The sequence below is a fragment of the Salinivirga sp. genome, assembly GCF_055145285.1.
In genome coordinates, this window is record NZ_JBSRDC010000024.1 from 1 (window position 1) to 115,343 (window position 115,343).

The 115,343-nt window shown below is 38.8% G+C and carries 92 protein-coding genes and 1 pseudogene (1 of these 93 running past the window's edge); 38 read left to right on the top strand and 55 right to left on the bottom strand.

Annotation, left to right across the window (positions count from 1 at the left end):
- Positions 1 to 492: 492 nt before the first annotated feature.
- On the bottom strand, positions 493 to 3,111 hold the full coding sequence (locus ACTB0Y_RS04655; RefSeq protein WP_463205639.1) for a hypothetical protein: 2,619 nt from the start codon (positions 3,109 to 3,111) through the stop codon (positions 493 to 495).
- 562 nt (positions 3,112 to 3,673) lie between these two features.
- On the opposite strand from ACTB0Y_RS04655, the gene ACTB0Y_RS04660 reads away from it, so the two are divergent.
- Both ACTB0Y_RS04660 and ACTB0Y_RS04665 read left to right on the top strand, forming a co-directional pair.
- Positions 3,674 to 5,476 carry a M61 family metallopeptidase gene (locus tag ACTB0Y_RS04660; protein WP_463205640.1) on the top strand — a complete coding sequence of 601 codons (1,803 nt, stop codon included), beginning with the start codon at positions 3,674 to 3,676 and terminating at the stop codon, positions 5,474 to 5,476.
- 86 nt (positions 5,477 to 5,562) lie between these two features.
- Positions 5,563 to 5,885 (top strand): annotated as a pseudogene (locus ACTB0Y_RS04665) (cysteine peptidase family C39 domain-containing protein); the annotation flags it as partial.
- Positions 5,886 to 5,972: 87 nt separating this feature from the next.
- On the opposite strand, the gene ACTB0Y_RS04670 reads toward ACTB0Y_RS04665, so the two are convergent.
- The 4 genes from ACTB0Y_RS04670 to ACTB0Y_RS04685 form a co-directional block, all read right to left on the bottom strand.
- Positions 5,973 to 9,740 (bottom strand): SpoIIE family protein phosphatase, encoded by a 3,768-nt coding sequence (locus ACTB0Y_RS04670; RefSeq protein ID WP_463205641.1) that lies wholly within the window; start codon positions 9,738 to 9,740, stop codon positions 5,973 to 5,975.
- An 81-nt stretch (positions 9,741 to 9,821) separates the two neighbouring features.
- Complete coding sequence (locus ACTB0Y_RS04675) at positions 9,822 to 11,189, bottom strand: NAD-dependent succinate-semialdehyde dehydrogenase (protein ID WP_463205642.1); 1,368 nt, start codon at positions 11,187 to 11,189, stop codon at positions 9,822 to 9,824.
- A gap of 72 nt (positions 11,190 to 11,261) precedes the next feature.
- Positions 11,262 to 11,468 carry a hypothetical protein gene (locus tag ACTB0Y_RS04680; RefSeq protein WP_463205643.1) on the bottom strand — a complete coding sequence of 69 codons (207 nt, stop codon included), beginning with the start codon at positions 11,466 to 11,468 and terminating at the stop codon, positions 11,262 to 11,264.
- 237 nt (positions 11,469 to 11,705) lie between these two features.
- Complete coding sequence (locus tag ACTB0Y_RS04685) at positions 11,706 to 12,245, bottom strand: outer membrane beta-barrel protein (protein WP_463205644.1); 540 nt, start codon at positions 12,243 to 12,245, stop codon at positions 11,706 to 11,708.
- Positions 12,246 to 12,347: 102 nt separating this feature from the next.
- On the opposite strand from ACTB0Y_RS04685, the gene ACTB0Y_RS04690 reads away from it, so the two are divergent.
- The 3 genes from ACTB0Y_RS04690 (at position 12,348) to ACTB0Y_RS04700 (ending at position 16,279) form a co-directional block, all read left to right on the top strand.
- Positions 12,348 to 12,509 carry a DUF6485 family protein gene (locus ACTB0Y_RS04690; RefSeq protein WP_463205756.1) on the top strand — a complete coding sequence of 54 codons (162 nt, stop codon included), beginning with the start codon at positions 12,348 to 12,350 and terminating at the stop codon, positions 12,507 to 12,509.
- Positions 12,509 to 14,524, top strand: a complete 2,016-nt coding sequence (locus tag ACTB0Y_RS04695) for a peptidase U32 family protein (protein ID WP_463205645.1) — start codon at positions 12,509 to 12,511, stop codon at positions 14,522 to 14,524. Before ACTB0Y_RS04690 ends, ACTB0Y_RS04695 begins: the two co-directional genes overlap by 1 nt.
- Before the next feature lie 117 nt (positions 14,525 to 14,641).
- Complete coding sequence (locus tag ACTB0Y_RS04700; protein WP_463205646.1) at positions 14,642 to 16,279, top strand: DUF4836 family protein; 1,638 nt, start codon at positions 14,642 to 14,644, stop codon at positions 16,277 to 16,279.
- Positions 16,280 to 16,600: 321 nt separating this feature from the next.
- Here ACTB0Y_RS04700 and ACTB0Y_RS04705 read toward each other — a convergent pair whose 3' ends face one another.
- Positions 16,601 to 25,834 carry a hypothetical protein gene (locus tag ACTB0Y_RS04705; RefSeq protein ID WP_463205647.1) on the bottom strand — a complete coding sequence of 3,078 codons (9,234 nt, stop codon included), beginning with the start codon at positions 25,832 to 25,834 and terminating at the stop codon, positions 16,601 to 16,603.
- 842 nt (positions 25,835 to 26,676) lie between these two features.
- On the opposite strand from ACTB0Y_RS04705, the gene ACTB0Y_RS04710 reads away from it, so the two are divergent.
- The 7 genes from ACTB0Y_RS04710 (at position 26,677) to ACTB0Y_RS04740 (ending at position 33,147) form a co-directional block, all read left to right on the top strand.
- Positions 26,677 to 27,933 (top strand): hypothetical protein, encoded by a 1,257-nt coding sequence (locus tag ACTB0Y_RS04710; RefSeq protein WP_463205648.1) that lies wholly within the window; start codon positions 26,677 to 26,679, stop codon positions 27,931 to 27,933.
- Positions 27,934 to 27,997: 64 nt separating this feature from the next.
- A complete protein-coding gene (locus ACTB0Y_RS04715; RefSeq protein WP_463205649.1) occupies positions 27,998 to 29,233 on the top strand; it encodes a quaternary amine ABC transporter ATP-binding protein in 1,236 nt (411 codons plus the stop codon).
- Positions 29,230 to 30,102: an ABC transporter permease gene (locus tag ACTB0Y_RS04720; protein WP_463205650.1), complete on the top strand. Its 873-nt coding sequence runs from the start codon at positions 29,230 to 29,232 to the stop codon at positions 30,100 to 30,102. Before ACTB0Y_RS04715 ends, ACTB0Y_RS04720 begins: the two co-directional genes overlap by 4 nt.
- Positions 30,103 to 30,131: 29 nt before the next feature.
- On the top strand, positions 30,132 to 31,037 hold the full coding sequence (locus tag ACTB0Y_RS04725; protein WP_463205651.1) for a glycine betaine ABC transporter substrate-binding protein: 906 nt from the start codon (positions 30,132 to 30,134) through the stop codon (positions 31,035 to 31,037).
- Between the two features lie 119 nt (positions 31,038 to 31,156).
- The gene (locus tag ACTB0Y_RS04730) at positions 31,157 to 32,068 is read left to right on the top strand and encodes a hypothetical protein (RefSeq protein WP_463205652.1); all 912 of its coding nucleotides are present in this window, start codon (positions 31,157 to 31,159) and stop codon (positions 32,066 to 32,068) included.
- A 2-nt stretch (positions 32,069 to 32,070) separates the two neighbouring features.
- A complete protein-coding gene (locus ACTB0Y_RS04735) occupies positions 32,071 to 32,334 on the top strand; it encodes a hypothetical protein (RefSeq protein ID WP_463205653.1) in 264 nt (87 codons plus the stop codon).
- A gap of 210 nt (positions 32,335 to 32,544) precedes the next feature.
- Positions 32,545 to 33,147 (top strand): hypothetical protein, encoded by a 603-nt coding sequence (locus ACTB0Y_RS04740; RefSeq protein ID WP_463205654.1) that lies wholly within the window; start codon positions 32,545 to 32,547, stop codon positions 33,145 to 33,147.
- Positions 33,148 to 33,149: 2 nt separating this feature from the next.
- On the opposite strand, the gene ACTB0Y_RS04745 is transcribed toward ACTB0Y_RS04740, so the two are convergent.
- The 6 genes from ACTB0Y_RS04745 to ACTB0Y_RS04770 form a co-directional block, all read right to left on the bottom strand.
- The gene (locus ACTB0Y_RS04745; protein WP_463205655.1) at positions 33,150 to 34,346 is read right to left on the bottom strand and encodes an FtsX-like permease family protein; all 1,197 of its coding nucleotides are present in this window, start codon (positions 34,344 to 34,346) and stop codon (positions 33,150 to 33,152) included.
- Position 34,347: 1 nt separating this feature from the next.
- Positions 34,348 to 34,992 carry an ATP-binding cassette domain-containing protein gene (locus ACTB0Y_RS04750; RefSeq protein ID WP_463205656.1) on the bottom strand — a complete coding sequence of 215 codons (645 nt, stop codon included), beginning with the start codon at positions 34,990 to 34,992 and terminating at the stop codon, positions 34,348 to 34,350.
- A gap of 6 nt (positions 34,993 to 34,998) precedes the next feature.
- A complete protein-coding gene (locus tag ACTB0Y_RS04755) occupies positions 34,999 to 35,685 on the bottom strand; it encodes a hypothetical protein (RefSeq protein ID WP_463205657.1) in 687 nt (228 codons plus the stop codon).
- Between the two features lie 83 nt (positions 35,686 to 35,768).
- The gene (locus ACTB0Y_RS04760) at positions 35,769 to 36,905 is read right to left on the bottom strand and encodes a pyridoxal phosphate-dependent aminotransferase (protein WP_463205658.1); all 1,137 of its coding nucleotides are present in this window, start codon (positions 36,903 to 36,905) and stop codon (positions 35,769 to 35,771) included.
- A gap of 6 nt (positions 36,906 to 36,911) precedes the next feature.
- Complete coding sequence (locus ACTB0Y_RS04765) at positions 36,912 to 37,655, bottom strand: nucleotidyltransferase family protein (protein WP_463205659.1); 744 nt, start codon at positions 37,653 to 37,655, stop codon at positions 36,912 to 36,914.
- Entirely contained in the window at positions 37,649 to 39,079 is a 1,431-nt protein-coding gene (locus ACTB0Y_RS04770; protein ID WP_463205660.1) for a RapZ C-terminal domain-containing protein, read from the bottom strand. The genes ACTB0Y_RS04765 and ACTB0Y_RS04770 overlap by 7 nt, the downstream gene beginning before the upstream one ends.
- 190 nt (positions 39,080 to 39,269) lie before the next feature.
- On the opposite strand from ACTB0Y_RS04770, the gene ACTB0Y_RS04775 reads away from it, so the two are divergent.
- Positions 39,270 to 39,764 (top strand): prolyl-tRNA synthetase associated domain-containing protein, encoded by a 495-nt coding sequence (locus tag ACTB0Y_RS04775; protein ID WP_463205661.1) that lies wholly within the window; start codon positions 39,270 to 39,272, stop codon positions 39,762 to 39,764.
- Here ACTB0Y_RS04775 and ACTB0Y_RS04780 read toward each other — a convergent pair.
- The 6 genes from ACTB0Y_RS04780 to ACTB0Y_RS04805 all read right to left on the bottom strand — a co-directional run bounded on the left by ACTB0Y_RS04780 (position 39,748) and on the right by ACTB0Y_RS04805 (position 47,810).
- Positions 39,748 to 40,248 (bottom strand): HIT family protein, encoded by a 501-nt coding sequence (locus tag ACTB0Y_RS04780; RefSeq protein ID WP_463205662.1) that lies wholly within the window; start codon positions 40,246 to 40,248, stop codon positions 39,748 to 39,750. The genes ACTB0Y_RS04775 and ACTB0Y_RS04780 overlap by 17 nt on opposite strands.
- A gap of 5 nt (positions 40,249 to 40,253) precedes the next feature.
- Positions 40,254 to 40,769 carry a nitroreductase family protein gene (locus tag ACTB0Y_RS04785; protein WP_463205663.1) on the bottom strand — a complete coding sequence of 172 codons (516 nt, stop codon included), beginning with the start codon at positions 40,767 to 40,769 and terminating at the stop codon, positions 40,254 to 40,256.
- A gap of 12 nt (positions 40,770 to 40,781) precedes the next feature.
- Positions 40,782 to 43,445 carry a PAS domain S-box protein gene (locus tag ACTB0Y_RS04790; RefSeq protein ID WP_463205664.1) on the bottom strand — a complete coding sequence of 888 codons (2,664 nt, stop codon included), beginning with the start codon at positions 43,443 to 43,445 and terminating at the stop codon, positions 40,782 to 40,784.
- A 154-nt stretch (positions 43,446 to 43,599) separates the two neighbouring features.
- Positions 43,600 to 44,634: an isoaspartyl peptidase/L-asparaginase family protein gene (locus ACTB0Y_RS04795; protein WP_463205665.1), complete on the bottom strand. Its 1,035-nt coding sequence runs from the start codon at positions 44,632 to 44,634 to the stop codon at positions 43,600 to 43,602.
- A 115-nt stretch (positions 44,635 to 44,749) separates the two neighbouring features.
- Positions 44,750 to 45,367 carry a DUF6992 family protein gene (locus ACTB0Y_RS04800; protein WP_463205666.1) on the bottom strand — a complete coding sequence of 206 codons (618 nt, stop codon included), beginning with the start codon at positions 45,365 to 45,367 and terminating at the stop codon, positions 44,750 to 44,752.
- Positions 45,368 to 45,383: 16 nt separating this feature from the next.
- Positions 45,384 to 47,810, bottom strand: a complete 2,427-nt coding sequence (locus ACTB0Y_RS04805; protein ID WP_463205667.1) for an alpha-ketoacid dehydrogenase subunit alpha/beta — start codon at positions 47,808 to 47,810, stop codon at positions 45,384 to 45,386.
- 73 nt (positions 47,811 to 47,883) lie between these two features.
- Here ACTB0Y_RS04805 and ACTB0Y_RS04810 point away from each other — a divergent pair, with 73 nt between their 5' ends.
- Positions 47,884 to 48,129: a hypothetical protein gene (locus ACTB0Y_RS04810; RefSeq protein WP_463205668.1), complete on the top strand. Its 246-nt coding sequence runs from the start codon at positions 47,884 to 47,886 to the stop codon at positions 48,127 to 48,129.
- Positions 48,130 to 48,198: 69 nt separating this feature from the next.
- Here ACTB0Y_RS04810 and ACTB0Y_RS04815 read toward each other — a convergent pair whose 3' ends face one another.
- Positions 48,199 to 48,372, bottom strand: coding sequence for a hypothetical protein (locus tag ACTB0Y_RS04815; protein WP_463205669.1), 174 nt, complete (start codon positions 48,370 to 48,372; stop codon positions 48,199 to 48,201).
- 160 nt (positions 48,373 to 48,532) lie between these two features.
- Between ACTB0Y_RS04815 and thiF the strand changes: the two genes are divergently transcribed.
- From thiF to ACTB0Y_RS04830, 3 genes are all read left to right on the top strand, one after another.
- The gene (gene thiF / locus ACTB0Y_RS04820) at positions 48,533 to 49,120 is read left to right on the top strand and encodes a sulfur carrier protein ThiS adenylyltransferase ThiF (RefSeq protein WP_463205670.1); all 588 of its coding nucleotides are present in this window, start codon (positions 48,533 to 48,535) and stop codon (positions 49,118 to 49,120) included.
- A gap of 444 nt (positions 49,121 to 49,564) precedes the next feature.
- A complete protein-coding gene (thiS, locus tag ACTB0Y_RS04825; RefSeq protein WP_463205671.1) occupies positions 49,565 to 49,768 on the top strand; it encodes a sulfur carrier protein ThiS in 204 nt (67 codons plus the stop codon).
- Between the two features lie 26 nt (positions 49,769 to 49,794).
- The gene (locus ACTB0Y_RS04830; protein WP_463205672.1) at positions 49,795 to 50,112 is read left to right on the top strand and encodes an FtsB family cell division protein; all 318 of its coding nucleotides are present in this window, start codon (positions 49,795 to 49,797) and stop codon (positions 50,110 to 50,112) included.
- Here the strand turns inward: ACTB0Y_RS04830 and ACTB0Y_RS04835 are convergent.
- On the bottom strand, positions 50,087 to 51,334 hold the full coding sequence (locus ACTB0Y_RS04835; RefSeq protein ID WP_463205673.1) for a glycosyltransferase family 2 protein: 1,248 nt from the start codon (positions 51,332 to 51,334) through the stop codon (positions 50,087 to 50,089). The two genes, ACTB0Y_RS04830 and ACTB0Y_RS04835, sit on opposite strands and share 26 nt — an antisense overlap.
- A 50-nt stretch (positions 51,335 to 51,384) precedes the next feature.
- A complete protein-coding gene (locus ACTB0Y_RS04840; RefSeq protein ID WP_463205674.1) occupies positions 51,385 to 51,996 on the bottom strand; it encodes an OmpH/Skp family outer membrane protein in 612 nt (203 codons plus the stop codon).
- A 374-nt stretch (positions 51,997 to 52,370) separates the two neighbouring features.
- Here ACTB0Y_RS04840 and ACTB0Y_RS04845 point away from each other — a divergent pair, with 374 nt between their 5' ends.
- Positions 52,371 to 53,030 carry a TetR/AcrR family transcriptional regulator gene (locus ACTB0Y_RS04845; RefSeq protein WP_463205675.1) on the top strand — a complete coding sequence of 220 codons (660 nt, stop codon included), beginning with the start codon at positions 52,371 to 52,373 and terminating at the stop codon, positions 53,028 to 53,030.
- Between the two features lie 15 nt (positions 53,031 to 53,045).
- On the opposite strand, the gene ACTB0Y_RS04850 is transcribed toward ACTB0Y_RS04845, so the two are convergent.
- Positions 53,046 to 53,768, bottom strand: a complete 723-nt coding sequence (locus ACTB0Y_RS04850) for a DUF5714 domain-containing protein (RefSeq protein WP_463205676.1) — start codon at positions 53,766 to 53,768, stop codon at positions 53,046 to 53,048.
- A 6-nt stretch (positions 53,769 to 53,774) separates the two neighbouring features.
- Positions 53,775 to 54,149: a DUF1987 domain-containing protein gene (locus ACTB0Y_RS04855; RefSeq protein WP_463205677.1), complete on the bottom strand. Its 375-nt coding sequence runs from the start codon at positions 54,147 to 54,149 to the stop codon at positions 53,775 to 53,777.
- A gap of 242 nt (positions 54,150 to 54,391) precedes the next feature.
- On the opposite strand from ACTB0Y_RS04855, the gene ACTB0Y_RS04860 reads away from it, so the two are divergent.
- Genes ACTB0Y_RS04860 through ACTB0Y_RS04875 form a run of 4 tightly spaced genes read left to right on the top strand, consistent with a single transcriptional unit; the run spans position 54,392 to position 59,368 of the window.
- Positions 54,392 to 55,756, top strand: coding sequence for a dihydrolipoamide acetyltransferase family protein (locus tag ACTB0Y_RS04860; protein ID WP_463205678.1), 1,365 nt, complete (start codon positions 54,392 to 54,394; stop codon positions 55,754 to 55,756).
- Between the two features lie 13 nt (positions 55,757 to 55,769).
- Positions 55,770 to 57,812: an alpha-ketoacid dehydrogenase subunit alpha/beta gene (locus ACTB0Y_RS04865; RefSeq protein ID WP_463205679.1), complete on the top strand. Its 2,043-nt coding sequence runs from the start codon at positions 55,770 to 55,772 to the stop codon at positions 57,810 to 57,812.
- A gap of 11 nt (positions 57,813 to 57,823) precedes the next feature.
- The gene (locus tag ACTB0Y_RS04870; RefSeq protein ID WP_463205680.1) at positions 57,824 to 58,330 is read left to right on the top strand and encodes a flavodoxin; all 507 of its coding nucleotides are present in this window, start codon (positions 57,824 to 57,826) and stop codon (positions 58,328 to 58,330) included.
- A gap of 24 nt (positions 58,331 to 58,354) precedes the next feature.
- Positions 58,355 to 59,368: a dihydroorotate dehydrogenase-like protein gene (locus tag ACTB0Y_RS04875; protein WP_463205681.1), complete on the top strand. Its 1,014-nt coding sequence runs from the start codon at positions 58,355 to 58,357 to the stop codon at positions 59,366 to 59,368.
- Positions 59,369 to 59,484: 116 nt separating this feature from the next.
- Here the strand turns inward: ACTB0Y_RS04875 and rplT are convergent, their stop codons facing one another.
- From rplT to infC, 3 genes are all read right to left on the bottom strand, one after another.
- Positions 59,485 to 59,832 carry a 50S ribosomal protein L20 gene (gene rplT, locus ACTB0Y_RS04880; protein WP_463205682.1) on the bottom strand — a complete coding sequence of 116 codons (348 nt, stop codon included), beginning with the start codon at positions 59,830 to 59,832 and terminating at the stop codon, positions 59,485 to 59,487.
- Between the two features lie 71 nt (positions 59,833 to 59,903).
- Positions 59,904 to 60,101, bottom strand: a complete 198-nt coding sequence (gene rpmI, locus ACTB0Y_RS04885; protein WP_463205683.1) for a 50S ribosomal protein L35 — start codon at positions 60,099 to 60,101, stop codon at positions 59,904 to 59,906.
- A 40-nt stretch (positions 60,102 to 60,141) separates the two neighbouring features.
- Complete coding sequence (gene infC / locus ACTB0Y_RS04890) at positions 60,142 to 60,693, bottom strand: translation initiation factor IF-3 (protein ID WP_463205757.1); 552 nt, start codon at positions 60,691 to 60,693, stop codon at positions 60,142 to 60,144.
- A 168-nt stretch (positions 60,694 to 60,861) separates the two neighbouring features.
- Here infC and ACTB0Y_RS04895 point away from each other — a divergent pair, with 168 nt between their 5' ends.
- Positions 60,862 to 61,356, top strand: a complete 495-nt coding sequence (locus ACTB0Y_RS04895; RefSeq protein WP_463205684.1) for a metallophosphoesterase family protein — start codon at positions 60,862 to 60,864, stop codon at positions 61,354 to 61,356.
- Between the two features lie 69 nt (positions 61,357 to 61,425).
- Here ACTB0Y_RS04895 and ACTB0Y_RS04900 read toward each other — a convergent pair whose 3' ends face one another.
- Entirely contained in the window at positions 61,426 to 61,839 is a 414-nt protein-coding gene (locus tag ACTB0Y_RS04900) for an Hsp20/alpha crystallin family protein (protein ID WP_463205685.1), read from the bottom strand.
- Positions 61,840 to 61,972: 133 nt separating this feature from the next.
- On the opposite strand from ACTB0Y_RS04900, the gene ACTB0Y_RS04905 reads away from it, so the two are divergent.
- Positions 61,973 to 62,866 (top strand): DMT family transporter, encoded by an 894-nt coding sequence (locus ACTB0Y_RS04905; protein ID WP_463205686.1) that lies wholly within the window; start codon positions 61,973 to 61,975, stop codon positions 62,864 to 62,866.
- Between the two features lie 218 nt (positions 62,867 to 63,084).
- Here the strand turns inward: ACTB0Y_RS04905 and ACTB0Y_RS04910 are convergent, their stop codons facing one another.
- Genes ACTB0Y_RS04910 through ACTB0Y_RS04930 form a run of 5 tightly spaced genes read right to left on the bottom strand, consistent with a single transcriptional unit; the run spans position 63,085 to position 67,054 of the window.
- Positions 63,085 to 63,657, bottom strand: a complete 573-nt coding sequence (locus ACTB0Y_RS04910) for a hypothetical protein (RefSeq protein WP_463205687.1) — start codon at positions 63,655 to 63,657, stop codon at positions 63,085 to 63,087.
- Between the two features lie 31 nt (positions 63,658 to 63,688).
- Entirely contained in the window at positions 63,689 to 64,081 is a 393-nt protein-coding gene (locus ACTB0Y_RS04915) for a hypothetical protein (RefSeq protein WP_463205688.1), read from the bottom strand.
- A 44-nt stretch (positions 64,082 to 64,125) separates the two neighbouring features.
- Positions 64,126 to 64,689, bottom strand: coding sequence for an RNA polymerase sigma factor (locus ACTB0Y_RS04920; protein WP_463205689.1), 564 nt, complete (start codon positions 64,687 to 64,689; stop codon positions 64,126 to 64,128).
- A gap of 27 nt (positions 64,690 to 64,716) precedes the next feature.
- Entirely contained in the window at positions 64,717 to 65,670 is a 954-nt protein-coding gene (locus ACTB0Y_RS04925) for a transketolase family protein (RefSeq protein WP_463205690.1), read from the bottom strand.
- A gap of 28 nt (positions 65,671 to 65,698) precedes the next feature.
- Complete coding sequence (locus ACTB0Y_RS04930; protein ID WP_463205691.1) at positions 65,699 to 67,054, bottom strand: vWA domain-containing protein; 1,356 nt, start codon at positions 67,052 to 67,054, stop codon at positions 65,699 to 65,701.
- Between the two features lie 140 nt (positions 67,055 to 67,194).
- On the opposite strand from ACTB0Y_RS04930, the gene ACTB0Y_RS04935 reads away from it, so the two are divergent.
- Genes ACTB0Y_RS04935 through ACTB0Y_RS04945 form a run of 3 tightly spaced genes read left to right on the top strand, consistent with a single transcriptional unit; the run spans position 67,195 to position 70,497 of the window.
- Positions 67,195 to 68,286: a Nif3-like dinuclear metal center hexameric protein gene (locus ACTB0Y_RS04935; protein WP_463205692.1), complete on the top strand. Its 1,092-nt coding sequence runs from the start codon at positions 67,195 to 67,197 to the stop codon at positions 68,284 to 68,286.
- 2 nt (positions 68,287 to 68,288) lie between these two features.
- Positions 68,289 to 69,071 carry a zinc ribbon domain-containing protein gene (locus ACTB0Y_RS04940; protein ID WP_463205693.1) on the top strand — a complete coding sequence of 261 codons (783 nt, stop codon included), beginning with the start codon at positions 68,289 to 68,291 and terminating at the stop codon, positions 69,069 to 69,071.
- Between the two features lie 16 nt (positions 69,072 to 69,087).
- A complete protein-coding gene (locus ACTB0Y_RS04945; protein ID WP_463205694.1) occupies positions 69,088 to 70,497 on the top strand; it encodes a tetratricopeptide repeat protein in 1,410 nt (469 codons plus the stop codon).
- A 339-nt stretch (positions 70,498 to 70,836) separates the two neighbouring features.
- On the opposite strand, the gene ACTB0Y_RS04950 is transcribed toward ACTB0Y_RS04945, so the two are convergent.
- Positions 70,837 to 72,330, bottom strand: a complete 1,494-nt coding sequence (locus tag ACTB0Y_RS04950) for a carboxypeptidase-like regulatory domain-containing protein (protein ID WP_463205695.1) — start codon at positions 72,328 to 72,330, stop codon at positions 70,837 to 70,839.
- A 186-nt stretch (positions 72,331 to 72,516) separates the two neighbouring features.
- Between ACTB0Y_RS04950 and ACTB0Y_RS04955 the strand changes: the two genes are divergently transcribed.
- The 4 genes from ACTB0Y_RS04955 to ACTB0Y_RS04970 are packed head-to-tail and all read left to right on the top strand — an operon-like array spanning position 72,517 to position 76,385.
- On the top strand, positions 72,517 to 73,098 hold the full coding sequence (locus ACTB0Y_RS04955) for a hypothetical protein (protein ID WP_463205696.1): 582 nt from the start codon (positions 72,517 to 72,519) through the stop codon (positions 73,096 to 73,098).
- Positions 73,091 to 73,372: a winged helix-turn-helix domain-containing protein gene (locus ACTB0Y_RS04960; protein WP_463205697.1), complete on the top strand. Its 282-nt coding sequence runs from the start codon at positions 73,091 to 73,093 to the stop codon at positions 73,370 to 73,372. Before ACTB0Y_RS04955 ends, ACTB0Y_RS04960 begins: the two co-directional genes overlap by 8 nt.
- Positions 73,373 to 73,423: 51 nt before the next feature.
- Positions 73,424 to 74,197, top strand: a complete 774-nt coding sequence (locus tag ACTB0Y_RS04965) for a hypothetical protein (protein ID WP_463205698.1) — start codon at positions 73,424 to 73,426, stop codon at positions 74,195 to 74,197.
- Positions 74,198 to 74,219: 22 nt separating this feature from the next.
- Complete coding sequence (locus tag ACTB0Y_RS04970) at positions 74,220 to 76,385, top strand: TonB-dependent receptor (RefSeq protein WP_463205699.1); 2,166 nt, start codon at positions 74,220 to 74,222, stop codon at positions 76,383 to 76,385.
- Between the two features lie 4 nt (positions 76,386 to 76,389).
- Here ACTB0Y_RS04970 and ACTB0Y_RS04975 read toward each other — a convergent pair whose 3' ends face one another.
- A complete protein-coding gene (locus tag ACTB0Y_RS04975; RefSeq protein WP_463205700.1) occupies positions 76,390 to 79,443 on the bottom strand; it encodes an AAA family ATPase in 3,054 nt (1,017 codons plus the stop codon).
- Positions 79,440 to 80,657: a metallophosphoesterase family protein gene (locus ACTB0Y_RS04980; RefSeq protein ID WP_463205701.1), complete on the bottom strand. Its 1,218-nt coding sequence runs from the start codon at positions 80,655 to 80,657 to the stop codon at positions 79,440 to 79,442. The genes ACTB0Y_RS04975 and ACTB0Y_RS04980 overlap by 4 nt, the downstream gene beginning before the upstream one ends.
- A gap of 270 nt (positions 80,658 to 80,927) precedes the next feature.
- Here ACTB0Y_RS04980 and rhuM point away from each other — a divergent pair, with 270 nt between their 5' ends.
- A complete protein-coding gene (rhuM, locus tag ACTB0Y_RS04985; protein ID WP_463205758.1) occupies positions 80,928 to 81,722 on the top strand; it encodes a RhuM family protein in 795 nt (264 codons plus the stop codon).
- Between the two features lie 70 nt (positions 81,723 to 81,792).
- Here the strand turns inward: rhuM and ACTB0Y_RS04990 are convergent, their stop codons facing one another.
- From ACTB0Y_RS04990 to ACTB0Y_RS05065, 16 genes are all read right to left on the bottom strand, one after another.
- Entirely contained in the window at positions 81,793 to 82,806 is a 1,014-nt protein-coding gene (locus tag ACTB0Y_RS04990) for a medium chain dehydrogenase/reductase family protein (RefSeq protein WP_463205702.1), read from the bottom strand.
- Between the two features lie 9 nt (positions 82,807 to 82,815).
- Positions 82,816 to 83,997 carry a hypothetical protein gene (locus ACTB0Y_RS04995; RefSeq protein WP_463205703.1) on the bottom strand — a complete coding sequence of 394 codons (1,182 nt, stop codon included), beginning with the start codon at positions 83,995 to 83,997 and terminating at the stop codon, positions 82,816 to 82,818.
- A gap of 56 nt (positions 83,998 to 84,053) precedes the next feature.
- A complete protein-coding gene (locus tag ACTB0Y_RS05000; RefSeq protein WP_463205704.1) occupies positions 84,054 to 84,461 on the bottom strand; it encodes a hypothetical protein in 408 nt (135 codons plus the stop codon).
- Between the two features lie 128 nt (positions 84,462 to 84,589).
- A complete protein-coding gene (locus tag ACTB0Y_RS05005; protein ID WP_463205705.1) occupies positions 84,590 to 85,204 on the bottom strand; it encodes a class I SAM-dependent methyltransferase in 615 nt (204 codons plus the stop codon).
- A gap of 138 nt (positions 85,205 to 85,342) precedes the next feature.
- The gene (locus ACTB0Y_RS05010) at positions 85,343 to 86,011 is read right to left on the bottom strand and encodes a SagB/ThcOx family dehydrogenase (protein ID WP_463205706.1); all 669 of its coding nucleotides are present in this window, start codon (positions 86,009 to 86,011) and stop codon (positions 85,343 to 85,345) included.
- A gap of 114 nt (positions 86,012 to 86,125) precedes the next feature.
- Positions 86,126 to 89,059 carry a cation:proton antiporter domain-containing protein gene (locus ACTB0Y_RS05015; protein ID WP_463205707.1) on the bottom strand — a complete coding sequence of 978 codons (2,934 nt, stop codon included), beginning with the start codon at positions 89,057 to 89,059 and terminating at the stop codon, positions 86,126 to 86,128.
- 147 nt (positions 89,060 to 89,206) lie between these two features.
- On the bottom strand, positions 89,207 to 90,757 hold the full coding sequence (gene amaB / locus ACTB0Y_RS05020) for an L-piperidine-6-carboxylate dehydrogenase (protein ID WP_463205708.1): 1,551 nt from the start codon (positions 90,755 to 90,757) through the stop codon (positions 89,207 to 89,209).
- A 62-nt stretch (positions 90,758 to 90,819) separates the two neighbouring features.
- On the bottom strand, positions 90,820 to 92,451 hold the full coding sequence (pruA, locus tag ACTB0Y_RS05025) for an L-glutamate gamma-semialdehyde dehydrogenase (RefSeq protein WP_463205709.1): 1,632 nt from the start codon (positions 92,449 to 92,451) through the stop codon (positions 90,820 to 90,822).
- Between the two features lie 249 nt (positions 92,452 to 92,700).
- On the bottom strand, positions 92,701 to 93,072 hold the full coding sequence (locus ACTB0Y_RS05030) for a response regulator transcription factor (RefSeq protein WP_463205710.1): 372 nt from the start codon (positions 93,070 to 93,072) through the stop codon (positions 92,701 to 92,703).
- 85 nt (positions 93,073 to 93,157) lie between these two features.
- Positions 93,158 to 95,209, bottom strand: a complete 2,052-nt coding sequence (locus ACTB0Y_RS05035; protein ID WP_463205711.1) for a methyl-accepting chemotaxis protein — start codon at positions 95,207 to 95,209, stop codon at positions 93,158 to 93,160.
- A gap of 264 nt (positions 95,210 to 95,473) precedes the next feature.
- On the bottom strand, positions 95,474 to 95,836 hold the full coding sequence (locus tag ACTB0Y_RS05040) for a response regulator (RefSeq protein ID WP_463205712.1): 363 nt from the start codon (positions 95,834 to 95,836) through the stop codon (positions 95,474 to 95,476).
- A 108-nt stretch (positions 95,837 to 95,944) separates the two neighbouring features.
- Positions 95,945 to 96,586, bottom strand: coding sequence for a response regulator transcription factor (locus tag ACTB0Y_RS05045; RefSeq protein WP_463205713.1), 642 nt, complete (start codon positions 96,584 to 96,586; stop codon positions 95,945 to 95,947).
- 46 nt (positions 96,587 to 96,632) lie between these two features.
- Positions 96,633 to 98,882, bottom strand: coding sequence for a PAS domain S-box protein (locus ACTB0Y_RS05050; RefSeq protein ID WP_463205714.1), 2,250 nt, complete (start codon positions 98,880 to 98,882; stop codon positions 96,633 to 96,635).
- A gap of 50 nt (positions 98,883 to 98,932) precedes the next feature.
- Positions 98,933 to 102,079 (bottom strand): UvrD-helicase domain-containing protein, encoded by a 3,147-nt coding sequence (locus ACTB0Y_RS05055; RefSeq protein WP_463205715.1) that lies wholly within the window; start codon positions 102,077 to 102,079, stop codon positions 98,933 to 98,935.
- Positions 102,079 to 103,137, bottom strand: coding sequence for a DNA polymerase III subunit delta (gene holA, locus ACTB0Y_RS05060; protein ID WP_463205716.1), 1,059 nt, complete (start codon positions 103,135 to 103,137; stop codon positions 102,079 to 102,081). The genes ACTB0Y_RS05055 and holA overlap by 1 nt, the downstream gene beginning before the upstream one ends.
- 2 nt (positions 103,138 to 103,139) lie before the next feature.
- Positions 103,140 to 103,910 carry an AMP nucleosidase gene (locus ACTB0Y_RS05065; RefSeq protein ID WP_463205759.1) on the bottom strand — a complete coding sequence of 257 codons (771 nt, stop codon included), beginning with the start codon at positions 103,908 to 103,910 and terminating at the stop codon, positions 103,140 to 103,142.
- 221 nt (positions 103,911 to 104,131) lie between these two features.
- Here ACTB0Y_RS05065 and ACTB0Y_RS05070 point away from each other — a divergent pair, with 221 nt between their 5' ends.
- The 5 genes from ACTB0Y_RS05070 to ACTB0Y_RS05090 all read left to right on the top strand — a co-directional run bounded on the left by ACTB0Y_RS05070 (position 104,132) and on the right by ACTB0Y_RS05090 (position 109,862).
- A complete protein-coding gene (locus ACTB0Y_RS05070; protein ID WP_463205717.1) occupies positions 104,132 to 105,625 on the top strand; it encodes a lipopolysaccharide biosynthesis protein in 1,494 nt (497 codons plus the stop codon).
- Between the two features lie 108 nt (positions 105,626 to 105,733).
- Complete coding sequence (locus ACTB0Y_RS05075) at positions 105,734 to 106,720, top strand: NAD-dependent 4,6-dehydratase LegB (protein ID WP_463205718.1); 987 nt, start codon at positions 105,734 to 105,736, stop codon at positions 106,718 to 106,720.
- Positions 106,721 to 106,754: 34 nt separating this feature from the next.
- A complete protein-coding gene (locus ACTB0Y_RS05080; RefSeq protein ID WP_463205719.1) occupies positions 106,755 to 107,921 on the top strand; it encodes a LegC family aminotransferase in 1,167 nt (388 codons plus the stop codon).
- A 33-nt stretch (positions 107,922 to 107,954) separates the two neighbouring features.
- Positions 107,955 to 109,019 (top strand): lipid II:glycine glycyltransferase FemX, encoded by a 1,065-nt coding sequence (locus tag ACTB0Y_RS05085; RefSeq protein WP_463205720.1) that lies wholly within the window; start codon positions 107,955 to 107,957, stop codon positions 109,017 to 109,019.
- An 18-nt stretch (positions 109,020 to 109,037) separates the two neighbouring features.
- Positions 109,038 to 109,862: a sulfotransferase domain-containing protein gene (locus tag ACTB0Y_RS05090; protein WP_463205721.1), complete on the top strand. Its 825-nt coding sequence runs from the start codon at positions 109,038 to 109,040 to the stop codon at positions 109,860 to 109,862.
- Between the two features lie 12 nt (positions 109,863 to 109,874).
- Here the strand turns inward: ACTB0Y_RS05090 and ACTB0Y_RS05095 are convergent, their stop codons facing one another.
- The 4 genes from ACTB0Y_RS05095 to ACTB0Y_RS05110 all read right to left on the bottom strand — a co-directional run bounded on the left by ACTB0Y_RS05095 (position 109,875) and on the right by ACTB0Y_RS05110 (position 114,231).
- The gene (locus ACTB0Y_RS05095) at positions 109,875 to 110,861 is read right to left on the bottom strand and encodes a polysaccharide deacetylase family protein (RefSeq protein WP_463205722.1); all 987 of its coding nucleotides are present in this window, start codon (positions 110,859 to 110,861) and stop codon (positions 109,875 to 109,877) included.
- A 41-nt stretch (positions 110,862 to 110,902) separates the two neighbouring features.
- Positions 110,903 to 111,892: a sulfotransferase gene (locus ACTB0Y_RS05100; protein WP_463205723.1), complete on the bottom strand. Its 990-nt coding sequence runs from the start codon at positions 111,890 to 111,892 to the stop codon at positions 110,903 to 110,905.
- Between the two features lie 38 nt (positions 111,893 to 111,930).
- The gene (locus ACTB0Y_RS05105) at positions 111,931 to 113,073 is read right to left on the bottom strand and encodes a glycosyltransferase (protein WP_463205724.1); all 1,143 of its coding nucleotides are present in this window, start codon (positions 113,071 to 113,073) and stop codon (positions 111,931 to 111,933) included.
- Between the two features lie 78 nt (positions 113,074 to 113,151).
- On the bottom strand, positions 113,152 to 114,231 hold the full coding sequence (locus ACTB0Y_RS05110) for a nucleotidyltransferase family protein (RefSeq protein WP_463205725.1): 1,080 nt from the start codon (positions 114,229 to 114,231) through the stop codon (positions 113,152 to 113,154).
- Positions 114,232 to 114,458: 227 nt separating this feature from the next.
- On the opposite strand from ACTB0Y_RS05110, the gene ACTB0Y_RS05115 reads away from it, so the two are divergent.
- Positions 114,459 to 115,343, top strand: the start of a protein-coding gene (locus tag ACTB0Y_RS05115) for a YfhO family protein (RefSeq protein WP_463205726.1). Its footprint extends 1,560 nt past the window's final position; the window shows 885 of its 2,445 coding nt (coding positions 1-885); the start codon lies at positions 114,459 to 114,461; its stop codon lies beyond the right edge, outside the window.

Consider the following 115,343-nt stretch of genomic DNA (forward strand, 5'->3'; position numbering starts at 1 on the left):
ATACCATTTATATCCATTGAACATTCACCCCTGCGCTGGCCCGCCAATTTGGTCTGGCCAACCCGCCTTGGGTCTTGTCGTTGATCAGCAGTAAAACGTTTGCCAGCTAGCCGCATGAAGAAAAATGTGTTAAGAAAATCTACTTGTTATGGTGTCAAAGTTTGCGCTGTTTGAGCTCCGATTTTTTCTAAAAAATCGGAGTGAGTTCGTAAACTTTAGCCATAACGAGTGGATTTTTAGCATTTTTCTGTAAGCGGCGGGGTTTTTTTGCCTACTTTTTTTGACCTGAAGCAAAAAAAGTAGGGTTATGCCAAAATTGGGTGCCCCACTGCACAAAACAGGAGCCCATGACTAAAGGGAATAACCCAAAAATGAAGAGCCCGCCGGCTTGAGGCGAAGTGTAAAAAAGTAAATAAATAATATGCCGAATACTGACATAAAAATGGCGCATACCCGTTAGCATATGCGCCAATATTTTCTCTTAAATAAGATTTATCTTAAAATATCTTTTTCAATACCCATGCGAATGCGTGTATGGTCCACATCGTAGTCCATAATCATATCGCCGGTTTTATATAACTTGACAGCATTCAGGTCGTACCAAATGATGCTTTTCCCGATGCTAACTCCGCCGAGCACATCTATCTGGCTGTTTCCTGAATTGTAAGCCGATACTTTAAAACGTGCATTGTTGTTTACTTTCAGCGTTTTAAAAGATACTTCGCCCTGATTATCGGTTTTGATGGTTACAATACCCTCAGAATTTTTAATAAACTGTATGCGACCAATACTTTTATAAATGTGCGGAGAACGTTTCTTAAACTCCGGGTTGTATTTATCGAGCGTGCGCTGAGCTTCCTCTCCCGGTAGCGCAATACTACTGTTGTTCAACAATTTAATTACGGCAAACAAACCTGCTATGGCCGGATTGTAGTCTTTTTCGAGCAGCTTGCTGTTCTCCTCAATGAGCACTTCCGGTGCAGAAAATGAAGCACCAGCATCGTATGATGCGGTTTGCACTGCCAAACCTGCTACTTCATAAGGTGCACCAGTAACGTAAATATTACCTTCTTCGTTTATGGCTAACCCAAAGTTCTGGAAATGCTCTGCCTCTTTAAAAATTTGGTTGCCAACCTGGTCTCCATCATATTCGAATTCGCTGGTAAACATAAACCCACGCTGTAAACCAATCTCTTCCAAGCCAACCTGCTGAGCCCAGACCAAATCGCCATTGGGCTTTAACCGTGCCAGCAGCACATCCGGCATTTCTTTGGCTTTTAAATATTTGTAACCAAAATTAAAGCTTTCGTCAAATGAGCCGGTAACAATAACGTCACCATTGGGTGCCTGCACTACTCCATAACCTGTTTCTGTTCCCTCGCCACCAAAGCTTTGAGCCCAATGTATGTTTAGGTCTTTATCGACCTTTAGCACAAACATATCTCTGCTGCCTTCTTCGGAATTTAACTCGTAACGGCCAAACTTCAACTTGCCTGAGAAATAACCGGTAAGATAAATATTTCCATCCTCATCGGTGATAATATCTCCGGTGTTATTTCCGCGGTAGCCACCCATGTCCATCACTATACTCCATATCTCACGCTCAGCATAAGCTTCGTTTAATTTGTTGCGCAACTGGAATATTTCAGCTGGTGTGCCGGCATACTGAGGCATGGTCATACCAATAGGTGCATTAATGTATGTGGGGTCGCAAATGGTGTATTCTTCACCGTTATAATTAATATACTGCCCATCAATATCCTCATTAAAATTTACAGCAGTGGCCATGTGACCTGAATATCCAACACCTACGACATCAAGTTGCATCAACTCTTTTACCAGGTATGCAAAAAGCACTGAGCGGTCTTCGCAGTCGGAATATGGGTAATTGAAAAGCTCATCGGCAAAAAAGAATTTCTCTTTACCAAATTGCTCCTGATCTGTTTTATAATCGAAAGCTGTTTGTACGAAACGCAGTAAAATTGAAGCTGCCTCTTTTTCCGATTTATCTGCAATAATTGGCTGCAGACCTTCTTTAAGCGATTGTTTTGTATTGCCCGAAACTGTAGCATCGAAATATACCGTGGCATCTGACAATGGAAAGTCCTCGTAATAATCGATCACGTTTTTATTGAATTTTACATCAAACTCATAGGGTTCACCGATGTAGGTGAAAGTAACTTTTTTAGTTGCTTCCTTTACATCTGTGTTCAAAGGCCGATCAATATTCAGATCAAAAATCTTTGTTGCTTCCGGGAAGTCTTTATCATAGGTGAGCACATTGGCCCGGTCGCCATTGATCAGGTAATATTTAATGCCATCGAAAGTGAAGAAGGGCACATCATAAATATTGTTTGCCGCGGGAATCAACAAGTATAGGTTATCGCCTTTGTATGCAATTCTGGTGCGGTAGTTAGATTTAATCAAAAGGAACCATTGTAAGAACACAGCTCCTGCATCATCGCCGGCAATTTGTTCACTAGCCTTTTTTAAGAGCAGGTAATACCCCCAGTCATTGAGGTTCATCTCATTGCTGGTGGTCATTAATTGCTCAAGCAGATGATTGTAGTTAGTTTTTGACATTTCCCCGTATTTTTGAGAAATTACCTGCTCTGAGATATTATCGGGAAAATCGTTTAAAAAACTGCGATCGTAGTCCATTGAAATATCTGTTCCATAAAAGTCAAAGTACTGGCTCGAGGTGGCAAAATCCTTTGGGGCGGTTTTTTGCAATAAGGGTTTTTCTACCTCTGCAGGCTTTTTCTGCAGCTGCTTAACCTCTTTAAATTCCACAGACTTTTCTTCAGCCTCGGCATTATCGTCAGCTTTGGGCATTTCTTCGGGTTTGGGGCCTATATCAGGTTGCGATTCCTTGTATAGTTCAAACTCTTTGAATTTTTTCTCGAGATAATCCTGCCATTCTTTGTCAAGTTTCTCGATATATTTGTCCATTTGTTCAGCATACTTTGCAAGCAACTCGTCCTGCTGCTTAAAATATTGCTGTTCGCGTTTCTCCTGCTGCTCCTTATACGCTTCCCAATCCTCATCTACCTGGGCAACAGCTACAGATGCGATTAATAAAATAATTATGATCCCTGCAATACTTTTCATGATACTATGATTTTTATTCTACAAAAAGCAAAAATGCTCAACGCAATTTAATACTTATTGCATAAGTAAACGGAATAAAAAGCGGTTTTTTAATTTCGTTAACAGAAAAATTAATTGGTAGGTAAGAGATAGCTGTAAGAATTAATGTGGATTTGCAAATTAGCCTGTAATATCCCCTTGCGCCGTCTTAACTTTGGTGAGCTCGTAAGTTCAATATAAATATCTACCAGAATGTCGCAATTGACGATGGCTTATTAATTTTTGAAAGCACCGTTGGTTATTGAGCGTAGTAGAAATACAGTTGCAGAATTATGGTAAAAGACACGATAGTGAACAAATTAAGTGCCGTCAGGTGTGATATTATTCCTAAGTCTAAGTAATATGATATTAATCATTTGCATAATTACGGAACATTAGTAAATTACCTTATATTTCACAAAAATAGACATTGCCTTCCTAATTGGGCAAATCGCCACAATGTGAGGTTATAAAAAAATGATTTTCTATTTTTTCTGATTATGTAGCAAGCCTCTCCGGAGTTAAAAATAAATAAATATAATATATGCGCATCTTCGTAATTATTGACTTGATTTTTCTACTTGGTCTCTTTGCAAATTGCCAAGAGAACAACACCTCTAAACTTATTAGTAATCAAACGAATGGTATTGTACAAATTACTCTCAAAGATAAGAATTGCGATTCCATATTGATTACGTACAATTTTGAGAATCCTTCTCAAGATTCAGTTAAGTTTATAATCCCTAGAGTCATTCCGGGTACGTACAGATATAATGATATTACAGCACCGTTGAAGAAATTTAAATGCTTTGGATCAGACAATAGAATTTTAGAATTCAAAAGCATAAATGACAATGAGTTCTTAATTCCAAACTCTAAAATGCTTAAAAAAATTGAATATTATGTACAGAAAGGGAACTATAAAAGTGTTTATGATGTATTAACAAAATATGTAACCACAAATACGTATTCAATTGTCAATACTGTTTCATTTTTAGGTTATTTGAATGAGTATAAAAATAGTAAGCATACATTAATTATCGAAAGCCTAAAGAAAAAAGACAGTTTAATAAAAAATAATAACCACATTAGAAGATATGCATATAATTATGATAATTTTGATGAACTGGTTGAGAACCCTCATTTATATTGTAAAGCTGACACCACATACATAAATAGAAATAACTTCAAAGCATCTATTGTAGTTTATTCTGATAATAAAAATATTACTTCATCACTAATTGCAAAATGGATAAATTCAGCCTCCTCTGTACTAGCAGATTACACTTCATTTCTTGGGAATGATAAATCTCCCTACAGGTTTATGTTTATCTTTAGTGATGTTTTTGATAGAGATGTTGCATTGGAACAAAAAAACGCATCAACTTATTGTTTCCGAGCAAATTGGGATACATCTTTTCTTGCGACAAAAATTCAGCATATAACTGCTCATGAGTATTTACACAGAATCACCCCCCTTTATTTTCAAAGTAATAAATTTCGTAACCAATTATATAAAGATTATAGTTCAAAACATTTATGGCTTTATGAAGGTGTAGTTGAATACCTGGCTTTAAAAGCTAATCTTGATGCAAAATTAATAACTTTTAAGGAGTTCATTGAATATTTATCTATGATGTACTCTTCTATTGATGAAAATTCACGAGAGAAAAAGAGTCTTTTAGATTTAAGCCAAAACATTCTTAAAATAGAAGATTTTAATAGTTTTCAAGATTTTTATTATAAAGGTGGCTTGATTGCGTTTTGTTTGGATTTAGAAATTTCTATTTCCACAAAAGGCAGAAAAAATCTTATGACAGCAATATCCAACCACATTTCTCATAATGGTAGGATTTTTAGTGAAGAAAAATTTATCAGTAACTTTTTGGACAACAACAAGATAACGAATATCGATAACAATATTTTTAATAATGGATTCATTTCACACATAAATAGGTCATTAAAAAAAGTGGGTTATTACTATTCAGAGGATCAAAAACCATGGGTAGAAAGTGTCATTAATCAGTTTTTCATTCAAAAGTACTATAAGAATGATGAGGGCTTTTTTATCCAATTTAATGAGAATAGTGAATTAAAAAACAGTACAATACGACTTTTAGAAATTGAACAAAAAAATGTTCAGTTAGAGGAACTTTTAAAGAAATTAATATACCCCCCAAATTCGAACCCGGTTAAAATAACGTTTGAGTCTAATGGTAAAGTTATAAAAAAAACAATTAAACCACTAATGCGAGTCGGGTACAGAATGATAAGAAGAATTAAGCAACAAGAAAGCATAAATGAAGCTCAAAAAACAAATTTGAATTATTTCAGGGAGGACTTGTAAAACATCTCCATTGTTTCTTTGCAAAAGATAATTTTTAATTAATAAGAAATACGTTGAAATTTCCATATTACTTCCAACCCGACGCCATGGACTGCGGCCCCATTCCGATTTATCGGAAGTGGCGGCATACCACGGCAAGCACTATAGCCTGCCTTCGCTGCGCGAGAAAAGCCACATTACCCGTGAGGGTGTAAGCCTGCTGGGCATTAGCGATGCTGCAGAAGCCATCGGGTTTCGGACCATGGGCGTGAAACTCTCTTTTGACAAACTCAAAAAAGAGAACCCTTTGCCCTGCATTGCCCACTGGCGCGAGAACCATTTCGTGGTGGTTTATAAAATTGCCAAAGGCAAAGTTTATGTGGCCGACGCGGCCAGTGGTAAAATTACCTATACCGAAGCGGATTTTAAAACCAATAGTTACGACTCACTCTTGATGATAGCAACACATTTATAAATTACCTGTCCTTAGATTAATTCAAAGCAATAGAATGCAATATTATATCTGCACCCCGATCACAATAATATCATCAATTTGCTCGTAGCGGTCGCCTTTCCATTCTTCAATAGATTGATCGAGGGCTGCTTTTTGTTCGCTCATAGAGAGGGTACCTGTTTCGATAATTTTGCGTTTGAAACGTTTAGACATGTATTTGCGGCCATCTTCTCCGCCAAACTGGTCGGGATATCCATCGGAAAACATATAAAGGCGGTCGCCTTTTTGCAGTTTTACCTCTTTGCGGGTAAATGGCGTATTAACCTTAATGTGATATCCAATGGGCATGCGGTCGGCTTTGATGGTTTCTATGTCGCCATCGCGCAATAGGTAAAGCGGGTTGTAAGCACCTGAAAATTCCGCTTCCAGCGTATCGTGATTAATTATGGTGAGTGCGATGTCCATTCCGTCTTTGGAGCCTCCCTCCTCACCTGTTTGCTTCAGCGATTTAATTACATATTCACGCAGGCGATCAAGAATTGCGTTGGTAGTTAATGTTTTATCGCGCACCACAATCTCATTCAAAAACGCCACACCCAACATGCTCATAAATGCACCCGGCACACCGTGACCCGTACAATCTGCTGCTACCACAATGGTTTTATTGCCAATTTGTGTGAGCCAATAATAGTCGCCACTTACAATATCGCGGGGTTTGAACAAAATAAAATAACTATCCAATACCGATTTGGCAAAATCATCGCTGGGCAAAAGTGCCGATTGTATGCGACTGGCATAATGAATGCTGTCGGTAATATCTTTATTTTGCGCAGCAATTTTATCGCGCTGCCGGCTGATTTCTGCCGTACGCTCCCGCACCTTTTGTTCCAGCACCTTTTTCTCATGCTTCAACTTGCGCTCCCGGTAACGAATGTAAAACACAATGGAAAGAATAATGAAAATCACATAACTAATGTATGCTGTTAGCGTGCGGTACCAGGGAGGATAAACAATTACGTTTATGCGCAATGGCTCACTCCATAGCTCATCATTGTTGGTGCCTTGCGCCACAAACACATACTCGCCGGGTGGCAAACCTGTATAAGGAGCTTTGCGGTTATTGGCATCGGTATAAATCCACTGATCGTTGAAATTTTCCATTTTGTACCGGAAAATATTCTTCGATGGTTCGGTATAGTCCAGCGAGGCTAATTCAAAGGTGATAAAATTCTCATTATGCTGCAATTCAATAAGTCTTTTCTGATGCGCCAGGCTGTCGAATGAGGCTTGTTTTCCAAAAAGGTAAATGTTGCTGATCGCCAAAGGCGGCCTGAACGGATTAAGCGAGTCGGGGTTGAATTGCATATAACCCGATGTGGTGGGCAACAGCAACCTATGCGGGAACTCCGGGTGCCGGTAATGTCTTTTTAAAAAATGTAGTTCCTGGAAATCATCGCTTCGGAAGAATGTCTCTGTTTGCTCACTCTCAATATTCATTTTGGTCAAACCTTTGAGGCTTGTAATCCAGATATTTTGAAAAATATCGATGTAAACCCCGTTTACATTGTTGGCTGCCAGACCGTCGCTTGAGTTATAACGGACAAACTCCTCGCTTTCGGGGTTAAACCTGATGAGTCCGTTGTTGGAGGCCACCCAAATCAATGAATCTGTTACTGTGGTGTAATAATCGCCCAGGTCCGCCTCTACGGCTACATTGAAAGTGTCAACCACATGGCTTTCTAACGACATCCGGTAAATGTCAGGTATTACAGCAAACCACACTGCGTTACGTGCAGAATCAATATACATGTCTCCATTGGCCTGCGATGTTTGGCGAATTGATTCAGGGAACGCAAACCATTTACTCAATTTTTTTTCACCTGGATTAAATTGCAATATGTTTCGGGAAGTTCTTAGGAGATATCCCTCTTTACATTGATCAATATCTTTAACAAAGCGGTTATCAACATCGAACACAGATGTGTATGTAACCCCAAATGTAAGGCTGTCCTGTAATTTAGTAAGCGCATCATCATAAGCATAGATGGCATCTACAGCAACAACCCAGATTGCTTTATCTCCGGTAATTAAATAGAGTGCATGATTATCTATCGATTGGCCGGCTACTTTTAATTCGGGCAATTCCACATACCGGAGTAATTCTAATGTGGGGTAGGTAAACACAGCCACCCGGTCAGAATAAGCCATATACATGCGGTTTCCCGAAATCAACATATCTGTAATATCGTATTCAGGCTCTCCGGTAAAGTCATCTGCCGGAAAAATATGCTGCGGTATTTCAATGGTTTTGTTTTTAATGCCATTGGTCGAAAAATAATGAATCATACCTGTTTTGCCGGCTGTCAGGAATTGATCATTAGATATTTTCAATATAGGAAATGGCGCATAATTATTCATGCCCAAATCGGCGTAATGGAACCATGGCGGACGCAATCGGTTTAACCCTTCTTTTGTGGCGATCCACAAATTATGAGAGCGATCTTCAAATATATTGCGCACATTGTTGCTATAAAGTCTGTTTTTGTTGTTTTGAGCATAACTAATCACCTTTCTACTGCCGGGATTGTATAGATGCAAACCGCTGGAGGACGCCAACCAAACACGACCTTTGTGGTCTTCCTGTATATTGAATAAGCGCACAGGTGAATTGAAAAAAATGTGTTCTTCTGAACTGCCATTTTCATAAACTCTTATTAAACCTTTATGTGTACCAACCCAATAATTACCGTTACGACTTTGAATAAGGGGCATGTTGTAGCCGTCTTCAATAATATCGGGATGTACTTTCTTTCTGAAATCTACATCTATACTTTCCCAGCTTTCCCCGTTATAAACATGAATACCATTTTCAGTAAGCAATGTAAAAAGCCCCTCTTTATTGATATACAAATCTTTGATGGCCGAGGCATGTATAGCGTTCTCCGGGAAATAAGCAACCTGGGCGAGTTTAGCGATTTCACTTTCGTAATTTACAGGATATAAAGCAATACCATATTTTGATACGGGATTTATGGCATCTTTAAAGGAGTTTGACCCATCAGACTCAAAATAAACGGAATATTCTCCAGCTTCGAGCTCCACCAGCGCTACCGACAGCCTGAATAAACTTTCTTTGTTGATTGCATGAAAGATCTTTTGAGCATCAAAAATAGTATCGCCGTTTTTCAGAATTGTACCGTAATCGTAATAATCGCCATCAGAACCCTCTCCGCACGACACAATCAGGTAATATTGCTTTTCGTCGATTTTAATTTTCCGGTGGTCAGTGACCATTTTTTCAGGACTATTCTGCGACAACCATTTAACCACACCCGGATGTATGAGCTGTTGCGCCAGTGTAAAGGTGTCTATGGTGGTTTCATTCTTATACCGGATAAGTTGGTCTTTCACCGGGCCAAGCCAGTAATTTTTAAATTTATCCTGCAAAATACGGGTATTAATATCAAAAGTATTTTCCGTCACATACGGAAACTTGTCTGTTAATTGTTCATTTTGTAAAGCAAAAAGCCGGTTGTAATGTCGTAACCAGAGGTTTTCGTCCCTGTCTAAGTATAAATAAGTTAAATCGTTGTAGGGTATGGAAGTAGAATCTTTCCGGTTGTGTCTGAAAAGCCTGTACGAATAGCCATCGTAACGGTAAAGACCATTGCGTGTGGCCAGCCACATAAATCCCGTACTGTCTTGCACCATGCCGGAAACAAAACCCAACGACCTGCCACTCTCATTTGTAATTTGTTCGAAACGAACATTTTGCCCTAACAATGAGGTGGTAATAAACAGCAGTATTATGATAACGATTCCTGGCTTCATTTTCAAGAGTGAAAATTACACCAAGTAATGGAATAAAGCAACTTTTTTTATAAGGACCTAAGTTACTAAAAGTGCAACATGTTAAGAGACGATGATTGTTTTAACGTTCATAAATTCCCGAATGCCATATAACGACAATTCGCGTCCGTATCCACTCTCCTTAACACCACCAAATGGTAATCGCGGATCGCTTTTCACAAAATCATTTACAAAAACAGCCCCTGCTCTTATAGAATCACTGGCAATTCGTTCACCGCGCTTAAGGTCAGTTGTAAAAACAGCTGCGCCCAATCCAAAATTGGTGTCGTTGGCAACTTCTATGGCCTTATCCTCATCAGCTACCATTATTACAGATGCCACAGGTCCGAAAAGTTCTTCTTCGTAAGCAGGCATACCCTTAGTGACATTAGTGAGCACAGTTGGTGGATAAAAAGCACCTTTACCTTCCGGAATTTTACCTCCTAACTCTACCACAGCGCCTTTTTCGACACTTTGCTCTACCTGATAATGTAATTCTTCTCTAAACTGTTTGCCAGCCAACGGTCCAACCTGTGTATCTTCCTGGCCAGGATCACCAACTTTGGCAGCTTTCATTTTGGCAATAAATTTCTTAACAAACTCATCATATACCGATGCTACAACAATAAAACGTTTGGCCCCGATACAACTTTGACCGGCATTCATCAGGCGACCAGCTACACATTTTTCAACGGCAAGGTCGATGTCAGCATCTTCCAAAATCAGGTAAGGATCGCTTCCACCAAGCTCCAGCACTGACTTTTTGATGCTTTTACCTGCAGCTTCAGCTACCGCTTTACCGGCCATTGTGCTGCCTGTGATTGTAACACCTGCTATGCGGGAATCGCTAATAAGTTTGGTGGTTTCGCTACCGCGCAACAAAAGACTTATAAAAGTTCCTTCCGGGAACCCGGCGTCGAGCAGTAATTGCTGAATAGCGAGTGAGCAGCCTGAAACATTACTGGCATGTTTTAAAATAGCCACATTTCCTGCCATTAAATTAGGTGCAGCAAACCTGAAAACCTGCCAAAACGGAAAATTCCATGGCATTACAGCCAGAATCGGGCCCAACGGTTGATAATCGATTTGAGCTTTTGAATACTCTGTGGCAACTTCTTCTGATATTAAAAAGCGTTGAGCATTTTCTGCATAATACTCGCATACCCAGGCACATTTTTCTATTTCGCCCCTTGACTCGTTGATGGCTTTGCCAATTTCACGGGTAATAAGTGAAGCATATTGTTCCTTTCGCTCACGAAGTATTTTAGCAGTCTCCTCCAATAGTGATTTACGCTTATTAAAGGGCGTTGCCCTCCACTCAACCCACTGAGATGCAGATTTATCGAGTAATTCTTCCAGTCGCTCTTCTGATACCTGGTCGTAAGAAGCAATTAAGCTTCCATCGTATGGATTGATACTTTTTAATGTCATAAGAAAAATTTTTAGTGATAAAGATACAAGGTAATAAATAAAAGGGGGGGAAACAAATCCCCCCTCCTAATTTTAATCTTCGCTTTCATCATCGAAGTAATCTTCCAATGACTCTTTTTGTCGTAATCTTGCCAGTTCTTCTTCATAATCATCCCACTCTTCAATTTCCTGATACACCTTACGACTTTGTTTCTTTTTACTCTTTCGGGGATCTCTGATTTTTTTATCCCGATCAAACTCTGCCCCGGCTTTGCGGCGAAGTGATTCTTGTCGTTTCATTTTACATTTTGGTTTTTTAAGGTCTGATAGTGTGTTCTTTTTTAAGGAACGTTTAATTAATGGTTTTATTCAATTACAATTAGCTATTTGCTTACACGAGTGTGTTTGAATTGCTTCAGGTTTTAGTGGTACAACTTCAATAGGCTTTAAAGTATTAATTATAGTTGCAAGTTAAAAATATTTCAATAATAAAAACAAATGGAAATATATTTTGTGCAAAAAATATTAATTAAAAAATTAAAACAAATATGTGGCACCAAGTTTCAATCCCATTACATTGCCAATACCCAGTTCTGCATTGATTGCCCAGTGATTGTTAAAAAAGTAGCTACCACCTGTTTGAATACCAAAATATAATTCTGAACCCCTTGTTCCTTCGTAATTAATTCCGTCATTGTCGGAATTTAATACGGTAGAAACAGAAATAAAACCTAATGATGCTCCGGCGTAGAACAAGAAAGGCGCTCTGATTTTCAATAAATTATTAAAATGATAATTTCCACGTGCTGCAATGGTATAAGCTCTGTGCTGCCAGGTATCACCTGCATAACTTTCGGCTTGGCTGCGAAAGCTAAACGCCCCTCCTACAGATACTTCGTCGTGAACCATTACTTCTGCACCCGCATAAAAAGGCACGCCCCGTGAAGAAACGCCAAATCCAAAATTCATGTAAATATTGCCTTCCCTCGGAATTTTTGAGCCCTGTGGCAATGACGACTGGGAATAGGCAGAGCCAACAAAAGCTGATAGAATAAGTAGGATTATTATCTTCTTCATATTTTATTTTTTTCGTGCAAAGGTAAATTATTTTACATATTTGTAACTTGTAAGTAACGTAAATAATTGTGTATGGATTGTAAAAAAAATAAAAATATGGTAATGTGCAATTGCACCTACCCTTGCAGCCGAAAAGGGCTATGCTGCGAATGCATAGCTCACCACCATAAAAAAGGAGAGTTGCCGGCTTGCTATTTCCCCGAAGACGCTGAAAAAACGTACAACCGAAGCATTGAATATTATATTGAAATATCAAAAAATTAATGCAAAAGAAGCCTCAAAACACTTCGACCGTTCCTGAGCTACTACTGCCTGCCGGCAACATGGAAAACTTTAAAGCAGCCATTGTGGGTGGTGCCGATGCTGTGTATCTTGGAATAAAACAATTCAACGCACGGGGCCGGGCTCAGAATTTCTCATGGCAGGAACTGGCTTCAGCACTGCAAATTGCCCGTGCGCATAAAATCAAGGTGTATGTTACACTCAACACAGTTATTAAAAACAATGAAATAAGCCAGCTATTAGACACACTCAATAATCTCAACCAATTACAACCCAATGCCGTTATTATTCAGGATTGGGGCGTATATTTCTTAATAAAAAAGTACTTTCCAAACCTTAAAGTGCATGCCAGCACCCAAATGGGCAACCACAATAGCATTGGCACAAAACACGCGCATACCAAAGGCTTCGAACGTGTTATTCTGGCGAGAGAACTAACCATGGCCGAACTAAAAAGTGTAACTGAAAGCAGCCGCATACAAACAGAAGTGTTTATTCACGGGGCGCTGTGCTACTCGTTTTCCGGGATGTGTTTATTTAGCAGCTTTACCGGCGGGCAGGGTGCAAACCGTGGCTTATGTAAACAACCATGCCGCAGAATTTTTCACAATCCACAGAAAGCAACACCCTTCAGCCTTAAAGACCTTCAGTCGCTGGACCACATTCAAAAGCTAAAGGAACTAAATATCAGCTCGCTTAAAGTGGAAGGCAGATTAAAATCGGCCAACTATGTGCTTAATGTAGCAAAAGCTTATAAAACGGTACTACGCGAGGGGCAAGAAACCGAAGAAGCTGCGAAACTGTTAGAAATGGATATGGGAAGGGACAAAACAGGTTATTTCCAGGCCGGAAATGTATCAGAAGCTATAACCGACCATACCGCTACCGGCTTGCATCTCGGGCAAATTATTAAAAATGAACAAGCACACCTCTCCATCCATACCACAAAAAAACTGGAAAAAGGAGACCGCTTAAGAATTGTGCACAGGGACGGCTCACAAACGGCTTTCAAAATAAATGAATTTACATCCCTTGCCGACGAATATAGAATTCAAAAAAACGCACCTGGAAAATATGCACAAGGAGATGAGGTTTTTCTTGCATCGCAAAAAGACAGAAAGATAAAAAGCATTGAAGAACCGGTTGTTAACACCAAGCTAAAGCCGGTGAACCCACGGGTAAAATCACAAATTATTAATGAAATAAAAGCCCAAAAGGGTAAACCTGCAAATAAAAACAGAAACCAGGTTTTTGTGAGGATTAATGAACCTGACTGGATTAAAAAGGTACAATTCCCTGAGATTGAAGGATTATTTTTGAAATTGCCTTTTAGCCAATATAAGGCACTCAGAACCGATGTGCCATTTATCAGGAAAAATATGCACAAGATTTTTATTGAACTACCGGGATTTATTCCTGAAGATGCTTTGGATCGTTGGCAAAACCTCATAAAAGACATGAAACAAAAAGGCATTCAAAAATTCGTAATCAGTCACCTTTCACAAAAACTATTGTTTCACCCAAAAGATTACCTCGCTGCCAATGAAAACGTGTATACCTTTAATGATGCGGCCATTCGCAATATTAAAGCCGAAAATATTAACTTGTACACCTTGCCCCTGGAGAATGATTTGGAAAACATCAAAAGTTATTCACATTCAGATGGAATCATGCCTGTATATTTCAGACCGATGCTTTTCTTTTCGCGCATGCCGGTTAAATTAGACCCGCGCAAACCTTTGTTCGACGACTATAATCCCAACATGCAATTAAATTATGCCAAACGAGATAATCTGAACTACATTTACCCCGAACAGCCCGTATCATTTACGCATCAGATTAATACGTTCCGGAAGCAGGGATTCAACAGGTTCCTGATTGATTTTAGTTTTGAAAAACCTTCACAAAACCGTTGGAAAACCATCATGAAACGCGTTAAATTTTCTGAACAACTTCAGCCGGCATACAGTTTTAATCTTAAATCTGGTCTTACATAACCCGCATTATTCTCCACTTTTATTTAAATACCTTATAAATCCACGGTTATCATATTTTTGCAAAAGCATATAATTTACGTAATTTTATAATCCACAAAACTTAAAAATTTTACTGCAATGAAAACAACAAAATTACTTTCTTTACTAATAATCATAAGTGCAATTGGAATCTTCAGTTCATGTTCCAGGCCGGATCAGCATCTGAATACAATTCCCGCTTCGGCACATGTGGTTGGATCTGTAGATTTATTCAGCACTGCAAAAAAGGCCCAGCTTTATGATATAGATCAATATGCCTTTTACGGTGAAATGATGAAAAAGCTACGCGAGGAAAATCCTGAATTACATGAATATCTGCAGGAGGTCATCAGTAATCCCCTAAAAACAGGTTTGCGCTACCGCGAAGACTTATTCATGTTTATAGAAGACCTCAACCAGGCACCTTATCTGGGAATGACCATGTCCATCAGGAACAGCGAAGATTTTGAGCGTTTTCTCGCTACCTTAATGGAGAAATCGAAAAACAAAATGGTCATAACCAAAAAAGAAGGTTTAAACTACATTACCAAAAAAGAGATGATGCTTGCTTTTGATGCAAATAAAATGCTCATGGTAATGCATGAAGGAGCTAATGAAGATGAACTGTTCAATTACATTAAAACGCTGATGAACCAAACCAGTGAAGATGCCATTGTTTCGCACAGCGATTTCAGCAAATTTAAAAAAGATAAGAAGGACTTCAACCTCTGGCTGGCCAGCGATGCCCTACCCCAAACTCCTCAAGCGGCTATGCTGAAGAGTCAAATTCCATTCAAAACCAATGGCAATTATTTACATGCACATGTAAACTTCGAAGATGAAGGCATTATAAGTTCCGCCAAGTGGACATTTAATGAAGAAATAGAGGCTATTCTGGAAGACTACGAATTCTCGCGGAAGTTTGACACGGAATTACTCCGGTATTTACCAAAAAACAACTACTTCTCTTTTGGCTTTGGGTTGAATCCTGATGACATATACAAATGGCTCAACGACATTCCATCATACAAAAATATGCTGGACCAGGCCAATAAAAATGCACCGCTTAGCGCTGAAAAAATTGTAAACAGCCTTAAAGGCGATATTATATTGGCCATGCATGGTTTTAAGTTGCCCGATGAAGCCCAAACAACAGCCCCGGGCTCTCCAAATCAAACAGTAATGCCATACGCTTCCGCTATTATTTCGATGAATAACAGCGATGTATATGACCAAATTACCAATAAAATGTTGCCGGAGGGTATTTTCCAAAAAATGGATAACTATTACCAGGGCAAATTGGGCGAATTCGAAGTATATTTTGGTTTATACCACAACAACCTCATTGTAACCAATGATAAAAATGTGGTAGAAGCCGCTTCTGAAGGAGGAATGAAAGATAATGTTGGGGACACTGAATTGACAAGCATTTTCGACCATAGTACATTTATGTATATGAATATGGACTGGGAGCAATATCCGGATGGGTTGAAAGACCTGATGGCTAAAAACATGAACAATGAAAAACTTGAAAAAGTCCAATCTATTACAAACTATACCAAAGAAATACGGTTTTATGAAGAAAGCCCCGGAGAAGGTAAAATGGAATTTCTCATGAAAAACACCGACGATAACGCTTTGCATACCATTATGCAAATAATTGATGAAAATCGTTTAAAAAACTATAACAAAAAACCCGATAAAAAAGATAAAATAGCAAAAGCAGTACAAAACTAGCTATAAAAATATTTAAACTAATAAATATCTTCATAAAAGGCGACATACAATACTTGTCGCCTTTTTTCAGTCAAATATTTTAACCGGGTAAAATTACCTGATTCACAAAAAATCTTATAGAATTGTTAAAATTGGTTAAATTATTGTATATTTGTAATGGGTTTTTAATCGACAGTTTATACTGTCGTCATGGTTTTAAGGGTTAATAACGGTGCGAGAGGAAATTTTTTGTTTCCTCTCGTTTCTTTTGGTACAAATTTCATACAGCATAAAAAAAAGGCCACGAGTACATGGCCTTTAATTTTATGATACTGCAACTTGTTATTTCTTGATAATTCTCGCTGATACCTTTCGCTGGTTACTTACAATCACTACAACATAAAAACCCGGTTGTACCAGAGATAATTGTTGACCAAGCTCTTCAGAAAGATATTCGCGTGTAGGCTTTACTCTTGATTGCCATATAGCGTTACCGCTCACATCGGCCAACATTACAGTAGCTTTTAATTCTGTATTAAATCCTCCAATATCGGCAATTATATCGCCTTCACGGTATGGATTGGGGTGGATATTTAATCTCGGTTCATCTAATGCAATACCAGTAATTTCAACCACTACCATGGGGAATACTGTTTCTGAACCATCATAATCTACCTGGCGCAGGCGGTAATAAGATATGCCGTAATATGGATCTGTATCTGTAAATGCGTAGTTCAAAACAGAGCTGCTGTTGCCTGCACCCTGCACCCGGCCAACACTTTCAAACACAACACCATCCTGGCTACGTTCTACCACAAAGTAGTCGTTATTCAGCTCATTTAAGGTTTGCCACGAGACTTTCACCTTATTATCTGTGACCGTAGCATCGAAATCAATGAGACTTACCGGTAATGGATTATCAGTGGTAGCAGAGGCTATGGTAAACTCTTTGGTGCTGAACGATACAGCATCGGAAATAACATACCCGGAGCTTTGTGTTCCATTATAACTACTATTGCCGGCGTTCGTCCATTGCCCACCATCAAGGTAGGCTACGCGCAATTCAGCATAATCGGCAGTATTGGTAGAAACGTTGGTTTCCGGGCCCCAGGTAAGCTTTACCTTTGCACTTTGGGAGGCCGTGGAGTAATCCCCGGTTACAACCCAACGGTTATCACCACTAACACTCGATAGACCACTGGCAAGGGTACTGGTGCTATTATTTGCAAAATATTCGGCGGTCCAGTCGCCGGGTTGCGCCGGATTTTGAATTGCCACGGGTCTGTACAAACCGTTCTTTCCTACCGGGAAACTAACATCGGTAGAACTATTCAGCGATTTTATCAATGGACCGTTGATGTAAGATGAAGATGAACCGCCACTAACCGTTGCAGAAGTTGTTAAATTAAAAGTGTTTGTGCTTCCGGTATTAACGATACCATTTTGTAAATCCAATGATGCTTCAACCAATACATTATTGTTTAAGATAAGGTCGCCAGCTGGTTTATTTACAACTACATTATTAAATGCCCGCTGGTTGATTGTTGCAAATTCTCCAATAACATTTTGATCTGTACTGCCGGCAAAAATGAATTCATTACCTGCCTCCACATCGAATCGCATTTGGCCACTCGTTATTTCCAAATCTCCCAATAATGTAACAGCCCTGCTGTTATTTTGCCGCATATAGCCTCCGTCGATGAGAAAATCACCAGATACCGTAACATTGTTATTGGGAAAATCTTTAAAATTTGCACCTGAAATGATAAGATTATTGACAGAGCTAATACCAGCCATCGTATAACTGCCTCCATTATAATGAAGTGTTCCTCCTGTGGTGGCAAAAAAGCTATCATAAATTCCGGCTGGTAAAGCGCCATTCTCCAGATAAAGCGTACCTGTACCCGATACAATACCGAGGCGATGCCCGTATGTTGTACCCAGATTGAGCGTGGCTCCGGATTTGATTTGGGTTTTATAGGCCGAAATATAGTTATTTGGAACTGTGAGTGTATGATTCGCTTCCACATACACAATAGCACCGCGCGGGCCGCTTGCCGGCACATTGTCTCCGGGTGTTCCGGCGGTGCCGGCATCAGAATCATAGAGGGCCCAGTTGGTTGCATCGTTCCAGCTGCTGTTAACTTCAGTGGTAATATATTCTGTAACCTGATTGGGAATAGCACCGTTAGTTACTTGTTCAACACCCGCTGTATAATCCCCTGATATACCGAGGTCATCTGTTGCTGCAAAACTAAATTTCAGTGCATTGACATCATTGCCTTCAAAGCTTTCATAATCATACTTATTCCAGGTATTATCTCCATAGGTAAGAATCCTTGCAGCAATATAATCGGATGTATCATAGGCTACGCCACCTGAAGGACTTGCTTCAGTTATGGCATCTTCAGGATCAAATTGCATTGTCAGATCTGCAGTGAAATTAGTAATATCGGTAGCTTCTACAATCCAATGATACTGTAAAACGTTCAATGAATCAATGAACTCGTTGCCCTCATCATTATCGTCTATTATAGTGGGGTGCATTTCATTGGCTGCCTTTACCCTGATCTGACCGCCTGCATCCACAGCATCAATATTAAAGGTAACAGGTGTATATTTTCCCTTGACGCCAACAGGAAATACATAGCTTGTTGTGGTAGAAACTGCGGGTAGTTCCTTTAATATTCCTGCATCAATGAATGAAATATTGGTTTGTATCAATGTGTTTTCATCAAAACTATTGCTTGTGGTAATTTCTGCAGTTTCCTTAACCGTTAATAGAAACTTATCAATGTCAAACACACCACTTTCGAGCTTTAACATATCAGCAACTGTAATTCCTGAACCACCATTTGGATCAATACTCACGCCTTCGGGGTTATCTAAAGTTAAAAGCCCATAGGTGCCGGCGCCGGTCATAATCTGTTGGCTGCCACCGTTCAAAACGATACCATTACCGCTGCCGCCCCAGGTGTGGGTGCCGCCAAAAGCAATATTGCCTTCAATGTTAAGTGTGTTATTGTTGTCAACAAACGTACCCGAAGGCATGGTGAAATTGTTACTTACTGTAATGTCATCGTTCAAAGATAAATTTGTTGCAGTACTTTTATTCAAATTATAAAAAGTTGCCGACCCTGTTATTTCCTGTGGTGATGCACCATTAAAATAAGTAGTATTGGCATTGGGTGTAAAAGCACCATTCACAATCATATGACCTTTAATAAAAAGATCCCGCCCGGCAGCATTCAATTCTGCACCAGCTTCAATTATGAGTGAATCAGTAACTGTTAATGGAAGAACCCATTGTTTTACGGTCGGCATTTGCCCACTAGTGTTATCTATTCTTAAATACGGGATGTCGATAGTTGAATAAACACCAATTTTCTGATTGGATGGTGTTGAAGTATAACCTAAATAAACTCTTCCATCATCTGCAAGGTTATAATTATCAGGGTCGAGATAAAGTGAGGCAATGGAGGGGTTATCTTGCGCCCTTGCAATAATTAACTTGCCATCTGTTAAATTAAATTCACTTCCATTCAATACTTCCAGAACGCCTCTATTGTTCTCCGGGGCATCATCAGTTCCAACAATTACAACACCACCAGATTGAGCGTATTTTAATATGCCTTCGGTAGCTGTTAACCCTCTTCTGATTTGCGAGCCCACGAATAATGTATCGGCTACAACATCCAATTGTGCATTTCCACTGGCCGAATATTCTATGTAGTTATCTCCACCCCGCATATCAAGTTGTCCGCCGTTTATTTTGAGTAATCCGTCGAGCAAAATACCACTATTTCCATTCACAAAGGCTTTACCTGCATTTAAAATTAGTGCCGAAGAAGAAGGAATAACAAAATCATCGCCTCCGGTATTCAAATCCACCTCTATGTCACCATTATTTAATATCAGTGCGCCGTTTTTTAACGTAATGGCTTTGTCTATACCAATGCCGGCTGTGGATCCTAATAAATCAAAATCTGTATCAATTCTGAAAGTGGATGTTGAATCTGTACCCTTGTTCATGTATATTTTATAAAGCTCAATGGTGAAATTTGCAGCTGAAAAGTTATTAACAAATGACCCGTCTTCGTCTCCGTGTAATTCAAGTATTACCCTATTATTTGTTTGTCCATTATCTAAATCAAAAACAACATTATCAGCGGCATTTTCGCTATCGTAAAAATCAAACTCAATATTTCTTTTAACAATTAGTCTATGCTCAAAATTGCTGAACCCGGTTTCAACGGTAACTTGCTGAAGGTTTAGGTCATCTTGGTTTTTGCCATTACCAGTATAGAAATCTGTTGTTTCAAGTGTATATGCATTACTTCCTGCTGGAAATTCTATAGACCCGTAGGATGTGAAACCAAGTCGGGTTTTATTTTCCACGGTATAGTTACCACCTATTAGCAGTTGTGCCTGTCCATCCACAATTAAATTTTTGCATTGAAAGTCGTAGTTAAACCTTGCTTTTCGGTTATTCTGGCCACTATTTTGCCCATAAACTCTTAGTGTTGGCATGTTTGTAAAAAAATCTGCTTCTGCAACATCGTAAGTGCCATTTTCAGTCATATAAAATTCTATCATACTGGTATCGTTCGCAGCAAACTCTCCTATATCGGCATTTAATATTGATCCACCAGTTGTTGTTTTTCGCAAATATAAATCCCCTACGCCGGAGATTTTACCTGCTGTAAGTTGATCTGTTGTTTCAAGCCTCAATCTTGGTAAACTCTCAATATCGCTATAAGTTCCTTCTCGTTGAAATATTACTTCAGCCACTTCTCTTGTTCCATTAACAGTAATTGCATCATCACTGCCATCTATATAATTTCCCCTAATTACAACTATATCCCCGGCTCCAGGAACACTGGAAGGATGGTTCGTTCCCTCTGGAGTGTCGTACCATGAATCTGTAGCTCCCCAGTCACGTCCATCCCATGGACCTCCCCGCTGGTTATAGAATACAGCAGGTTGTCCTACAAACCGATTAGCTTCACCGGCAGTATAGTTGGCGTTTTCGAGGGTCAAGCCAACATTTGGCCAGGCATTTTGCCAGTTGGCATTGATATTTGGGCCGGTTGCATCCTCGTTGAACATAGTACTACTAATGGTTTCAATGTTGTCATCAGGGTCAGTGGAACCGCTTGTTCCGGTACCATTAAAAATGACGATATTGGCCGGGTCATTGCCCAGAATATTGCCTTCAATGGTGGAAGCGCCGCCGTTTTTCACTGCGGCCACGCCGCCTTCATCGCTACGCGTGTATGCACCGCCGTCGAGCACTTTGCCCGGCACAAATGCAGTTTCGTCTCCTACGCCTACATCCAGGTCACTGTCGTCGTATTGAAAAACCCAGCTTACCGTGGGTTCTTCGCCGGTTGCATAACCTTCAAAATCTACGTTCCAGTAGTACGAGAGCACATCGCCGCCCGTTAAATCGGTGGTTTGCAACTCCTGGTCTACTACTCTGACAGTAATATATTCATCGCCATCGGTGGTGCCGTAATTCTGCAAACGGCAAACAGCCGGGGTGTATTTATCGGTACCCGAAGCGTCGGTACCAATCGGGAACCACAGGCGGTCGGGAAAAGCGTAAGGACCTTGTTCTTCATCCCAGTCATTAAGAAGATACTCAAATTCGTCATTATTTGGTAGCGGCCAGGTTGGATTTTTAGGGACTTTTAGAGATATCCCTCCGTCAGAAGCATTGCCCGCCATACGGATAAAGTTGGGAACCCCAAAGACCGGTTGTCCGGTTGAAACAGCATCCATACGATCAGGGTGGTCAACTGCGTATGTCTCAAACAAATCAATTTTTAAGTTATGTGTGCCAATATCGATTGTACCATTAAAATACTCGATACGTCCGAAATGGACGTCACTAACGAGCGTAACAGGGTTATTGTGATCATCAATAAAACGCATGTTACCAATAAAAGCATCATCGGTGGTTTGCAGGTTTAATGGATTGGGTGCGCGCACTTCAATAATCCCTTCTTTTGGGGTCGTCCCGGCTTCATAAACAAACATGGTGTCGCGAATTTCTACATCAGTGGTATAAAGGTTCACACTATAGCCTACGGGATCCCCAACGGAACCATACGTAGCACCGCCATTTTCGACAATTGTTACGGTATTGTAAGGGTCGATTTGGCTAAAAGTACCATTCAATAATTTAAACTGATTTTTAATACTCAGCAACTGGCTTAACCAACGCTGCGTATTTTTACCACCATTACTCAACACCCAGTTTCCTGCCTGTCCTGCTGCATTAGCCCAGTCATCGCCTTTACCCGGGCTATTGGCAGCCAATGATAATTTGCCATCCGGTTTATCAACCACAAGGTTATAGAGCGGAAGATTATATTTCCAGGTATGCATTTCGCCGGTACCTGCTGTGGGAAAGTTACCGTCAGGTCCACCGTCTGAAATATTAGGCGACTCATATTCGAGTAATGCATTGGTATAGCTTGTAATATCACCGATAAAAAACACGGCATCTTTTGAGCTATTGAAATATAAAGTTGCACTCGTACTGTTGTCGGTACCCGTCCAACCCCAAATGTCTAATACAGCATTGTCTTCAATTGTTAAATTAGCGCCAACATATAAATTGGCTGGAGTAGCATTATCGGGAACTAAATCAAGGTAGCTGCCATAAGTATTGGTGCCGTCGCTGCGGGTGGTTCCTGTTTCAATAGTTAGATCATTTAAGACTACCAAATCCTGTACAGCCAAATTTTCGTTTGTAGCTCCAACGTCGACTCCATTAGTTAAAATATGTTTACCAGTTCCGCTAAATGAGTTTCTGATAATCACATCCCAAAAAGGCGCTTTGGAAGTTATTTCAAAATCGTTTCCATCACTAATTTCCATAACTACCGTACCTCCGGTAATACTCTGATTTGTTTCATTGGATGCTATAAAAATTCCTCCTTTTCCGGGAGCATCATGAATGTGCAACGTACCACCCGACATACTGAAAACGTTACCTTCGTAGGTTAGGTTAAATGCATAATAATCGGCATTTGTGTTGCCACCCAAAATATTAGTGGTACCACCGCTTTGCACATAGCCACCTACATTTTCCGCACCATAAACAGAAGTTCGTAACTGATTTATGCTCAGGGTTCCGCCTTCTACTTTTACAAGGCCGTTGACCCGGGTGGTAATTCCGCTATTAACTGTGGCTTCCAAAGTACCCCTGGTCACCAAAACTTTTCCATAGGGCACAATGGCCGTTCCGTCATCTTTTGCCACATTTCCACCATCTACCCAAAGCCGGGCGGCTTCAGATACATTGTAATTTCCTGTGTTGTTCAGTACAGGAATGTTCACATTGGTGCTTATGCGTACTGTTCCTTTTATTAACCCCAAAGCATTGGCGTTATCTGCAAGTTGAGCAACATCTCCATGCCCCTCATTTGCATAACCATACAAATTAAAATATGAGGGATCATTGGCAATTAATTTCAGCTCATATGTATCATCAGTGCCTTTATTAATTTCAATGCGGTAAAAATTGCTTGTATTATCACAAACGACTGTTTGATTCTCAAAATCATTTAAAAAATTAGCATCAACTATACCATCCAATGCCTCATTATTATAATCGGCCGTTGTACGGTTAGTAAATTCCAGCAGACCGTTATTAGTTAAATCACCATAAAAATTAAATTGGTGACGTGCATTACCCGTACCTGTCAGGAGTTTTCCTGTCTCATTTATTGACACATCTCCCTGTACTGCAATGTTTAAATTGGTTGTACTGCTATTGTCGTTGATTTGAAACGCTCCCGTATCAACTTTAAAATCGCCGGCAATATCATAATCAGCAAGTAAGGTTAGCTTGTCGGTTATATTATTAAGGCTGATATTAAGGTTATAAAACGATAACGGCTGACTCAAATTATAAGAATTCCCCGTGTATACCACAGTTCCCTCCCCTTCACCGGCTGAAGTGAAATGTGTGGCATTACCAGATGGAAAATTATCGCCAGCAAGCACTAAACGTCCACTGCCTTCGATTTCATAAAATGAATGACCAGTGTAGTTTTGCAAATTTAACTCCCCATCTATTTTCAAATAAGTGTTTTGTAAATTATTGCTATTAACGGTGACTGTTCGTCCGGATAAAATAACGACACGGTCAATGGGATCGTCCATTGGTGTTGCCTGATCAGGGTTATTCGGCAAAGCACCGGAGGGGTCAAGTGTCCATGTTTCCCAATTGTCCCAATCGCCACTAATTAACGTATACCAGGTGCGTGCAGGCAGGCCGTCTAAGGGACTGTCTGTTTCATTTATGGTTCCTATGGTATAATATCCATTGGCAATATTGGCGTCTGTTACAGCAAAATAAACCTGATCGCCGTTCTGGACGCCGGTTGATGCTGTAGTTACAACCTGATATTGATCGCCGGGATTGGCTTTATAAAGTAATCGATAGTTTGTTATGTTTGAAGGATAATCGCCATCAATGCCCTCACTAAAATCAAAAGCAATTTTAGCGTCTACAGCTGTACCGGATTTTTCCAAATACCAATTGCGGCTCCAGGCTGATAAAACTGACGGATCGGATACACTGGGCGAAGTATTGATTGAATTTGCAGTGCCATCGTGGGCTGCAAAAATGTAGTCGCCATTTACAAAACTGCCATTTTCATTGACAACCAGTCCGGCTGAATTTAATTCATTCACTCCATCTGCTTCTTTACCAACACCGCTCATATCAACTATGTATGAAGCATCAGGCGGGTCAAACCTGTCTACCAAAAGGTTTACATCAAGTCCATATTTTTGTGCCAGGTAATTTTCAATCACTACGCGGTCGGCCTGCAACAGCGATGAACCATACATGATGACTTCTGCAATATCTCCCTGAAATGCCTGACCTGCATCATAATTACCATCAACAGCATCCTGTTCGCCTGCAATTGCCAAAGCCCCATTTTCTGTAATTGTATACCCTGAACGATGGGTTATATTGGCTTCTTCGGTCCCATTAATATGTAGATACAACCTGCCGTCGATATTTCTCCATTGATGTGCAAAAATTTTCCAGTTCCCATCACTGAAATTAGTTCCGATATTGTTAGCGCTTCCACCTATCCAGGTAGTTTGATTATTGCTTTGATAATACAGGTATTCATTATCTGCTCCTGCAGCATTATAAGATACCAGCCCATCACCTGAATCACTCGTTTTTAAAACCATAAAAACTGCAACTGCACTGGTCGGCATGTCAAAAGGGTTGCGTACGATTCGATTATTAACCTTTGAGAACTCCAGATAATCATGCCCATTTAGCGCATTTGACCTGAATATTGGTGAAGTAGCAGATGCGGCAGAAAAATCATATCCATTACCGGAATGGTCTGTCCACGAGAGTACATCATCGCCTTCTGTAAGCGATAAAGAATCCGGCATGAGCCAGAACTTGAGAACTGGTTCACCATTTGAGCCATCAAGGTTACCTATACCACCGGGGCCATTTTGAGCATCAGCACTAATTGACAGTATAAACAAAACGATCGGAATTATAACTTTGCCTATTGTTTTCATAATGAAACTTTACCTTATTTAATTATAGTAATACGCAATAATACAACTCATGTTCAACATCTTATCAAAGGATACGGCCTGTTCGTCAAATGTATGTATAAATTCTCATTTCTCAACCCACAAACAAAGTTCAACACTTGCACTGCAATTTACTTTTTACAAAACAATTTTCCAACAACTCTAAAGACTAAAATGTTGCTAAGCTACAAATAATTAAGCATAAAAATCCAGTTTAAAACCTGACGGCTAAAATAAGGGGTATTAAAATACCTCAATGTTATACCTAAAAATTGATTACAAACTCCTGAATGTTATTCTTAATTCATCAATTTGCATGTAACCTTTGCAAGAAAACGCCAAATAACGGGGTTACGGTTGTTTTCGAAAGCCATATACTTGACGCTTTGTTATCAAATAACGTAAATTCTATAGTTTTTTGCTGGCACTATGTAATTGCATAAATCAATGATGTGAAAGTTAAAAAACAGGAATGGAATATTATACAATGACTAATTATGGCAAATTCAATTGTCTTTAAACCCAAAAATCCACAAATATTATATACATGTAAAGTTGATACTTGCGGAATTTAGGTTAATAGAAAACCATTATCATTTGGCTATTCCATCCTTTTTACATACTTTTGCAAGGCGTATGACAATACGAAACACTTGCATAGACAACATTCAGATAGTTGTGCTGGAATTTATTCACAAGTTCCTGTTCAAACTGGCGACACATTTATGACCTTTTTGAACATTCCCCTCGTTAACTTGTTGCCATAACGTAAACGAGGCAAAAGCAAATTTTTTTATTTTTTATAAACTAAAAATCAATTTATTATGAAGAAAATGAACATTGTTCAATTTTTAGGAGTTTTTTTGATTTTATTTACAGCCATTTCAACCTCGACTTTCGCACAGGAAGAAGAGAAGAAAGACGGCTTTAAATTTGGTGGTGCTGTACGTTACAACATCATCAGTGAATCATATGAAAGTGACCCAACCACATTAAACACCTATGCCACATGGGATACATGGCGTTTAAATGTAGATGGTACAATGAAAGGACTCGACATGAGTTTTGAGTATCGTTTTTACCCAACCTTTGCAACACATTTTATTCATCACGGTTGGATTGGATACAATTTTAATGATGTAGCCTACATGAAGCTTGGTGTAAGCCAGGTGCCATTTGGTATCACCAAATTTGCTTCTCACTCATGGTGGTTCCAGGGACCTTATTATGTGGGTCTTGAGGATGACTATGACATGGGTATCAAATTTGATCTGAATTTTGTAGAAAACCTTGACCTGGCCGTTGCTTATTATCGCCAGGCTGAACCAGAAGGACCCGTTTACGGTGGAACAAGCACCTTTGGAAATGCCGGAGCAGGAAGATATTCTTATGATATTACTCCGGATGCCGCCAATGGCGCTTCAGTTAGAGAACTGAACAATTTTAATATTCGTGCAGCATATCATGTTACAGAAGATATTGAAGTTGGTGTTTCAGGTCAGTTTGGCCAAAACTACAACTCAGTATTAGACGATTCAGAAATGTCTACTGCTTTTGCCGGTCACATTGTTGCAAACTTTGGTAACTTTAATTTCAAAGGTGAATTTGTGAACTACAATTACGCTGCGAAATTAGACAATGAAAGTGATGCAGAAGTGCTACCAATGGGAGCATACGGTTCTGCATACCCAGTAGCTACTGAAGCCAATATGTACGTAGCAGGTTTGGCTTACAGTATTCCTGTTGAGTGGGGTCCAATCAGCAATATTCAGCCTTATGTGGATTTCACAATGTTTGATAAAGCCAACAGCGATTTTGAGAACTCATATCACTTAATTCCAGGTTTCTTAATGTCAGCCGGTCCAATTTATGCTTATTTTGATTTGGCTATGGGTAAAAACCAACCATGGTTAACTGAAGACTTTGGCGTTGGACTTGGACAAGGTAGAACATGGGATTCAGGTGCAGATCCATCAATGGATTATTATAACGACGGATCACACACTGACGGAGAGCCTGTACCTGTAGAAGATCTGGGTTGGAATACACGTTTCAATATTAATGTTGGATATTACTTCTAAAAGACGTAAATTAGTTCCCGGATTGATTTCCGGGAACTAATTTTTATCAAGAAATACATAAAATATGAGTGACATACAAGTAAAGAATTTGAATGTCATTTTCGGAAAGCGAAAGAAAGAAGCGCTCAAATTACTTGACGAAGGCAATTCAAAAACCGACATCCTGGATAAAACAGGCTGTACTGTTGGTGTTTATGATGCCAGCCTCGACATAAAAGAAGGCGAAATTTTTGTAGTTATGGGCCTTTCCGGAAGTGGTAAATCAACACTTTTACGCTGTTTTAACAGATTAATAGAGCCAACATCAGGCGCTATTGAAATGGATGGCAGAGACATTATTAATACTTCCGTTTCAGAGCTCAGAGAGCTGAGGCGAAAGAAAATGACCATGGTGTTCCAGCACTTTGGGCTTTTACCACACCGTACTGTTAGTAGTAATGTGGGATTTGGTCTTGAAATTCAAGGTGTCGATGAGGAAATCCGAACAAAGAAAGCATACGAAGTTATTGAAACAGTTGGATTAAAAGGTTACGAAGAACAAATGACCGGTCAGCTTAGTGGTGGTATGCAACAACGAGTTGGCCTGGCAAGAGCACTTGCAACCGATCCAGAAGTATTGCTGATGGATGAGGCATTTAGTGCACTTGACCCGCTTATTAGAAATAATATGCAGGACGAGCTTTTGGAGTTGCAGGAGAAGGTACACAAAACCATTCTCTTTATTACACACGATTTGGATGAAGCCCTGAAACTTGGTGACCGCATTGCCATAATGAAAGATGGTAAAGTGGTACAGGTAGGTACTCCGGAAGAAATTCTCACAAACCCGGCCGATGATTACGTGAAAGCTTTTGTTGAAAATGTAGACAGGGGCGACATTGTAACAGCACGGTCCATTATGTTTGAAAACCCGGCCAGCGTTCGTATCGATCACGACGGGCCCAAAGTGGCACTTCGTAAAATGCGTAAATACGGGGTTACGTCGCTACCCGTAGTCGATACACACAATACCTTCATAGGGTTTGTGAAAGATACAGAGATGGCAGAAATGGAAGAAAAAGGACAGGATAAAATCAGCGAGCACCTTCATTCCAAAAAAGAAGTTACTGCTGTTAATCCCGAAACACCCGTTTCGGAGCTACTACCACTCTTCCTTGATAACATATTCAACATGGCTGTAGTAGACGACGATAAAAAACTCATCGGTGTAGTTGTACATTCCTCAGTTATCAGTGAAATGATTGGTATAGGGCGTAACGAAGTTGTTCAACTTAAAAAAGATGGAGGAGTTGACGTATGAAAATAGAACTTGGTAAATACGTAGAAAAAGGAGTCGATTGGTTGTCAGCCAATGCAAGCGGATTCTTTGATGCTATAACTGGAGGCGTCGACGCCGTGGTTACAGCCATGCAATATATACTACTCAACTCTCCTTTCTGGGTCACCATAATAGTATTGGCTTTATTGTCGTATTATTTGCCGGCAAGAGGTAAACTTTTCACCAAAGCGGGCTGGAAAGCCGGTGGCGGAATGTTTATTTTTACTATTCTGGGCCTATTGCTACTTTACTTTATGGGGTATTGGGAAGAGACAATGTTGACCATTGCACTGATCCTTGCTTCTGCACTCATTGCTTTGGCTATAGGAATCCCATTGGGAATCTATGCTTCTCGCAATGATACCGCTGATAAAATTATCCGGCCTATTCTGGACTTTATGCAGACCATGCCGGCATTTGTATACCTTATTCCGGCCATTATTTTATTTAGTGTTGGTAATGTACCTGGTGTTGTGGCAACAATAATTTTTGCCTTACCCCCTGCTGTACGTTTAACCAATCTTGGTATCAGAAATGTACCGGAAGATGTTGTAGAAGCCTCAAAGGCTTTTGGTTCAACAAAAAAACAATTACTGTTCAAAGTACAGCTACCTTTAGCTATGAAAACCATTTTGGCAGGAGTGAACCAGGTAATTATGCTCTCACTTTCGATGGTGGTAATTGCCTCCATGGTAGGTGCAGGTGGTTTAGGACAAGCCGTTTATAAAGGTATTCTCCAGGCAGATATAGGACTCGGTTTCGAAGCCGGACTTGGTATTGTTGTTCTGGCCATTATACTGGACAGAATAACACAAAACCTTGGATTTGGTAAATCAAAATCTCAAGAATAATTTAATAATCAAACAAAAATTTACGAACTATGAAAAAATTAAAATTTTCAATGAAATCATTTTTGACTGTTTTGACAGGTGCAGCATTCCTTACATTTGCTGCCTGCCAATCAGGTCAAAAAGGCGATGAAACAACTGATAAAAAAGATAGGAAAAAAGATCAGGAAATTTCAATTCTTTATCCGAACTGGGCAGAAGGTATTGCTTTTACGCACCTTGCACAAGCTGCTCTTTTAGATAAAGGCTACAACGTTAAAGTTACACCGCTTGAACCAGGTCCAATTTATGCTTCACTTGCAAAAGGTGATGCTGATATAATGATGGATGCATGGTTGCCACATACCCACTCCAACTATTGGGAAAAATTTGGTGACAAGCTTGAGAAAATTGGCGAATCATTCAGTGGTGGTACCACAGGTTTAGTTGTGCCAGAGTACATTGAAGTAAATTCCATTGCTGAACTTAACGACCATGTAGACAAATTTAATGGTGAAATTATTGGTATTGGAAGTGGAGCAGGCATACACGGTAATACCGAAAAAGCCATTGAAGAATATGGTCTTAACTTTGAGCAAGTAACTTCAAGCGGACCAGCAATGATGGCATCACTGAAAAGATCCTATGACAAAAAAGAACCCATCATCATCACAGGATGGAAACCACATTTCATGTGGGCTGATTACGATCTTAAATATCTGAAAGATCCAAAAGGAATATTTCCAGCAGACGTGTGTGCAATTGTAACGCGCCCGGGTTTTGTTAAAGATCGTCCGGTTGTAGGTAAATTCTTCAAAAACTTCAATATGGAAGAAATGAAACTATACAACCTTATGAATGCCATTGAAAAAGGCGACGACCCACTTACAGCTGCTAAAGCATGGTACAACGACCACAAAACACTTGTAGAATCGTGGATGCCTGATGCAATGAAGTAAAAAAGTTGAAATTCAAGCATAAAAAAAGCACCGGCAAATATATTTGTCGGTGTTTTTTTTATGTGCTTTAATCTTTATTGATTATTTTTAAAGCATTAAGTACTTGAAAATATGTAATCATGAAAAAAATACTAATTCCTTTAATTGCTATATTGGTTACCATAGCGTGCGATACTTCAAAAACAATTAAGCAAAGAGCCTTTATGGGCAATGAATGGACAATTGGCGATGATTTACTTTTCAGAAACGATTCAAGTTTTTCATATAAAAAATTCGACCCGGACAAAAATGAAATGGTGGGTGATACGACCTTCCCTATCACAATCACAGATTCAACCATTACCTACAAACTCATTAAAGGTCAAGGACACTACAACGATAACAGACAATATGTGCTTACAGGTGATACTTTAATAGAAACTACGGTAGGATATGACTTTACCTTTGTAAACGAAGAGCCTAAACTCATTTTATACTCCGAGAATTACCCAAAAGTATGCAGCTCAAAAAAGACAAGCATTAACATAAAACCCACAAACCACTATAAGCAGGTGAAATTTACAGTAGCCAAATACAGCATTGGAGACAGAATTGACCGGGACTTATTAAAAACCAGAGGTATTTATAATTATGATACCTACACCATTGAAGATTGTGAACTAAAAACCAATCATGATATCAAAATTAAAATTATCGGATATAACCAAATATATGCCATTGAACGCCACAACATACCGCAATACCGTGTTGATGAAATTAAGGAGGTGGTTACCGCAAAAATGAGTGAAGAACCAGCATATATCCCAATGAGACAACTCAGTGATAAATCAGATTATGCCTATGAATTTTATCGCTGGAGTAAAAACGGTGTGCGCATTAAGCTTGAAAGAAGCCGCTATATTGGCGATTATGCATACATGAACCTGCTCGACTCTGATACATGGACATTATACTATGATGATGATGTACAAAAAGCCTTGTTAATAGAACAACACAAAAAAAGTAAGCCGCACAGTACGATAATTAATTAATATTGCATGATTCATGGCCGCTCAAATATCTTCCGGCTTATATCAATATTGATGATATCCCGATCAGTTTAAATGCACTGGCACAAGAAAAAACATGTAATAACCCAACAGAAAGAGCCAATATGCTTTTTGAAAGAGGTTCTCAACTGTGGTCAAAAAACAACAATAAGTCTAAAAGCCTCATATTCAAAGCTATAAAAAACAACCACAATGGGTTGTACCCTATTACTACCTCGCCAACAGGTACTACCAAAAAGCGCAAATAGTTCAGTTTGATAACCATCAGGTATCGAACCTTAACAGATTATTAAACAGAGCATCAGACAATTTCGAAGAAGTAGTCCGGTTATGTCCTAAATATAAAAACCACAAAGCCTATTACTATCTTGGCAAAATTAATTACGAAGGTGGGAACCTTTCAGGAGCTTACAAATGGCTAAAAAAGATACATATCTCAGGTTTCGCAAGACCATTACATGCCCGAAACTCAAAACATGCTCGACCGGTGCAGAGCCTTTCGGAACTTAATTAATAACCCCGTTAGTTTTAATCCGGTACCTATAGCCGGCATATGCACAAGCAACGATGAATTCATGCCGCTCATTGCGCCCGACGGCAGCTATATGATGTTTACGCATAAACGATGGAAACAAGAACGCGGGGACTATGCTCGGAGCATGGTAGAAGAATTCAGCATAAGTAAATTCATCCAATGGGATTCTGCCGGCGCTCCCATCTTCGACGAATCGCAACCCATGCCCTACCCTTTCAACAGAGCGTCCAACCAGGGAGCTGCATCCATAACTATAGATAACAAAGAGTTATTTATAACAGTCTGTAAACAAATAGAACTACCCGACGGGCGGCCATACAAAAACTGCGACATTTATCAAACCGAAAAAAAGTATGGCAAGTGGGGCCCCTTACAAAAATTGAACAAAAAAATAAACGGACTTACAACGTGGGAAGGCCATCCATTAATATCTCCCGATGGTAAAACAAAACCCGTAGCAGACAATAAAACTGAAGCAGGCAGAAAAAAGAACCGGAGGACGGAATTTGTCATTATAGCAAAATAACGCTAAAGTGTACCTTTCAAAGCCAGTTTGCGAACCAAACGTGCTGTATTTAATCCGGTTATGCACACAAATACCAACATTACCGCTGTAGCCCAAACATAAGTGGGTAAAGAACTGAATTGTTCAAGCTCAATATATCGGTTGGCTAAAAACTCAACTACTTGATTGGTAATGACCTCGATAAAGGCTCCACTAATAACCAATACAATAAAAGCCAACAATAACTGAACTATAAAATAGTTAAGGAAAATTACCCTCGATTTATAACCCAACAATATCAATTGATAGATTTCGTCTTTATTGCGTTGTACGGTAAGCTGGAGCGTGAGAGCATACACAATAAGCGCAAGTATAATTATTAACGAGGCTATAAATAGCAGAATAGTGCCACTCAAATGCACAAAAAGCGATACTTTACCTCCCTGAAAAGCATCATGAGTTGTTTCGTAACCTTTCTCACTCAAAAATGCGTACATATCTTTCTCCATATTAGGCTTAAGCTTCAGGATAAGGCGGTCGGGTTTGGTGTTTTCACCAGGGGCAAACCTTTCATTGGCGGCTTTCAGAAAATTTAACGGAACAAGTAACGACTGGATTCGGTTAGAAAAGCCAACGATTGACCCGGAGAAATGCTCTACCCTGCTTTGAGTATAAAGCGTAATATCAAAAGAAAACTGACCAATAAGGCCTTCAGAAACATTTGGTAAACCCTGCGCTTTGGCAAAACCAAAATTATAGAGATTAAGGTAATCTTTGGGAATTATCACCGGAATATGCTCCTCTCCTTTTTCCCAGCCCCAATTCTCCGGAACTTTATCCAGAAAACGTTCCGGAACAGCTTCAAAAAACATCTCGGTACGCATATAAGGCATATTTGACGATTCCTTGCGCGAAGCCTGTACACCAAAAGCAGAACGCGTAAATGGAGCTATATCTGCTACAAAACCGGCATTTTTTATTTCCTTTATTTCTTTTTGTGTAAAACCGCTGAGCTCTTTGCTCATGGTATTTAACAGACTAATCTTTTTATTTATCGTTACGTATTGCTTGCTTTGTCCGGCCTTACTATCAATAAAAGAATTGTACAAATTCCAGGCGTTAAGTGTAGCCATGAGCAAAAAGAACCCTACCAAAGTGCCCAATACTGCACCTATAAAGTATACAACCGGAATATTACTAAAAAGGATTCTTCTAAGCATATTACAAAATTATTTCCTCATTAGATTGCAAAAAGTCTTCGTTCATCAGGCGGGTCACAATAAAATTCGCAGAGCGCGTACTACACTCATCAATTATTAGTTTAGCTGCATTTTGGGCTGTGTCAGGATCCAAATGACTAAATGGTTCATCGAGCAACAGCCATTGGAAAGGTTGAGCAAAAGCGCGTAGAATAGCCAGTCTTTGTTGCTGACCGTAAGACATCAATCCGGCTTTTTTTGACATATGTTGATCGATACCCAGGGCTTTGGCAAGTTTATTTATATCAGAATCTGTGAGGGTATTTGTCAAACGGTTTTTAATATCAATATTCTCTTTGCCTGTCAGATGTTTAAATAACCTTAATCCCTGAAAAACATAACTTAATTGGTATGACCGGATATGGGCCCATACATTTAATTTTATTTTATCGGTAGGCTGGCCATCAATAATATATTGTCCGTGATAATCATTTCTGCGACCAAAAAGAATATCGAGCAGTGTTGTTTTACCTTTACCTGATGAAGCAATTATTTCATAATTAATATCTGGGGTAAAGGAAAAATTGCCATGTTGCCAGAAACTATGTTCAGCATGTGGCATTTCTTCCAAAGGATATGGCAGAAGCCCTGACAGTGTCAGTTCCATGAAAAACTAGTTATAAAGAGGTTTCCGAATAAGGAAATGGATGATTATTTCGAATAATTCTGCTACGATATATGTACCGAAGAGCACCCCAATAGACATAAAAAAACCTGTGATAAGGCCAATAAATCCATCGGTGAGCAAATTAAAATAGTCAGATGCGGTCTCAACAAATACTGCAGCAAAAGTATTACCTATAAATTCATTGACCATTGTTGAACCTATGGACCCGGCCAAATTACCCAGAGATTCAATAGGTGCGTATGGAATGGCAGATAAAATAATGGCAAAAAAGGAAATTAAAGCCGCTGAAATCGGGATTACCGAAATTGCTTCGCCAACTATCTTAATAAAACGGGGAAACAAAAATACGGCACCTCCAAATTCGCGTGTTTTAAAATCATTGGCTCGCTTCCAAAATATGGCAGCAATAGAAAAAAACATTGCCGCAGAAATGGTAAACGTAAATATGAAACATATAATAGAACGTACCAAATCGAATGAATCCAGTGATTTCAACATTGTAAGATAGCCTGTTTTGCCCAACATACCTGAAACGAGCAAATAGGCTCCATATATAGCTATACCAAGGGCAGCAATTTTAAAAACAAAATAAAACAGATTTTTGAAAATCTTACCTGTTTGCTGATCAAGTGAATCAAGTGGTTTAGCAATCAACTTTGAGTATAATCCCATTGTTACCGGGTTTTTTTTAGATTCTTATACCTTTTAATTTTTAAATATAATACGATTTTCTCGATTGCGAAAAAAAAACTGAGCTACAACTCCCTTTTAGTAAAAAATTCTTCAATTTTGCTAATACCTTCCAATAGCTCCTTTTCTGGTCGGGCAATGTTAAATCGCACATAATTCTGACCTTTCTCACTGAAATGCATTCCGGGTATTACTGCCACTCCAACATCATCATAAAGGTCCATAGCAAACCTGAAACCATCAGCATTCCGGGGCAATTTTGTCCAGACATAGTATCCTCCATTTGCCTGAGGAATACTAAACCCCAGGGGCTGCAAGCTCTGTTCCATACGTTTGTAGGAAGATTGTAACGTTTCGCGCAGCCATTGTACATAGGCAGCGCCATAATTCTCCTGCTCTAAATAACTGGCCAAAGCATGTTGTAGTGGAGCGTTTGTGCACAAACCAATATAATCATGGATATCCCGCAAACCCGGGGTGTGTTTTTCATGTGCTACGAGGTATCCAATACGCCAGCCGGTTACGGATAACATTTTGCTAAAACTGTTGATGTAGAAAACTTGCGGACTTAATTGGTCAATTGGATAATAAGGAGGTGTTTCATAGTACAAATCGCGGTAAACAGCATCAATAATCATGTACACATTCTCGCTTTCGCAAATTTCCCGCATCTCATTCATTTCCTGCTCAGTAAATACAGCCCCGAATGGGTTACCCGGTGAGTTGACGAACATAATACGTACCTTATGCTTTTTTATAAACTGCCTTAAATGCTTTGCATCAAACTGTGAATTTGCGTATGCATGAAAAGGTATGTTCATAATGCGGGGCAAATGCCTGTAACTCTCATACACCGGATCAAACGCCATGGCGGCGAAGGATTCATTTATTGTGTTTTTCAGATATTGAACAACAAGAGATAATGCTTCTGTTGCTCCCTGCAGAATAAGTAATTGTTCATCGGTGAATTGTTGTTCCCTGTAGTGATTTAAAATTAGCTTTCTCAGCTTCAAATCACCTATTCCCGGGGCATATTGATGTATTTCCTGATGGGCAATTGCTTCGAGATGTTTTAACAATCTTTCGGGCGGATTAAAACCGGGAATACCCTGGGCAAAATTTATTCCGCCATGCGTTTTCACTTTATTGCTCATAAAGCTTATTAACGAACCCTTTGGCATAGTGTATTTTGATGTGCTCATACTATTTTACCTGTTTCTTATTGCTTTCTCAGCTTGTTCCATGCGCTTAATTGTACCCAAATCAAACCAGTCATTGGGATTGTGCTTCCAGGCAGCGATCTTAACATGGCTGTCCATTTTCAAAAACCAGGGAATTAATGGAAAAGCTTCGTTTTGAGCATTAGCCATTAAAATGTTGCTGTTTACTAAAAAAATCCCGCTAAAAGACAGTGAAACATCTGTATCACAATCATTACGTGTGATAAGTTCTGACGTTTTTATATTCTTCCAGCCACACAACTCATTATCTTTAAACAAAAGCTTACGATTCGAACGTCTATCGCTTACAGCCAGGGTAACATCATTTCCTGAATCAAAATGCGTTTCAATCATCTCACGGATATTAAAATCAGTGTGCAAATCAACATTATGCACCAGTATGGTATGCTCATCCGGCTTTAACAGTTCAGAAGCTTTACATAGTCCTCCACCTGTATCGAGTAATTTATCTGATTCGTCAGAAATACGAATATCAACCTGCAGATTCAATGCGTCTATAAATTCCTTTATTTGTTTGGGAAAATGATGCACGTTAACAATAAAGCGAGATATCCCAAGGTTAGTAAGTTTTTTTATGGTCTTGCCCAACATTGGCTCACCCATAAAACTTATCAGAGCTTTGGGTTTTTGCCGTGTGAGCGGCATTAGTCTGGTGCCAAAACCTGCCGATGGAATAAATGCGACGATGCGTTCATTTTTATTGTTTAACATACATAAGTTACTTTTTGCATTAAGTGTTTGACTTCTATAGTAATACCGGGAAACAATTCTTTGATTTTTGCAGCGGCCTGCTCAGCACAATACACACTTCTATGCTGGCCTCCTGTACATCCAAAACTCATTGACAGGTAATTAAATTCCTTATCTAAATAGGTATTGATGTGTTTGCTGGTAATATCTACGGCATTTTTAATATATGCATCTACCTCATCAAACTGCTGCATGTAATTTTTTACCGCTTCATCTCTGCCGTTCAAAGTGGCATACCTGGGTTCACGTCCCGGATTTGGCAACATTCTGCAATCGAACACATATCCACCGCCATGGCCGCTCGTATCTGGCGGTACGCCGCCACTCAAAAAAGAAAAACTCTGTATAACCAGTTTAAACTTTTCGGGTGTTTTATTTTCATAATCGGGAATATATTCAACCAGTTTATTCAGGCATCCGGCCAATTCAGGTACGTGATTTAATGCTGATAATGATGGAATAATTGACTTCAAATTTTTCAGCGCCAGTGCTATGGAAGTTATAAAATGAGATTTACGTTGAAACAAGCCTCTGAAACCATAGGCGCCCAATACTTGTAAGGTACGAAGCAATGCATTGGGGTAATAATAACCCATAAAGCGGGCCTTATCAATATCTGTTTTGGTTTCGAGTTCTGATAAATAATAATTCAACAGTTGCGCTCTGTCTTCCTCCTGCAAATTAACTTTGGCCTGATAAAGCAATGAAGCCACATCATAGGCCAAAGGCCCTTTACGGCCACCCTGAAAATCAATGAACCAGGGTTCATCATTTTTCAGCAGTATATTGCGACTCTGAAAGTCCCGAAACATAAAATAATGCATCTCATCATTGAGCAGTTGACCTATAAATGCGTCAAAATCAGTTTGTAATTTGCGTTCATTAAATGGGATGTCGTGTAATTTCAGAAAATAGTATTTAAAATAATTCAGGTCCCATTCAATACTTTGCCGGTTAAACACCGGTACGGGATAAAACTTACGCGTATCAAGCAAATGTTGGTCTGTAGTTTGAAAATCGACTAAAGCCGATAGCACTTTTTTATACTGATTGAGCAAATAATCGTCTAAATACAAGTTGTTCCGATTAACAACCGAATCGTACAGCATATTATCGCCCAGGTCAGTTTGCAGGTAGTATTGGCGCGATTCATCAATAGCCAATACTTCCGGCACATTTAGTCCTGCTTTGTTAAACACACCGGAAAGATGAAAAAAGGCCTCATTTTCATCCACATTCGAGTTCATACAACCAATTACAGACAACCTTTTGCTATTCAGCCTGTAATATTGCCTGCCTGACCCACTTTTTTTAAAAAGTTTTTTTACCTCAGGGTCTTCGCCTGCTATTTTGGTAAAAAGTGTTTTTAGGATAGCTTCTTTCATTCGCAATTTAATAAGTTGTTCAAATTTTTCGAGGCCTAAATTAATTATACTTCGGCAGACTTCCATACAGGTTTGTAAAAACTATTTCTTAAAAGCTCCATCGAATAAAGGATATGGGCATTTAAGTGCGATAAAACGAATAAAACCAAGGTTGTTTAAAAAGGGTTGCTAATTTTGCACAAAAAAAGCAATGATAGGACAATCAGCATTATACGATAAATTTAAACAGCTCAACATCAGCTTCGATTATCACGAGCATCCTCCTTTAAACACAATAGAAGACGCGAAAAAGCACAAATCATGGATGGATGCCACCTTTTGCAAAAATCTGTTTTTCAGGAACCACAAAGGAAATAAGCACTACTTAGTTGTTTTACATCATGCATACCCTTTAGATATTCACGATCTGGAAAAAAGGCTCAAACAAGGTAAACTCAGTTTTGCTTCTGAGTGGAGAATGGAAAAATATCTGGGTCTCAAACCCGGTTCTGTATCGCCATTTGGGTTAATAAACGACCACAACAACCATGTGCATGTTTTCTTTGACAAGAACCTTCAGAAGTCAGAGAAATTAAGTTTTCACCCGAATGATAACCGGGCAACACTTAATGTAAAATACGACGATTTCATACGTTACATGGAAGATACGCAAAACGGATATGAATTTCTTACACTTTACGATTAGTGGTCTGTTCGATTGAATTGGCTACGGCTTTCAATTTTTCGGTAATCAATAATAATTCATCCTCATTGTGCTGTGGTCTGGAAAGGCTGTCAATGACCTTTTCCTGCGAATTTTGCAGCTTCGGATACCAATCTCCCGGATCAGGCAGGTCGCCTTGTACCCTGGGTATTACATGAACATGCAAATGCTCCACTGTTTGGCCTGCCGGTTCTCCATCCTGTATGGTCCAGTTAAAACCCTCTAAAGGAAAAACTCTGGCTATAATTTGGTTTACTTTACGTGTAAATACCATTATATTTTCCAGTTCCGGTGCCGATAAATCACCAAACCTTGTTACATGACGTGCAGGAACAACTAAAACATGGCCGGGCAAAATTGGCGCGCGGTTATATATAGCCCTAAAATAACTGTCAGCACAAAAAACCAATGGGTCATCAGAATCAAAACAAAAGGGGCATTCTATTATTTGTTGTTTTTTATTCATGGAAATTACCCAATATGAATGATATTACTGAATATATTTTTTTGACCGCCGTTAAGAATTTCTGCAGGATAACCCACAGCTAAAAAAGACAATACTTTCATATCAGATTGTATATGCAGTACACTTTTCACATATTCCTCTGATGGCGTATTTTCATCGTACGATCTATTACGTATTTGCACCCAACAGCCGCCAAGTCCCAAATTTGTAATCTGCAACATGGCATAGGTAGTTGCAATACTGGTATCTTCAATCCATACGTCTGATATTTTGGGGTCTGCCGTAAAAACTATTACAAACGGGGCATCTTTTAGGAAAGTAGCTCCATGTGGTTTGCTTTGGGCCAGCTGTTGAATTATAGCCGGATCTTTCACGAAATAAAACTGGCATGGAAAATTAGCTTTTGACGATGGAGCCATTTGCAAAGCTTCTTTCAGTGCTTCTATTTTATTTTGTTCTATTGGCTGATTTGTAAATTTTCTAATACTTTGACGTTGTTTAAACACATCATCTATGTCCATAGGTTTCCTTTACTAATTTTTCTTGTGCATATATTTATCGATCATGGCCAGCAATTTCTTTCTTTTGATGGGTTTTGCAATAAAATCGTTGCAGCCGGCATCGAGCGATTTTACTACATCATTGTAATTGGCATAGGCTGTTTGTGCAATAATGGGTATGTCAGAATCGTCTTTTCTGATACGTTGAGTTGCCTCGTACCCATCCATCCTCGGCAACTGTATATCCATCAGGATTATATCCAGGTTTTCATCTTCTTTGATTTCCAGAGCTTCTATCCCATCGTAAGCCCTAAATATTCGATAGTTACGATGCTTTAGTATTTCTTTTAACAAGTGATAGTTTGTATCATCATCCTCAACAATGAGTACATTATGTATCTCTTCCTCTTTTTCTTCAATCACTTTTTCCAGTTTGGGGTCTCCCTCCCACTTGTGGGGTAAAGTGAAATAGAAAGTAGTGCCTTCGTTAATTTTCGAATCTACCCAAATTTCACCTCCCAGAAGTGTTACGAGTTGTTTCGAAATAGCCAGGCCTAAACCAGATCCCTGATATTGACGACTGGTATGCTCTTCAACCTGCCTGAACCGATCAAATATATAGGTAAGTTTTTCATCACTCATGCCCACACCTGTATCGGTAACATAAAACCTTATAAAATCCTTGTCATGAACACTTAGTCCGTAAGTAATGGTTCCTTCGTTTGTGAATTTTATGCTGTTACTCAGCAAATTTGTTAAAATTTGCTGCAGCCTCATAGGGTCGGTTACAATGGTTATTTTTTTGGTTGGCAAATCATAGTTAAGTTCAACATCGTCTTGCTTTCCGGCCCTTTTCAATGATTCCAGATGTACATAATAAATATCATTGAAAAGATTTTTGAGGTCTATTTCTGTTTTATCAATTTTGAGTTCACCAGCTTCAATTTTTGATATATCAATAATATCATCGATCAATTTTAACAGGTGGGTGGAATTGGAATTGATTAATTCAACATATTCTTCCCTGGTTTCCTTATCTACATCATCTTCATTCAGTAAATCAGTAAATCCAATAATAGCATTCATGGGGGTTCTTATTTCATGACTCATATTGGCCAAAAATGCACTTTTTAAACGGTCAGCTTCAATGGCCTTTTCCTTTGCGTCGACTAAATCTAATTCTGCTTTTTTTCGTTTCGAGATATCTCTTGTAACGCCATTCATGCCTACAAAATGATTTCCTTTATCGATCATAGGGCGCGCAATTACCTCCACCCAGAGGTATGATCCATCCTTTCGTTTTCCTCTTGTTTCGAATATATAGGCTTGTTGTATTTGCTGCAAATTACCAGTTTTCAGTCCCTGAGATATGTGAGAAATCATCTCATTTAGCGCATTTAATCCGTCCTCATCATAAACATCGTCATACCCAAGTTCAAGATATTCCTCCACAGTGTATCCGAACATTTTTTGAACGCCCGGTGAGATGTATTCTGTTTTGAAATCGCTATTCAGAATCCATATAATATCTGATAAATTATTAATTATTAACCGGTACCGGTTTCTCAATTGTTCTAACGCTATCTGAGTTTGTTTTAACTCTGTTTCATCAGAACATATAACCAGTGCAGTATCCATTACGCCATCTACAAAAGCCTCAGGAATAGCAACACAATTTAAATAGTTTTCTCTCTGATTAGAGGTAAACTGTATCTCAAATTCTTCGCGCTCCTTATGTGAAAAGATATTGATTAATCTGTTTTTTATTTCAATAAATACATCTTCCGCAAAACCAAATTTATTCAAAGGTTGATTTATAATTTGGCCAACGGTTTTTCCTAAAAGTTTAGCCCCTTCAGGGTTGATATACATACATTTCAATTCGCGATTGAACAAAGCAATTATACCATATGAATTTTCGGCCAGGGACTTAAACTCCTGCTCTTTCTGCCTTAATATATTTTCAGCTATTTTTGTTTGTGTTATATCCTGGGTAACCACATATTGAATTAGAGAGCGGGCGGTCTTATTTTGCGAATAACTATTGTGAATAAACTTTCTGTTTCCTTGTTTCGTAACAATCCAAAAATCGAGAATGTGTTTTTCCTCAGGATTATTTTGCATTTCTTCCAGCATCTGTTTCACCCTGTTTTTCTCTTCAGGTGCAGCGAGAGATTCTACACTTTCGAGGAGGGTATTGATATCGGCAGCACTAAAGCCAGTGATTTCTTCCATGGCTTTGTTGGTATAAACTATTTCGCGGTTTTCTAAAATAGCCAATCCTTCATGTAAATGGGAAGCCATATTATAAAACCGGTCTGAAGAATCAGATTTACTGTTGACTTCGGGGCTCAGGGTGAGCAACACCATTTCTACAAGTATGCCTTCTTGTTCCCGGGTTATGTCAATGGCTGCACTAAACCGTACAATACTTTCCTGCCCGGTTATAAATGCAATTTTTATATGTTCATTTTCAAGTTTTTCATTTTTATGGATTGCATTTAAATCCTTATTAAGAGATAAATCACATATATCGCATATAGTTAGATTTGAAATTTTTTTGTTGTCATATTGTAAAACTTCTCTGGCCCTTACATTCGAGTATAGAAACTGTCCGGGGGCTCCATGCTTATCGAGCCTGTATACCAATACGGGTTCATTGAGTAAATCAAAATATTTTTTGGGTGTATAGGCCATTCATCCGTATTTTTGTTTGAACGATTCTACAATAACTTTGCTGTAGGTTTTAATCAATTCTTTATTTACTAAAAGCTCTGGCATGTAGGTTCCATCTCGTATTTAGCAGAAAGATAGTACATAAATTCCGAAGTTCAAAAAGTTAAATCGAGGTTTAATTTGAAAACATTTTAATCTGCTGATTACCTTGAGCGTCGCAATAAGCTCTGTACATTCCAGTAGTGTTGAAAACTGCAGAGACATTACCAAAAGCATCTACGCCAATAATTCCACCATAACCACCAAGCTCTTCGAGTTGTTTGTGAATAACCTGATTAGCTGCTTCGGTTAAACTTATTTCTTTGTATCGCATAAGAGCAGAAATTTCGTGGGCTACGCCCAAACGGATAAAATACTCTCCCCAACCTGTTGCTGAAATTGCACATGTCTGATTATCGGCCCATGTACCTGCACCTATGATAGGTGAATCTCCAATGCGGCCCCAGCGCTTGTTATTCATACCTCCAGTAGAAGTACCTGCTGCCAGATTACCCTCGGTATCTAATACAGCGCACCCAACTGTTCCATGTTTATCAACAACTGCTTTTAAACGCTTTTGAGATTTATTTGTGATAAAATAGCTGTTATCTACCTGCTCAAGATTCATGGCCTGGCTAAATGCTTCTGCTCCTCTTCCTGAAAGCAACACATGTACACTACTATCCATAACCATTCGAGCCGCAGATATGGGGTTGCGAATTGTTCTTACACCGGCAACTGCACCGGCATTGCGATCTTTTCCCCGCATTATTGAGGCATCAAGCTCGGCATGTCCTTCATGCGTTAAAACAGCACCTTTACCGGCGTTAAAAAGTGGATTGTTTTCCAGCATTTTTAACACCTGCTCAACTACAAAAGAAGCTTCCCTGCCGGATGCAAGTAATGATTTTCCCGTCTCAAGGGCCTCGAAAAGAGCTTTTTTATAATTAAGCTTTTCGGTTTCCGATAAATCATCTGCAGTAAAATTGCCTGATCCACCATGAATTATTATAGCATAGGAACCCTGCAACCTCTCAACATTCTGTTCTACAGGTGGCTTTTGCAATAATTGACTATCGCTTTTAGCCATTTTTATAAGTGGAATCAATAACAGCGGAATGGCAAAAACCAATAAAATAAATAAGTAAGGGCGAATTTTTGAAGTATTCATAATGAGTTAATTGATGGATTAACATATGGTAATTACCCGTGAACTTAAACCTGAGTTTACACACAAATATAATAAAAGCCGGGGAAAACCCTGCTAATAAAAATTATGGTTCAGATTAGAACTGTAAGGTTAGAGATGCTGCAGCGGGTGAAAGATGTATTTCAATATTGTAATTTTCAAGCCACAGTGACAATTTGTTTTGGTTAAGCGAATATAGCACTATATCAAAGGCGAGGAGAAATCCCCCCTGCAAAATTACGGAGTTTCCATAACCTTTGAGCCGTTCACTGAATTTAGTTACTTTTTTACTGCGCTCCTGCAAATACAATCCTGACATTATGTAGGCTACATCCAAACCGGCATTGAACAACAAAATCTTCCCAAAATCTTGCTGAGCAGTTAGCGTTTCAACGAATCCGGGAGTGGCTGCATCGGTGTTCATTGCATCGTAATAGCCAAATCCTGCAATTCCTATATTGACTATATTCCAAAACACATTCATTTCGTGGAAACGGTAGTTTACGCCATTGGTACGAGTCAACATAAAACCGCTAACAGCAATATTACTGATAGCCCAACCTCCCAATACCTGCATTCCATGTTTCTTAAACTGCAAATGTTCATCATTAATTTGCAAAAGCAGACTGTCGGTTTGTGCAAAGGCGGGTAAAAAAAGACAAAGCAACAACACTACAAGAAAGATTTTATATGTAATGCTGAAGCTTTGTCTCATTATGTTGTATTAAAATTTAGTACAATTCGGGATATTCCTTAGGCCTGGCCTCGTGCATTAAATCATACACCACTTCAAAAACATTTTCTGCATTGGGATTTGAGAAATAATCACCATCGGAACCAAAAGCAGGCCTATGTGCTTTAGCACTTAGTGTACGAGGCTCTGAATCCAGATAGAAATAAGCTTTTTGCTTTTCCACAACTTTTTGCATCATGTAGGCTGTAGCACCACCGGGCACATCTTCATCGAAGAAAACTACGCGGTTTGTTTTCTTGATGCTTTCTAATATGCGTTGGTTCTTATCGAAAGGAATAAGTGTTTGCACGTCTATAACCTCTGTACTGATATTGAAATCATCGAGCTGACGGGCAGCTTCTTGTGCTATACGTACACACGAACCATAGGTAACTACGGTTACATCATTACCTTCGTGTACAACTTCCGGTTCACCAATTGGTACGGTAAATTCACCAATATTTTCGGGTACGCGTTCTCTTAACCGGTATCCATTAAGTGGCTCAATGACCAATGCGGGCTCATCGCTTTGTAATAATGTATTGTACATGCCGGCAGCACGTGTTAAATCGCGTGGCACACACACCATCATTCCCCTTATTGAATTAATGACCATACTCAGCGGTGAACCCGAATGCCATATTCCTTCCAGGCGGTGTCCTCTTGTACGTATTATGGCTGGTGCTTTTTGGCCACCACGTGTTCTCCAAAGTAAAGTAGCCAGGTCATCGCTCATAGTTTGCAGGGCGTAAAGCAGGTAATCAAAATACTGAATCTCCGCTATTGGTCTTATACCCCTCATAGCCAAACCAATAGCCTGACCCAGGATGGTAGTTTCGCGAATTCCTGTGTCTGTAGCACGCCATTCACCAAATTTCTCCTGCATACCTTCCATTCCCTGATTTACATCACCAATTTTACCGGTATCTTCACCAAAAGTGACCAATTGGGGGTGTTTTTCAAATAGCGCGTTGAAATTATCCCTTAATATCTCCCGTCCGGGTTTAGTTTCTTCTTTCTCGCTATATTTTATCGGGATTGGTTTAATTTTGGAAACTGCGTATTTTGTTTCTGAATACAGGTGAGAATGATAATCGGGACCAACTTTTTTATAGTTGTCTTTTAACCAGGTTCCCAATTGTTCTTTCAGTTCTTTACGCTTGGGACAGTCAGTGCAAACATGGCGCAAAATACGTTTGGCAGCACTAAAGTTGTCTTTTCTTATTGGCGTTGAAATGCGTTTTAAATTATCGGCTATTTCTCCGGCTTTATCATAATGGTCTCTTTTACATACACATGTTCTGGTTTCAATAATTTTTACCAGCTTATCGCGTTCTTCTTTTAAGGGTTGTGTAAAAGCTTTCCAGGCTGATTTTTTCGCATCTTTAGCTTTTTGAAGTGCATCCTTTTCAATTTTATCCAGCTCATCGGCAGAAGCTATGTTTTCATCTAAAATCCACCCCCGCATTTTCTTTATTGGATCATAAGCCTGTTCCCATTCTAAACGTTCTTTCGATTTATATCGCTCATGCGAACCACTGGTAGAATGGCCCTGGGGCTGTGTAACTTCATCAATATGAAACAATACGGGCACATGTTCTTTTCTGGACCGCTCCACACCTTCTTTAAATAAATTCAACAGCGCCGGGTAATCCCATCCTTTTCCCTTATAAATTAATATACCTTTCTGTCCCTTTTTCTTTATCTCAAAGCCCTGCAAAGCTTCAGAAATAGAGCCTTTGGTTGTTTGAAAGTCTTTTGGCACTGATATACCGTAACCATCGTCGTATACCGACATTACCATGGGAACCTGTAATACGGCTGCAGCATTCATAGTTTCCCAAAAATGACCTTCAGAAGTACTGGCATCGCCAATGGTACCAAAAGCTACTTCATTTCCTTTATTGGTAAAATGCTTAAATTGATGTAAATGCTTTACATTTTTATATATTTTAGAAGCATAAGCCAATCCTAACAAACGTGGCATTTGCCCGGCTGTGGGTGATATATCTGCTGATGAATTATTTTGAGCCATTAAATCTTTCCATTCTCCATTTTTATCAATATTCCGGGTACCAAAATGATTGTTGAAGGATCTTCCACCATGGCTTGGATTATGCTCAAGCGAAGTGTGGCCATACAAAGAAGAAAAAAACTCCCCGGGCGTATACATGTCCGTGGCCAGCATTAGCGTTTGATCGCGATAATACCCCGAGCGCCAATCACCTTTTTGGAACTGTCTTGCCATGGCAAGCTGTACTATTTCTTTTCCATCTCCGAAAATTCCAAATTTTGATTTTCCTGTAAGTACTTCTTTTCTTCCAATTAAACTAAGCTGTCGACTTAAATTAGCAGTAAAATAATCTTTTAATACCAACTCCTTATTGAGCATATTATTTGTTTTTGCAGTTTTTTGATTAGCCATGATCTCCGTTTTTTTCGAGTATTCAAATATTTTTGGTATTTTTGTTCATTCCAGAAACAAAATAAATTGCCTAATGTTGATTTTGAAGGTTTTTTTAGTGAGTCTTGGCTTAGTTGCCTTTGCGTTTGCTGCACTTGGAACAAAAATTCTAATCAGTAAAAGTGGTAAATTTCCGCATACCCATATTGGCGGCAATAAAGAAATGATAAAAAGAGGCATTTACTGTGCTCAAACATGGGATAAAAATGAACAAAAAAAAGCCAGGAAAACATTATTAAAAAAACTAAAACCAGATCCTGAATTTCTTATTTCAGAATAAAATAAGAAAAGCGGCCTGTATAAAGACAAGACCGCTTCTCACATCATGAAAATCCCAAAATCAAAAGAATCATCTATCACTATTTACACTACAAGCACATGCTCCAGCATCACTTCCAGTTGCACTGCAGCATGATTTTTTTTCAAACTGCCCGCCTTTTTTCAAAAACATTTTAATAGCAATGCCTGAAAAAGCAAGGGCAAGCAAGACAATGGTTAATCCAAGTATTATTAAAATTTCCATATAGCAAATTAATATCTTTTTATCCAGTAAACAATAAGGTGTTGAAAAAGTTCATCAAAAAATCGAATATTTTTTTCATCAAGGTGGTTTTTCAGCGCAATATTTTGTAATTTTAAGCATAATAGTAAATCGAATAAAAACAGCGCGATAAAAAATTCATATGAGAACATACGATCAAATACACAAAATTCTTGCTAACAGCACAATAGGTATCGCAGGTGCAGGAGGTTTGGGCTCAAATGTGGCCACAAGCCTGGCCCGCTGTGGAATAGGTAAGCTGGTAATTGCTGACTACGATTCTGTATCTGAAGATAGTCTGAACAGGCAATATTTTTTTTACGATCAAATAGGCATTAAAAAAGTTTGTGCCCTGGAAGATGTGCTCAAAAAAATAAACCCACACACCAAGGTCGCTGCTCATGACATTAAGCTTACCGAAGAAAAGGTAATTGAGCTCTTTACAGATTGTAACGTAATTGTTGAGGCTATTGGAGATGCCAGAATTAAACAGCAGTTAATTGAGTCAGTCCTGGTCAAACTTCCGGAAAAACATCTTGTAATTGCATCAGGACTTTCCGGATATGGCAACAACAACCGTTTTACCACCGAACAATTTGATAAACTATGGGTATGTGGTGATCAGGAAGCAGAAGTTAACGAATTGAATCCACCTATGGCCCCGGGGGTTGGCATTGTTGCAAATATGCAAGCAAACGTAGTTATTGATATTCTGCTTAGAGAAATATAATTGTGGAAATTAAGATTATTACTATTTTTGTTGAGGAAAATTACGCAAAAAGCAAATCTAAGTTAAACCAAAAAAATCACAATGAAACCTCCATACCAAGGCTTTTGACACACTGCGCCTTCGCGTAGCTTCAGCGGAGCAAGGCTGCGCCTTCGCATAGCTTCAGCGGAGCAAGGCTGCGCCTTCGCATAGCTTCGGCGAAGCAAGGCTGCGCCTTCGCGTAGCTTTCGCTTCCCTTCGGTCGCCATAGGCTTGCCGCAGGTGAAACGCTATAGCTTCAGCGAACGCGGACGGAGGAGCGAGGCTGCGCCTTCGCATAGCTCCGGCGGAGCGAGGCACGACCATGATTATTTGGAAGAATACAGTTAGAATTCTGGTTGTTAGTTAAAAGGAGGTTCCATCCGATAGCTATCGGATGAGCATTAAAATCAAAATTATAAACGGATGAAACTATTTATAAACAATAAGGAAGAACAATTCGACGAAAACGAAATGAGCCTTTATAAACTCTTAGAAATAAAAGATCTTACTTTTAAAAGATTGCTTATAAGAGTAAACGGGGATGTAATAAAAGAAAACGATATTAGAAATACCAGTCTTAAAGATGGAGACCAATTAGATATAGTAAGAATTATAAGTGGAGGTTAAATACTAAATTTAGTCTCAAATACCCTATGAAGAAAGCCAATAAGCTATATCGATTTTACCAAAAGTACCTTGCTAATAAGTACGTACTGGCCTTTTTTGTTTTCCTAATCTGGATACTTTTTTTGGATACGAACAACCTTATTCAACGTTTTCGGACCATCAGCCATATTAATAAACTGGAAGAACAAAAAGCCTACTACAAAGAACGAATTGAGAAAGACCGCGAAAAACTCATTGAACTAAGGTCTGATGAAGAGCAATTGGAAAAATTTGCAAGGGAAGAATATCTTATGAAAAAAGAAAATGAAGATGTTTTTGTCATTTTAATTGACGAAGAGGAATAGTTTTTTCCCGCTCACGCATTTGCTGCAACAATTTATATTTATCGTTTGTATATGGCTGAGTCTTGAATAATAACCCTTGGACAGCCTTTTCTACAGGTATTTTTGTATAATAACCCTTTTCATGCGCAAAATTTAAATATTTAACCATTTGAAAAGCATCAAAATGTTGCAAAAGCCTGCGCACAAATTTTAAACGTGAAGCACTATTACTTCTGGCTTCCTCAATCTTTTGCCCAAAACCTTTCGTTTTGAAATACAATTTCAGGCCTGGGCATATTAATTCATCTATTTTTTCAGGATTTTCATACAGCTCCCCCATTTTAAGAAAGAAATTTTGCAATTGAAAAAACGAGTTCGGGTTATAAACCTCTAATTCGCCCCCATCTTCCAAAATATTTTTCATTGCAGGGCCCGTGCCAAAAGGCACACGCGAGGAAACTCTCGGAGATGGATATACGCAGGTGTCATAATTACGGTATATTTGCTGTAGAGGAAACATCTTATGCAGAAAGTAAAAATCCTCCCCGGCATGTTTTTTATTCATTCCTCCTTCTCTCACATATGCATCAGCACTAACCGCAAACGCCGAACCTATGGTATGGTAGGCATAAGGAAAACCTGCCAAACGACAACCTAATACATAATAGTTCAAATAGAGTTCATATAGCACAATTGCATCGCGCATTGAAGGCGACGCGTGAGTCACATCATGATGAAAATCGAGCAGTAAAATATTTGTATCCGGATATTGGCTAAAATGCATTTTCAGTGTTTCGAAATAGTTTCTTTTAACACTGCAGTCAGCATCAAGAGAAGCTATTACACCATCGGATCTTTGGTTACTCTGGAAAATATCAACAGCAGTATCCATCCCTGTTTTACGGGCGAACCCCGCACCAGCATGCTTTCTGAGCATGTCTGCCTCTAAAACCACCCTAAAAAGTAGCTCCCTTGTTGAATTTACATTACACCAATGCTGGAGCAAATTAAACAGCAACAAATTAAAATTTTTTACATTAATAGAAGCGCTCTCTGAATAATTGACAACAATTAATACCAACACATTCATTGGTGCAACAGCGTTTCTGAGTGAATCTAAAGTTGCCAATATCATCGACTCATTAAAAGCAGGTATGACAACAATCAGTGAAGGATCATTATTTACCTGAATATCAGTAAGGCGTGAGTGGCTATTACTTAAATATTTTCTAAATTTTTCCATAAAAAAGAGATCCAACTCACCGAATTGAATCCCTAATTTAAGTGTTAATATTATTGTTTCATGCGTCTGTCATATCTTGTATTTAATTCCTGCAAAACTTCGTTTGTAATATTGAACTTTTGTTTACCATAAATTAAACTACCTCCCATTGTATTGTTCAATATCAAATCATATCTTTCTTCTTCATTAAAAGCTCTAACAAAATTATAAACACTATCGTAGAGTTCCTGATTTATGCTTTGCTCCTTGATTCTTAAGTTATTAGACAATTGCTGATTAAGTTTCTCGAGCTCTTGCTGTTCTGCCATTAATTCCTGTTGCTGAGCTTCTGCTGAAGATTGCGTTAAGAATCCGCCCCGCTGAACCTTTTCCTGAAATGACTGATAATTCTTTTGAAATTTCTGCATCCGCTGCTCAAGCTCTCGCTGAGATTGCTTTTGTTGAGAAGTAAATTGCTTGTTAAGTTCTTTTGCCAGTTTATAATTTAATAACAGAGAATCCGTGTTTATATAAGCAACTTTTAAACCGCCTTCCTGTTCTTTCTGCGCTTTAACCTCTTTTTTATCCTCTTGTGTATTTTCATTTGTTGTATATTTATCCACAACTAACCAAATCAATATTGCCGCCAGGATTATCTCTAAAATCAAATTTCTTTTATTCATACAAGTGTTATTTTGTTCTACAATTATTATATCATTTTCTAAATACCAAAGATGCAAAAATAACCATTTATTGCATAACGAAGTAAAAATGATTTTTTAATTATCAAGAAATACGCCTACTAAAATATGATTATATAATAAGATCATGCGAGAAACGTTAGCTGTAAATACTTCTGTTTACCGGTTTTAATAAATATTAATTCCAGTTAAAACATTACCAGCACAATTAAAAAACAGCGTGAATCGACTGAGGCAGCAGATAAAAAAGAAATATAGACCACAGATTTTTAAACAAATTTAATATTACTATATTTAGAACTTAATTTGACTTTTATTACATAAAGCAGCAAATCACTGGCTAAAAGCAGGTTGACATGGACGAAATGAAGTTTAGTAAGAAACCGGGCGCAAAAGAAAAAAGATACGAGCACATCATTGATGCTGCAGAAAAAATCCTGATTCAAAAAGGATACGATAATGCTACTTTCAACGATTTTGCCAAAACAGCTAATTATAATAAACGCACGCTTTATCTCTATTTTCCTGATAAAGATGACCTTTTTGCAGCTGTAGTGCTAAGAATTTTAACCCGGTTAAGTCAACATGTTGAAAAAAGCATTGACCCACAACAAAGCGGATTAAATACACTCATAGAAATAGCGAATGCCTATTTTACGTTTTTTTATGTAAACAAATCATATTACAAATTACTATGGTCTTACGAAGATAAATACTTTGTTTTTACTGAAAGCACCCATACCTCTCCAAACATAAATAAAACCTATCATATCAGAAGAAAAAACATTGAACTTATCTCAGATACTTACCAAAAAGGATTAAAGGATGGTTCAATTAAAGTAAAAGCAGATCCTTACTTAATTATTACGCTCCTCTGGAGTCAAACGCTTGGCGTGCTACAACTTATTTCGAGAGGTGAAAACATGCTGGCCAAAAACTATAAAGTGGCACCGAAGAAATTATTTACTGAGCAGCTAAGACATTTGAAAGAGAGGCTTACCAGAGAGATTGAATAAGTCGCAGGTAAACGATTAATGACTATTATAAAAAAGACATTCAGATTGTATGCAATCCTTTTTGAGATGGTGAAATTCGCATACAATGTGTTCCGATTTTTCTAATTCAACTCCCATATTTTCTCTCAACCAATGCATTCCCTCTAAAATCGAAATATAAGTATTACGCTTACAACATCTTGGGCCACCATACCTGGAGACCTGCATTAAACCGGCGCCCGTAACTGCATGCAGCTTAGCCCATGATTTTACCGACAGTGAAGTAGTTTTTGTAATATAGCTGATAAAAGCCCCCATTCCAAGCACAGCGCCGCATCCTCCATTTGTTCCACATATGTCGCCGGGAATTTTCACCATACGTGTTCGTAAAATTTTTAATGCTTCGTTCAAATCTGCTATGGCTCCTGTAGCATTGTTGTATACGGTTAATAGTGTTGCAGATACTAGAAAATGATGTTCCGGGCCATGTAGATTAAATAAATCATGCCCCATGACCCTCCCGGTAAAAGAAATTGGGTTTAAACCTTTATATAACAAACACTCTTTAACAATCAAATCATTGGCATCAACCCTGTGGCAAGCATCACAAACAAAGTGTTCATCAGGGCAATACACATCTGTTTCGATTTCCTCTTCGCAATAATAACATTTAAATTTTTTGAAAGATGTACTGTATGTAAGAGGCTTACCGCAGACAGCACAACCACTTTTATGGATTAAAAATCGGTTCCTGACCATAGAATACTATTCACTAACTTCATTCAATTCAAATGGAATTTTCACCAATGTCGAATACATTTGTCCATCACCAAGTACTTCCTCATCATCATAATTCCACTTAACCTGAATATCTTTGCCTTGCATCAGATGTTCCTCTAATTGCTTCATTAACAAAAGTATCATTCTGTTAGACGATGAATTAAAATACTCGATGTACATATCCATCATTATCTTATGATCTATCTCAGGCAAATTACTATCTATCCAGTCAAAAAGGGGTTGAAAAAATTCCACAGGATCTTCAGGAAAAGACCGGCCTTTTATTTCATACTTCTGATTTTCAGGATCAAAAAGTACCTCTGGTGTAGTATCGGTACCTTCCCAAAAGAGCTTCTCCATAGCAATTAAATTTTAGCAAATATAAAAAAAACTCATGCAATTCTACGACTTCTTGTCGATTTATCAAACAATTAGGCCTGATTATTAAGTTCTAATAACATTTAAAACATTTTGTTGAAATATTGGTTTGTTTTAAAACAAAACTAACGAATGCTGCTAATGAGCAGTTCAAAACTGAACAAAAGCAGCTGTTTTTTGTCTATGTTAATGGGAATTTAATATGTAATAAACATTCATTCAATATGTCAACATTTGAAATAAAAATGCCCAAAATGGGTGAAAGTGTTCAGGAGGCAACTATCACTAAATGGTTTATTGAAAAAGGTCAGTCTGTAGAAGAAGACGATGCCTTACTTGAAATAGCCACCGATAAAGTTGACTCAGAGGTACCAAGCCCTGTTGAGGGTAAAGTTATTGATATAAAATACAAAACCGGCGATGTGGTAGCTGTTGGAGAGGTTATCGCAGTTATAGACCTCACCGGTGAAGGAGAAGTTGTTGAGGAATCGTCCGAATCAAAAGAAGAAGAGGAAAAAGAACCTGCGGAGGATAGCAAGCAAGCACCGAAAGAGGAAAAAGAGGACAAGGAGGAAAAGGAAGAAAAAGAGCATAAAGACACAACAAAAGGCTCCGCAGACCTCAACCAAAAATCCAACAGATTCTATTCACCATTGGTTCGCAATATTGCCAAAGAAGAAAATGTTTCATTCGAAGAACTGGAGAAAATAGAAGGAACCGGGAATGAAGGTAGGGTAAGAAAACAAGATATTCTTAGCTACATTGAAAACAAAGGTTCAAAAACACAACAAGATGACCAGCAAAAAAGCGCTGAACAAAAGCAGTCAGGAGAATCTAAGCAAGCAGCATCAAAAGGTGGTGTAGCTCCATCAGTAAGCGGCGACGACGAAATAATTGAAATGACACGTATGCGCAAGGTAATTGCCGAACGCATGGTTAACAGCAAAGACACAGCAGCGCAGGTCACCAGTATGGTGGAAGCAGACGTAGAAAACCTGATGCAATGGCGCAATCAACATAAAAAGGCATTTCAGGAGCGCGAAGGCATCAAACTTACATTTATGCCGCTGTTCATAGAAGCAGTGAGCAAAGCTTTGAAGGATTATCCAATGGTCAATGTAGCAATTGATGGTGATAAAATTATCAAGAAAAAAGATCATAATATTGGAATTGCAGTAGCGCTGCCAGGTAACAATTTAATTGTACCTGTAATTAAGAAAGCAGACCATAAAAATATAACAGGACTTGCGCATGAGCTTAATGACCTTGCCACAAGAGCACGCAATAATAAGCTATCGCTCGATGAGATTGAAGGTGGAACATTCTCAATATCCAACTTCGGAAGTTTTGGAAATGTAATGGGCACACCCATCATTAACCAACCGGAATCAGCTATTTTAGCTGTAGGTACCATTGAGAAAAAACCTGCAGTAGTTGAAACAGAATACGGCGATATTATTGTGCCACGTCACAAAATGTTTCTATCGCTTACCTATGACCACCGAGTAATTGATGGTGCATTGGGTGGAGCATATGTGCGCAGAGTAGCAGACTATTTAGAGCAATTCGATAAAAAAAGAACCTTATAAAATTTCAATCAAAATGGCAAAAACAAAAAAATATAGCATAAAAACTACAGATAAAAAAACACTTGAGAAATGGTATCGGTTGCTTACTGTTGGCCGTGCTATTGACGAAAAAGCACCCAATTACCTGAAACAAGCCATTGGATGGTCATACCATGCGCCTTATGCCGGTCATGATGGAATTCAGCTGGCTATTGGTCAGGTGTTTGAAAAAGGTAAAGACCACCTCTTTCCGTATTACCGGGATATGATGACCGCATTTTCTGCTGGTCTTACAACTGAAGAACTCATTCTCAACGGAATATCGAAAGATACAGATCCTGCATCAGGTGGACGACACATGTCCAACCACTTTGCTAAACCAGAGTGGAACATTCATAATGTATCTTCATGTACCGGAAACCATACCCAACAAGCTGCAGGTGTAGGTCGTGCAATGAAATACTATAAAGGCGAAGGCGTTATAATAAGCTCACAAGGGGAATCATCCGTCTCAGAAGGATATGTGTACGAAGCAATTAACGGTGCTTCCAATGAAGAGTTGCCTGTTATTTTCGTTTTTCAGGATAATGGCTATGGCATTGCCGTGCCAAAAGAAGACCAAACTGCAAATCGAAAAGTAGCAGATAATTTCAGGGGATTTAAAAACCTAAAGATTATTCACTGTAATGGCAAAGACGTGTTCGATTCCATGAATGCCATGAGTGAAGCCAAAGAATGGGCGCTCGACAAGCAGCAACCCGTAATTGTACATGCAAATTGTGTGCGTATCCACTCCCACTCCAACAGCGACCGCCATGAATTGTACCGTGACGAAAATGAACGTAATTACGTTAAAGAATACGATCCAATAGCAAAATACCGCAGGATGCTATTGCGTTACGAAAGATTTTCAGAAAAAGATCTGGAAAAAATTGAAGAAGAGGCCAAAAAAATTGTCAAAGATGCACACAAAAAAGCGCTTAAGGCCCCGGATCCAAAGCCAGAATCAATTTTTGATTACGTTACCCCGGAACCTTATAAAGCCTCAAAATATCCCGATGGTACTCATAACGACTCGGGCACCAAAAAGAAAATCATTGAAGCACTCAATGAAACACTTAAAGCTGAATTCAAAGCCAACCCTGATACATTTCTCTATGGACAGGATGTTGCTCATAAAGATAAAGGAGGTATCTTTAATGTATCAAAAGGCCTGCAGCAGGAATTTGGCAAAGAAAGAGTTTTCAACGGGCCTATTGCCGAAGATTATATTACCGGTACAGCCAACGGAATGAGTCGTTACGATGAAAAAGTCAGGGTCGTAATTGAAGGTGCCGAATTTGCGGATTATTTCTGGCCGGCTATGGAACAACTCGTGGACTCAACACATGATTACTGGCGTTCGAATGGCAAATTTGTACCTAATGTAACCATTAGACTGGCTTCAGGAGGTTATATTGGCGGTGGACTATATCACAGTCAAAACATTGAAGGAGCACTTTCAACCCTGCCGGGTCTAAGAATTGTATATCCATCATTTGCCGATGATGCAGCCGGGCTATTGCGAACCTCAATGAGAAGCCGTGGAATGACTATGTTCATGGAACCCAAAGCGCTATACAATGACCCCAAGGCAGCTACCCCCATTCCGGAGGACTTCGAAGTACCATTTGGTAAAGCCAGAATACGGAGAGCAGGAGAAGATATTACAATTATTACCTATGGAAATACAACACACATGTCGCTCGAAGCTGCTGAAAAATTACAGGAAGAACTCAATATGTCCGTTGAGGTTATTGATATCAGATCATTGATTCCATTAGATACCGAAACCATAATAGAATCGGTGAAAAAAACCAACAAAGTGCTGGTAGTGCACGAAGACAAAGTATTCAGCGGTTTTGGTGCCGAAATAACAGCCCAGATTTCCGATGCGGCTTTTGAATACCTCGATGGCCCCATAATGCGTGTAGGGTCAACATTTACACCCGTAGGATTCAACCGTATACTGGAAGAAGCAATATTACCCAATACCGCTAAGATATATGAATCGCTTAAAAAATTAGCCGAATATTAAAATACCCAAATATGAAGAAAACAGGATTATTCTATAGTTTCAATACACATAAAACCTCCCAGGTAGCTAAAAAAATAAAAGAGCTATGGGAAGGTGATATTGAAGAAATTAACGTAGAAAAAGCTACCGACGATCAGTTGATGGCTTACAACAATTATATTATGGGGGTACCCACATGGTTCGATGGCGAACTTCCCAATTATTGGGATGAATTGGTGCCGGCGCTGGAGGATATGAAATTTAAAGGAAAAACCTTTGCCATATTCGGAAATGGAGACCAAAAAGGTTATCCTCAAAATTTCGGCGATGCAGTTGGCATAATGGCTAACCTCGTTGAACAGCAAGGAGGCAAAGTAATTGGATACACAGAGGCAGATGATTATGAATTTGAAAGTTCAAAAGCCTTACGTGATGGAAAATTTGCAGGTCTTATACTCGATTTCGAAAATCAGGCCAGAAAAAATAACAGTCGAATAAAAAACTGGGTTAAACAAATTACCAGTCAAATGGTTTCATAAATAAACACCTAAAAAAATACTGTTATGGCAAATATCACAACTAAGTACATAGGACTGGATTTGAAAAACCCTTTAATTGTAGGTGCCAGTAACCTTACAACAAAACCAAGCAATGCAAAAAAACTAGAAGAAGCCGGTGCGGCTGCAATCGTATATAAATCACTTTTCGAAGAAGAACTGGAACTCGATGCACTAAAACTCTCTCAGGATCTCGACGAGTACGATGAACGACATGCAGAAATGATTAACCTCTTTCCAAGTGTCGACCACGCTGGCCCCAATGAGTACCTCTACGAACTCAAGGAAGTGATCAATGCAGTTAACATACCAGTAATTGCCAGTGTAAATGCTGTCAAGAAAACCATGTGGATCGAATACGCAAAAAAAATTGAAGAAACCGGAGTAGCAGCATTGGAGCTCAATTTCTATTATGTACCATCTGAAATGGACCGGGTACCTTCAGATATTGAAGACGAGCAAATAGAAATACTGGAAGAGCTCAAAAAAGAAATTAAAATTCCAGTGGCGGTTAAAATCAGTCCATATTACACCAACACGCTAAACTTTATTAAAAAACTTGATGAAGCAGGTGCTGATGGAATTATTGTGTTTAATCGTCTATTTCAACCTGAAATCAACATTGAAACCGAGAAAAATGAGTATCCGGATAATTTTAGTCAGAGCGATGACAAGAAACTCTCTTTACGCTTCGCAGCATTGGCTTATGACAAAATAGATGCTCAAATTATTGCCAGCAATGGCATTCACTCAGGAGAGGATCTGATAAAGGTTATGCTTGCAGGTGCAGATGCCGTGCAGGTAGTATCAACCCTGTATAAAAACGGCTTCAATGTCATTCCAAAAATACTCGATGAACTATCTGCCTGGATGGATAAGAAAGGATATAAGTCGCTTGACGATTTCAAAGGCAATATGTCTAAAAAGAACATCAAAGATCCTTATGCATACCGCAGAGCACAGTATATAGATATTCTTTTAAATTCAGAAGAGATATTTAAGTTCAATCCGCAACATTAATTAGTAATTCATTTCATGAAAAAAGCGGCAGGTTATATAATCTGCCGCTTTTGTTTTTTACCAACAAAAAAAGAGGTAGAAAATCTACCTCTTCCCAGAAAACCTAATAGGTTTATTTATTTCTTTACCGTCTTAACAATAGCTTCAAAAGCTTGTGGGTGATTCATTGCAAGGTCTGCAAGAGTTTTACGATTAATTTCAATGTTCTTCGCGTGAACTTTACCCATAAATTCTGAGTAAGACATTCCGTAATTTCTTACAGCTGCATTGATACGTTGAATCCACAATGCACGGAAATTACGTTTTTTAGTTCTGCGGTCGCGGTACTGGTAGTTTAATGCTTTTTCGTGCGCATTTTTAGCTACACTCCACACGTTTTTTCTTGCTCCAAAGTACCCTCTGGTTTCTCTTAATACTTTTTTTCTCTTTGCTCTTGATGCAACAGAATTTACTGATCTTGGCATAACATCAAATTTTACGAATTAACAGCGTTCTTGTACAGAATCTTTAAAGCTGCTTCACTCAGGATTAATAATTACTTGAGTGCTAAACACTCTTTTACATTTTTTAAATTACTCTTGTCTACAATGGTATAATAACCAAGGTTACGCTTACGTTTCTTCTCCTTTTTTGTCAGGATGTGACTTTTGTAAGCATGCTTTCTCTTAATTTTACCAGTTGCTGTGATCGAAAAACGTTTCTTAGCACTGGATTTAGTTTTCATCTTAGGCATCCTTCTACAATTTATATTCTACTTCAAAAATAGCTTTCAATTATTTCTTAGGTGCTATAAACATTGTCATGCGTTTACCTTCTAATTTTGGAAGTTTTTCAACTTTTCCATATTCTTCCAAATCCGTTGCAAGGCGCAACAACAATATTTCACCTTTGTCTTTAAACAAAATGGTACGTCCTTTAAAAAACACAAATGCTTTTAGCTTAGCACCATCTTGCAGGAATTTAATGGCATGGTTCTTTTTAAACTCATAATCATGCTCATCTGTGTTGGGACCAAACCTGATTTCTTTAATGACAACCTTTGTGGCTTTGGCTTTCATTTCCTTTTGTTTCTTCTTTTGCTCGTAAAGAAACTTATTGTAATCCACAATTTTACATACAGGTGGGTCTGCTTTAGGTGATATTTCAACCAGATCGAGCGTATGCGCCTCTGACATTTTGATAGCTTCGCTCAGGGAATAAATCCCGGGGTTCTCTACATTATCACCTACAACTCTTACCTGTTGGGCTCTAATCCCTTCGTTGATTCGGAAACGTGGCTCGTCATTTCTATGACTGGGCCTCTTTTTTCTTCTTTTTTGCGCGATTGTGAAATCCTCCTTCTTTAGTTCAACATAATTTTTAAAACCTGTATTACCAGGATTCGCAAAATAGTGGTGCAAATATCCTAATAAATTTTAACTATACGAAAATTTTTCACTACAAAAATGCGTCTTTCTCTTGAAAAAAAATACTTTAGCGTAAAATTTTTTCAAATGAAGATTGGTTTGCTTTCCGATACACATGGATATTTACATCCCGCAGTAAAAAAACACCTGAATAAAGTAGATGAAATATGGCATGCCGGAGATATCGGTACAATAAAGCTTTTGCGCGATTTAGAAGCCATTGCACCAGTAAGAGCTGTATATGGAAATATTGATGATACAATGATGCGCCAGCAGCTTGCCGAGAATCTCACATTTAGCATAAATAATTTCAAAGTTCACATGACACATATTGGGGGATATCCGGGTAGATATGCATCAGGCATCAGACAAAAACTTCATGAAACCAAACCAAATTTATTCATTAGCGGGCATTCCCATATTTTAAAAGTTCAATCTGACCCAAAATTCGGGCTTTTACACATCAATCCCGGTGCAGCAGGGCTCCAGGGATTTCATCAGGTTTGCACGCTTGTACGTTTTCACATTACAAACAAAATTGAAAACCTGGAAGTCATTGAATTTCCAAAAAAAAGAAGCTGATAACTAACACCAGCTTCCTGTATTACGGTGTGAGATCAAACTAACCCCACTATATCGCTATGAGAAACATTACTTTACATCAATTGATTTGGGTCCTTTTTCTATAGCTTCTTCCTTCTTTGGTAAGGTTACGTAAAGAATTCCATTCTCTTGATGTGCCTCAACTTTATCCTGATCAATTTCTTTGGACAAATTAAAAGCTCTTTTAAAAGATTCCTGAATAAATTCTTGTTTTAGGTATTCAGGGTGCTCATTTTCATTTGTTGCTTTGCTTTCGTAACTAATCGTTAGCACATCGTCTTCTAAATGAATATTGATTTCTGACTTATCAATGCCCGGCACGAAAACCTGCATCTCAAGTTTATCTTTTTGGTCTATAATATTCACATCTGGTAATTTATTATAGCCAAAACCATTTGATGCCAATTCATTATTAAAATCTTTGTAGGCTGGGCGTCTGGTTGTGAAAACTGTAGGTATCATAATTATCTCCTTTCTTAAAAATTATTTTTGTTTTCTTTGTACTCTTATTGGCAAGCGCTATACCAATCCGAAAAACAAGCCACTTTGGCATCACATACCCTAACTGGACTGCCAAAATGACAAAGTATATTAAATGAAGAAAACACAAAACCTTAAAGCTCAGATAGCTGCATTTCTCACAGCCCTGTTTTGGGGATATTCCTTTACATGGACAACAGAAGTACTGGAGTTTTTCAATCCCATGTCTATCATCTTTATGCGGTTAGTGATTGCCTTATCGCTGATGATACCCATTATGCTGGCCTTAAAAATGCGTGAAAAGGTAAAATGGAAAAGCCTGTGGCAACTGGCTCTATTGGGTTTTTTTCAACCCTTTCTATATTTCATTTTTGAGACCTATGGAGTTAAACTGACATCTTCCACACTATCGAGTGTAATCATATCTACAATACCACTACTGGTACCCGTAGGTGCATTTCTGGCATTTAAGGAGCGGCTTACCGCACTTAACCTAACAGGTATTATCATTTCATTTTCGGGGGTTACACTGATTGTATTGGAACGCCGACTTGATTTCGAAGGTGGATATTGGGGTGTTATCATACTTTTTATGGCCGTAGTTACTGCCATCATTTACATGATTTTACTTAGAAAGCTTGCCGGAAGCCATAACGTATTCACTATCAATATTTACCAAAATATTTTTGGCATGTTTTACTTCTTGCCATTTTTTATCAGGGATGGTTTACCGACACTTTTGCAAATTGAATTTTCAACTGATTGGCTTATTCCTTTGGTAGCGCTGGCAATCTTTGGAAGTGCTGCAGCTTTTATTCTTTTTACCTATGCTATAGGCAAAATAGGGGCAACCAGAGCTGCTGCATACAACAACCTAGTACCGGTAGTAACGGCCGTAGCCGCTTATTTTAAATTTGCAGAGGATATTTCATTCCAGAAAATGGCCGGTATTGGTATTGTATTAGCCGGACTATTTCTGGTTCAGCGACAAAAAGAATTAAACCACTAATTATAGTTTAAATTAGCCTTTATTTGTCCCCAGTTCTCTTCCTGGATGCGACGCAAATTGCGTCCATCCGGATTCCGTACAGCAATTTTTCTCATAATGTTGTTCATCTAACGGGGATGACAAAAGTAAGGAAAATCTGTAAAAAAAGCATATATAATATTGATTTTCAGCAACCTTGCAACAAACAATTTAAAAGCACATATTATGGAACTGTTTTTTTAATGAAAGCAATTTGGTATATTCATGTGTGGCGGAACCATTGGTCTGATGTCTTCGTTCGATGCACCCCCTTTTTCAAATCCTTTACGCATACCGCGGCCTCGTCCTCCGCGCTTAAAACCATGCCTTCCGCGAATTCTGTTCAGCATAAAATGTTTAAACTGATGTTCGGTATAAAACATTTGAAGAATTTTCTCATCACTCATAAACGACCTTAGTTTAGCAATATAATCATCACGGATTTGATCCCGGTGCTGTTCAAATTTTAAGAAACGCGTCAATGCCGCTTCACTGCTCTCTGCATCAAGTTTTTCTTCAGAATATTTAATTAAAAAACTCCTTTGGGCTCTCCATAAACTATCTCGTTTTTGAGAATAGGTATTATATATCGGCCAAAATTTTAGCGCCTCCTTTTCGGTTAAATTCATTTGTTCTGTAAAAAAACCAATTTTCTCGCTTTTATAAAATCTTCCCGGCTCAAAATCCTGGCTTTCTTCGGTAGGTTGATCATTGTCGCAGGTTACAAACAATCCTCCTATTAAAATAAGTATTGCTGATTGTAATATTCTCATGATATTCTTGTTGATTTATTTATAAATAAAATTAATCATTTTCATATAATAGCTCTTCATCGGCATAGCCTCCTTGAATCAGATAGGTATCATACTCATCTGTAAGTTCGCTTTCCATACCTTCTTCAGAATAATATTGCAACATGTCAATATCGTAGCTATACAATTCTGATTCAACACCTGCTGCTAACAAATCAGATTCGGATGTTTGTTGCTGGTCAAACAAAAGCCAACCACCAACTAGTGATATTATAAGCACTGCTGCAGCAGCAATACGTTGCCAGTTTTGGTTCAGGCGTATCACCTTAGGTGAATCTGAAACAGTATTCTGCATTACTTCAGCTTTCAGGTCACTAAAATAATGCTCCGGTACCTGAAAAGGATTCTGTTTCAAATCTTTATTATGTATATCCTTGTTTGCCATCTTTTTATTGTTTCGTATATATGACTAATTTTATATCAAAAGGTTTAATAATCAATTGAATCTGCTTTAATTGTTTCTTCGATTTTTTTTACGGCATGATGATACGAGGCCTTCAAAGCACCTACAGAAGTTTCCAGAATATCTGCCATATCCTGATATTTCATTTCATCAAAATATTTCATATTAAAAACAAGCCTCTGTTTCTCAGGAAGCGTCAATATTGCTTTTTGCAGTTTGGTTTGTATTTCATTACCATCAAACCACTCGTCACTCTCAAGCGTTTGGCTTAGATTAAACATATAATCATCGAGATTATCGGCTTCTGTGCGTTTTTGTTTTTGCAGAAAAGAGAGTGCCTCATTGGTGGCAATGCGATATAGCCATGTGTAGAACTTACTATCTTGCCTAAAAGAGGATAGATTTTGGTATACTTTTACCCATGTATTTTGTATCACATCATTGGTATCTTCATGAGCAATCAGAATTTTACGAACATGCCAGTATAGGCGTTCGCTATAACGATCGAGCAACTCCGCAAAAGCTTGTTCGCTTTTGCGGGTTTTACCCATGATCAGTGTAATTAATTTTTCGTCAGATTTTTTTTTCATGGACTTTGCATCACAAGTCCCGGGGAATTATTTACGGCTAACAGCGCGTTTGGCTGCTTTCAGAATATTGTCTGTACTTAATCCGTATTTTTCCATCAACTCCTCGGGTTTGCCGCTCTCTCCAAAAACATCATCCACAGCTACCATTTCTAAAGGTGCCGGAATATTCCTACCCAATACCTGGGCAATACTCTCGCCTAATCCACCATTCATCATATGTTCTTCGCAAGTTACAGCGGCTTTGGTTTTGCTTACTGATGCTATGACTGCTTCAACATCCAAAGGTTTAATTGTATGAATATTGATAAGTTCAGCTGAAATGTTTTCTTTTTCGAGCAAGTTAACAGCTTCAGCCGCTTTTAACAGCATATGCCCGGTAGCAAAAATTGTTACATCGGTACCTTCGTGCATTTTTACAGCTTCACCAATTACAAACTCCTGGTCTTCCGGGGTAAAATTAGCCACTTTGGGCCTTCCGAAACGGAGGTAAACCGGTCCTTCCATTCTTGCAACCGCAATTGTTGCAGCTTTAGTTTGGTTATAGTCAGCAGGATTGATAACTGTCATATTAGGTAACATTTTCATCATGCCCAAATCTTCCATAATCTGATGTGTGGCACCATCTTCTCCCAAAGTGATACCGGCATGTGAAGCTGCTATTTTTACATTTTTTTGCGAATAAGCAATAGATTGTCTTATCTGATCGTATACTCGTCCGGTAGCAAAATTGGCGAAAGTAGCAGCAAAAGGAACTTTACCACCAATGGTCAATCCGGCAGCCACCCCCATCATGTTGGCTTCGGCAATACCTGACTGAAAAAACCCTTTAGGAAATTCCTTTGCAAAATCGCCCATTTTCAAACTTCCTGTAAGGTCAGCACAAAGACCTACTACATTTTCATTTTCTCGCGCAGCTTCAACTAATCCTGCACCAAATCCCGACCGGGTATCTTTGTTTCCTGTGTTATTAATTTCAATCATATTGTATGTAATTTTCGTGCAAAAATAATCAATAAAAAGTAACCCTGACAGAAGCACCCGATTTTATTTCAAACTCCTTTTTAATTGCCTCTAATACATTGTGTGCTGAAATAGGTCTGTAAATCGCCATATATCTTCCGGGAAGCAAGACAAGGGAACTAAACGATTCACCTTCAGGAAGATTAGCCACCCATGTCACCTGATCGTTCTGAAGTGAATAAACCGCACAATAGCCATTCTGATAAGCAGAAAAATTAGCTATACCGGGTTCCGGAATTTGTATCTTAGTTGTGTAACTTTGTAAAATTTCTACACTATCAATCTTTAACCGTGGCAAGGTAAGTACTTCTACATTGTAGTAACCGATGATATAACGCTCCTTCTGCTCCACGGTTTGTACATGTACAAGGTTTCCATTCATATCTTTTACAAGAAATTGCAAATCCCGATATTGGGCCCCTTTTGGTCTTTTAAGCAATAATGTTCCGCGAGGTGCATCAATGCCTATCATATTGTGTGTACCCGGAGAAATAGAAATAGAATCTTTGGAAACAGGTGGAAGCGTATGTACCACCATTCTGTAATCTGACAAGGGATCCAAAAATATTGTATCAGGGACACCTTTCAAATTAATGGTATGAAAATAATTATACCGTGGTTTCTTGCTAAACATATCGTAGAATGTCATTCCCACATTGCTTTCAGTAGGATTTCCGTAAGCATCGATTAAATTTACCTGCACAGTTGTATTATTAAGCGCTTGCGAAATTACAACACCCATTACATCTTCAAAGCGGTCCTCGTTGGAGGCATCATAATATTTGCCCACACAATTAAATGTTTCTTTAAAATCAGGATCGAGTCCAATACCAACCACAAATGGTTTTAAAATTACACCTCTTTTTTGCAGATCTCTCGATACAGCACATGGATCTCCTTCACATGCTTCAATACCATCGGTTATCAGAATAATTACATTCCGACAATCGTCATTGGGGAAATCTTTAGCAGCTTGTTGCAGAGAATAAGCTATGGGCGTCGTGCCCTTGGGTTCAAGCATTTTCAGCTTCATTTGAATTTTCCCATTATTGTTTTCAGAAAAGGGAACCTCCAGCCTGGTATCCTCGCAATCTTGTGGTGGTACATAACTCTGATGACCATACACACGTAAAGCCATTTGTACATTTTCCTTTGTTGACAGGCTATCGACCATCTTTGCTAAAAGTCTTCGCGCAACATCTATTTTCCGGGCACTTTCCCATTTTCCAATCATGCTTCGCGAGGCATCAAGTACAAATAATATGCGGGTACAACGATCGGGTTTTTGACTATAGGTTATGTTTATACCTAAAAACAAAATCAGGATAAATATTATATTTCTCATGGTTATCTTTATGATAAGAACGTTTAAAGAAAAAATTATTGGAACCCAACATTAAAAACGCCAAATTTGTTAAAATATTGGAAGATTGAGCCCATGCACAATCAAAGCACAATACAAATTAACGAAAAAGATTGAAATCTATGCAAATAAACGAACTGATTGGTTTTTTGAATACCATTTATCCTCCTCAATATCAGGAGTCGTATGACAATTCTGGTTTATTGGTAAGCCATGACAACCCGGAAGTAAACAAAGCTTTGTTGACCCTTGATATAACGCTGGAAGTAATGGATGAGGCCATAGCAGAAAATGCAGACCTGATTATAGCACATCATCCAATTATTTTTAAACCACTCAAGAAAATTCATCATAAAACACCAACTGAAAAAATTATTCGTAAAGCACTGGCACATGATATAGCAATTTACAGTGCACACACCAACATGGATAGTGCAAAAGGCGGCACAAACGACAAGCTTTGCGAATTATTCCAGTTGAAAAATTGCAAAGTACTCTCGCCCATCAAAGATTATCTGTACAAGCTGGTAGTTTTTGTACCTGAAGCTCAGGCTAATGAAGTGCGACAAGCTATTTTTGATGTAGGTGGTGGCAGTATTGGGGAATATGATAGTTGTAGCTACAACTTGGAAGGAAAAGGAAGTTTCAGGGCTGGTGACAACACGGACCCGTTCGTAGGTAAAAAGGGCGAATTGCATTTTGAAGCAGAAACGCGCATTGAAACCATTGTACCTAAACACATTTTGGGACAAACCATCAGCAGGATGATAGAAACCCACCCTTACGAAGAAGTAGCGTACGATGTTTATCCATTGGCTAATGACTATGAAGCAGCCGGATTGGGAAGAATCGGAACCATGGAGAAACCCATGTCGCAGAAAGATTTTTTAGTGTTTGTAAAAGAAAAACTGAATGCAGACCATCTACGATTTAGTGGAACAGCAGAAACTATAAGTAAGGTAGCAGTGTGTAGTGGAAGCGGTAGCTCATTAGCCCGTGTTGCAGCGACAAAAAAAGCTGATGCTTATATCTCTGCAGACTTTAAATATCATGAATTTCAGGATGCTGCAGAACACCTGCTGATAATAGATGCAGGCCATTATGATACAGAAAAATTTGTAAAAGATATATTTTATCGACAAATTACCGAAAAATTCCCTAAATTTGCACTCAATTTATCAAAAGTGAATACGAATCCAATCAATTTATATTAGGTATGGCAAAAAAAGCTTCGAAAGCAACCACGACAGATATGAAGGTGGAAGATAAGCTCAAAGCGCTTTACGAGCTTCAGTGTGTGGATAACGATATTTTCAAGATTCATACTTTACGTGGCGAATTACCGCTCGAAGTACAAGATCTTGAAGATGAACTTGCTGGTCTTGACACACGTATCAAGAAACTTCAAGAGGATATAGACAACCTGGAAAAAGAGGTAAGCCACAAAAAGACCGAAATAGCCAATTCGGAAGAACTCATTAAAAAATATAATGAGCAACAAATGAATGTGCGGAATAACCGGGAATACGAATCTATTTCGAAAGAAATAGAGTTTCAGACCCTGGAAATCGAATTGGCAGAAAAGCGCATCAAAGAGTATTCTGGAGCAATTGACCAGAAAAAAGAAAGCATCGAAAAATCAAAAGCGGCATACGAAGACCGCATGAAAGATTTGGATGCGAAAAAAGGTGAGCTTGATAAAATTATTGACGAAACAGCCAAAGAAGAGAAAAAGCTTGAAAAGCGAGCAAACGAAATTTCAAAAAAGGTTGAAGCTCGTTTACTGAATGCTTATCAGCGGATAAAAAACAATACACAAAACCGTATTGCTGTAGCCTCAGTTGAACGTGACGCCTGTAGCGGATGTTTCAATCGTATACCTCCACAGCGTCAGGTCGATATCCAAAACCGCAAAAAGATAATCGTTTGTGAATACTGTGGTCGAATATTAGTTGATCCTGGTATGACCGATGATGTAGATTGTGAAAGCAAAAAATAAACATAAACGAATTGTAATGTTCCAAAGAGAGAAACCCACGGGTTTTTCTCTTTGTTGTTTTGTGCTGTTTGTTTTACTCTTTATCAGTACAGAATTAAGCTATGGACAGAGTAAAAACACAGAGATTTACCACAATGCTCTGAATGGCAACTTCAGCCAAAACACCGCTATAACCCGCGACTTTGCAAAAAATAGAATAAATTCAGACATAGCCACCCCTGCCCTGATATCTGCCACTATTGAGGCGTTTCTGAAAGCCACACAAAAAAAAATCGCCAACGCCGCAAATTTGACCGGAGGCATACTGGACTCGAATGAAATTACGACCTACGATAGAATATTTGCCTATTCAGCTAAAAGTCTGTTAAATGCTCTTGAAGAAGATTATCTATCAGCACTTTACACAAGCTTAAAAGCTTATACTTCGCTAAAACAACACATAAAACACCAGAGCTGCATTGAACCTGAAATCGTTGCCCTGTCCAAAATATTCAACACCGTGTATAAAAAAATTCCATCTAATTATTGGTTTTTATTAAATATGGCCGGAATTGACACGCTAACCTTTGAGAAAATCCAACCATGTTCTGTATCAAAATATCCTGGATTAGTAACCACCATAGGCATTGTGCAACAAACGCTAAAAGAAAAAGATACCCTGAAAACCAATCAGAATACACCAGCCATAGGTCATTTACTGGCAGCAGCATATTACATAAAAAAACAACAACCGGGCAGTGCAGAGAAACATTTAAATTTGATTGACAGCTCCGGCAACCAGCCAACGGCACAATTTTACTACCGTGGCGTAATGCACTTAACCATGGGGCGCTACAGTAAAGCCAAATGGTATTTCAATAAATACCTGTTTTTACAGCAAAAAGGACGTTACATCAAATCGGCATTGCTCCGTAAGAAATGGATTGCCGTACTTCAAAATCGCCCTTATCAGCAGTTAAATAAAGCCATTGAAAGCAGGGGTACAACCTACACTTTCAGCGACCGGCAGGCCCTTAAAGAGTATGCTACAGCATACAATCCCGCGTTACTTGAGGTTAGAATCTGTTTCGATGGAGGCCGATACGAGGATGCTTTGCAGGTATTGACCACAATTAAGCCGCAAAACCTGTCCCCGGAGCGGGTATCTGAATTTTACTACCGTAAAGCAAGAGTTTACCAACAACTTCAGGACTATAAACAAGCCCTTGAGGCATACGAGAAACTTATGGGCACACCCAACACAGGAAATTACTTTCATAAAAAGGCTATGCTCGAACGCGGAAAAATATTAATGCAAATAGGCGAAATCGACGCTGCCACTAAAAGCCTTAATGAAGTTAAAAACATCAGCAGTAATATGTATTCAAAAGTGTTTGAGCAGGAAGCAGCACTACTATTGGAAGAGATAGAAAATAGCCAGGAATAGACATTGTTTTAAAACACGGCCATTTCCCACTGCCCACTCCCACTGGCCACTCAATGGCCTTCGCAATTGCAGATAATTAGATGTAAACTTTATTTACATATTACAGCCGTAGTTCTCTGAGTGGGGCTTTGGGTAAGCATTGCGGGAATCGAAGAGAACGGCCATTTCGATTCGCGCTGCCCTGCCCTGCAAACCACTCAATGGCCTTTGGTATTATATGAATTAGATATATAGATTTATTTAAGTCACAAAGCCGAAGCTCTCTGAGTGGGTTTTTGGGATGGATTGAAGGAATCGAAGAGAACGAATTCTACCAGTAATAAGGCATACCCGACTAAATCAATCCTTTCGTTTCCTGTATTCCTTCATTTGCTTCGTGGGTTCAATGATGGTGTACCCCTGCCAAAGATTATCATCGAATTGGTTCACATAGATGGGTTTAAAATACGCTGGTTGCTTAAATCTGTTGAAAGCAGCAGCAGTGCTTTCTTTTCTGTTTACTACAAAAAATTCCAAAGAGGAATTTTGCTGAAAGGCAACATCTACCCTAATTTTAAGCTCTTTTTGCTTTTTATCGAAAAGAAAGCGATCACGCTTCTTTTGTAACCGCACATTACGGTCGAAACTCAAGTAATTGCCTTTTTTTATTGAATAGTATTTCAATTCATAGTTACCCTTATATTTCTCAAAAAACACAGAGCCGCTAAAGGCATTCTCTGCATAAGCAACACCAAACAGGCTAAAATCAAGTCCGTCTTTGCCGGGTGCATATTGATAATCGGCTCGTATGAGTGCATAAGTTTTGGTTGAAATATACAATCGGCCGGTATATAGTCCACTATAATCCGGTTCAAAGTCAATTACATAAACGTCTTCCCCATTTACGCTTGTTCCACCTGCTAATTCATAATTGTATTTACGCGTTTTGTGCAAAAACTCCCAGAAATCGTCGTCCTCAAGTGTTGGATATTTTAACTGATACCTGACCCGCCTGTTGGTATATTTCACTTTCCATTTTCCTGTATTGGCAGAATCTTTATGCGTTTGCGTGGTATCTCCTAAATTTAACTTTTCGCTGAGAATGCCCGTTTTAACCTGCCAATATTCCCCAGATCCCGTTTTAGAAAATGCTTTCTCAAAAATATCCAAAAATTGCTCCAGCTCAGCAACATCCTCCTCCTTTAGCGACACGATTCGTATGGGATCAACCTTGACAGAATCCTCCAGATCTTTATTTGTATAGATATCCATTAAATAATCGTTAAATGAGGTGGTGACTTTTGGAAACTTTTTCGCAACCCGCTCAAAAATTGCTGAATTGAGTCCTTCAATATTGTTTTTCTTGTAATCGGAATCGATGTGTTCCATCGTAGTAACATATTTTTGCCGGATAAATGTCTGCTGCTTAAAGGTGGTTTTTTTATAGTTTTCATCCTTGTTTTCCAGCACTTTTTTCACAATGGATTTCGCGTCGGGCGCACTTCCAAAAACCACCATTTCGGTCAAATCGACAATCTCCTCAGTCAAAAGCACCTTCGGATCCTTGGTTAGTTGGCCAATGGACATATTGCGGGTTTTGAAACCTATGTATTGAAACCGTAAAGTATCAGACTGGTGCAAGCCACTGGTATCAATTGCATACCGGCCATGCTCATTACTGATCACCCCTTTTTGTTTGCCCACCACATAAATATTGGCATAAGGCAAAGGTTTACGACTGCCAGATTCCAACACAGTGCCCGAAAGCATTTGCACCGAATCTTGTTTTTGAGCTGAAAGGTTAGTGCTAAAAAGAAAGCATACGAATACGGGTAATACAAAAAGCCTGATCATGGGTTAAAGGGTTGTTTTTGAAAAAATCGTTTAATAACTACAAACGGGAACGGCATTATTTTCCATATATTATAAAAACTGTATTACAAAGTGGTATTTATTGGTTGTAAATTATAATAATTTGTTAAAATTTTGGTTTATAATATAAACTACTTTATATTTACACCAAATTTAAACTATAAAGCTATGGAAGATAAAACAATGAAACCTGAAGAAAGCCTCTCAATCATTAGTTCAATGATTGAAACGGAAAAAATGCGTTTCGGGGAGAATGGCTTCATCTACCGATTTTGGGGTTGGATGGTTATTGCTGCGGCCATTCTGCAGTATTTACTCATTTACATTGAATACCAGCATCATTATTTTGCCTGGTTCCTGATGTTGGGTGGAGGTATCTACACTGGTATTTACTACAGTAAGGAGAAAAACCGGGTTCGCATGCCCTTATCAGGCAAGTTAATGGCCTATACATGGACAGCCATTGGGTTAAATGCATTTATTGTTGCTTTTTTACTTCCCCAAACCATTGACAATTTTGTACTTCTATTCATTTTGTCTTTTATCGGTGTTGGAACTATTTTCTCAGGGGCAATGCTGCGCTTTCCACTTATGATTACAGGAGGGATCATTTGCAATGCACTTGGGTTTTTAAGTATATTCACGCCCTTTGAATATTGGGGATTATACAGTATACTTGCCATCACATTCGCCGACCTGATACCCGGGTACGTATTGCGCGCTAAATATAATAACCGTAAAAATGTTTAAAGACCTTGATCCCATATTGCATTCCCAGCTACGACTGGCAGTTGTTTCACTTTTGGTAAAAAACGCCAAAATGGAATTCAATGATATTAAATCTGAAACAAATGCCACGTCCGGCAATCTTAGTGTGCAATTGAAAAAGCTGGAGCAGGCAGGGTATATTACCATTACCAAAACTTTTAAAAACAATTATCCCCTCACAAAAGCTGAAATTACCGAAAAAGGGCTCAATGCCTTTGATCAGTATGTGAAAAATATACAGCAATACCTAAAGTAAAAATTTTTATCATTTTGGTTTACAATATAAACCAAATTAAAATATAAAGCTATGCAACCTAACAATTTAAAAAACATATCAATAATCACATTGTCCATTTTCTTCTACATCGGTATTACGCCAATCTTTGGACAAAAAGCAAATGATCTGAAAAATCAATCTTACAAAGCCTATCTGACCAATAGTCTGAGCGTTTGGAAGGTAGTTGAGCAAAATGCCGAAAAGCAATACAATGCCAGTTCGAATAACATGCAGGGACTGCTGAATCTGGCAAAAGTTCAATACGGTTTACTCAACACATGCCTGGCCAACGAGGAAAAAAAGATATTTAAGAAATACCTGGAAAAGGCAGAAAAAAACGTAGAAACACTTCTTGAAGCCAATGAGCGATGGGCCGAAGTTCATGCGCTCAGGGCCGCACTGTACAGTTTGGAAATGGGATTCAGCCCATCAAAAGGAATGTTTTTAGGGCCCAAAAGCGAGGAGCACATCGAAAAGGCCATCAAATACGACGAAAATGAACCTGCCGGTTGGGTGCAAAAAGGCGGATCGAAATTGCATACCCCTAAAGCTTTTGGCGGAAGCATTTCTGAGTCGATAAAATGCTACCAAAAGGCCATCGAACTTTACGAAAAGGACACTGCACATGCCCACAATAACTGGCAATACATCAACACAATTGCCTGGCTGGGAATTGCCTACTCAAAAGATGAAGCTTATGACAAGGCCAAATCGACCTTTCAAAAAGCACTGGAAATTGAGCCGGAATACGGCTGGATAAAGCATGTATTGATGAAAAACCTGGAAAAACAGATGGAAGAATAATCCAAAAAAATGCCTTTAAACCATGAAGCATTTTGTCCACAGCAGGTCCGGGATATTGCTGTTTTGCCTACTATCAATCCTTGTGGGATTGGACCATGTGCAGGCTCAACAAACCCGCTCCATACAAAGCGTGGTGATCGACCATTTAACCAGGGAGCCACTGCCCGGCGCCAATATCATCCTGCAATCGGATATTTTCACTGGTACCACAATCGGTACCGATGGGAAGTTTACCATTCAGGTATCAGAAAAACAGTTACAATATGACAGCCTGATAATCTCATTTCTGGGCTATCATGACCGTACCATTGCTTTGAAAAAAGTTGCAGCATCGCACCGGATATCACTAAAACCCAAAGCAGAGCAACTCGAAGAAGCTGTAGTGGTGGCACGAAGAATCATTGCCGAAGAATTCACCATCAAGGAGATGAAACAGATGGACATTTACCTTAACCCAATTGCCAAAGCCGATCCACTTCTGGCAGTGAACGCCATGCCAGCATCTACCACAACCGACGAATCGGCAACCATTAGCCTGCGTGGAAGCAGCCCGGCAGAAACCGGAATTTTCTTTAATGGTGTACCCATTTACGATGCTGTGCGCTTTTCACAATTGAATGGCATTGGTACTTTCAGCATCTTCAACACGGCCATAGTAGAACGGATGCATGTTTTTCCAAGCAACCCTCCGCTAGAATATGGCAACACATCATCCGGACTCATCTCCATACAGAGTAAAAACACCCTGACCAAACAAAATCAGCATAGCATTAGCCTATCGCTGGCTAATATAGGCGGGCAAGTGGTTCGGAATATCGGAGAAAAAACAGGGTTAACGGTTTTCGCCAACTATCAGCCATCGGCAGGTTTGATCGGGGTAAACGAGCAGGCGTTTGAGAATCTGAAAAGCTTTTATTCAGCAGATATGGGTATGCATGCCATGCATCAACTTAATACCAAAACCCAGTTAAAACTCTTCAACTATGCCAACCTGGAAGGATACGAATATAAATTTCGACATGCCAGCTTTAATGGAGTATTCGATCAAAATAAAAAACGCAACTTTACGGTAATCAACCTCAACCGGAAGCTAGCTTCGGGTGAACTGGATATCAATACCAGCGCCAGCTTTAGTCTTGAAAAATACGACTATGGCAACACGCTGGTAGACATGGACAAGCGGGATCTTTATGCCGGCATCAGCTATCTGCATTTTTTCGATCAATTTTCCATAAAAACCGGCATTTCCAATGACTCTCGTCTTCAAAAACTCGATGGAACCTTCCCTGTTTTCGGCTATGCTTTGGGCAATGAACACCCGGCATTTGACTATACTGAAGAAAAAACCATTGATGTCACGGAGGCTTTTACCTATGGCAAATATGAGTTTAATGAAAACTGGATTTCCGGAATGGGCATCAGGAAAAACCTCCCCTACTCCAACCAGGAAAACTATTGGAGCGGCCAATGGAACGTAAATTATTCATTTTTGAAACATCACGCAGTAAATGCATCAGTGGGAAGATACCACCGATATGCAATGCCCAATGCCGAGACCGAAAAGGTTACTTTTTACCGTAGCGACCAAATATCGCTTGACTACAGCCTTGAAACCGACATTTTGGAACTCACTGCCGCTGTGTTTGCCAAAAACGTGAAATTCGACCAAACAAAAGAGCATGTAAACGGAGCCGAACTATTCACCAAACTTTTCCTGTTTGGCAACAGGCTCACCTTCCAGGGATCATACACCCTGATCGATGCCACACGCAAAAACAATGGTACAAGTTACGCGGGACCCTATGACCTGGAATACTTTGTGCGCAGCAGTTTAAAATATCAGCACCATAGCAACCTTGACATTAGCCTGATCATGCTCTACCGGCAGGGGCAATGGTACCGGTCGGTGGTCAACCGCCACTACGATGCCTCATTGGACGTTTATGAGCCGGTTTATGCCGACCGGAACAATATGACCCGGTACCCGGAGTATTTGAAACTGGACCTCAGCCTTTCTAAGCTTTGGCCCATATCATCCGGGCTGAACATCATCGGTTTTATGAATATCAGCAATCTACTGGACACCGAAAATGTACGTGACCTGACGTATAACCACGACTATACGAACTACACTTACGACCTTTTCTCAAAACGCACGGTTTATTTTGGCGGGATTGTGAATTTTTGACTTTTTACCCGACAAATTTCACAATACTCCCCTCTTCTTCATCATTTTCGACCATTAAAAAACGGTCGATTTCCGTTTGCAGGTCTTCGACATGAGAGATTATCCCCACTATTCGCTGCTCTTTCCGGAGTTGTTTCAACGTATCGAAAACCAGCGAAAGTGAGTCGCGGTCGAGCGAGCCAAATCCTTCGTCCATAAAGAAAAATTGCTGCTTAACGTTCTGATATTGCTGTATTTGTTCGCTGAGCGCCATGGCAAGCGACAAGGCGGCCTGAAAAGTTTGTCCGCCGCTGAGTGTTTTTAGCAAACGGGTGCGTCCATCGTGCAGAAAATCGCGCACGATGAAATTGTACTTTTCGTCGATATCCAGTTCCAGTTGATTATGCGTAAGTTTTCGAAAGCGCTCATTGGCAATGGCGCAAAGCTGTTCTAAGTAAATTTGGCTCACGTAGCGCACAAAACCATCGCCACGGAAGAGTTTGACTAGCACGTCTAAATTGGATTTTCTTTTTTCCTGAGCTTCCAAATCTTTTGTGAGCCGGTTTTTTAATTCCAGTTTCTCGTTCAAAACTTTGAGTTGACCTTGCAAAGCCCCGGTTTTGGTTTCCATTTGGGTTATTTGGTCGCGCTGCTCATTAACAGTTTTTTCTAACGTCTGATAAGCCTCAGAATCGAATTTCTGATTGCCCAATTCCTTCTCCAACTCATTTAAACGGCTTTCCTGTGTATGCAGTTGCTGGTAAAACGTTTCTATTTTCTTTCGGCTACCTTCGACATCTATTGCATGTTTTAGTATTTCGAGCACTTCTGAGCGCTGGCGGAAGCCATCGGCTTGTAATTTTTCTGCGACCTCCTCTTCCCTTGCTGTTTTCAACTCTTGTTGTGCAGTAAGTTGTTTTTTAGTTCCGGACAACTCAACCTCAAGGCGTTGCTGTTGCTTTTCTAACTGCTGAATATCGGTAGTGAGTTTTTGCAACTTTTCAAGGCTCGTTTGCACTTCTTGTTGCTTTGTCTGCAACTGTACTTTGGTTAAGGTCAACCACGATTCGTCAACTTCTGTTTTTTGTAATTCAATGCGCGATTCCAGCCCGGCCTTCCGGTTGGTGTGCACCTGAATTTCCTGCTTCAACTTTTCAATAACCGACTGATCTTCCAATTGCTTGTCAAGTTGGCGGATTGATTTCTCAAGTTTCTGCACATCAGCTTTTTGCTGTTTGAGTTTTTCCAGTGCAGTTGATAGTTCTTCACGCGAATATTGGATTGATAATTTTTTGCGGTCTTCGAGACATTGATCCAACAACTTTTGGGCTTCGTCAACCTGTTTTTTACGGGCTTCTAACTGGCCACCTTCTTTCTTAAAGCGGTCTTCTAAACCGTTAAGCTGAATCAGTGCCTCATTTAGTGACTCGCGGTGCTGCTCCTGGCGGCTGATTTGCTCCTGCACATTGTATTTTTCCTTTGTCAGGGCTTCGTCAGAATAAGGTTCGGGGTGCTCAGAGGCTCCGCACAGAGGACATTTTTCGCCGGGTTTCAGCGACTGTGCATGGGCTGCCAGCCCCGATTTTACATCTAACTCCTCTTTCTGTTTTTGTAACTTTTGGAGCGTATCTTTTTTTATCCCAATGGCCTTCTGAACAGCGGTTCGGGCTTCGTTAAGCTTTAATTCGCTGTAATTTCCTTCAAATTGCAAATGTTCAGCTACACTTGCCAAAATTTGTATGCGCTGACTTTTAAGTTCTTCAATTAACTTGTTTACATTTTCATGTTCATCCTGAGCGGTTTTAAGCCGCTGACGGAAATTATCCTCATCCTTAAAACTATTTTGCAACGCGTACAAAGCTGATTCGTCGGGCAACTGTTCGCGAAGTTTTAATAACTCTTGCTGGTGCTGGTCGCGCTCTTTTTTGCGGTTATTCCACTCATTTTGAACCTTTTCAAGACTCTCGCGGTTTTGCTGCATTTGTTTATTCAGGTTTTCGAGCTCTTGTTGACTGTCTTTTATGCTCAAAGCCTTTTCTACGCCGGTAATTTGCTGCTTGTGCTTTTCCTCATCACCGTTTTGGTCGAGAACCTGCTTTTGGTGGGCTACAGCATCATTCATTTTTTGCTGAACCTTTTGCAAATCCTGAACCTGCTTACCCTCCTGTTTTTGCAAGCTCGTTATTTCCTTATCAATTTCATTGAGCCTTTCCAACAAAGCTTCATACCGCAAACGAACTTTCTCGTATGTGTCGACCCGTTTTCTCAACGCATCGATGTCTGCTTTTTGCTGCTGAAGTTTCGTTAATTGTTCCCGGGCTTCGGATATTGAAGCGGTGAGCTTCCTGAGCTCTGCTGCTTTTTTCAGTTCCTGCTCCTGCCCTTCCAGCGCAGCTCTTTTTTCCTTTAATTTATGCTGATGCGATTTCAGCTCCTGCTCTACGCTTTTCAAGTTTTCTGAAGAATACTCGGCCAACTCTTGTAAACGCCCTTCCAACGAGGTGATGGCGGTTTTTGCAGCAGCATGAAGCCGGTTTGCCGGATCTCTCAAATCGAAGCGCTCCAGGGGAAAAAGCTCCCGTAACATTTTGGTGCGGTCTGTGGCAGAGAGTTGTACAAACTCATTGAATTTTCCCTGTGGAATAATCACAATTTGCTTAAAATGCTCATATCGAAGTCCGATAATTTCCGTTGCATCAGCACTTTGGAGCGGCGACCATTGTCCGTCTTTCCATTGATATGCCTTGCGTTCGTTTTTCGATATATCCAAAAAATTCCTGCTGTTCCTTCGGGCATTGGCCACAAAGCGGTACCGGTTATTCTGATGGCGCAGCGTAAAATCGATCTCCAGCTCATCGCTGCGGAGATTCATCATGTTGTACAGCTTGGAGTCGCGGTTGTTGAGCCGCTCGGTTTCGCCATACATGGCATACGAAATGGCCTCCAATACAGTCGATTTACCACTGCCGACCTTACCAAAAATGCCAAACAAACCGGCATCGGTCAGTTTTTCGAAATCAATAGTTGTCTCGTGGCGGTACGAATAAATGCCTTTTATTTTGAGTGTTTCCGGGATCATTGGTCGCTTTTTTGGTTGAGAATTTCACTGAACAGTTCCATCATTTCTTCGTTGGGCTCCTGTCCCTGCGTTTCCTTAAAATATCGCGTAAAAAGCTCTGTAACCGATTGGTTCATATCAATTTGCTTTTTATTTTGGGTAGATGCACTACGGTTTTTGGGCTCAGGGATGATATTAATTAGGTTCTCGCTGGCATCGTGCAGCCGCTTGTTTTCGTCGGCTTTGAGAAAATCATCGGTGCGCATGGTAATTTCGGTAAATGCTTCGGGATTATCGATCAGCCATTTTACAGCTTCATCAACCTGTTCAAATGTTTTGCGTTTAAGCTCGCGTCCTTTTTTAAGCTCAACTTTCTCTATGCCGGCTTCTTTCCCGGGCTCCAAATTGACAACATGCACATATTTCTTTTGATTAGCTTCGCTGAAACTGTAAGCCAGCGGACTGCCGCTGTATTGTACCGGTACTTTGCTCCCGCTAATTGCCTGCGAACGGTGCAAATGGCCAAGGGCAACGTATTGCATTTGTTCAGGAAACAAATCGGCGTATACCAGGGAAGCATTCCCAACTTTCACAGGTTTTTCGCCTTCAGGCTCTTCCGGCGGTTCCGAATCACGGTTCCAAACGAACAGATGCGCCGTCAAAAGATTAACACCTTTTTCATCGCAATATTGAGTGGCCAATTCCTGCCACTGTTTTTGCAAAGCATCGCGCAACCCCTGCTCCTCATCAGTTCCCAAGTACTGTTTCATGCGAATTTCGCTGGCATACGGTGTAGCAATAGTGCGCAACGGAACGTCCTGCCCGGGCAGTTTCAATTCCAAAAAACCTGCATCGGTGCGCAGCACTTCGAAGCCGCTATCCAGCTTAAATTCAGGCGATTGACTTGTAGGGTAACCCAGAAACACAATACCGCACTCGCGAGCCAACGGATCGGGCGCTTCGATGCGATGCGGCGAATCGTGATTGCCGGCAATGGCAATCACCGGGCGCCGGCCATCTTTGCTCAATTTTTTCAGGCCTTTGTAAAACAGCTCGGTGGCTTCATTGGACGGATTAGCCACATCGAACAAATCGCCGGCTACCAAAATGGCATCAACCTGCTGTTGTTCGGCAATTTCGTGTATTTCATCGAGGACTAAACGCTGCTCCGGCAACCGTTCACGGTTGTAAAGCCGTTTACCCAAATGCCAGTCGGATGTGTGGAGGATTTTCAAAATTGCGAATTTTTTGAATTAAAACCCAAAGGTAGCATTGTTCAGACAAAAAATGTAACTGTTAGTAGAATTGATATTCACAAGTTATCAATAAACAATTAAAACAGCATATTATGGCCCAATCTCTTTCCCAACTTTACGTAAACATTATTTTTCATGTAAAGTCAAAGTATCAAAAGATTCTGAGAAAATATAAAATGAATTGTTTCAATAATCAATGAACACATTAATAATATTTACAAAACTGAGGAATTACAAACAAATTCAACTATCCGGAAATTCCGGATAGTTCGTCAGGAAGGGAAGAGAAACGTAGAGCGCAATATTGAGCACTATAACCTTGACATGATAATATCGGTGGGGTACAGAGTTAACTCAAAACGAGGCACAAAGTTTCGCCAGTGGGCAACCCAACGATTAAAAAACTATTTGGTAGAAGGCTATTCCATTAACAAAAAACGCCTGGCACAAAAACAACAAGAAGTAGAATACCTAAAAACCGGTATCCGAATTATTAGCCGGGCAATTGAAGAAACAAGTGATGAAAAAAATCAACAAATATTTTCCATTTTTTCAAAAGGACTTACTCTACTTGACGATTACGACCACGAACAACTTGACAAAAAAGGAAACACAAAACAGGAAGCAATATTCCCAACATACAATGATTACATGAGTTTGATAAAGGGCATGCATTCTGAATTTCGCTCAAGTGTGTTTGCCCAACCTAAAGACAACAGTTTTAAAAGCTCGATTAATCAGATAAGACAAAGTTTCGGTAATACAGACATTTATTCAACAATAGAAGAAAAAGCAGCCAATTTATTATACTTTATAACAAAAAATCATTCATTTGTCGATGGTAATAAACGTATTGCGGCTGCCTGTTTTGTTTACTTTCTGGAAAAGAATAATATGTTAATAAAAAGTGATGGTTCACCAATAATAAATAATAGTACCCTGGCCGCATTAACACTATTTATTACTAATAGTAAAACAGAAGAGTCGGAGATCATTAAACGACTAATTATAAGTATTCTAAACAGAAATAAGCATGTAGTTTAATTTTTCCTCAAAAAGCTCATCAGCTTGAATGAACGCTCTACAGAGGCATTTGAATGACAATTGCAATTACCTACTCCCCAATCTCTAAAACAAGCTTCCCCTGCAATTTGCCTTGTTCAATTAATTCATGAGCTTCTTTGATGGCAGACAATGGCATTCTTCTGTCTATAAGTGGTTGTATTTCTCCCCGTTCAAGCATTCCGAACAGCTTTTGCAGGTCTTCTTTATACCAGTCTGGGTGCTTTTTGCGCATGCCGCCAATGGTGTAAAAAGTTGTTTTTTTACCATTGGGCAGCAAGTTCCACAGCATCAACTTCATGAATTCTAACGGGATATTGCCTCCCTTGCCCATCACTGCATTGTAAAATCCATAAGCAATTAATTTACCTCCAGGTTTCAATGTGTTAAATGATCTTTTAAAGTTTTTTCCTCCAATGGCATCAAAAACAACATCTACTCCTTTTTCGGTTTGTTTTTTTACTTCCTCAACGAAATCCTCTGATTTATAATCTATGGGAATTGCTCCATATTTGCTAACCTGCGGATGCTTTTCTCGCGAAGCTGTACCAAAAACTTTCAATTGCAACTGCTTCGCCAATTGTAGTAATGCCTGGCCTACTGCCCCACTGGCGCCATGCACAAGAACAGACTGTCCTTTTTGAAGGTTTGCTTCGCGATACATCATCTGATAAGCAGTAACATACGAAAGCACAAGACTTACTGCCTCGTCGGCATCCAAAGATTCAGGAACTTTAATCAGCTTTTCAGCCGGAATGCACATATATTCTGAGTAAGCACCAATAACGGTCATGTCGGCAACGCGATCACCTTTTTTGAAATTATTAACTCCGCTGCCGATTTTATCTACCACACCAACCATATCGTAGCCGGGCGTAAAAGGCGGTTTTTCTTTCACGTCGGGGTACATGCCTTTACGAATCATAACATCCGTAAAATTGGCACAGGTAGTTAACACCCTCACACGCACCTCATTGGGTGCCGGCTCCGGTAATTCCTGTTCGGTAACGAGTTCAAGTTCATTGATGCCTCCAAATTGTTTGATGATAACTTTTTTGTAGCTCATAGAAAACTCCTATTTAATTAGTGGGTTTTTCATTGCTGGTTGTGCCCGGCATAATTTATCGACAAATTCGCTGACTGTTTTGCATTTTTGGTTTTGCAAAAATGCTTCCAAGTTGCCTTCATTTAAAATCTTTACACGTCTTTCAACCTCTTTTTTGAAGGTTGCGGTATAAAAAAAACCGGTTTCACCACTCTTTTGTGTCTGCTCTAATGGCTTTTGGAAAATTACAGCATCAAATGCATTGTACATGGTTTGATTGGGAGCGCAATCGGCCATATGGTTTCCTACATAGTGTGTTTCACCAAAGATATTATTCTCAAGGGGTACAGCAACCGATCGACCTCCATTCATTTCAAATGCTGCATCCCATTTCCCTTCATCCATGCGCACCCATTTATAATCGACACGATCCAGACCTTGCATACTTTTTCCTGTTTTCGATTTTATTTTAGAAATATGCAGGTTCATATTATTGAAACGAATGGCATAAGTTTTTCCGGGATGCCATTGATGAAAAAATGTACCCGAATTCCAGAAAAATGCACCCTCTTTTTTGCGAATACCCTTGTAGGCATGGCGCGTATTGGTAAGAAAAAATCCTTTTTTACCGTTTTCAAAATCTTTCATATAACTCAGTACAATACTGTACATAAAGTGATCGCGACTAATCAGCGTTTTGCGAAATTCATTGTAATCACTCCTTGTGTGAATAGCCTCCCAGTAAATAGGTGGATTAACTGCAATTACACGAATACGCTTTTCCTCAGTAAGTTGCCTGTTCACTTTCCATACAGTAGTCAATAACTCCAGATAGGTTTCATACCGCCAACCATAAGTATAACCTCCCTGAAAAACGGGATAAAGCAAGGAGCTGTCCATTTCCGGCGAATTCAAAAAAGCATCCAGGTCTTTTTGAATATTCGTTTGAAAAACTTCGATAAAAATATAGTCGATGGTTTCCGGTTTTTGGCGAATATAATCGCCGTAAAAATCAAATGGCTCCTTTGCAAAATGGAGGGCATCATCAAAAATTATCAAATCGTGGTTTTTCAATTGTTGATGAACAAGCCCTACCGGCTTCTGCCCTTGCTTTTTTAGAACATCGGCATAATCATCTACAGTTTGTGCATGAGCGCATAACGAAACATATAGCATGGCAAAGAATGCTAAAACAAATACTGATTTCTTCATTTTTTTAAGGTTTTATGAAATGAGTTATAGGTCAGACAATTCATAACAGGTTATTGTTATTGGTGTTTACTGTTTTTTACAACAAAAATATAGGCCATGATAAGCTGAGCCATACCGGCACCAAAATACAACGGTTGTAAAAAGCTCCGGTAACCAATCCATGCAACCTGGCTCACAATCCACACCATCATTACAAAGCCAAAAAATGCAGCGATATATGGCGCCATTTTGTGTCTCCGTAGTGAAAGCACCGTTCCCACACTGTTTCCAATGCCGTTTACAACAAAAAGAACAATTCCGGGTATTAAAAAAGATGAAAATGGCGTACCGGATAACATGTGCACATCAAGCCCAAGTGCTTTTCCATCAGGGTTTGTCATGAGGCCAAAGCCACCGGCCAATGCGCTTAAACCGTTAAAAAACTCAAGAACTATAAAACTTTTTCGGCTCAGTTTGGTGTTCATATCTTTGCTTTTATTAGTAAGGACGTAATATCTTCTAAAATGTTATTCGGTATCGTATTCAATTCAATGTATTCCAACCATATTCGGTCATTATAATTTTTCACATTACAGCCAAACATACTTTCAGCTTATTCAATCTTACGTCCCACAAAACGTATTACCGCATTGTTTCCAATGTGAAAACGACCTTCATCCAAATCAATATCTTCTTCTCTTAGTTCGAGGATATCGAACCCGGAAAAATCAGTTAATAATTCGGCCTTAGAATAAAGCATGTCTATATTTTTGGGTCCGCCACCGCTCTCTCCGGGTTTTAGCCTGCTTAGTTGCTCTTTTCTGAATCCCTCAATAAGCATTACCCCGCCAGGCTTAAGGTAACTACTCAAAATTTTATGATACTGTAACCTAAGTCCTGGAGCAAAATGTGTAAAAACAAGCGATATGGCATCAAATGTATTTTCCTCATACTGTAATTCTGTGAATTCTCCTACCCGGTAATCAATCTGAACACCATGTTTTGCAGCGAGGCGCAGTGCTTTTTCCTGGCCGGCGCTGCTCAAATCAAATGCATACACATCCCATCCCAGTGTGGCTGCATAAACGCCATTGCGTCCTTCGCCATCGCCGGGCAAGAGTATTTTACCGGGTTTCATCTTATCTATTTGAGATTTAAACCACTCATTGGGTTTTTCTCCATAAGCATATTCCGGCTGATTGTATCTTTCGTCCCAAAACTCTTTCATAAGTTCATTATTTCTACCATGTAGAATTCAACAAAGGAGGAAATGTTTACGCTAATTAAAGATTATTACTTAACCTTTACCCAAACCCCTGCCGTGATAAGAGGCAAACCCGGAAATTAAATTTTGTTGGTTTGATTATTAAAATTCCTGCTTATTGTAATAGTATCCAAAGGGCATGATGTAAAGCGGTGTTTCTTTATCGGGGAGTTGCATAACTTTTCTTACTTTCTCATCATTAAAAGCCCCAATGGCGCAAGTGCCCATATGGAGAGACTCCACCTGCAAATAAACATTTTGTGCAGAATGGCCCAAATCCATACACACATAGCGTTCAGCGCCTCTTGTGCCGTATTTTTGCGTAGTTCTCTCGTAGAGGGCACTGTAAAACAGGCATGCGGGAGCCTCATAAATCATTTTCTGATTCAGGGCAGCGGCGGAAAGCTCAAGCTTTACATCCTCATCAATTATTCGCTCAATCTGATGCTCACCCGCCAAATACCGGTAAACTCCCGGTTCAATATCATTGACATTACCGACCAACAAATAAAGTTCAAGGGGGTAAAGTGCACCTGCAGAAGGCGCTGTACGGAAACCACCCCGCAATTGCTTGTGGCTTGAAGCTTTTGTAATTCCATAAGCCGACCACAACACCTGGGCAACATCTGAGGCATCCAGGGCTTTGTCGACAAAGTGCCTGTGGGAACGTCGTTGTGCCATTGCTTCCTCCACAGAAAAACCACCTTCTTTTCGGGGTGAAGGTAATTGATAAGTCAATGATGATTCCTTTACAACTTCAAATGTTTCCATATTTTCTATAGCGTTGTTTTTCTCTTTACAAGATAATGTTAGCATAAATAAAATCACAAAAAGAATGTGATAATAAATTTTGTTCTTTTTCAGGTACTTCATGTATAAAATAAGTTAAATAATAAACACGTAACTATCCTCCACAATGTGATAATCTCCCGGGACCAAGAGCCGTGTACCACTTATGTTTTTACCATCAAGATTTAATGTCCCCGAGAGCAATACTCCTTCTTGTTTATCGAGCGTAAAATTATTGTTTCTTTTCAAATCAAGCAACGCTCCTTTATGAATAATTCTTTGAAGTTTCTTGTTTTTTAGTTTGGCATATTCCCTTGTCACCGACAATAAATTTTCTGCCATTCGTCTACCGGCAATTTTCCAAAGGTTTTCTTTAAGATATTTATCTTCATTAAGCAAACGTTGAATTTTAAGATATTTCATACGCAAAGTCGTCACGGGCGATTCTGCTTCAACCGTGGCAGAACTGGATTTTCCGGTTAGAACAGCTATTTCACCAACCACATTACCAGGTCCCAGCACAGCTACCACTTCATTACCAATAGATACCTTAACAGTCCCCCTCACTATTACGAATATGGCATTCCCACTATCATGGTGTTTAATAAGCTTATCACCAACAGAATAAACTTTGCTGGTAAATGCCAGCGACACTTTTTTTAACATATGAATTTCCACATCTTCAAACCAGTCCATATCTTTCAAAAGTTTAATATTCTTTGGCAATTTTACTGATGGTGGTTTTTGCAATAATTGCTTCATTCGATTTTCGATGGCCTGGACCATTTTTGCTGACTCTGAAGACTCTAAACGGCCTTTTTTCTGTAACCGTTCTACTGTTTGCATCTCATGATTTAGTAAAGACCTTATGGCTTGTCGTGTAGAAATTGCATTATAAATTTCGGGGTAACTTTTACGCAGGTTTCTCAAATAGGTAAGCCCATGTATACGATTTTCATTTATTTCTTCTTCAATAATCTCAAGACTGCTGGTTTTCTCTCCATCTTCTCCCTCCTCCACCTCTCGGTGCATGCTTTCAACTAATTTAAGCGCATCTTCCTGAGCCTCAACAAACCCCCTTGCAGAATCGTAGCTAATAGCAAGGCGTTCAAAAAACATATGTTTGGTCATTTTTTCCAGCAAGGGCATATTTTGCAATCTTTTAAGAAAACCTGGCGTTTTCCAGCTTTCTTCCAAATCATTTCTTTCACTCAGTGGAATAAGTCCACCGGCATCTAAGATGGTATTGATACCTTCTGAAAGTTTTTGCACAGCTGTTGGACCTAATAAACCTACTTTAAACTGGTACCAGTAACTACTTTTTTCCTGCTCAAGTATTCGCCTGCGTATTTCTGCAATGGTCTCAATTTCGCCAATTTCTTCTTTTGAAATTTCCGGCATAGGTGGCAAATATTTTTTCACCTGTTGCCAGTTGGCATGATTCATAAATCGGTCGCGTTTAAGATTTTCTGTTGCATTCTCAGCTGTTTTACGTAAGTAAGCCTGGGCATTGTATATCATTTTAGCTTTGGCCGGAGCCAATTTAGTAAGTCTTAGTTTTTGAATGAGAAATTTAATGCTTATGGCATTGATTATTAATGTCATAATCACAATGCCGGCAGTGAAGAACAAAAACTGGTTCTGAATTTTTTCCGGCAATACAGCAGGGTCCAATCCTGCAACAACCAGGGCAAGTGCGAGGCCAATGGCCCCTCTCAGTGCACCATACCATACAACTATTGCATTCTTTTTACTCAAACCATATCCAGTATTCTTCATAAAAGGGTAGAAAATTGCAACTACAATTGCCCGAACAATATGAATTCCGACATAAATAATTAATAAAATGAGGAAGTCATTTCCGGTAAAAACAGTTTGTTCTGCAATTATAACCCCAACTATGATAAAAATGAGGGTATTGGCTATAAAAGCGAGCAATTCCCAGAATTCATGCAGAAAATGTTCTACCTCTGGACTGATTCTGGTACGTCCTACACTGGCCGCAGCAAGGCCGAGCGATACCAGTCCGAGTACTCCGGAAACATATAAGAAATGTTCCGCGATAAAAAATGTGACGTAAGCGGCAGTTACTATTGCAGATATTTCAACCATCGGGTCATTGAAAACGCTGCGCACCCAGCGAATAGTGACTGAACCAACGGCTAATCCAAGCAAAACACCGCCAAAGGAGATATAAGCAAATTTAAGTACAGGATGTAAACCAAAAACAATGGCTTCCAATCCCCCCATATCAGGTGAAGCACCTTTTATGCTACCGAGCAATACTAAAAAAATCACAATGGCAGTGCCGTCATTCAGCAATGATTCGCCCTCGATAAGGGTTCCCAGTTTTTTACTGGCACCTAATTCTTTGAGCAAGGCCACTACAGCTACCGGGTCAGTAGCACTGATAACAACTCCAAACAACAGCGCTATCTGCCAGGTCCAATCGGGTAAACCAATGCCAAATTCTTTGATGCCAATAATAATAAATGCCGTTAAAAATAGGGCAACAATAATTCCGGGCACAGCCAGAATAGCAGCGTTTGCAACAGTTTTTTTAAAAGTATGGACATCCATGGCAAAAGCTGCTTCAAAAATCAATGTTGGCAGAAAAATATATAATATTAAATGCGGGTCTATATGGCCCGCCCAAAGCACAGCATTAGTAAATGTATCTGCCCAATTTTCGAAAAATCCCATGCGTACAGCCATACCTATTATCAAACCAATAATGAGCAGCGTCACTGTGTAGGGAATTGGACTTTTGCGAAGAAAATGGCGTGTGGCAGCTCCGATGATTAGAGCCACAATTACAAAAAATAACGGTGACATGTCTGAATTGTGTCCTGCTTCATGTGATTCGCTTTGCTCAGCATCTACGTCAACAGGTTGACTTTGTTCAGTTGCATGCTGAGCAATTTGAACTGAGTCTGCGGGCACATCAAAAGCTTTGTTATGATTTGCAAAAATACTAATGGTACTTAGAAGAATAGCGATTACAACAATGGCAAAATGGCTTACTTTCATTGTCAGCGAATTAGTTAGTTAGACCAATTACAAGTTAAAACTAATTCCTGACAAATTCCAGAATTATTTTGTAATAATGGTTATAAACAAAAAAGGAGGCTGCCTGTGCGGCAGTCTCCTTTTTGATTTATGCGATTTATCTATGAATTAGATATCGAATTTTATACCCTGCGCCAAAGGCAATTCTGTACCATAATTAATGGTGGTTGTCTGTTGTCTCATATAGGCTTTCCATGCATCAGAGCCTGATTCGCGACCGCCTCCGGTATCTTTTTCACCACCAAAGGCACCACCAATTTCAGCGCCTGAAGTACCCACATTTACATTGGCAATGCCACAATCTGAACCGCTATTGCTCAGGAATGACATTGATTCCTGAATACTGTCAGTAAATATAGCACTAGAGAGGCCTTGAGGTACCCCATTATGGAGGTCCATTGCCTCATCGAAAGATTTATACTTGATTAGATACAAAATTGGAGCAAAGGTTTCTTCCTGCACAATTTCGAAATGATTTTGTGCTTCACAAATTGCAGGCACCACATAAGTTCCCGTTTCGTAGCCTTTACCTGAAAGCACTTCACCACCGAACAATACTTTACCGCCTTCTTCTTTCACTTTTTCAAGTGCAGTAGTGAACAATTCGGTAGCATCTGTATCAATTAGTGGGCCTACAAGGTTGTTTTCATCAAGAGGATCGCCAATTTTGTTCGATACTTGTTCGTAGGCATTTGTAAGTTTTTTCTTCACATCGTCGTAAATATCTTCGTGCACAATCACACGCCGAGTAGAAGTACAGCGCTGTCCGGCTGTCCCAACAGCTCCGAAGACGATTGCAGGAATAGCCATTTCAAGGCTTGCATCCGGGGTAAGAATAATGGCATTGTTACCACCTAATTCCAGAATGGTATTGCCCAGACGCTTTCCAACTTTCTCAGCCACGCGTTTACCAACGCGGGTTGATCCGGTGACAGAAATAAGTGGCACACGTTTATCTTCTATAAAATTATCGCCCATTACAGCCGAACGGCCAATTACAAGGTTGAATACGCCTTCGGGCACCTCTGGCTCATCTTTAATGACACCGGCCACAATTTTTTGCACAGCTACTGCAGTAAGTGGTGTTTTCGAGGAAGGTTTCCATACAACCACATCGCCAGCTACAGCTGCAATCATCGTGTTCCAGGCATAAACAGCCACAGGAAAATTGAAAGCCGTAATTACACCCACAATACCGTAAGGATGGTAATGGTCGAACAGGCGGTGATTTGGTCGTTCGCTTTGCATGGTGAAGCCATAAAGCTGACGGGCCTGGCCAACTGCAAAATCGGCAATATCTATCATTTCCTGTACTTCGCCGAGACCTTCCTGGTAACTTTTTCCCATTTCCATGCTTACGAGCATTCCAAGGTCTTCTTTTTTATCGCGCAATGCATTCCCTATTTTTCTTACGATTTCGCCCCTGGCAGGAGCAGGAACTTCGCGCCATTTTTTGAATGCTTCCTGTGCTTTTGTAATTACATTTTCGTAATCCTTAAGTTCGGCATTTTTCACCTTACCCAGTATTGAGTCATCAATTGGCGTTACTGATGTAGTTTCTTTCCCGTCGGTTTCTATCCATTGTGTACCTGTACAAACGCCGGCATTCATTTCTTTAACACCCAGGTTGTCAAGTACTTTTTGCATTTTTGGATTCATATTGATTTGGTTTTAAAAAACCCGGTGCATAGCTATGTACCGGGTTTAGATTATGGTTTTAATTATTCATCTTCCATGTAAGGGTAGCGGTAATCTTTGGCAGGTACAAAGGTTTCTTTGATACTGCGTGCCGATACCCAACGTAATTGGTTCAGTAGTGAACCGGCTTTATCGTTGGTTCCTGAACCGCGTGCTCCACCGAATGGCTGCTGTCCAACGACAGCTCCTGTTGGCTTGTCGTTCACGTAGAAATTACCGGCTGTATTGACAAGGCGTTTGGTAAACTTGTCTATTTCGTAACGATCTTGTGAAAAAATAGCTCCTGTTAATGCATAAATTGAGGTATTATCCAGGATATCGAGTGTTTCGTCTACTTTATTCTCATCGTATACATAAACGGTAAGTACCGGTCCGAAAAGCTCCTCTTCCATTGAGTAAAACTTCGGATTAGTTGTTTTAATAACAGTTGGTTCTATGAAATAACCTTTTGACTTGTCATATCCTCCACCGGCAATAATTTCGCAAGAGCTGTCTTCTTTGGCCATATCAATGGCAGCAGCATGTTTATCAAATGCTGACTCGTCAATTACAGCACAAAGGAAGTTAGAAAAGTCTTCGGGAGACCCTTGCTTGATTGTTGAAACATCTTCTTTCACATATTTGAAAATCTCATCGGCCAAATTGCTCGGCAGGTATGTTCTTGAAGCAGCTGAGCATTTTTGTCCCTGATATTCAAAAGCTCCTCTAACCATAGCTGTAGCTACTGCTTTGGCATCTGCTTTTGGTGAAGCAAAAATATAGTCTTTTCCACCGGTTTCACCTACAATACGTGGATATGTTCTGTATTTTGTGATGTTGTTGCCAATTTTTTTCCACGACTGCTGAAATACTGGTGTAGAGCCTGTAAAATGGAAACCGGCAAAATCCGGACTTGCGAAAACAGTATCGGCCACAACAGGTCCTGAAGCGAATACAAGGTTAATAACACCATCAGGTAATCCGGCTTCGCGGAATATTTCCATTACTACATTAGCCGAGTAGATGTTAAGTTTAGAAGGTTTCCAAACTACGGTATTACCCATCATGGCCGGAGCAGCAGGAAGGTTAGCTGTGATGGCCGTGAAGTTAAATGGTGTAAGTGCAAATACAAAACCTTCTAATGGGCGGTATTCAACACGGTTCCAGGTATTCTTATCAGATACGGGTTGTTCTTCGTAAACTTTGGTCATATATTCCACGCCAAAGCGCATAAAATCAGCAAATTCGCAGGCTGATTCAATTTCTGCCTGGTGTGCCGTTTTAGAGGTACCGAGCATAGCTGCAGCGTTCATTTTGTAACGATATGGTCCTGTTAGCAAATCAGCTACCTTAAGAAATATAGCTGCACGCTCATGCCAGGGAGTTGCTGCCCATTTTTCTTTTGCCTCCATTGCAGCATCAATGGCCACTTGTACTTCATTGGCACTTCCTTGATAATAGTGCCCCAGCGTATGCGCCAATTCATGTGGTGGATGAATATCAACCTTTTTATCGGTTTTTACTTCTTTTCCACCAATGACCATTGGTATTTCAATCTGTTTGGATTTGAGCTCTTTAAGTGCTTTTTTGAGCGCTTCACGATCTTTTGTGCCGGGAGCATACGAACGTACGGGTTCGTTTACTGCTTTCGGGACATTGAAAAAACCTTTAGGCATAACTTTATAATTTTGATTTAGTTTAACTTAATTTGTATACAAATCTATAAATTTTTAAGTGTTTTTTCTTATGAAAAATATCATGTTTTAATTTTTCTTCGGGTCAATGAATATATCATCAATTATACAAACCTCCCTTTGCATTTACAATTCCTATAAAATACAAAGCAAACAATTAAAGCACAAACCCTTACAAAAAAAATGCGGCTGAATATATTATCCAACCGCATTTCAGACCCCAAAAATTCACTATGAATTGTCTATCACTTTTTTCACCTTATCGAGCACTTCGCTGATTATAACGGGTTTTACAATGAAATCTGCAGCTCCCAGTTCGGCAGCCCTCGTTCGTTCCTCTTCGCTATTTTTTGCTGTAATAATAATTACCGGAATATTCCATTGCTCCTGATTTATTCTTTCCATCAGTTCAAATCCGCCCATTTTGGGCATCATTATGTCTAATAAAATTAAATCGGGTGTAAATTGTGTTATTTTCGATATACCTTCAAGCCCATCATGGGCCACCGTAACTTCATAATCCATTTCACTAAGCAAATCTTCCAGTAAAATTAGATTATTAAAGGAATCGTCTACAATTAATATTTTTTTTATCAGTGTCATTAAGTGTTTTTTATTGACATACCCCAAAATCAAGTAATAAAGATATCACCGAAAATGATCATATTTCCGGTGATATAGATTTTTACTAAAAGTTTTCAAAGTCTTTGTCACTATTTTCTTCATCGTTCAAATTCAAATCAACTCCTTTGTTAGGAGATGCAGCATGATGCTGTTGGGGCTTTTCATTTTTTTGGTGCATGGTTTGCACCTGCGTTTTTGCAGCTTTTGTTTGCTTCTTAGTGCGCTTTTTGGCATCAACTCCAATGTTGAAAAACCCCATTGTTTCGCGCATCTGTTCAGCCTGGCTGGATAGCTCTTCTGAGCTGGTAGCCATCTCCTCTGCGGCGGCAGCATTTTGTTGTGTTACCTGATTAAGTTGCTGTATAGCACTATTAACCTGTTCGGCACCTGATGATTGTTCAGAACTGGCAGCAGCAATTTCCTGTACCAGCTTGGATGTTTTTTGTATATCGGGTACAATTTCTGTAAGAAGTTTACCTGAATTTTCAGCGATAGAAACACTGTTTTTAGAAGTTTCATCTATTTCCTGTGCTGATTCCTGACTCCTGGCAGCGAGTTTTCTGACCTCTTCTGCCACAACAGCAAAACCTTTTCCGTGCTCACCTGCGCGGGCAGCTTCAACTGCAGCATTGAGTGCAAGTATGTTTGTCTGGCGTGCTATTTCGCTGATAATGGTAATTTTCTCAGCAATATTTTTCATTGAATCTACCGTTTTACCTACAGCATCGTTACCTTGTGAAATATCATCAGATGCTTTGAGTGATATTTTTTCAGTTTGCTTGGCATTATCGGTGTTTTGCTGAATATTGCTGGCCATTTGTTCCATCGATGAAGAAACCTCCTCGGCTGATGAAGCCTGTTCTGAAGAACCTTGCGACATTTCTTGCGAAGTAGAGCTTAACTCCTGGCTTGCTGATGCAATATTTTCAGCTCCTTCGAAAACATCTTGCACAATTTGCTTGAGCTTGTTTGCCATTCCTTGCAATGCATTGCCCAGCTCACCAATTTCATCTTTTTGATTTAAGTATTTATCTTCAATCTCAGCAGTAAGATCACCTTTTGCAATTTCTTTTGCGAAACCAACACCTTTGCCAATACCTAATGTAATGGAACGTGTAATAATGACAGCGAGAATAATTCCCAAAATCATTGCGAAAATAAGCCCTATTATCATTATTTGGCTTGAGCTTTCAGTTAATGAAACAATATCGCCTGCAATGGACTCTGTACCACTTATGGCAGCCACAGCAGCGGCTCTCGCATTGTCGGTCACCTGACCTGCTGCCGGCACTCGCTCGCCTCCAAGTCGGTCAGTCTCACTCCAATTGGCCAAATACCCATTAATAGCAGCCACATATTGTGTTCCTGCCTCTTCTATATTTTCTAAAGCTTCAAGGTCTGCTTGTAGTTTGGTGTACTTTCTTATTTCATCGAAATACGCAAAAGAGTTATCGAATTCGTCTACTGCAACCCTTAATGCTTCTGGATTTCTTGTGGCCTGAGCTTTAAAATTTTCGACTCTTACTGCGTTTCCGGCGTCGATAATATTATTTATCAGGGTAATTTTTTCAAGCCGTGCCATGTTGGTATTTCCTGTATTTATTTCTCTTCTCATCCGGGCATTTTGACCATCGAGATATTCCATACAGTTTTTCATATAGGTAGCAGCTGCTTCATCCATATCGTTGCGGTTTTGCTCCATTTTCCCGACAACTTCTACTGTTTGATTGAGTAACCGCTCATATTTTGCCAAATTTTCGTCAACGCTTTTTGTGGTTCCTTCGAGCTTTTCCAAACGCTTGGCCCTATCGGCAAGGTTATAGGCCTGATCAATATAATTGCGTGTTTCGTTTAATAATCCCTTACCTGTTGAAAGAAAGTTACTTTCATGTGTATAATTGTAGGCCCTAAGTTCAAAAATGGCTTCGAGAAATGATCTTTCTATATTGTTCGAGATTTCCATTTCAGGCAAGTATTCATTACTGAGGTATTCGGTTTCAGTACGCATACTTGTCATATTAACTATGGCCATAATGCCCAATGCAATGGCAATTATTATCAAGATACCGAATCCGATACCCAGTTTGCCGCCAATTCTAATGTTTGTCCAATTCATAATTTAGCAGATTTAGGTTTTTTCATGATATAAAATTACGTTTTAGCTGTAGAGGTATAAACAGTAATTCAACCTGATTACAACAGCCGGAAATTATGCTTTTTACAACGTAAAATACTATTCTACAGATAATTAGACTAAAACTATTTAATAATAAAAGACTTGATGTGGATGAAAGCAGGTAAAATTCACCGGAAAGTACAGTTGCCAAATAAATTTATAAAAGCTAGTACGAGAAGGTTCTCCTTAGAATTGTTGGTAAAACTATTGGATGGCCTGTTTGACAATTTCCATTACCTGCATAATATTTACGGGTTTGGTAATAAAATCAACGGCACCCATTTTAAAAGCTTTATCTCTATCTTCTTCGTTTGACCTGGCGGTGATAAAAACAGTCTTAATTGTGGGTGTTATCTGCATAATTTGTTCAAGGAGCTCAAAACCGTCCATCTCGGGCATCATGATATCAAGCAGCATTAAATCGGGAGCTTTTTTATTGACAAGCTCAAGGGCCTCTGTCCCATTATGAGCCACCCTTATATTGTATTCAAATTCAGATAGCAAATCACTAAGCAGAATCAAATTATTTTCAGCATCGTCTACGATTAAAATATCTTTTCTATGCATTATATCCCCTAAAAATATTCAAAAAAACAACAAAAATTATATTTGCTCAAGTTTGTAACAAAAAATATTAACCAGTCTTAGCAGGGAAACGCCAAATAAAGTTATAAATTATTTAAGATCGACAATTTTATTTCTAACGGCGTACAAAACAAGACTTACGGTATTATTAGAATCTGTTTTGCTCAATAAATTTGCCCTGTGACCGTCTACTGTGCGGGGACTAATAAAAAGTTTTTCAGCAATTTCATTATTAGACAAGCCCATACAAAGATAATCCAACACTTCTTTTTCGCGTTTTGAGAATTTTATATCACCTGTTCCAGGTTCATCTGATGAGGAACTCCTGATTTTCTTAAGTAATTCTTCAGAAAAGTAAGTATCACCTTCATTAATTCTGGTCAATGCTTTCCGGATTTCCATCATTTCAGCGTTTTTCAACAAAAAGCCATGTACACCGAGATCAACCATCTTGTTAAAATATGCCGATTCCTCAAACATAGTCATTACTACAATTTTCAGGCTGGGCTTTTTTTGAAAGGCCAATTCAGCAGCTTCAATACCATCCATGTTAGGCATTTTAATATCGAGAAAAACAATATCCGGATTATACTTATCAATACTTTCAATAAATTGTTTTCCATCTTCGGCCTCACCAATAACCTTAACATTGTTTAATTTATTCAGCATAATTGCGAGCCCTTGTCTGAAAATGGTGTGATCGTCTACTATAAATGCCTGTAAAATATTCATAACAATAGTTTTATTATATGCAGTAATCGACTGAAATTGAGCTGCTTTAGTTTTCGTACAAGGGGAATACAATCTTCATCCCAAAACCATCAACATCTAAGATAGTTACTTTGCCGGAATTGGCATTAACTTTACTTAAAATATTTTTTAACCCAAGTCCTTTATAGTTTTTAGCCAATTGTTTTTCAATATCGACTCCAACCCCGTTATCCTTCATTATAACTTCCAATCCCTCTTGTTTTTCACTAATACTCAAGTCTATTTCACTTGCTTCGGCATGTTTTATAGAATTATTAATTAATTCTTTAGCTAAGCTGTAAATAACATTTTTAAGATTATCTTGTAGTGCAACATTTTCAATATTGTATGTAAAGTATACGCGAATAACTCCGGTTTGATTTATTTTGTTACAAAAATCAGATATGGCTTCTTTTAAGCCAAAATCGTTCAATACACCGGGCATCAAGTTTCTGGAAACCTCACGTACAGTATCAATTGCTTCATTTATAATTTTGTTCATTCTTTGAGAATACTCTTCTATTTCCTGCTCTGTTAGTTCAGTATTTCTCAACAGGTCAATATAAATCCGAAGTGTGCTAAGCAAAGGTCCAACATTATCGTGTAAGCCTTCTGCAATTCTTTTTCTTTCCTTATCCTGCGTCTCTGAGATGGTTTGCACCATCATGCGGTTAATCTCTCTTCGGTGGCGCACATCCCTTGCAATGACCAATATAGCTAAATTGCCTTGAAACCGGATAATTTTCTCGCGCGTCTCGACGGGAATTTTCTCGCCTTTTCGTGGAATCAATTCTGTACCAAAAATCATTTGCTGGGACTGAAGCATCTCGTACTGAACCTGCGCCAGGTCGAGGGTTTCGGCTTTTGATATTTCACTTACATTTTTCTTCAGCAGCTCGGTTTTATTGTAACCTGTGAGAACTGTTGCTGTATGATTAGCCTCCAAAACCTGACCACTTAAACTTACTATAAACACCGCATCGCTGCTGTTATCAAAAATATTTACAAAATTTTCGTTTATTCTTTTTAATTTTTCGCGGGTTTCATGTTGCAAAAAGTTCTGTAAAATTATAGACCCTATAATTTTCACAAAATCTATCCGGTTTTCGGGCCATACAAAAGGATGCGGCAAACCAACAAACACAGCCCCTACCATGCGGGTGTGATGTTTAAGTGGGTATGACAAAAAAGAGACTACATTTACATCGCTTAAATATTCTTTGTAGTAAAATTCAGAGCTAACAACATCTGAAATATTTATATGCTCTTCCTGCTTAAGCCGCATCGAAAAGCCCTCCACTTGTTGCTTTATAACCTCCGGAACAGTTTCGGTGTTGTAATATTTTCCGTTCACCAATGCGGCCTTGATCTGATATTGCTGATTTGATCCAAAATGAATAAACCCACACATATTGGCTCCCAATACCTCTGCCATGGAATAAAGAATCTGGCGAAACCCTTCTGCAAGGCTTCCGGATTGCACAATTTGTTGGGTAATGATATAAATAAAATTCTGGAGGCGAAGGTTTTCATAGTACTCCTGGCTACCAAATACTGGATAAGTGATTGGTGACACACTTAATTCATAATGCACCTGTTCATTCGAAGTATTTAACCTGATAAAAGCGTTACCACCATAATAGCTGTTATCTCTTGTGGTAAACAGTAATCGTAGTTGTTCACTCGTTTTCTTCTTTTGCAGGGTTTCTATTGCTTCTATGAAAGAATTTTTGTATTCAGGTGCAAGCAAGTCGGTAAACAATGGTTTATTTTTTTCGAGCGTTTCTTTGGTCAAACCCAGGAATTGATAAGAATACTGATTTGCTTTAACAATTTTGAATTGTTCATCAAGCGTAACCTGCCAGGTACCAATATCATTCACATAAGTTTGATTATTTTTTGGCTTCCGTTTAATTTGTTTTTGTTGTGATGAACACATAAACCACTGCTCATCCTGAAAACTCACCGGCAGATTAATGACGGTTACATCGTACCTTTTACTTTGTGTTTTTTCGAAAGAGACTGTTTGTGTCGTTTGGGTTTCAATAGTTTTTCTGAGAGGGCAAACTTCACAATCGTTACAGAATTGTGCGAAAAATTTCTTGCAATAAAACTTATAAGGTTGAATGGCATGAATGCCAAACCGTTTTTTTGCTGACTCATTGGCCACAACCACCTGAAAACGTTCATTTACAATAAGCACTTCTTCTGACAATTTATCAACAAAATGCTGCCAGGCGTTTATTGTCTGTGTTTTAGAGTTATCTATATGCTGCATTTATCAGGTTTTGAGATATGAATATAATAAAACTCCGGTAACAGATAAAACTAAACGTCTACTTCAAGCACATCGTTCATTATGGGATACCAAACGAAGCCTTTTACATCAATGTATCCCATTGCTTTAATTATTTTGCAATAGTTTTTGACTTGTTTTTGATGTTCTACTCTATGTTGCTCTCCAAATTTATAGTCAATAACTGTAACGCTATCACCTTTTATTACTAATCGATCAGGCCTGCTGGAGGTGGTTTTAGGTACAATAATATCAGCCTCTGTTAAAACCTTACCGCCTGGTTCGAACCACTTTGCCACTGCCGGCTGGCTAATCCATTTTTGTATTTGCAAAAATAATTTTTGACGATCGGCACTATCCAAAAAACCCAGGTTGATTTGCTCATCAATAGCTTGATCAATATCGTCAGGAACAATTATATTTTCGAATATTCTATGAAACAACGATCCTTTTGATGCCATTAGTTGTTCACGTGGTTTTGTTAAAATATGCTGATGGTCGGTTTTTATAGTAACTCCGGCAATATCACCTAATTGCACATTTATACCGGTTTTAGTTTTATGTTGAGGATTATCAGTTTTAATTAATTCACCATACTCAAAAACATCCTCATTCACAAAATGGCCATTGCGGGTTATCTCATTTTCCTCAATGGAGATGAAATTTTTAAACCACTGCGCTATATCATCACTTTTATTGGCATTTTTATTAAATAATACGGTCAAACTTTCCTTTGCCCTTGTCATAGCCACATAAAGGGTGTTTATCTGGTCGACCATCAATTCAAAAATTTCTTTTTGGTAAAAATGGTTGAGTCCGGGACTATCTATATGATTTTGGGTTAATGTAACCGGGAAAAGGCCCCCTTTGAGTTCATCGAAAGAGAATGCACTACCATCAATCCACATCATGTCGAGTTTTTTATCGAGAGCGCCATAGACAAATGGCAAAATCACATGCTCAAATTGCAGGCCTTTACTTTTATGGATAGTCATTATGGTAATGCTTTCCTCATCTGTTTCATTTATTTCAATGCTTAGCTCACTGCCTTCTCTGTCCCACCAGTCAATAACTGGTTTTAGGCCACCGCCTTTTTCGCCGGCAAGTTTTTTTAATTCATTATAAAATCTGCTGATAAAAGCATCGTGATTGGGAAATTTATCTTCAAGTTTAAAAATTTCAATTAATTTACCAATAAGGGCAAGCGATGATGAATTGGCAAGTTCCGCTTGTCTTTGCCTAAACTCAGGGTTTAATAAGCCGTCGCCTTCGTTGAGGAAGATATCATTTAGACTTACACCATCATGCTCAAAATTATCTAAATAAACGAGGGTTTTTAAATAGAGGTTATTGGGGTCTGTCAAATACCTGAATGCGGCAATAATATGCTGTAACATTCTCGAATTGGCCAAAGTCATTGACCCTGTAGAAATGATATTATATTTTGTTTCATTAATGAGGTAAGTTGCAACTTTTTTTACTTCATCGTTTTTTCTAACGAGTATGCATATTCCATTTTTTTGGTATTCCTGCGTCAGTTTGTCAACCTGCTGCTTCAGGTCAATTAATGCATTGTTTTTAAAATCGTCTACTTTTTCACCTTCTATGGCCCTAAGCAGTATATAGCCACCTTTTCTAGCTTCAGCAACCTGCTCAGGAATAACCTGTTCTACATCGTTGTAAATTTCTTTTAAGATATCGCCATATGAATCAGGCTGTTGTGGGGCAAGAGAAGGTATTAATGTTTTAAAAAAATTGCTATTGAAATCAACAATGTTTTTTTTACTTCTCCAGTTTTCTTTAAGCGGTTCCACGTTATGGTTGGGAATCTGTTCAGCTACTTTTCTTTGCAGCAGATTCCAGTCACCATTGCGCCATCTGTATATGGCTTGTTTTACATCACCAACGATATAATTTCCGAACCCTACACTTGCAACCGACTCTTCAATAAGTGGCTTAAAGTTAGCCCATTGCAATGCTGAAGTATCCTGAAACTCATCTATCATGTAGTGTTGATAGCGGTGGCCTGTTTTTTCGTAAATAAAGGGGGTGTCAGAATTATCTGTGAATAAATTTAAAAGCACCGGAGCATCTGAAAGCATGAATAGATTCTGGTCGCGCAAGTATTCAGTTACTTTTTTCATTAGACCAGAGGCCAAACTATGTTGAAAAATGTTTTTAAATAATGCTACGGCTTCAATATATTGAGCGTATTCGTTCTTAATTATGGTTTCTAATTCATTGGTAAACTCACTCATGAAATTCTGAACGGGTTCAGCGAGCACAAGCTTTTTGGATGTTTTTGGTATCCAATTTTCAACATTCAATAACTTTTCGAGCCGGTTGGGCAGGTCGCCATAATCTTTTTTCTCAACCTTTTGAAGTGCTGTGTGGAATGGATTTCTGGATTTTCCTTTCAGGTCGTCTGGTTCGATTCCGGTTTTATCGATAAAATCGCGACCTTTCTCATACCAGGCTGTTATGCGTTTTTCGAACTTAGTTATGGCTGACCGGAGCAGCTGGCGCACTTCTTCAGGTGACTTTTGGCCGGTAAGACTTCCTTTATTTCGCACGAAGTAAAACCTTACATGCTCACGAAAAAGTTGATTTGTAAACTGGTTTAATTCATATTGGACGTTCCAGCTCTTATCGTCGCTCATGCGGGCATCCACAAAATCGAGCATCAGTTTCATGTAGGATTTATTGTTTTGCAGGTCGCCAAGAAAATTTTCAACGGCATTTTCAATAATCTCACGCTGATCTATTTGTACCCTGTAGCCACCGCTGAGGTTTAACTCCCTTGTTAAAGCGCGAACGATGCCCTGAAAAAACTGATCAATTGTAGAAACTGAAAAATGGCCATACTCATGCAAAATTTTTTCTAAAACACGACTGGCGCTTTCGCTGAGTTCTTGCTCTGAAGCTCCTGTTAATTGCATTAAATCCGGAAGCATTTTTCCTTCCGGGTTTCCTCGTGCAATTTTTTTCAGTTCATCAACTATGCGTAGTTTCAGCTCAGCTGTGGCCTTATTGGTGAAAGTTACTGCAAGTATATTTTTAAAAAGCAGCGGATTAGACAGAACCAAATGGATGTATTCGAGTGTAAGCCTGCGTGTTTTACCTGAACCCGCCGATGCTTTTATTATATTTAACCCGTTATTTGCCTGGCCATTTGTCATCAATAATATAGAATTTTTGCCACAAGTTCTTTGGTTAATTCACCAACATCTGCGTTTTCGCCTAAAACGCCTTTGCTCCTGGCATCGAAATGCCGTAACAAACTTATAACCTTAACAGCATTTGCTGCAGGATAGTTTCTGGCTGCAACCTGTAAATCTTTACCCTGAAAATAGTTGAGACCCATCTTTTGGTTTATGCTATTGGGTGGTACACGCTTGGTTGCCAACTGATGATAACGTAAAAGGTTTACAAAACTATTGAATAATACAGCTATTGTAACAGCTATATGGTGGTCTTTTGAATTCTTTGAAAAGAAATAAGCTATCTCATGTGCCTTAGTCGCATTTTTAGCAGCAATAGCACTCCATAACTCAAAAATGTTATATTCTTTGCTAATGCCAACATTTTCTTCAATATGTGTAGCAGTAATGGCCGATTTTGGGGGTAAAATTACAGCCAGTTTATTTAACTCATTAACCAGTTTTTCCAAATCGTTACCAAGGTAAGTAGCCAACAATTGTACTGCCTGATCAACAATGGTATATCCTTTTGATTTTATGTACCGTTCTATCCATGCATTCAGTTTTCTATCATACAGTTTTTTACTCTCTAGCACAACGGCATTGCTGTTGAGTGTTTTATAAAACCGTGTTCTTTTATCAACCTTTGGCTTACGGTAATTAATTACTAAGATGGTGGTCGGCACGGGGTTTTGAAGATAAAGCGTAAGTGGATTTTCTTTGTTTTCTGCTCTTTGAGATTCATTGACTTCTCCGGCAATACCAGCCACTTCCTGCGCTTCTTTTACAATTATCACCTGTTTTTCAGCCATCATGGGAAAACGCCTGGCAGCCATTACAATATCGGCCAGCTCCACGTCTCCGCCATACATAATATTTTGGTTAAATGAGCGCTCTTCTTCCGGGAGTATTTCTTTGGCAATTTTAGCTGTAATCTGGTCCATGAAGAAGCCTTCTTCCCCGTATAAAAAATACACTGGTTGGAGCTTCTTTGCATTAATATCAGCAATAATATCCTCGAATGTCTGTGTGGGCATATTCAGAACTTAAGGTGTTTTACACTTTGTCCGTGTCGATCAATTTCTTTCATGGCATCAATTCCAATTCGCACATGGTCCTGCACATATTGAGCAGTAACCCGTTTATCGCTTTCACTGGTTTTTACTCCTGTAGAAATCATTGGTTGATCAGAAACCAAAAGTAATGCACCGCTTGGAATTTCGTTATAAAAACCGACGGAAAAAATTGTGGCAGTTTCCATATCAATAGCCATTGCGCGGGTTTTTTGCAGGTATTTTTTAAACCGCTCATCATATTCCCATACGCGTTTATTGGTTGTGAAAACGGTACCGGTAAAATAATCGCGATTATAATCTCTTATGGCAGAAGAAACTGCTCTTTGCAACTTAAAAGCCGGAAGCGACGGGACTTCAGGCGGCAAATAATCGTTTGATGTACCTTCGCTACGGATAGCTGCTATTGGAAGTATAAGATCGCCGACATTATTTTTTCTTTTTAATCCGCCACATTTCCCAAGGAAAAGCACTGCTTTGGGAGAAATGGCCGTTAGGAGGTCCATGATGGTGGCTGCGTTAGGACTCCCAGTTCCAAAATTGATGATGGTGATACCCTCAGCTGAAGCATTAGGCATCATTCTGTCTTCACCAACCACAGGTACTTTATGCCACTCGGCAAATAATTGTACGTAATTCTGAAAATTGGTCAATAATATATAATTTCCGAAATCCTTCAATGGCCGCCCTGTATACCTCGGTAGCCAATCATTTACAATGTCGTCTTTAGTTCTCAATTCATTCATAAATTTATATTTTAGAGAAAATATAAACAAACAAAGATATGATTTTGAAGTTTTCTTTACTAAACCATTTGCAAGAAATATATTAGAAACTGGTTTTCTCCATTCTTCAGCAGCAGTTAAAAGTTTTTGGCTTATGGATTTGCAAAGAGATTCTAATTTAAGCATTAGCAAACCCAAATATTTGTTAAATTCGGCTCCGAAAAACATACGCAATGGGTGAAATCCAGAGACAATCGACAAAAGGAGCTATTTATATAGGAATCGGGGTATTGTTGGGCTTTGTCATCAACGCCTTGATTTTCCCTCGTGTTCTGGAGGTTAATCAAATTGGATTGATTTCCATACTTGTCTCCTATTCATCATTGTTTGCGCAATTTGCCAGCCTTGGAACGAATAATGTAATCAGCAAAATGTTCCCCTGGTTCAGAGATACCAAAAACAAACACAACGGGTTTCTGCTTTTAATGCTGTTGGTGGCTGCCGGAGGTTTTCTGCTGACGTGCATTATTTTCTGGAGCATTAAACCTTTTCTAATTGAAAAAAGTATCTCTAAATCGCCACTTTTTGTAGAATACATATACCTGCTACTTCCTTTTACATTATTCCTTTTGATTTTTGGAATTCTTGACAATTATTACAAAATGCTGTATAACTCCGTGCGAGGAGCTCTGCTCAAAGAAGTTGTACAGCGCTTTTTTATATTGGTTTCAGTAATAGTTTTATATTTTGGGTTAATCAATTTCGAGGGATTCATTTATTTGTATGCACTCTCACTGGGGCTGCCTGTTATTCTTTTGATTTATTCCATAAAATCTACAAATCATCTTTTTCTGCAGCCCAATTGGAAATTCCTCACCCCTGATTTGAGCAAAACAATGACCAAAGTAGGTCTGTTTGGCGTGCTCACCGGAGGCACAAACATTATTTCGTTGCATATAGACCGAATCATGATTGATGATGCCCTTGGTTTGGGGCCTACAGGAATTTACACTACGGTATTTTTCTTTGCCACGTTAGTCAGATTACCATCGCGCTCTGTAATAAAGGCTTCCACCGTTTATATTGCTGACTCCTGGAAAAACAACGATATAAAACTCATTGACACCATCTATAAAAAAACGTGCCTAACCCAGTTTATCATGGGTATTCTGATTCTGGTTGGTTTATGGGTTAATATTGACAATATTTTTGAAATTTTGCCAAAAGAATTTGCAGCGGGCAAGTATGTAATTCTTTTCGTAGGATTGGCCTTTTTACTTGATATGGTATCTGGTGTAAGTGCAATGATGGTGGGCACATCGTCATATTATAAAGTACAAACCCTTCTGAAAGGAATTCTCATTGTTTTGCTTGTAATCAGTAACCTTATTTTAATCCCGATGTACGGAATTACAGGAGCTGCAATAGCTACTGCCTTATCGAAATTAATTATGCATGTGATTAAATATATTTTTCTGTGGGTTAAATATGGTATGCAGCCCTATAACTATCTATTTATAATTGTTTTATTAGTTGGACTTGCATCCTATTTTGCCGGATATTTTATCCCGGAAATTGATAATTACATTTTGGATATTATAATCAGAAGCATTACAACATTAACGGTATTTGGCGTGTTGACCATCGTTTTTAGAATATCAGATGACATCAACAAGCTGTTTTATAAATATCTAAATTGGTTTATACATTTCTTCAATAAAAAATAACATGTGCCCTGGGAAGTTTATTATTTGCAGAGGCTATTATAAACGGCATTTGCAAATTTGCTTTAAGTTCAAAAATGGTGATATTTGCAATAATAAAATTGGGAAAAGATGAGTAAACAACATTGTTTGGTAACCGGAGCAGACGGTTTTATCGGTTCACATCTCACTGAAGCACTGCTGGCAAAAGGACATAAAGTTAAAGCGTTATCGTATTATAATTCATTTAATTCGTGGGGCTGGCTTGATACAATACAGGAAAATAAAAATCTGGAAATTTTAACCGGGGATATAAGAGACCCGCATTTTTGTAAACATCTCGTGCAAGATGTAGATATTATTTATCATTTGGCAGCGCTGATTGCTATACCTTACTCATATGTAGCACCTGATTCCTATGTGGATACAAATGTTAAAGGGACGCTAAACATTTGCCAGGCTGCTAAAGAAAGAGGCAACATTCGAGTTATACATACCTCCACAAGCGAAGTTTATGGAACTGCCCAATATGTACCCATTGATGAAAAACACCCAAAGCAACCCCAATCACCTTACAGTGCAAGTAAAATTGGAGCTGATATGATGGCTATGAGCTTCTATAATGCTTTTGGTTTACCGGTATCTATTGCAAGACCGTTTAACACATACGGCCCACGTCAATCGGCCCGTGCCATAATACCTACCATTATTACACAAATAGCCAACGGGGTTGAAAAAATTAAACTTGGAGACCTCACTCCCACGCGAGACTTTAACTATGTGAAAGATACATGCAAGGGATTTATGGCAATGGCAGAGTCAGAAAAAACAATAGGTCAGGAAGTTAATATTGCCAGTAATTTTGAAATATCTGTAAAAGATACACTTGAACTCATAAAAAAACTGATGGATTCAGATGTAGAGTTTATAACAGATGAGCAAAGAATACGCCCCTCGAAATCAGAAGTTTTTCGATTGTGGGGAGACAACACCCTTATTAATAAACTAACCGGATTTAAGCCTGATTATACCATTGAACAAGGGCTGGAAGAAACAATTAATTGGTTTACTAAACCAGAGAATCTAAAAAATTACAAATCTGGTATTTACAACATATAAGCAAAACAACAACCAAAGCGCATTTGACAATTAAATGATGGAAAGTAAATTTCGACAAACAATAGAATTTATTCGCGAATTATATAAGTCGCCCGATAAATTTATACCTCTACACGCCCCTGTTTTCAATGGTAACGAAAAAAAATATTTAACCGATTGCATCGACACAACTTTTGTTTCCAGTGTAGGTCAATATGTAGATAAATTTGAGCAAATGATGGCCGATTATACAGGGGCAAAGTATGCTGTGGGTGTTATAAATGGAACCGCCGCATTGCATATTGCACTAATGCTGGCCGATGTGGGCACTAAGGATGAGGTTATTACACAACCAGTATCGTTTATAGCCACCACAAATGCCATAAAATACACCGGAGCACAACCTGTTTTTATTGATATAGAGATGGATACCCTGGGATTATCGGCCGATAAACTTGAAAGTTTTTTAAAAGAACACACCACCGAAGGTAATGATGGATACCGTTATAATAAAAATACAAAAAAAAGAGTGAAGGCATGCGTACCCATGCATACTTTTGGGCATCCTTGCAGAATAGACCAAATTAAAACTGTTTGCGAAAAATATAACGTAACACTTATTGAAGACGCTGCCGAATCTATTGGTTCACTGTATAAAGGTAAACATACCGGTACTTTTGGAGACATGGGAATTTTTAGTTTTAATGGCAATAAAACCATAACCACAGGCGGTGGTGGAATGTTGGTTACAGATAATACTTTGCTTGCAAAAAAAGCAAAACACTTAACCACGCAGGCAAAAGTTCCGCATCAATGGGAATACATTCACGATGAAATTGGTTACAATTACCGATTAATAAATGTTTGTGCGGCATTGGGAGTTGCTCAGTTGGAAAACATTGAAAACATTATTGAAAATAAACGCGAGACAGCTAAACTTTACAGTAATTTCTTTGCAACTTCAGACATTAAGTTCTTTTCGGAACCTGAATATGCCCGATCAAACTTTTGGCTCAGCCTCATTCTAATGAAGGATAAAACGCAACGGGATGCCTTCCTGAAAGAAACCAATGAAAACGGAATAATGACCCGCCCCATTTGGAAACTACACTATAAACTTCCAATGTTTGAAGACAGTGAAACATATTTTACTGAAAACTCCGAGCATATTGAAAAAATTGCCGTTAACATACCGAGCGGGATAAGAAATAATAATTCATAGAGCACGCTGCACGAGTTAAAATAATATTTTCCTATGGGATATTACAAAATTTTAAGTTTACAGAATAAATCAGACTGGTCAAAATGGCTTCATCGTTTACCCAAAGACCAACAAGATGTATATTTCACACCTGAATATTACGCGCTGTATGAAAATCTAAATGATGGTAAAGCACAGTGTTTCGTTTTTCAAGATAAAGATAAAATAGCCTTATACCCGTTTCTTATTAATTCCATTAATGATTTAGGATATCAGCTCGATGATAATTATTACGATATTCAGGGAGCATATGGATATAACGGCATTATCAGTTCTGATCAATCAGCATCTTTGAGAAATGATTTTTTTGAAAGTTTTGACCAATACTGCATCGATAGTAATATTGTTGCTGAGTTCAGCCGTTTTCATCCCCTTATCAATAATCAATTATTCTCTCAGTCGCACCGACAGCTGATTTTTGATCGAAATACCATAACCATCGATCTAAACCACGAAAATGAAATAATCCGGCAAGGCTTCAGCAGCTCAACAAAACGGGCAATCAATAAAGCCTATAAAAATGGGCTGCAAACACAGGTACACAGTGGTAAAGAACTGGCTAAAGAGCGGTTTTTGGAGTTATACAAACAAACAATGCAAAGAGTAGATTCCATTCCTTATCTTTTCTTTAACAAAGCATATTTTGAAAATTTATTTCAGTTGCCAAACCTGGAACAAATCACAGTTGAATACGACAATACAATTATTGCAAGTGCTATATGTTTTCACTCCAATAACTATTACCATTACCACCTGGGAGCTTCCGATGCAAAATACCTGAATCTACGGCCCAATAATGTTATTTTTGAACGTATGATTAGGCAAGGACAGGAAAAAGAATGCAAATATTTGCATTTGGGCGGAGGCAATTCAGGTGACGAAAACGATGGGCTTTACAAGTTTAAGAAGGGATTTTCGAAGCTTAAAACAGATTTTTATATCGGAAAAAAAATACATAACGAACCTGTTTATAAATCAATTACAGCACAATGGCAAGAAAAATTTCCCGAATCATATAAAAAATATACTCATCGTTTACTGGGTTACCGGGAAATCTAATAATGAAAACTGAACATTATGCAAAATTCATTTGATAAAATACTGATGATCAATGGTACACCAAGATCAGGCACAACCTGGCTCGGGCAAATCATTGATAGTTCACCTGATGTTCGTTATAAATACCAACCCCTTTTCAGCAAATCGTTTAAAGAGCGAATTTCACTCCACTCATCAAAGGAAGATATTTACCGATTTTTTGAAGATGTTTATGATTACAAAGATGACTTTCTCGACCGGGAACAAGAAAAATCAAATAATTTGCATCAACGTTTTGAAGAAAAAGCAGATTTTCCGCATACACTAAGCTTAAAGCATGTGCGCTATCATTATCTATTGCCGCATTTTCTCAAACAAATTGAAAATATTAAAGTTGTTTGCATTGTAAGAAATCCTTGCGCAACATTAAACTCGTGGAGAAAAGCTCCGAAAGAATTCCGCGATATTGATGGTAACTTCGGGGAACAATGGTATTTTGCCCAACAACGCGATCATTTTAACCCGAATGAATATTTTGGCTTCCACAAATGGAAAGAAGCTGTCATGATTTTTTTATCCATAAAAAAATGGTATCCCGAAAAAGTGCACATAATATCTTATGAAGACCTGCACCGCAACACGCTTGAAGAAGTTAAAAAGTTATTTTCCTTTGCCAGTTTGTCCATGACAGAGCAGACGACAAATTTTTTGAATAAATCACTTGAGGAACATAACGACGACGAGTATAGTGTATTCAAAGGTAAGAAAAGAACAGATGACTGGAAAAATGAACTGGATCAGGAGATCATTGACCGGGTTAGGTATGAATTAAAAGCCACACCTTTCGAACAATTTTTAAAGTAACATACCAATAAACTATTTCATTAAATCCATTCCCATTCGGGCGAATGCTTTGTTAATGAAAAATGCTGTTGAAGCAAAAGTAGTATTTGTAGGAACGCCATACCGGTTCATTATTTGCCTGTCCCGATAGTCTGATTCATTTTTGTAATTGACTGCAAACTGCATATGGTAACCCGCCTCCGTAGCTATATTTTTTACTTTTTCATTATAATCGCCATAAGGAAAAGCAACTGTCTTAATCGTTTGGCCGGTTAGTTTTCCAATATCATCAGCTGATTGAAACAATTCATACCTTAATGCTTCTTCCTCCAATTGGCTCAACGTTAAGTGTCTTTGCCCATGTGATCCTATCTGCGTATAGTCTGAGGTCGACATTTCTTTAATTTCTTGCGCATCGAGTAACATCCATCCTTCTTTTGGAGTATTGCTGAGTTTTTCGGCCAATTTGAAATGCTTCAGCACATAATCTGTAAATTCCTCAGTTGCCTTACCGTTGCTTTGCAGGTATTTTAAAATAGCTGATTTACTATTTAATTCTGTTCCTTTAAAGGAGGAAATATCGGGTTCCTGATAGAAATGATACAAGGCATTGAATAATACGGACCAAAGCGTCCGAACCTTCATATCACCAACACATACCCCTGATATATAAAATGTTGCAGGTGCCTTATAATGCTCTAAAATTGGTAAAACTGAATGCAGGTTATTCTTAAACCCATCATCAAAAGAAATAGTAACGGATTGGCGTTTGGGTGCTGTATGGTTTTTATAATGGTTAAAAGCTTCTTCTGTAGGAATGATATCGAAATGTTTCCGCAAATATTTAATTTGTTTTTTAAAAAGGCCGACAGGTGTATGTGCAGCTCTGAAAAAATCACCATCATGCTCATAAACCCCATGATACATCAGGTTTAAAATATGATTTTTTGTTCCTGCTTTGGCCCATTTTTCCAAACCTAAACCAACAATGGCCGGAAAAACCAGATGTCTTCCAACCATTTTTAAAGGGCTTTTATTGCTTTTTGCCATAAACTTTTATGCTATTTTATCCGGTACAAATCCAGTTGGTTCTGAATATTATCGTATGCTTTCTGATTATTTGTTATTTCATCTTTTATTTGCTGAATTTCTTCATCAGAAAGTAATGTTTTCCATTTATCAAGCGGATTACCCGTGGTAGTTGTATTTTTAAATTTCATCTCCTGTTCGCAAATTTCTCTTACGGCCTCATCGTGTTTGGGTTTTAAGTTTAAAAACCGAAAAACATTTTCTAATACCTTTTCCTGATTTTTAACAAGATCTTCATAAGAAACTATTAACCGTTGCTCTCCCGGCACATGCTGAATCTCTTGTACAGCAAGATTATTTAACCGCAGCCACATTTGGGGTATTACCTTAAAATTGCCCGGATACGCTTTATCAGAATGATGTTGATCAGTTTTTTTGATTCGTGTCCAACAACCCTTAGGGTTATCCGGCACATAATTATACATGCCCCGGGCTTTATAATCCGTATCAAAATGATATTTTTGACTTGATGATTGTCCATAAATATCACGAATGATCAATATAATTTTTGAACCTGAGAATAACCCATTGACATACCCAATTTTATTCATTAAATGAGTTGACTTATTCATTGGAATTATATTTTCCCAATCGTATTTTATGCGTCCAATCTTGCGTTTCTGATACCAGTATGCCCTCATCATGCTACGCTTAAACGACTTGCTTTCATTAACATACCGATCAAAATAATTGGTCATTTGATACGTATAATAACTACTGGCATCAACTTTACTTTTATGCTCACAAATACCCACACAACTTGCTCCGCCATTTTTTGTCCAAACATGATTTAGTTCATCTCCAATTTTAAGCAACTGTGGGTGTTCTGACAGTTTATTTACCAACAAAGTTGTTCCACTGCGCATTGTGCCAGTAATAAAAAGCGGCATTTCAACAATTTGAGGAGGTAACTCTCCTTCAGTACCTAATAGTTTTTGCAACCCTGGAATTTTTTTTATCATATTTTCTGTATTCGGGGTAAAGTCTTATAAAAATAAAGTTAAAACTCGTATAGAGCTGCCCATTCTTTAATTTTTTCGCTCCATAATGAATCCTTTTCTATAATTTCCTTATTCTTTTTCTTATCAATCTGATACTTTTCCTTATTTTTAATGATGTTGTTCAATAATCTCGGTAGTTGCTCCAGCCTATCAACCTTGTAATAATCAGCCCCTTGCTGTTTTAATATTTCGTAGGGCAACCAACTACCGGTTATAACCATATTACCTGCATAAATATTTTCCTTTAATGTACGCGACAACTGATCAGATAATGGAAGTGAAATAAATATATCTGTAATAAGTCGTAAGGCTGCCAAATCCTCAATGGGAAGAAAGTTATTAAGGATGCGATAAATAAACGCCCGATCTGCTAAATGTTTTTTTATCTCAGTAATGATATAGTCTTTCTGATTTCCATAGGTTAACGGGAAAACCAAAACGATATCTTTTTTTAATTCCGGTTCAATTTTATCGATTTGCTTTAAAATTTCTATATGCTGATGTACCATATTCCCCGAATAGCCCACCACAACTACTTTTTTGTCTAAAGGTAAATCAAAAGCTTTCTTCAGGCTTTCTACTTCACTTTTTCCGGCAAGTTCATCTATCACTGATAAGTTATTGTTGCCAAACCTGATGACGCGCTTCTTACTACTATCGAGGGTTTTATAATATTTAAATACATCTTCTACTGTTTGAGGATTTGTAGTTGTTATTAAATCAGCCTTTTGCAACACTTTTCCCTTAAGCTTTTTCATCCAGGATTTATTCCTGTAGAAATCTGATCCAAAAATTGTGACTACGAATCTGTTCGTATTTTTTTTAATAAAACTGATGAAAAAAATATAAATGACATGTAGAAAGAAAACGTGTATTACATCAAATTTTTGCTTACGAACACTCTTTTTAAGTATGCTGTAGTTTTTAAAAATCTGTAATAAAACGCTCCGTTTACTCCCCTTAAAAACACTTGTTATTTTCGGATTATCATTCAAAATCCCCGGTGTATATTTCAAAACCTCCTCTTGTTGTCCAAAAGGATTATAGAAATAAACACCAATATTTTTCTCATGTTTAAAAAGTTCGTCGAGTAAGTCGCGAATGAAATCACTCCCGGGAATACCTAATATAAGTATGTTCATCCGTTTATAATTTTGATTTTTCCTGGTTTGGCCGTTTGCCACAAAAAATACTAATTCTTTATGTCAATAATTACCATTTCAATCTGACAAACTATCTAATCCTTTAATATAATCGTTCCATTGTCCAATATCTACCCATGATTTTTCACTTACCGGAAATACACCTACTTTACGTTTTTGGCTCCTCACCTTTTCTATCAGTTCCGTAATATGGTAAAACGTATTCTCGGGGATTTCTTGCAAAAGATGCGGTTCTAAGACGTACATGCCCGTATTGACCATAAATGTAAGTTCGGGTTTCTCCTGTATTTCCGTCAATAATCCATCTTTGGCCGTTTTCAGCGTTCCATATGGAATAGGGTAATGCTTTAAGCCTCCCACGATGGTAAGTTCATTATTATTATTTTTATGATAGTCAAATACCTCGGCATAATCCTGATCGATAAGTATATCGCAATTTGACACAAAAAAGGTTTCTTTTATTTTATCTTTTAAATAAAAAAGGCTGCCAGCAGTACCTAAAAATTCTTCCTCTATGATATATTCTACATCGTACGGTCGCTTATCAATGCTATTAAAATATTGTTTAATAAGCTCATATTTATAATTTACCGTTAAATAAAAATCTTTTATACCAACTTTATTAAAACGATTAACTATTTTTTCAATTATTGGCTTCTCACCAACAGGTACCAGGGCTTTCGGGATGACATTAGTTAGTGGCTTTAACCTGGTGCCTTTGCCTCCAGCCATAATAACCACAGGAGCGTCAACATTTCTGGGTGTTAGCCCTGCCGCGAGGCCGGCGATCTCATCTCCGAAGTGTATTTTTACAATATCTCCGGCTTGATTTACTACAGGCATAAATTCAACCTTTTTCTCAAGCATGAGCTTTTTTATTGCATCAAAACTATCATTTTCATGCGCTACGTTTACTTTATGCTTTGGCCTCAGAATATTAGCAATGGGCGTCTGAATTGGTTTGCCTTTAATTAGTGCACGCTGGATATCACCAATACTAAGCATACTGAAGTATTTGGATTCTTTCAATACAATTAATAGTTTGGTTTTAGCGGTATCCATCTGCTTGATTGCAGCAAGCATGCTCTGCGAAAAATCAATAGACAAGCCGGAAACGTTAGGATGTGGTTGTTTCATTATGTATGTTTTACGAAAATTCGTTTCGAATCAATATTTAAAATGGATGCATCTATCCAATACAAAATAACCCTCGAAAAACTACAAAGATAAATGCAAAAGCCCAAATACAATCCTAAAATTCATATTTCGCAAAAATTGCTTAAATCTTATTTTAATGGATTTGTGGATATTTCATAAAAAAAATGTATGTTCGTTTGCGAAAATACAAACAAAACAGCAGACAAATGGAAAAGCAAAACATGCAGGATATTTTAAAAAAAATCTTTCCGCACGCGGTAGCCGTAGTATTATTTCTATTAATCTCCTACGCATACTTTTCACCCCAGCTCGAAGGAAAAAAACTACAAGCTGGTGATGTGGCCAATTATAAAGGAGCAGCAAAAGAAATATTAGATTATCGTGCCGAGACAGGTGAAGAAGCATTGTGGACCAACAGAATGTTTGGCGGTATGCCTGCCTACCTTATTTCTGTAAAAGTCAGAACCAACGTCTTTTTATACATTAATAAACTGTTACAAATTGGCGAAAGACCAGCCAGCTATTTGTTTGTCTGCCTGCTTGGGTTTTATATTGCCTTGCTACTTTTTGGCGTAAATCCATGGCTCAGCATAGCGGGTGCCATTGCCTATGGTTTCTCCTCCTATTTCTTTATAATTCTGGGAGCCGGCCACATGACTAAAGCCGTGGCGCTTACCTACATGCCTGCCGTTATAGCAGGGGTTTACAGCACATACCGAAAAAAAATGTGGCTCGGAGCTGCCGTTACAGCGCTGTTCCTTGGATTACAAATAAAAGCTGCCCACCCGCAAATCACCTACTACACAGGTATGGTAGTGCTCATTTTTGTAATTTTTGAATTTATATCTGCGCTCAAAAAGCAACAAATTGTTGATTATTTAAAAAAATCTGCCCTGTTGCTTGGTGTAGCTGTATTGGCGCTGGGTAGCGATATACCACACTTGTGGATGACCTATGAATATGGCGAATATTCCATTCGTGGTGAGTCTGAACTATCTGACAAAACGGGTAATAAAACAGCTGGCCTTGATAAAGATTACATCACAGCATGGTCATACGGCATTGATGAAACACTCACCGTACTGATACCC

Excerpts from the sequence above, each read along its gene's own strand:
- ACTB0Y_RS04815 (WP_463205669.1), bottom strand. The coding sequence starts at position 48,372 with ATGGAAATTTTAATAATACTTGGATTAACCATTGTCTTGCTTGCCCTT.
- ACTB0Y_RS04950 (WP_463205695.1), bottom strand. The coding sequence starts at position 72,330 with ATGATCAGGCTTTTTGTATTACCCGTATTCGTATGCTTTCTTTTTAGC.
- ACTB0Y_RS05055 (WP_463205715.1), bottom strand. The coding sequence starts at position 102,079 with ATGACAAATGGCCAGGCAAATAACGGGTTAAATATAATAAAAGCATCG.
- ACTB0Y_RS04745 (WP_463205655.1), bottom strand. The coding sequence starts at position 34,346 with ATGCTTAGAAGAATCCTTTTTAGTAATATTCCGGTTGTATACTTTATA.
- ACTB0Y_RS05035 (WP_463205711.1), bottom strand. The coding sequence starts at position 95,209 with ATGAATTGGACAAACATTAGAATTGGCGGCAAACTGGGTATCGGATTC.
- ACTB0Y_RS05040 (WP_463205712.1), bottom strand. The coding sequence starts at position 95,836 with ATGCATAGAAAAGATATTTTAATCGTAGACGATGCTGAAAATAATTTG.
- amaB (WP_463205708.1), bottom strand. The coding sequence starts at position 90,757 with ATGAATCCAAAAATGCAAAAAGTACTTGACAACCTGGGTGTTAAAGAA.
- ACTB0Y_RS04685 (WP_463205644.1), bottom strand. The coding sequence starts at position 12,245 with ATGAAGAAGATAATAATCCTACTTATTCTATCAGCTTTTGTTGGCTCT.
- ACTB0Y_RS04915 (WP_463205688.1), bottom strand. The coding sequence starts at position 64,081 with ATGGCAAACAAGGATATACATAATAAAGATTTGAAACAGAATCCTTTT.
- ACTB0Y_RS04805 (WP_463205667.1), bottom strand. The coding sequence starts at position 47,810 with ATGGCTAATCAAAAAACTGCAAAAACAAATAATATGCTCAATAAGGAG.
- ACTB0Y_RS04680 (WP_463205643.1), bottom strand. The coding sequence starts at position 11,468 with ATGAAACGACAAGAATCACTTCGCCGCAAAGCCGGGGCAGAGTTTGAT.
- ACTB0Y_RS05010 (WP_463205706.1), bottom strand. The coding sequence starts at position 86,011 with ATGGAAACATTTGAAGTTGTAAAGGAATCATCATTGACTTATCAATTA.
- ACTB0Y_RS04725 (WP_463205651.1), top strand. The coding sequence starts at position 30,132 with ATGAAAAAATTAAAATTTTCAATGAAATCATTTTTGACTGTTTTGACA.
- ACTB0Y_RS04695 (WP_463205645.1), top strand. The coding sequence starts at position 12,509 with ATGCAAAAGAAGCCTCAAAACACTTCGACCGTTCCTGAGCTACTACTG.
- ACTB0Y_RS04870 (WP_463205680.1), top strand. The coding sequence starts at position 57,824 with ATGAAGAAAACAGGATTATTCTATAGTTTCAATACACATAAAACCTCC.
- ACTB0Y_RS04945 (WP_463205694.1), top strand. The coding sequence starts at position 69,088 with ATGTTCCAAAGAGAGAAACCCACGGGTTTTTCTCTTTGTTGTTTTGTG.
- ACTB0Y_RS04925 (WP_463205690.1), bottom strand. The coding sequence starts at position 65,670 with ATGATTGAAATTAATAACACAGGAAACAAAGATACCCGGTCGGGATTT.
- ACTB0Y_RS04775 (WP_463205661.1), top strand. The coding sequence starts at position 39,270 with ATGATAGGACAATCAGCATTATACGATAAATTTAAACAGCTCAACATC.
- ACTB0Y_RS05015 (WP_463205707.1), bottom strand. The coding sequence starts at position 89,059 with ATGAAAGTAAGCCATTTTGCCATTGTTGTAATCGCTATTCTTCTAAGT.
- ACTB0Y_RS05090 (WP_463205721.1), top strand. The coding sequence starts at position 109,038 with ATGCAAAATTCATTTGATAAAATACTGATGATCAATGGTACACCAAGA.
- ACTB0Y_RS05050 (WP_463205714.1), bottom strand. The coding sequence starts at position 98,882 with ATGCAGCATATAGATAACTCTAAAACACAGACAATAAACGCCTGGCAG.
- ACTB0Y_RS04895 (WP_463205684.1), top strand. The coding sequence starts at position 60,862 with ATGAAGATTGGTTTGCTTTCCGATACACATGGATATTTACATCCCGCA.
- ACTB0Y_RS04975 (WP_463205700.1), bottom strand. The coding sequence starts at position 79,443 with ATGATCCCGGAAACACTCAAAATAAAAGGCATTTATTCGTACCGCCAC.
- ACTB0Y_RS04970 (WP_463205699.1), top strand. The coding sequence starts at position 74,220 with ATGAAGCATTTTGTCCACAGCAGGTCCGGGATATTGCTGTTTTGCCTA.
- ACTB0Y_RS04785 (WP_463205663.1), bottom strand. The coding sequence starts at position 40,769 with ATGGACATAGATGATGTGTTTAAACAACGTCAAAGTATTAGAAAATTT.
- ACTB0Y_RS05005 (WP_463205705.1), bottom strand. The coding sequence starts at position 85,204 with ATGAAAGAGTTTTGGGACGAAAGATACAATCAGCCGGAATATGCTTAT.
- ACTB0Y_RS05070 (WP_463205717.1), top strand. The coding sequence starts at position 104,132 with ATGGGTGAAATCCAGAGACAATCGACAAAAGGAGCTATTTATATAGGA.
- ACTB0Y_RS04750 (WP_463205656.1), bottom strand. The coding sequence starts at position 34,992 with ATGGAACTGACACTGTCAGGGCTTCTGCCATATCCTTTGGAAGAAATG.
- ACTB0Y_RS04850 (WP_463205676.1), bottom strand. The coding sequence starts at position 53,768 with ATGGTCAGGAACCGATTTTTAATCCATAAAAGTGGTTGTGCTGTCTGC.
- ACTB0Y_RS04800 (WP_463205666.1), bottom strand. The coding sequence starts at position 45,367 with ATGAGACAAAGCTTCAGCATTACATATAAAATCTTTCTTGTAGTGTTG.
- ACTB0Y_RS04705 (WP_463205647.1), bottom strand. The coding sequence starts at position 25,834 with ATGAAAACAATAGGCAAAGTTATAATTCCGATCGTTTTGTTTATACTG.
- thiS (WP_463205671.1), top strand. The coding sequence starts at position 49,565 with ATGAAACTATTTATAAACAATAAGGAAGAACAATTCGACGAAAACGAA.
- ACTB0Y_RS05100 (WP_463205723.1), bottom strand. The coding sequence starts at position 111,892 with ATGATAAAAAAAATTCCAGGGTTGCAAAAACTATTAGGTACTGAAGGA.
- ACTB0Y_RS04765 (WP_463205659.1), bottom strand. The coding sequence starts at position 37,655 with ATGTTAAACAATAAAAATGAACGCATCGTCGCATTTATTCCATCGGCA.
- ACTB0Y_RS04780 (WP_463205662.1), bottom strand. The coding sequence starts at position 40,248 with ATGAATAAAAAACAACAAATAATAGAATGCCCCTTTTGTTTTGATTCT.
- ACTB0Y_RS05000 (WP_463205704.1), bottom strand. The coding sequence starts at position 84,461 with ATGAACACCAAACTGAGCCGAAAAAGTTTTATAGTTCTTGAGTTTTTT.
- ACTB0Y_RS05045 (WP_463205713.1), bottom strand. The coding sequence starts at position 96,586 with ATGAATATTTTACAGGCATTTATAGTAGACGATCACACCATTTTCAGA.
- ACTB0Y_RS04720 (WP_463205650.1), top strand. The coding sequence starts at position 29,230 with ATGAAAATAGAACTTGGTAAATACGTAGAAAAAGGAGTCGATTGGTTG.
- rplT (WP_463205682.1), bottom strand. The coding sequence starts at position 59,832 with ATGCCAAGATCAGTAAATTCTGTTGCATCAAGAGCAAAGAGAAAAAAA.
- ACTB0Y_RS05095 (WP_463205722.1), bottom strand. The coding sequence starts at position 110,861 with ATGGTTGGAAGACATCTGGTTTTTCCGGCCATTGTTGGTTTAGGTTTG.
- ACTB0Y_RS04835 (WP_463205673.1), bottom strand. The coding sequence starts at position 51,334 with ATGGAAAAATTTAGAAAATATTTAAGTAATAGCCACTCACGCCTTACT.
- ACTB0Y_RS04860 (WP_463205678.1), top strand. The coding sequence starts at position 54,392 with ATGTCAACATTTGAAATAAAAATGCCCAAAATGGGTGAAAGTGTTCAG.
- ACTB0Y_RS04845 (WP_463205675.1), top strand. The coding sequence starts at position 52,371 with ATGGACGAAATGAAGTTTAGTAAGAAACCGGGCGCAAAAGAAAAAAGA.
- ACTB0Y_RS04855 (WP_463205677.1), bottom strand. The coding sequence starts at position 54,149 with ATGGAGAAGCTCTTTTGGGAAGGTACCGATACTACACCAGAGGTACTT.
- ACTB0Y_RS04770 (WP_463205660.1), bottom strand. The coding sequence starts at position 39,079 with ATGAAAGAAGCTATCCTAAAAACACTTTTTACCAAAATAGCAGGCGAA.
- ACTB0Y_RS04960 (WP_463205697.1), top strand. The coding sequence starts at position 73,091 with ATGTTTAAAGACCTTGATCCCATATTGCATTCCCAGCTACGACTGGCA.
- ACTB0Y_RS04875 (WP_463205681.1), top strand. The coding sequence starts at position 58,355 with ATGGCAAATATCACAACTAAGTACATAGGACTGGATTTGAAAAACCCT.
- ACTB0Y_RS04955 (WP_463205696.1), top strand. The coding sequence starts at position 72,517 with ATGGAAGATAAAACAATGAAACCTGAAGAAAGCCTCTCAATCATTAGT.
- holA (WP_463205716.1), bottom strand. The coding sequence starts at position 103,137 with ATGCCCACACAGACATTCGAGGATATTATTGCTGATATTAATGCAAAG.
- ACTB0Y_RS04830 (WP_463205672.1), top strand. The coding sequence starts at position 49,795 with ATGAAGAAAGCCAATAAGCTATATCGATTTTACCAAAAGTACCTTGCT.
- ACTB0Y_RS04900 (WP_463205685.1), bottom strand. The coding sequence starts at position 61,839 with ATGATACCTACAGTTTTCACAACCAGACGCCCAGCCTACAAAGATTTT.
- ACTB0Y_RS04660 (WP_463205640.1), top strand. The coding sequence starts at position 3,674 with ATGCGCATCTTCGTAATTATTGACTTGATTTTTCTACTTGGTCTCTTT.
- ACTB0Y_RS04910 (WP_463205687.1), bottom strand. The coding sequence starts at position 63,657 with ATGAGAATATTACAATCAGCAATACTTATTTTAATAGGAGGATTGTTT.
- ACTB0Y_RS04655 (WP_463205639.1), bottom strand. The coding sequence starts at position 3,111 with ATGAAAAGTATTGCAGGGATCATAATTATTTTATTAATCGCATCTGTA.
- rpmI (WP_463205683.1), bottom strand. The coding sequence starts at position 60,101 with ATGCCTAAGATGAAAACTAAATCCAGTGCTAAGAAACGTTTTTCGATC.
- ACTB0Y_RS04700 (WP_463205646.1), top strand. The coding sequence starts at position 14,642 with ATGAAAACAACAAAATTACTTTCTTTACTAATAATCATAAGTGCAATT.
- ACTB0Y_RS05080 (WP_463205719.1), top strand. The coding sequence starts at position 106,755 with ATGATGGAAAGTAAATTTCGACAAACAATAGAATTTATTCGCGAATTA.
- ACTB0Y_RS04760 (WP_463205658.1), bottom strand. The coding sequence starts at position 36,905 with ATGAGCACATCAAAATACACTATGCCAAAGGGTTCGTTAATAAGCTTT.
- ACTB0Y_RS05075 (WP_463205718.1), top strand. The coding sequence starts at position 105,734 with ATGAGTAAACAACATTGTTTGGTAACCGGAGCAGACGGTTTTATCGGT.
- ACTB0Y_RS05085 (WP_463205720.1), top strand. The coding sequence starts at position 107,955 with ATGGGATATTACAAAATTTTAAGTTTACAGAATAAATCAGACTGGTCA.
- ACTB0Y_RS04670 (WP_463205641.1), bottom strand. The coding sequence starts at position 9,740 with ATGAAGCCAGGAATCGTTATCATAATACTGCTGTTTATTACCACCTCA.
- ACTB0Y_RS04865 (WP_463205679.1), top strand. The coding sequence starts at position 55,770 with ATGGCAAAAACAAAAAAATATAGCATAAAAACTACAGATAAAAAAACA.
- ACTB0Y_RS04810 (WP_463205668.1), top strand. The coding sequence starts at position 47,884 with ATGTTGATTTTGAAGGTTTTTTTAGTGAGTCTTGGCTTAGTTGCCTTT.
- ACTB0Y_RS04710 (WP_463205648.1), top strand. The coding sequence starts at position 26,677 with ATGAAGAAAATGAACATTGTTCAATTTTTAGGAGTTTTTTTGATTTTA.
- ACTB0Y_RS04740 (WP_463205654.1), top strand. The coding sequence starts at position 32,545 with ATGCCCGAAACTCAAAACATGCTCGACCGGTGCAGAGCCTTTCGGAAC.
- ACTB0Y_RS04935 (WP_463205692.1), top strand. The coding sequence starts at position 67,195 with ATGCAAATAAACGAACTGATTGGTTTTTTGAATACCATTTATCCTCCT.
- ACTB0Y_RS04930 (WP_463205691.1), bottom strand. The coding sequence starts at position 67,054 with ATGAGAAATATAATATTTATCCTGATTTTGTTTTTAGGTATAAACATA.
- ACTB0Y_RS04790 (WP_463205664.1), bottom strand. The coding sequence starts at position 43,445 with ATGGCCTATACACCCAAAAAATATTTTGATTTACTCAATGAACCCGTA.
- ACTB0Y_RS04940 (WP_463205693.1), top strand. The coding sequence starts at position 68,289 with ATGGCAAAAAAAGCTTCGAAAGCAACCACGACAGATATGAAGGTGGAA.
- ACTB0Y_RS04965 (WP_463205698.1), top strand. The coding sequence starts at position 73,424 with ATGCAACCTAACAATTTAAAAAACATATCAATAATCACATTGTCCATT.
- ACTB0Y_RS04730 (WP_463205652.1), top strand. The coding sequence starts at position 31,157 with ATGAAAAAAATACTAATTCCTTTAATTGCTATATTGGTTACCATAGCG.
- ACTB0Y_RS05105 (WP_463205724.1), bottom strand. The coding sequence starts at position 113,073 with ATGAACATACTTATATTAGGTATTCCCGGGAGTGATTTCATTCGCGAC.
- ACTB0Y_RS04990 (WP_463205702.1), bottom strand. The coding sequence starts at position 82,806 with ATGAGCTACAAAAAAGTTATCATCAAACAATTTGGAGGCATCAATGAA.
- thiF (WP_463205670.1), top strand. The coding sequence starts at position 48,533 with ATGAGAACATACGATCAAATACACAAAATTCTTGCTAACAGCACAATA.
- ACTB0Y_RS05110 (WP_463205725.1), bottom strand. The coding sequence starts at position 114,231 with ATGAAACAACCACATCCTAACGTTTCCGGCTTGTCTATTGATTTTTCG.
- ACTB0Y_RS04905 (WP_463205686.1), top strand. The coding sequence starts at position 61,973 with ATGAAGAAAACACAAAACCTTAAAGCTCAGATAGCTGCATTTCTCACA.
- ACTB0Y_RS04795 (WP_463205665.1), bottom strand. The coding sequence starts at position 44,634 with ATGAATACTTCAAAAATTCGCCCTTACTTATTTATTTTATTGGTTTTT.
- ACTB0Y_RS05030 (WP_463205710.1), bottom strand. The coding sequence starts at position 93,072 with ATGACACTGATAAAAAAAATATTAATTGTAGACGATTCCTTTAATAAT.
- ACTB0Y_RS04995 (WP_463205703.1), bottom strand. The coding sequence starts at position 83,997 with ATGAAGAAATCAGTATTTGTTTTAGCATTCTTTGCCATGCTATATGTT.
- ACTB0Y_RS04755 (WP_463205657.1), bottom strand. The coding sequence starts at position 35,685 with ATGGGATTATACTCAAAGTTGATTGCTAAACCACTTGATTCACTTGAT.
- ACTB0Y_RS04715 (WP_463205649.1), top strand. The coding sequence starts at position 27,998 with ATGAGTGACATACAAGTAAAGAATTTGAATGTCATTTTCGGAAAGCGA.
- ACTB0Y_RS04840 (WP_463205674.1), bottom strand. The coding sequence starts at position 51,996 with ATGAATAAAAGAAATTTGATTTTAGAGATAATCCTGGCGGCAATATTG.
- pruA (WP_463205709.1), bottom strand. The coding sequence starts at position 92,451 with ATGCCTAAAGGTTTTTTCAATGTCCCGAAAGCAGTAAACGAACCCGTA.
- ACTB0Y_RS04675 (WP_463205642.1), bottom strand. The coding sequence starts at position 11,189 with ATGACATTAAAAAGTATCAATCCATACGATGGAAGCTTAATTGCTTCT.
- ACTB0Y_RS04690 (WP_463205756.1), top strand. The coding sequence starts at position 12,348 with ATGTGCAATTGCACCTACCCTTGCAGCCGAAAAGGGCTATGCTGCGAA.
- ACTB0Y_RS04920 (WP_463205689.1), bottom strand. The coding sequence starts at position 64,689 with ATGAAAAAAAAATCTGACGAAAAATTAATTACACTGATCATGGGTAAA.